Origin of the sequence: Pseudomonas sp. Tri1 (assembly GCF_017968885.1) — a bacterium.
Classification (GTDB): Bacteria; Pseudomonadota; Gammaproteobacteria; order Pseudomonadales; family Pseudomonadaceae; genus Aquipseudomonas.
The window spans coordinates 5,839,009-5,954,351 of the sequence record NZ_CP072913.1 but is presented as its reverse complement, the minus strand read 5'-3'; the positions used below and the strand labels follow the sequence as shown (position 1 = coordinate 5,954,351).

The following is a 115,343-nucleotide window of genomic DNA, read 5'->3' as shown; positions in this document are numbered from 1 at the left end:
TCCCTCAAGCGCGTGCAATTCTATGAAGCCAACAACCTGCGCACTCCGGCGCAGATCCGCGTGGTGCTCGGCTGGGACGATCCGAAGGCCGAACTCGATCTGCATATCGTCACACCCGACGGCCAACATGCGTTCTTCGGCCAGCCGGCGTTGACCAACGGCGGTGGCCTCGACCCCGATGGCGTCGATGGCCCTGGCCCGGAAATGTTCACCATGACTGCGCCAATGCACGGCACCTACCTGGTCTACGTGAACTATTGGGGCAACTACGGCAGTGGTGGCTACAACTTTGATGAGGCCAGTAACGAGAACGAGGTGATCACCTCGCAGATCAACCTGGTGCTCAACGAAAACACCGTCAATGAAAAACGCGAGACCTTTGTCGTGCCCCTGCGCGCCATTGGCGATCTGTTGCTGGTCAAGACTTTCAACTACTAAGTATCCGCTCCACGGATGAACAGGCCCTTGTGAATATGAGCGACAACACTGCTTCCCCGACCACGCCGACACCTGTCGCCAAACCTGTACGCCGTTGGCCGGCGCTGCTGATCGGGCTGTGCCTGGTGGTCGGTGTCGCCGCCGGGCTGGGCTGGTTCATGACCAAGCCCAAGGCGCCGCCCATGGAGCTGGCGTTGGAAAAACTTGGCCTGAGCCGCCCCGACGGCTTGCTCGAGACCCATTCCCTGAGCCAGTTGCCCAAGGATCTGTTGGCGGTGCCGTTCCTCAAGGCCACGCTCACCGAGGATTTCGTCTTCTATTACGAGGCCCACGCCGACCGCCTCGGGCTGATCGGTAGCCTGCGCCGGATCATCTACGAGCATGACCTCAAGCTGCAGGACAGCCTGATCGAGGAACTCTTCGACCAGCCCGCCGATGTGGCGCTGTGGCGCGGTGCCGACGGCCGCCTCAAGGATTTCCTGTTGGTGATGGATCGCGGCGGGCTGGCCAAGGTGCTGGAACCGTTGGCCAAGGTCGCCTTGGACGATACGCAGTTGAGCAAGCTCAGCGACCTGAAAGTCACTGGCGATGACGTCGCGCTTTACCAACTCAGCTACAACGCCAGCAAGTCCCTGCTCTTCGCCTCCCATGGCGACAAGCTGGTCGTGTTGTCCAACCCGAGCAAACTCTATGACCCGGCCAGCGGCGCAACGGTTGAGCCGGGCAGCGTTTCGACCACCGCCCTGGCCGCCTTGCTCAACGGCGACAAACTGTTCCCCGAGGCTTTCGGCCTGCCGGCCAAGGCGCCGCAGGTCAAGCAGCGCATCTCGGTCAACGCCAGCGTGCTCGCCATGGGCTACCAGCGCTTCATCCCGAACTTCGCTGGCTTGCGTTTCGACATGGACGACAAGGGCTGGCACAGTTTCCTGGCCATGGACGAACTGGAAAACCAGCCGGACTTCGACTTCAAGCCGATCTGGCAGGCCATGCCCATGGGCGCCAGCGCCTGCGTGGCCTTGCCCCTGGCCGCTGAACAACAGAAGCCACTGCTGGTAAAACTCGGCGCCGAGGAAAAGGCCGCCCAGGCCATGGTCGAGCATATGGCTGGCTCTGCGGGCCTGTGCTGGTACGCCGATTCGCGGCTGTACACGCCGCTGCTGGTGGCGAGCCTGAACGAAGACGACGGCAAGCTCGACGCCGACATGGGCAAGCTGTTCGGCTCGATGGTGGGTGCCTATGAAAACAACGTCGCCGAACATGCCTTCCCGGTGGTGGAGAAGCAAGAAGGCTCGACGCACCAGTGGCAGCGTCAGGTCAGCTCCAATTTCGGCCCCTACCTGGCCAAGGACGCAGAGCAGCCCGATGCGATTACCGGCAAGGCGTTCATGCGCGTCAGCCTGGCACGGCATGGTTCGACCCTGCTGTTTTCCCTCGACGACAAACTGGTGGACAAGGCCCTCGGCACCCTCGACAAACGCTTCCCGCCCATGGCCGATGTGGTGCCCAAGGATTTGCTGATGCCGATCTACTTCGGCCCGGACGCCATGGCGCAACTGATGCAGCGCGAGACCCTCGACAGCCTGCCCCAGGACATGGAACCGGTGTTCTATAACGCCGCGCAGACCTACCTGATTCCGAAACTGCGCACCCTCGGCGGCTACGGCAAGTACGCCCTGACGTTGCCAGCGGGCAGCGAGCCGGACGGTCACTGGCAGTGGCTGCCGCTGGAATGGAAAGCGCTGTGACAGGACTGATCCGCAGCCCCGGCTTGGCGTTGATCCTGGCGTTGCTGCTGGGCGGGCCTGCGTTTGCCGTCGACTCGCCGTCGTTGGATGTGCAGCAATCCCAGGTCTTTCGCGCCTGGTTCGTGCGCATCGCCCAGGAACAACTGAGCAGAGGCCCGAGTCCGCGCTGGTATCAGCAGGACTGTGCCGGGCTGGTGCGCTTTGCCGCCAATGAAGCGCTCAAGGTCCACGATGACAAATGGTTGCGCAGCAATGGCCTGTCCAATCGCTACCTGCCACCGGAATTGCCGCTCAGCGATGCGCAACGGCGCCTCGCCCAACAATGGCAGCAGGGCGGCGGCAAGGTCGGGCCCTACGTCAACGCCATCAAGCTGATTCAGTTCAACAGTCATCTGGTGGGCCGCGATGTGGCCCAGGCACGTCCCGGTGACCTGATGTTCTTCGATCAGGGCGACGACCAGCACCTGATGATCTGGATGGGCCGCTACATCGCCTATCACACCGGCACCACAACCCCTACTGACAACGGCATGCGCTCCGCAAGCCTGCAACAACTCATGAACTGGAAGGACACCCGATGGATACCCGACGCAGCCAACCCCAACTTCATCGGCGTCTATCGACTCAACTTTCTCTCCCAATGACCGGTGCCCGCATGCTGCGCTTGTGTTCAAAATTGCCCCTGCTGTTTGCCTTGTTGCTGGCACCCCTCGTGAACGCTGAAGACACCGTGGAGCCCAGCGGCTACACGCCGGTGTCCGGGGAAAGCTTCTTCCTGCTGGCCGACAGCAGCTTTGCCAGCGACGAGCAGGCCATGGTCCGCCTCGAAGCACCGGGTCGCGACTACCGTCGGTTCCGCATGGAGCCCTACGGCGGCGCCGATATCCGTGTCTATCGCATCGACAAGCCGCTGGACTTCCTCAAGCGCCAGAAGAACCTGCACCGCGTAGTCAGCGACGGCCAGTTCAAGGGCGAAGGCCTGTCGAACACCCTGGCGTACCTGTGGGACAACTGGTACCGCAAGTCCCGTCGGGTCATGCAGCGGGCATTCTCCTACGAGTCCCGCCAGCAAGTGACCGAAGAAGTGCCAGAGCTGAAGATCGGAGACGCCCTGGTCGCGCCGACCCCGTACGACGCACCGGCACAATTCGCCTTGATCCCGGGCTTGCCGGTGGTCAGCCAGTTCCGTTATCCGCTGTGGGAAGCCAAGCCGATCCAGCCGCCTGCGGGCGTCAACCTGGCCGGCTCGTCCAGTGAGTTCGTCAGCGTCGCGCCGGGCAACGTCTATGTGCCGCTGGGCCAGTTGAAACCGGGCCTGTACCTGGTGGAAGCGCTGATCGGCAAATACCGCGCAACCACCATGGTCTTCGTTTCCAACACCGTGGCGGTGAGCAAGATTGCCGGTGACGAGCTGCTGGTCTGGGCCGCACGCAAGCATGAAGGGCGTTCGGTGCCCAAGGTCAACGTGCTGTGGACCGATGGCCTGGGCGTGATGAGCAGCGGTGCCACCGATGAAGACGGTCTGCTGCGCCTCAAGCACGTCAGCCCGGAGCGTTCGTTCGTCATCGGCGAAGACGAGGAGGGCGGGGTATTCGTCTCGGAAAACTTCTACTACGACAGCGAAATCTACGACACCAAGCTCTATGCCTTCACCGACCGGCCGCTGTACCGGCCGGGGGATTGGGTCTCGCTGAAAATCGTCGGTCGCGAGTTCAAGAACGCCCGTGACTCGGTGCAACCGAGCGCCGCCGACGTCAATGTCAGCGTGCTGGATGCCACTGGCACCGCGCTGCAAACCCTGGCCCTGAAACTCGATTCCAAGGCCGGCACCCAAGGCCGTTTCCAACTGCCGGAAAACGCCGTGGCCGGCGGCTATGAGCTGCGCTTCAGCTACAAGGACCAGCTCTACAGCAGCGCCTTCCGCGTGGCCGAATACATCAAGCCGCACTTCGAAATCGCGCTCAACCTGGCCAAGCAGGATTACCGCACCGGCGAGCCGGTCAAGGGTAATCTCGTGCTGCTGTACCCGGACGGCAAGCCAGTGGCCAACGCCAAGGTCAGCCTGAGCCTGCGCGCCCAGCAATTGTCGATGGTGGATAACGAGCTGCAATACCTGGGGCAATTCCCGGTGGAGCTGACCAGCAGCGAAGTGACCACCGATGCCAAGGGCAACGCCACCCTCGACCTGCCGGCCGCCGACAAGCCGAGCCGCTACACGCTGACGGTGTTTGCCAGCGATGGCGCGGCGTATCGGGTCAAGACCACCAAGGAAATCCTCATCGACCGTGGTGCGGCGAATTTCCGCCTGAACGCCCCTCAGCGTTTCAGCGCCGTCGGCCAGAAGGTTTCGTTCAGCTACGCCAACGAAGGCGGCAACGACCAGGCCAAGGCCGTCACCCCTGGCAGTTATGGCTGGGTACGGCTGGAAGACCAGAGCACCGGCGAGGGCAAGCTTGCGGCCAAGGACAAGGGTTTCAGCCTGACCTTCGACCGCCCCGGCACCTACAACCTGACGCTCAAGGATGACCACGGCCGAGTCATCGGTGCCGCCGGCCATGCCGTGACCGGCGAAGGCATCAAGGCCGTACCGGGCACCGTCGAGATCGTCCTCGATAAAACCGAATACAAGACCGGTGACGAAGCCCTGGCGCTGATCACTTTCCCGGAACCGGTCAGCGATGCGCTGCTGTCGCTTGAGCGCGACAAGGTCGAGGCCACGGCGCTGCTGTCCAAGGGCGGTGATTGGCTGAAGATGGAAAAACTCAGCGACACCCAATACCGCGCGCGCATTGCCGTGAAGGATGCCTTCGCACCGAACATGACCTTCTCGGTGCTGTACACCAAGGGTGGCCAGTACAGCTTCCAGAACGCCGGCATCAAGGTGGTTGCGCCGCAGATCGACGTTGCCGTCGTTACCGATAAAGCCACCTACCGGCCGGGCGACACGGTGACCGTGGACCTGAGCACCCAGTTCGCGGGCAAGGCGATCCCCGCGCACCTGACCGTCAGCGTCGTCGACGAAATGGTCTACGCCCTGCAACCGGAAGTGGCGCCGACCATCGACCAGTTCTTCTACCACCCGCGCCGCAATAACGTGCGCACCAGCGCCAGCCTGTCGTTCATCAGCTACGACGTGGCACTGCCGGGCAGCCCCGGCGCGCCAGGCAAGGCCAATCGCAGCGAACGTGGGGTCAAGGTGCTGGAGCGGCCACGTCGCGAAGACGTCGATACCGCCGCGTGGCAACCGGAGCTGGTCACCGACGCCAGCGGCAAGGCGCGCTTCACCTTCAAGATGCCTGACTCCCTGACTCGCTGGCGCATCACCGCCCGGGCCATCTCCGACGACGGCCAGGTGGGGCAGAAGAAGCAATTCATCGGTTCGGAAAAACCGCTGTACCTGAAGTGGAGCGGCCCGACCCGCTTCCGTACCGGCGACAAACCGCAGATGGGCCTGTTCGCCTTCAGCCAGGCCGAAAAGCCGCTGACGACTGAGCTGTTGATTCGTTACGCCGGCACGGAACAACGGGTCGTGGCCGAGCTGAAAAACGGTATCAACTACGTGCCGCTGCCGACCATGGACCTGAGCAACGGTGACTTGAACGTCCAGTTGCAAGTGAACGGCGAAACCCAGGACACCCTGGCCGTGCACCTGAACGCCAGCGGTAACGGTTGGCAAGTGACCCAGAGCCAGCGCCTCGATGTGGCCAGCGGCGATACGCCGCTGAGCCTGCCGGCCGACGCCAGCGACATCCGCCTGCGCCTGGATGACAGCCCGCAAGCGCTGTTCCGTTCGGCCCTGGATGACCTGTTGAGCTACCCCTACGGCGGCGTCGAACAGACCGCCAGCCGTCTGCTGCCGTTGAGCATCGCCTACCCGACCCTGGCGTCGAACCCACAGATCCGCGACCGCTTGCGACTGATCATGCAAAACAGCCGCTTGCGCCTGGTGCAGATGGCCGGGCCGTCGGCGAGCTTCACCTGGTGGGGCCAGGACGGCGAGCCGGATGCGTTCCTCACTGCCTACGCTTATTACGCCGACTGGCACGCCAGCAAGGCCCTGGACCTGAGCCTGCCGCCGGAACACTGGCAGCGGGTGCTGGAGGTCTACGCCAAGCAGGCCGGGAATACACCGCTGCTGCAACGAGCGTTGATCCTGTCGTTCGCCAAGCAGATGCAACTGCCGGTGAACACCTTGCTCAGCGGCCTGATGGACGACCTGGCCAAGGCCAGCGAAGACACCGCCGAGAGCGTGCTGGACAGCGGCGAAGACAGCCTGGTGATGAACGCTCCGGACTCAGCCCTTGGCTTGGCCAGCGCTCGTGTGCTGACCGCGTCCCTCGCCAAACAGGCGAAGGTGCCGCTGCCGGCGGCCTTCAGTCGTCAAGCGGACGCCGCACAACAGCAACTCGAACTGAGCTCGCAGCCGTTCGTCGAGGCTCTGGTGTTGTCGTTGCAAAACTTCGACCAAGCTCGCGCCACGGCCTTGCTGGAGCGCGTGCTGCCGCAACAGTCCACCCTGGAACGGGCCCTGGCCTTGACCTGGCTGCAACGCAGCATCGAACAGGCGGCGCCGGCCGTGGCCCTGGCGCCAGGCGAAGGCTGGAAAGCCAAGCAAGGCGCCAGCGGTGAAACCTACTGGCAGTGGCAGGGCGCGCAGTTGCCGACCCAGCTGACCCTCACCGGTGCCCAGGAGCGTCCATTGCAAGCGGCGCTGAGCTTCCAGAGCCAGCAACCGCCTGTGGCGCCGATGGCGGTGTCCATCACCCGTCGCCTGTCGCGCCTGGTGCCGGGCGACGAGGCGTTCACCTTCAAGCTCGAAGCCGTGGGCAACAAGCCGTTGTCCAGCGACAGCCTCTACCTGGATGAAGTGATCATCAACAGCAAGGCGCCGACGCCGCTGCGCTACGGCATGCTCGAAGTGCCGCTGCCACCGGGCGCCGATGTGGAACGCACCACCTGGGGCATCCAGCTGCAGGGCAAAGCCGACAGCGAACCGACTTCCCTGGAAAAAGCCCGCTTCGAGCCAGGCCAGATGGCCTATGCGGTGCCGGTGGATGCCCTCAGTGGCGAGCTGCGCCTGCGGCATTTGGTGCGCTTCTCCCAGAAGGGCCAGTTCAGCTTGCCGCCGGTGCGCTTCACTCAGGTCTACGCGCCGCAACATCAGGCGCGGGAACAGAAACCGGCGCTCGGTCAGGTGACGGTCAACTGACATGCGCAGGCCGTGGGTTGGCTGGCTGTTGTGCTTGATCCCTGCGCTGGCAACAGCGCAGGACGAGCCGTTGCGCCTGGCTTTCGATGGTCAGTTATTGCGAGTGAGCCAGACCCAGGTGCTGGATCGCCAGCCACTGCCTGATGCCTTGCAGGCGCCGCTGGGCAGCCTGTGGAAACTGTTCGTATACGCCTGGCTGGTGGACACCGATGCCCACGAGCCGGTTTACGAGTGTCGCGGCGAATCGAAGGAAGAGGTCTATTGCTGCAACGCCGGGCAGAGCATCGCTCGTGATCAGGCGTTGGTGAAGTCCTGCGGTTTGTATTTCGAGCCGCAGCGGCTCGGGCTTTCGGCCTCGAACTGGCGCGATTACTGGCAGGCCCGTCAGGCGCCGGCGTGGCTGTTGGATTTGCCTTCGTTGCAACCGCAGACGCAGGTGCCGGTCGCGGAACTGCTCAAGGCCCTGGCCACGCTGCCAGCCCAGGATCAGGCCCGTCGGGTGTTGCTGGACGTGGTGCTCAACGCGGCGGATGGGCGTCTGGTGGGCGAGTTGGGCAGTCGTCTGCGGGTCAAGACCTGGAGTTGGCTGGGGGATCAAGGCCCCTCGTCACGCCAGGGCGGTTTTGCCGGTTGGCTGGCCGACGGTACGCCGGTATGGGCCGGTGGGCGCGGCACCAGCCAGCAGGTCTTGAAGGTCTACGGCGACGGCTTGGCTGCAGCCTTACCATCGCGCTGGCCGGCGGAAACCGGGCGTTGCGTGGAAGTGGGGCTGTTTGCCCGTTATCCCTGGCAGCGGGTGATGGCCGGCGATCGCCCGGCGACGCCGGGCCAGCTGCGCGGCGATTATCGCGTCGAGTTCAGCAACGGTAACCAGCTGGATATCCACAGCGACGGCGAGCTGTTCCTGATGCCCGGCAAGCTGGTGGCGCGGTTGGACCGGGAAGAGTACGTCGCCCGGGTTTTGCAGCGCGAAGCCAAGGCTGAGCCGGTCGAAGCCGCCAAGGCCTTGGCCGTGGCGGCCCGCACCTACCTGCTGCAAAACGCCCAACGCAACGGCGACTGCCTGAGCATCGACGACAGCAGCCATCGTCAGCGCGTCGCCCCGCGCCCGGCTGCGCCGCAAACCCGTGCCATTGCCGCCTGGACCAGCGACCTGGTCCTGGCCGGCACCGATGTCACCTACCACTCCGATCAGCCCGGCCCGGACAAACTGTCCTGGGCTCAAGCCGTGGAGCAGGCCAACGCCGGCCAACGCTACGACGCCATCCTGTTGCATGCCTACCCGCGCGCCAGCCTCAGCCGCTGGGACAATCCGGTGGCGTCCTGCGAAGCATTGCCGGCCGCCCAGGACTGGCTGCTGAAACAGCGGCGCGGCTGGCGTGAGCGGCTGGAAAACGAAGTGGGCTACAACGAAATCAGCGCTTTCGCCGTCTGCCGCGTCGCCTTCGGCCGGCCTTACGTCGACCGCGAACGCCAGCGCATCTATGTACGCGGCGTGCTGTCGCTGCAAGACCGCCTCGACCTGACTCATGAATATCTGCACCTGGCCTTCGAAGCTCATCCCAACGGCCAGGACGAAAACTATATCGAAGGGCTCGCCCGTCACCTCTTGCTGGAATAGACCATGACACTCCGTTATCCACAGGTCTTGCTGTTGCTCTGCGCCCTGACCGCGTTGCCACCGGCCATGGCCGCCGATCCCATCAAGCTCGACACCCCGGTCGGCGGCTGGCGCAGCGGTGCGCCGGGCGGCGAAGGCGAAAACTACAGCCAGACCGTCAACTACCCGGCCTCGTCGGTCAATACGCCGCCAGGCCAGGCCGACACCGCCCGCATCAGCGGCCAGATCAAAAGCGCGCCCAAGGACGGCAACGCGCCGGGCCAACTCATCGTCAACGGTGTGAGCCTGCCGCTGAAACTCGATGAAGAGGGCCGCTTCGACCGGCCGTTTTCGTTCCCCAACGGCAGCAACAGCGTCGAAGTGCGCAGCGCCGACGGCCAGCAGCGCCACCGCACGCAATTTCTCAACACCAGCGGCGGCGCCACCCCGGCCAAGCTACGGGTCCTGCTGACCTGGGACAGCGATGGCACCGACCTGGACTTGCACCTCGTCACCCCGGACGGCGCCCACATCTGGTACGGCGACCGCGTCGCCGCCAACGGCGCAGCGCTCGACGTCGACGTCACCACCGGCTACGGCCCGGAAATCTTCTCCATGCCCGCGCCGATCAAAGGCCAGTACCTGGTGTACGTGAACTACTACGGCGGCGGTTATCGCAGTGAAGAAGACAGCGAAGAAGAGGGCGAATCCGTATCGCAGGCGCAACAAGCCCTGACCACCGCACAAGTCACCGTGATCACCGAAGAAGGCACGCCGAGCGAGAAAATGGAAACCTTCGTGGTGCCGATGCGGGCGGTGGGGGAGCTGACGTTGGTCAAAAGCTTCAGCTATCCGTAATCCGCTGGATGTCTTTTACTGATGAGTGCTGCAGCCTATGGAGATCTCCTGTGGGAGCGAGCCTGCTCGCGATGGCGTCGGTAAATCCAGCATCTCTGCAAGCTGGTGTACCGCTATCGCGAGCAAGCTCGCTCCCACAGGTTTCGTCGGCGTTTGTGACAAAGAAAAATCTCACGCGTGAGCTATTGTGGGGTTTAGAAAGTACCTGTAGTGTTTCTCACGCGTGAGTTTTTCACAGTGGGGTCAGTACCATGCAAACCAGCTCTCCATCGGATCCGCCAGGCGGGCCTGATGACGATTCAATGAGCAGCAAGGGAGAGCGCTCCAAACCCGCCGCGAAAAAACCATCGAGCTTCTACATGAAGCAGATGCGCGCCGGCCTGAGTGCCGCCGGGTATGTGAAACATGAAACTTGGGTGCTTCCCGAAAACCGAAGCCTGCTCAAGCAGATGGAGAAACAGCTACGCCAACCGATTCTGGCTGGCTCATTCATGTCGGAGAATTACATGAGCGCAGGTAATAACTGGAACATCGATCGCCTCTACAGCGCCCTCCAGGCCCTGGATGAAGTGGTCGCGAACGACATCACCCTTTCCCTCGTCCAAGGCTCCGAGTCCAGCATCAAGCTGGAGATGAACGACTTCGGTGGCTTGCCGATTTACATCGCGGTCGTGGGCGACCAGATCATCGTCGACACCGTTCTGGTGGACGTCGAGTCGATCAGCGACGTCGCGGCGTTCAATGATGCCGTGCTGCGCAGCCGGGAAATGTTCCCGCTGTCGTCCATCGGCATCGAGACCATGCCCAACGGGCAGGTGGTCTACAACATGTTCGGCGCGTTGAGTTCCGACTCCAGCCTGACCAACGTCGTGACCGAGGTCAAAACCCTCGTCGACAACGTCCAGCGCGCCAGCGAAGCCTTCGAACGCTTCTTCATCTAATTCGCCGTATAGGAACCATCCAATGACTCAGTCCATCTGGAGCAAGTTGTTCACCGCACTGCGTGGCGGTGCCAACGAAGTCGGCGAATCGATCGTCGACCAGCAGGCCCTGCGCATCCTCGACCAGGAAATTCGCGACGCCGACAGCGCGCTGGCCAACGCCAAGCGTGAGCTGGTGACCATCATGGCCAAGCATAAACTGGCGACTGATCGCGTCGGCGAATACAACGCCAAGATCAAGGACCTGGAAGCCAAGGCCCTGGCCGCTATCCAAGCCAATCGCGAAGACCTGGCACTGGAAGTGGCCGAAGCCATTTCGACCCTGACCAACGAACTGGATGCCGAGCAAAAGCACGCGACGGAATTCGGCGGTTATGCGGACAACATGCGCAAAGACATCACCAAGGCCGAAAGCCGCATCAAGAGCCTGCGTCAGCAAGTGGACATGGCCAAGGCCCGCGAAAGCGTGCAGAAGGCCCAGGTCAGTGCTTCGATCGCCAGCGGCGGCGCCAATGGCAAGCTGGAAACCGCTGTCGGTACGCTCAACCGCCTGCAAGCCAAGCAGCAGCAACGCGCCGCTGAACTGCAAGCCCAGGACGAACTGGCCGAGGCTTCGACCGGCTCCGACCTGGAACGCAAGCTGCGCGACGCCGGCATCACGCCGAACGAAGGCAGCGCCAATGCGATCCTGGAACGCCTGAAGAAAAAATCGGCTGAGTGATCGGTACGCGCTGATCAATTAAGGCAAGCCAGGCACAGACCTTGTGGCAAGGGGATGAATCCCCTCGCCACAGGTTTTGTGTTTGGCTTCAAGTTTTGTGTCTTAGTCCTGTTTTCCCGAAAAATCCCGGATTTATTGTCACCCAAGCACTTCTATCCAAGCCCCGCAGCAGGTTTAATGCTGCCCGGTAACCGCACTCGATCATTCAGGCATCAGCGCGATTACCTCGCCAGGAACCAAGCCCCACGGAGTCAGGGACGAAATGTCGATTTTCCTTTTGTTGCGCTCGTACGCTTCGTCCTTCTTCCATCGGTTCGGCTGGGCGGGCCTGGCCATTGCGTTGGGCGTGCACCTGGCCACGGCCTGGATCGGCCTGGTACTGCTAGGCGAGCAACACCTCATCGCCGCCGCCACGTTTACCTATTTCTATCTCACCACCACGCTCACCGTCGGCTATGGCGATCTCGCGCCACAGACCGCAGCGGGCCGAATTTTTGTGGCTACCTGGGTCATGCTCGGGGGCATTGCGCTGCTGACGGCAGCCATCGGCAAAACCACCAGCAGCGTCATCGATGTATGGAGAAAAGGCATGAAGGGCAAAGGCGATTTCACCGGCAAGGTCGGCCACACGGTTCTCATCGGCTGGGAGGGTGCGTCCAGCGAGCGGGTCATCGAATTGCTGCTGCAGGACGAAACCTCCAATGACAACCTGATCGTCATCTGCGATTGCGATCTTGAAGAAAACCCCATGCCCGGCAAGACCACGTTCATCAAGGGTGAGAGCCTGTCCTCCGTCGCGCTGTTGCAGCGTGCCGGCGTGCCTGGCGCCGAACGCGTGCTGGTGCGAACCCATTCCGACGACCTGACCCTGGCCACCGTGCTGGCGGTCAATCAATTGGGCCCGGTCGGGCATGTGGTCGCCCACTTCAATGACAGCGAAATCGCCGCCCTCGCCAGCGCCTACGCCCCCAGCCTGGAATGCACCTCCAGCATGGCCATCGAAATGTTGGTGCGTGCCTCCCAGGACCCGGGTTCGTCAGTGGTCATCAATGAACTGCTCTGCGTGGGTCAAGGCGCCACTCAATACCTGATGAAGCTGCCCGAGACCTTTGAAGCCTCGTTCGGCGATCTCTACGCGCGGATGAAAGAACAGCACAACGCTACACTCATTGGCTATCGCGCCAAGGGCGCCCGACAACCGTCGATCAACCCGCCCGGCGCCACGCGTGTCCTGGGCGGAGAACTCTTCTACATCGCCTCCGCGCGTCTGAAGGAAATTTCCCATGGGGTGGTTTAAACAGTTGATGGGGCTCGAGGCCCCGAAAACGACAGCCAGCAATAGCGTGCCCACCACCGGGCCGTTGGGCCTGGCATCCGGCAAAGGGGTCATGTTCGACTCCACGCTCAAGCTGTTACTCGACGGCAACAGCGCCGTGGTCATCCCCGGTTCCCAACAGATCTGGAGCATGGGCGTCGTCGACCTCGGGCAGTCGAGCTGGTTGTCGCGCTATTACATGAACGACGAAGACTACTGGCTGCAAGTGCACACCAGCGGCGACGTCGCCGGGCAGGTCGAATCGGTGATCCTGTTCAACTACCTCAGCTACGTCACCCTCAACAGTGAAGCGGAGTTGCGCCGTTTGGCCGGCCCCGAAAGCCTGATCGGCCTGCCGACCTACACCCACGACGGCGTCGAGTACACCCGCGAATGGGGCACCGAGGCGGGCCAGACCGAACTGGTGGCGTTGAGCGAGCGCGTGAGCAATCCGCAAGAGTCCTACAGCGTCGAGCACCATTCGATGCTGTACGCCCGCGACACCGGCCTGACGGATCGCCGGGAGTTCCTGCTGTTCTCCGTCGAAGAAGACGCCGAAGGCACCGTCAGCTTGAGCACTTCGCTGGGTATTTCGCTGTACACCACTGACCTGAACACTCTTTAACTAAGGAAGAAATCCATGCTTGAAGCGCTCTCCATTTCCCTGAACAAAGCCGCCGTGTTCGGCTTCGTCCTGTACATCCTCGGCGCCGCTGTGCTGTTCGCGCTGTTCCAGTTCATCTACATCCATGTCACGCCGCACAAAGAGTTCGAACTGATCCGCTCGGGCAACGTGGCGGCGGCCATCGCCCTGAGCGGCGCCCTCATCGGTTTTGCCATCCCGGCCAGCAACGTGATTGCCTACTCGATCAACATGCTGGATTTCGTCGTCTGGGCGGTGATCGCCGCTGTCGTCCAGTTGTTGGCGTTTCTGGTGACCAGCCTGGTGCTCAAGGGCGCTTCGGCGCGTATCAAGAACGGTGAAATCGCCGCCGGTATCTATATCGCCGCCGTGGCCATCAGCGTCGGCATGTTGAACGCCGCGTGCATGACGCCAGCCCAGAACTGATTGCGCCACGGAGATCCCGATGAAACGAAGCAAGTACGTTCAGCTCTCGCTGGCCGCGTCGGTCGCCATGGCGATATCCGGCTGCGGGCCGACGGAAAAAACCTATAAGTTGCAGAAGAAGTACAACTTCCAGTCCGTGCAGCAATGTGTCGATGAGAAGTTGCCGGTGGACATTTGCGCCGACGCCTACATGACCGCCATGGCTGAGCATCGCCGCATTGCCCCTGTGTACGACAACCAGGCCGATTGCGACGCCGACTTTGTCGCCGATTGGTGCCAGCAGGACTCGGCCGGCAAGTTCATCCCCAAGCTCGGTGGTTTCGAGTTGAGCGCCGATGGTGAGGTCACGCAATCCCAGGTGGACGCCGCCAGGGCCCAATTGCCAGCCTCGGAAGCCAATACCGGTGGTGGTTCAGGCTTCAGCAACCTGCTGACCGGACTGCTGATCGGCAACATGCTGAGCGGCAACCGCAACAGCTATTACTCCGAGCCGGTTTACCGTTACCGCGATGATCGTGGCGACTACGGCTCCTCGACGCTCAGCCAGCGGGTTTCGAGCGGCTCGACTTTCACCAAGTCCAATCAGGCGCGGTACGGCAGCTACACCGATTCCATCAAGAGCAGCAAAGCGATGTCCGTCGCTTCCTCCACGTCTCGCGGTGGCTTCGGCAGCAAGTCCAGTGCCCGCAGCGGTTGGGGCGGTTCGAGCAGCTCCGGCGGTTGAGGAACCAGCGCCATGAAGAAGATCCATTGCGCCGAACGTCATGACTGGAAACAGACGGCCGAAAGTCTCGGCTTTCTGTTCCACACCATCGACAACGAACCCTATTGGGACGAGCGCGCGTACTACCAGTTCACGCTCAAGCAGATCGAAAACGATCTTGAAGACCCGACCACCGAGATCCATGACATGTGCATGGACCTCGTGGCTCGCGTGGTACAGAGCGAAGAGCTGCTGGAGCGCCTGAGCATTCCCGCGCCGTTCTTCGACCTGGTGCGCACTTCATGGCTCGAAGGCCATCCGCACCTGTATGGACGCATGGATTTCTCCTACAACGGCACGGGCCCGGCCAAGCTGCTGGAACTCAACTACGACACGCCGACCAGCCTCTATGAAGCCGCGGCGTTTCAGTGGGGTTGGCTGGAGCAATGCATCGAGCGCGGTTTGCTACCCAAGCATGCCGACCAGTTCAACAGCATCGATACCAAGCTGCACCAGGCCTTTGCCCAGTTGCAGCTCAAGGAACCGTTTTACTTCGCTTCGATGAAAGGCTCGGTGGAGGACAAAGGCACCACGGATTACTTGAGGCTGATCGCGGAGAAAGTCGGCATCGAATCGCGGCACATCGATATCGAGGACATTGGCCTCAACAGTGATGGGCGTTTCGTCGATCTGGAAGAACGCTGGATTCCGCATCTGTTCAAGCTGCATGCCTGGGAATTCATCTTCCACGAACCCTTCGGCGCCGCGATTGCCCAGTGTGATACGCAGTTTTTCGAGCCGGCCTGGAAGTCGATCATCTCCAACAAAGGCATCCTGCCGCTGCTGTGGGAATTCAACAAAGGCCACCCGAACCTGCTCGCGGCCCACTTGGATACCGACACGAGCAAAGCCGTGCCCAAGGGCTGGGTGCGCAAGCCGTTCTTTTCCCGGGAAGGCGCGAACATCGAGCTGCAAACCGCGGATGGCCTGATCGTCAAAGAAGACGGGCCCTACACCGACGCGCCGTTCATTCTCCAGGAATTCGCGCCGCTGCCGAAGTTCGACGACAGCTACACGCTGATCGGTTCCTGGGTCATCGGCGACCAGGCGGCGGGCATTGGCGTGCGTGAAGACAACAGCTTGATCACCAAGGATTCGAGCCGGTTCTTGCCGCATCTGATCCTTGACTGATTGCCTGCACACAGCTGTAGGTTAAGCACTGAACCCCTGTGGGAGCGAGCTTGCTCGCGATAGCGGTGGACCAGCCAACATCGATGTTGACTGGCCAGGCCCTATCGCGAGCAAGCTCGCTCCCACAGGTTTAGGTGTTTGCCACAGGCTTTCTCAGGTCCACCAGTACCGAACCAGGTGGAAGAAGATCGGCGCAGCGAAGCACACCGAGTCCAACCGGTCGAGCATGCCGCCGTGGCCTTCGATCATGTGCCCCCAGTCCTTCACACCGCGATCGCGCTTGATCGCCGACATGACGATGCCGCCGGCAAAACCGAGCAGGTTGATCAGCAAGGCGATGAGGAACGACTGCCACGGATTGAACGGCGTGATCCACCACAACGCGCCACCGATCAGCGAGGCCAGGAAAATGCCGCCGACAAAACCCTCCACGGTTTTTGAGGGTGACAGGTTCGGCGCGATCTTGTGTTTGCCGAACAACTTGCCGCAGACGTACTGCAGCACATCCGACAGCTGCACCACGATCACCAGGTAGGCGATCAGCAACAGGTTGCGCCCTTCAAAACCGGCAATGTCCAGCGTCAGCAAGGCCGGGACGAAGGAGATGCAGAACACCGCGATCATCAACCCCCACTGGACCTTGGAAGCGCGCTCCAAGAAGTGCGTGCTGTCGCCGCCCAGGGACGCCAGGATCGGCAGCAGCAGGAACACATACACCGGGATGAAGATCGAAAACAGGCCGTACCAGTCGTAGTAAATCAGCAGGTATTGCAGCGGCAGCGCCAGGTAGAACGCCGCCACCAACGCCGGATAGTCGCTGCGCCGGGTCGGTGTCAGGGTCAGGAACTCGCGCAGGGCGTAGAATGACACGGCGTAGAACAACAAGATCACTGCCGCGTTGCCGAGCCAGAACGCGATGCCGATCACCAGCACCATGATCCACCAGGCGTTGATCCGCGCATTGAGGTTGTCGATGACCGAGTTCGGCGCGCCTTTGGTGCGCAGCTTGAGAATGAAACCAATCAGCGAAGCCAGCAGCAGAATCGCGCCGATCCCGCCAAACAACATCAGGGTATATCGATCCATGTCAGACGTGCTCCGGGGCCAGTGCCAGCAGCGCGGCGCGGCTGCGTTCGAGAAATTGCTCTTTGCTTTCACCTTCTTCGACGCACAGCGGCGCGCCGAAACTGGTGGTGCACAACAGCGGCAGCGGCAATACCCGACCTTTGGGCATGACACGGTTGAGGTTGGCGATCCACACCGGGATCACTTCGACCTCGGGATGGGCCTTCATCAAGTGGTAGATCCCACTCTTGAACGGCAGCAAGCCTTCATCGGGGTTGCGCGTGCCTTCAGGGAAGATGATCAGCGAATCGCCGTTTTCCAGGGCTTCGAGCATCGGTTGCAGTGGGCTGTAGCCCGGATCCTTGCGCTCGCGGTCCACCAGCACGCCGTTGAACACCCGGTTGATGATGTAGCGCCGCACCGGGCTGGTTTGCCAGTAGTCGGCGCCCGCGACCGGCCGGGTCAGCTTGCGCAGCGCCGGCGGCAGCGAGGCCCAGAGCAACACGAAGTCGCCGTGGCTGCTGTGGTTGGCGAAGTAGATCCGTTGTACCTGCGTCGGCGCGCAGCCGAGCCACAGGCTACGAGCGCCGGTGACCATGCGGGCGGCGGAGGTGATGAGGTTGGCGACCACGGGTTCGAACATGAGGATTCCTTATCCTGAAAAGGCTAGCCAGGGACTGGCCAGGATGAAGCCCAGCGTCAAGACAACTTGTGCGGCCAGCAGCCGTGATTGCCGGCGCAGCAGCAACAACGCGCCATGCCGACGTTCGGTCCAGAGACGACCGGCACGGGCGGCCGGTTGCAGGCCCAGCGAGGTGAGGGCTTGATCCAATGTGTAGGTGCGTTCGGCCAGGGATTGGCTACTGTCGGCCATGCGCTGAAACAGATCGGCATCGAACGCCACGCGCAACGCCCAGTATTTTTCCAGCACGCCGAGGACGATCAGTACGGCGCTCAACAGCAGCAGCCAGGGATCGATAACGCCCACCAACCACTGCCCGAACCCGAGCAACACCGCCAGCAGCGTCAGCCCGGTGGACAGCTGATCCAGCGATTGACCGCGGCGCAACAGACTCGCCACGGTGTGCAGTTCCATATCAGTGATCATGGACATTCTCCCGGCTTGTGGATAACGGCTCCAACGCCCGACGGTGTGCCGCGTGCAGAACAATCTGCGGGCGAACTCGCTGGATTTGCACGATAGCCGCATCAACGCTCGCTGCCCGCCCGCTGTGTAACAACCAGGCGACCACGGCCGTGGCGCTGCGCGAATAACCCAAGGCGCAGCAGACCAGTACCGGCCCACGCTGGCGTAGGCTTTCGATAGCCTCCGCCGCTTTCAGGCATTGCTCGGTGGTCGGCGCCGTCAGGTCGAGCACTGGCAACGAGCGATAGGCAACCCCCGTGCTGTCGATGGACAGCTCGGCGCAAAGGTCGAGCACCCCGCGAAACTCGCTGTCCTTCAATTCCATCGGCGTGGGAATGCGTCCGAGCCAGACGCCATCCGCCACCTGATCCGGCTGCGGATGCTGACGCGTCCACCAACGGGAATTGATCCATGCCGCCGCCAGATAAGGCGCCAGCAACCAACGCGCCGCCGGGCTCAAGCGGCCATCGACACGCTTCTGGAAACCGTCGGCACCGAACGCCAGGTAATTCAGCGCCACCATGAGCACCGCCACCGCCGGCCAGATCAACCAGAGCCACACGCCGCCCAAGGCAAACGCCGGGATGAACAGCGCCGCCGCGGCCAAGCCATAACGCAGCGCCAATCGCCGGCGGGCAGGGTCTGTCGCCAGACGCGCGCTCAGCAGCGGACTCGGCCGATCCAACGGCCACAACCACACACACAACCACCCGGCCAACGCACCCGTGGGCAGGTCAATGAAGTGATGTTGATAAGTGGTCAGCACCGACACACCAATCAGCGCAAACCAACCGTGCATCAGCCAACGCCAGAACCCCTGCAGATGCCGCTGATAACAAACCCACAGCACCACCAGCAACGCAATGTGCAGCGACGGCGCCTGATTGAATGGCTTGTCGAACCCCGCCAGCACCTCGAACAACCAACCGAACACCCCGTCCATTTCTGGCCGGGGGAAGGTAAAGCGCAGCGGCCAGAGCAAAAAGCAACTGACCGCAATCGCCTGGGCCGTGAGCAGGCGCAAGGCGTGGCGCTTGAGTTCATCGCGGCTGGTGGGCAACAGCAGGGACAGACCGTACAGCAGATCGATCGACCAATACGGCACGATGGTCCAGGCCATGAACGGCATGTGGCTTTCCCAGGCGAACACCAGCGTGCCGACGTCGTCACGCTGGGAGGTCACCCAAGTGGCGAAGCCATAGGTGCTGAAAAACAGCGGCGCCAACAACAGCAGCCACAGCACTGCCGGTTTCAGCAGTGCGGGCTCGCGGGCCGGAGCGATGACGGCGCTCATTACTGCACTCGCTGGGCCAGCGAAACGCTGAAGATGCCCCATTCATCGACCCGCAGGGTGATCTTGCGAAAGCCCGCCGCCTCAACCAGTTGATCCATCTCCGCCTGGGTGCGCCGACGCATCACCCAGGCTTGCCCGGCGCGGTGGCTGGTGAGGGCGCGGGCGATCAGTTCCAGCTGCGGGTGCCACGGCTGGCCGGTGTAGACCAGGAAACCACCGGGCTCCACCGCTTCGGCCAAACCGGCGAGGGAGCCGCCGACCATCTGGTTATCGGCAAACAACTCGTACAAACCGGACACCACGGCGAGGGTCGGTTTTGGCTGCAGCGCCGCCAGGTCCTGGCGATCAAACGCGTCGCCTTTGACGAACCGGGCGATATCGCCCAAGCCTTTTTCCAGGATCAGCGCACTGCCGTCGCGCACGTTGATGTCGCTGTAGTCGCGCAGCAGGATCGACTCCGGCAACGGGCTGACGCCTTGCAGCGCTTCGAGAATGTAGCGGCCATGCCCGGCGGCGATGTCGACGATGCGCACCTCGCGGTCCTGCTCGCGCAACTTGCCCATGGCCAGGCGCAGCAGTTCTTCGACGTGCACTTTGCGCTGGCGAATACCGCGCCAGCCGATGGAGTTCAGGTAGTTCTGGTCAATCATCTTGCCCACGGCCGAAGTGCCGGTGGGGCGATTGCGGTAGACGTAATCCAGGGTGCTGCCGGAGTCGAACCCGGTGTCGAAGCCCAGCTTCACACCCGCGGACAATTTGCTGCCAAAGCGCATGCTGGCGCGGGTCATGCGCCAGTAAAGGTCGCGCAACGAGTTGTGCGGCAGCGGCGTCGCCAGGGTTTCGGCTTCGGCGCAGGTCACGCCCAGGCGATCGGCGTCCAGCAGGGACGGGCGCTCCAGTGGGCGGGCGAAGTTTTGCAGGATGAAGCGCCGGGCACTGGCAATGGCCGGCGCGCGGTTCTTCTCGCCGAGGGTGTCGTGGAAGAACCCCGGCAGGATGTGCTTCTCCTTGTGCAAACTGCCCAGGCGATCGAAGAACTGCTCCTGGGGTTTGCGATGCACGACAAAGTCCGAACCGGAGATCAACAACTGCGTTGGCACCTGGATCGCCTGGGCATCGGCCACCACGCGGTCGGCGGCTTCGTACAGGCCCAGCAGCACGTTCACCGAAATCGCCTTGGTGATCAGCGGATCGCTGTCGTAGGACGCCACCCGCTCCGGGTCATGGCTGAGGAACTTCGCCTTGACGTAACTGTTGACGAAAAAATTACCGCGAAACTTGCGCATCAGCGCCAGGCCCGGCCGCGCGAACGGCACGTAGAGCTTGACCTTGAACGCCGGCGACGCCAGCACCAGCGAACGGATGCGCGGCGCGTAATCGTGGACCCAGGTCGATGCGATCACCGCCCCGACGCTTTGCGCGACCACGGCGATGTTCGCCTCGTCGATCTGATGCGTCGCGCCGATGTGGTCGCAGAAGGTCTGCACATCCCGCGCACTGGTGGCAAAACTCGGGCTGTCGCCGCGCGCGCCCGGCGACTGGCCATGGCCCCGTGCGTCCCAGGCAAAAAAGTCGAACCCGGGCAGATTCAATTCATCCACCAGGTGCGCAATGCGCCCGGAATGTTCATGACCACGGTGAAACAACAACACGGCCTGGCGGGGTTCACCCGTAGACACATCGACAGCCGGCCAGTGCCGGTAGAACAACTCCACGCCATCGTGGGTGGTGAACGTCAGTTCCTGGGCTTCGCGCATTGCAAGTTCCTTTATGCTGAGGGAGCGTTTTCCTTCACTTGGCTCAGGCCATGACGGACCCGATTGACCAAGGTATAAACCAGCAGGGCGGCAACCACCGCCATCACACCATCAACCCACAGCGCCCCGAGCCAACCCAGGGCAATACCGGTCGCCAACACGCCCAACACAAAGGCGCGATCACTCTTGCCCATCGGCCCGTCATAGCGCCGCGAAGCCCCGACCATCGCCCCCAGCACGCCTGCGTATTCGCTGAACAACGCCAACAGCGTGACCAGCAACACGAGCAACAGACTGGCATCGGGAATCAGGGCAAAAGGCAGGATCAAGGCAGCGTCGGCGATGATATCGCATAGCTCATTGAGGTAGGCGCCCAGATGCGATTGCTGGCCAAACTCCCGCGCCAACATGCCATCCACCGCATTCAACGCCATGCGCAGGAACATCCAGATCGGCACCAGGACGAAGATCCACGGATGACTGGCGAACCACGCGATCACCGCGCCGACCAAGACTGAAACGATGCCTGCGAGCACCGTGACTTGGTTGGCGGTGACGCCGTTGTTGTAAAGGCGTTGAACCAGGGGGCGCAGCAGGTTCTGGAAGGCGGGTTTGAGTTGGTAGATGGAAGGCATCGGGGTGAGATCTCGGCCGGTTGCGGGGCTGGGCTTATACAGGTGCGAGATTACGATAGGTTGAGGGTTGGCTGGCGGGTATTTCTTGAGAATGAGTGCGGGTAGGCATCTAAAACGGGATTTACCGCTGGAAAACCATCCGCTTCTAATGTGGGAGCGAGCTTGCTCGCGATAGCTGTGTGTCAGTCTCCATTGGTATTGGCTGACATTCCGCTATCGCGAGCAAGCTCGCTCCCACAGGTTTTGTGTCTCAACTGATCGACATTGGCCGATGCCACGGAAGTGGTTGGTGGTGTGTCCATTCAGGATCAAACTACGAAAATCCTGCTCGCGATAGCGGCACACCAGAACAGGCCAGCAGCCTGCTGCCCCCCAACCCTCCCCAGGACAAATAAGGAGTGTTTCAAATGCCACAAATGGATTGGCTCGCTAACCACATGGATAAATGCGACCAGATGGCCGAGTGGCTCCATCGCGAATTCAGTTATGAATTTGCCCAGCAATCGCTCGCCAGCTGGCAGCAGGAGTTCGCCGCGGGGCAGCGTGATGGGCGCTGGAAGTGCCTGATCGCCATGGAGCAGGGCCAATTGCTCGGTGGTGCTTCACTGGCCAGTCACGACCTGCCGGACCGGCCAGAGCTGGGGCCGTGGCTGGCTTGCGTGCTCGTCGCCCCCAGTGCCCGACGCAGAGGGCTTGCGGCGCAGTTGATCGAAGGCATCTGCAGCCATGCGCGGGAGGTTGGAATCATCACCCTGTTCTTGCACACCCACAGCCAGCGTGATTATTACGCCAGGCTTGGTTGGGAAGTGCTGGAGCGGTTTGAGGCTTGGGGGAAAGAGCAGTGGCTTATGGCGCGGTGTTTATAGTTTGAGTGGTGTGTCAGTCAGCGTTAAGGGTGGCTGATATACCGCTATCGCGAGCAAGCTCGCTCCCACAGGTTCTCTGCCTGACGCAACCGTGTCGCTACTTCGTATTCAGCCATTAAAAAAAGCAGCCCTTTGGCACCGATAACATCGTTTCTCGGGCCGGCGGCTTTTCCCTATATTGGCCCCCAGATCCGGTGAATGGCTCAACGTTCACCCCTTGAGTGCGAGTAGTCCCAATGAACAATAAACCTGACAGCGCAGGGCTTGAAAATGCGGGTGCGGCAACCCGGGCGGTGTGGGGCGGGGAGCAAGTCAGGCATCCCTACAACGCCACGCAAACCCCGATCGTGGTCAGTGCCGCTTACGGTTACGACGACATCGACGTCTGGTACGACGTTGCGCTGGGCAAGGCGCCAGGCTTTATCTACAGCCGCATGAGCAACCCCACCGTCGAGACCCTCGAAGCCAAGATCTGCGAGTTGGAAATGGCCGAGTCCGCCGTGGCGTTCAGCAGCGGCATGGCGGCGATCAGCAGCGTGCTTTATACCTTCCTGGCCCATGGCGATCGTGTGGTGTCGACCAAGGACAGTTACGGCGGCACCAACAAGATTTTCGAAGAATTCCTGCCGCGCATGGGCGTGGACGTGACCTTGTGCGAGACGTTCGATCACGAAGAAATCGAGCGGGAAATCGCCAAGGGTTGCCAGTTGGTGTACCTGGAAACGCCGACCAACCCGACCCTGAAAATCCTCGACATCCCACGCTTGGTGGCAGCGGCCAAGCGCGTCGGCGCCGTGGTGGTGGCGGACAATACCTTCGCCACGCCGCTCAACCAGAACCCGCTGGCCTTGGGCGTGGACGTGGTGATCCACAGTGCGACCAAGTTCCTCAGCGGCCATGGCGATGTGCTCGGTGGCCTGGTCTGCGGCAGCGCCGCCTTGATGGCCAAGGTTCGGCACTATCGGGAAATCAACGGCGCGTCGCTCGACCCGTTCTCGGCCTACATGATCATCCGTGGCATGAAAACCCTGGTGCTGCGCATGCGTCAGCAGCAATCCAGTGCCCGGGCCCTGGCGGAGTTCCTCTGCACCGAGCCGTTGGTGGAGTCGGTGAATTATCCCGGCCTGCCCAGCCATCCGAACCACGCCGTGGCCTGCGCGCAGATGTCCGGCTTCGGCGCCATCGTCAGTTTTGTCCTGGTCGGTGGCATGGACACGGTCAAGGTGCTCCTGCCGCGCCTGCGATTCGCCCATTGCGCCGGCAATCTCGGCGCGGTGGAAACCATCTACGGCCCGGCCCGCACCACCAGCCATGTTGAAAACACCCTCGAGGAACGCCTGGCCCTGGGCATCTCCGAAGGGCTGGTGCGGGTCTCCGTGGGTATCGAAGACACCGACGATCTACTGGACGATCTGAAACAGGCATTCGCCTTCGTCAAAAAAACACTTAATCCGCAACGCAATGAAGTTTATATCGAGACAACTAACTGAAGTTTGAATGTTGCTACTCCACAACAAGGCTGTTAGTGGGGCGTTCATGAATAGGAATAATAATAAAACTTAGTGGTGACGCACTTTTACTCTGCCCAGTAACTTGTCGCGGACGTTAACGCGCACCCTAACAACTTTCATGAGAACAACCATGTCCATAAAAGAACAACACCTCGACACGCGTGCCGGTTTTAAACAGGAAATGCAGACGCGCCATATTGTCATGCTGGCATTAGGCGGCGTCATTGGTACCGGGCTGTTTCTCACGTCCGGGTACACGGTTAACCAGGCCGGGCCCATGGGCGCGGTGATCGCCTACATCATCGGCGCGCTCATGGTCTACATGGTGATGATGTGCTTGGGTGAACTGGCGGTGCAGATGCCGGAAACCGGTTCGTTCAGCACCTACGCCACGCGCTTTCTCGGCCCGGGCACCGGTTACACGGTGGCCTGGCTGTACTGGTTGACCTGGACCGTGGCAATCGGTTCTGAATTCACCGCCGCCGGTATCTTGATGACGCGTTGGTTTCCGGACACGCCCGTGTGGATCTGGAGTGCGTTGTTCGCCGGTTTGGTGTTCCTCACCAACGTGATCTCGGTGCGGTTGTTCGCCGAGACCGAGTTCTGGTTGTCGCTGGTCAAAGTGGTCACCGTGGTGGTGTTCCTGCTGATTGGCGGTGGCGCGATTCTCGGCCTGTTGAACATCGACCAGGCTCACAGCATCGGGTTGAGCAACTTCACTCGCGAAGGGCTGTTTCCCACCGGTTTCATGCCGATTGCGATGACGCTGCTGGCGGTCTCCTTTGCCTTCTCCGGCACGGAACTGATCGGCATCGCCGCCGGTGAAACCAAGGATCCGCAACGCAATGTGCCGCGCGCCATTCGCACCACCGTGCTGCGCCTGGCGATCTTCTTTGTCGGGACCATTTTTGTCCTGGCGACCTTGTTGCCCCGCGATCAGGCCGGTCTGGTTGAAAGCCCCTTCGTCACCGTCTTCACCTACATCGGCATTCCGTACTCAGCCGACATCATGAACTTCGTGATCATCAGCGCCTTGCTCTCGGCGGCCAACTCCGGTTTGTACGCCGCTTCGCGGATGCTCTGGACCCTCAGTGACCAAGGGCACCTGCCCAAGCAGTTCTCGGCCCTGACCCGCATGGGCACGCCGCTCAACGCGATCATCGTGAGCATGGCCGGCGGCGCCGCTTCGTTGCTCAGCAGCGTGTTTGCCGCCGATACCATTTACCTGGCGCTGGTGTCGATCTCCGGCCTGGCCGTGGTGGTGGTGTGGATGAGCATTGCCGCCAGCCAGATTGCCTTCCGCCGCCACTATGTCGCCAATGGCGGCGATGTGCGCCATCTCAAGTTCCGCGTCCGTGGTTATCCGTGGGTGCCGCTGGGGGCGCTGGTATGCTGCAGCCTGGCGTGTGTCGGGATCGCGTTCGACCCGGAACAGCGGGTGGCCCTGTACTTCGGCTTGCCCTTCATCGCCTGGTGCTATTTCGTGTATTTCATTACCCGCAAAAGCCGCGAGCAACGCTTGTCGGTTGCCCCCTTGGCACAGCCGTCCGATGCGTTCTAGCCAGCGCTGAGGCGTGGCCGGTGCGCTCGGTGGAAGGGGTGTCAGCGAGGTCCGATCATGAAGCAAAAGCCGTTACCCCCATTGAACTGGCTGCGGGCATTCGAGGTGTCTGCCCGTTGCCTGAACTTCACCCACGCGGCCGAAGAGTTGTGCTTGACCCAAGGCGCGGTCAGCCAGCAGATCCGCCAACTGGAAAGCCATCTGGGGGTGGCGCTGTTCAAGCGCTTGCCCCGTGGCCTGGGCTTGACCGAAGAAGGCCAGGCCTACCTGCCGGTGGTGCAGGATGCGATCACCCGGCTGGCAGTCGGCACCAACGAGATTTTCGGCCAGCACAAACGCCGACCGATCAAGGTGCGCGGCAGCCTGGCGTTTTTCGTGCACTGGCTGGCGCCCAAGTTGGTGAGTTTTCGCCAGGCCCATCCCCAGGTCGATATCCGCTACATCAGCAACATCTGGGTCAAGGAACTGGATGGTGAAGACGACATGGAAATCCGCTGGGGCCACGGTCAATGGCCAGGCCTGGTGTCGCAACGCCTGACCTGGGACACCTTGTTTCCGGTGTGCTCGCCAGCGCTGATGGCGCGTTCGCCACTGCAGGTGCCGGCGGACGTGGCCAAACATCCGCTGCTGCACGTGTTGGGTTACGAAGAAGGTTGGGGTTATTGGCTGAACATGGTCGGCGCGGACGGCGTTGATTCTTCGACGGGCATGCAGTTCGACACGCTGGTTTGCACCTTGCGCATGGCCGAACTGGGGCAGGGCATTGCCCTGGCTCGCTCGTCGATGGTGGCCGAGCTGCTTGAAGACGGGCGGCTGGTCGAGCCCTTCACCCAGCGCATCGAGGCCAGCGAATCGTTCTACCTGGTACGCAGTTCCGGGGCCGACCAGCACCCCGACGCGGTGATGTTTTCCACCTGGCTGGTCGAGCAGGCACATCGTTATAAATAATTGGCCGGAGCCAACCATGCGCTATGTGAGTACCCGGAATGCGGCGGTACAGGTCGATTTCGAAAAGGTCGTGTTGTCGGGCATCGCTGAAGACGGCGGGCTGTTCGTCCCGCTTGAGCTGCCGCAGTTCGAACCCCAGGACATCGCCAACTGGTCGACCCTGGCCTATGACGAACTGGCCTATCGAGTGATGCGTCCGTTCGTGGGTGAGGCGATTCCCGAGGCTGACTTCAAGCGCGTGCTCAAGGAGGCTGGCAGCCAGTTCAGCCATCGCTCCCTGGCACCTTTGCATCAGGTGGATCGCAACGAATGGGTCCTGGAGTTGTTCCATGGCCCGACCCGTTCCTCGAAAGATTTTGCCGCGCAGTTGCAGGCACGGCTGGTGCAATACTTCCTGCGCAAACGCCAGCGCCGCGCCGTGGTGATCGGCGCCACCAACGGCGACACCGGGTTGGCCGCCATCGAAGCCTTCAAGCACTGCGATGAAACCGACGTGGTGGTGATTTACCCGGAGGCTGGTGTGCCGCAAGAACAACGCCAGCACCTGCAAGCGGCGGCCCATCCGCGGGTTCATCAGTTCGCCGTCAATGGCAGCTTCGACGAGTGCCAGACCCTCGTCACCCGCTTGTTCCGGCAGTGGCCGTGCACCGGCCGCGAGGCGATCAGTTTCAACTCCAGCAACTGGGTCAGCGTCATGGCGCAGTTGGTGTTTTACTTCCACGCCGTGCTGCAACTGGGCGGCGGTCAGCGCCCGATTGGTTTCAGCGTGCCAGCGGCGAGTTTTGCCGAGGTCTACGCCGGCTACATCGCGCAGAAAATGGGCCTGCCGATCACGCAGATGATCGTCGCGACCAACCGGAATGACGCGCTGCATCAGCTGTTCCTGAAGAACCATTACTCCCGCTTGCGCGCGAACAAGACTTTGTCGCCGGCCATGGACCTGTCGATCTTTTCCAACCTGGAGCGGTTTCTCTGGGAGCTCTACGGCCACGACGACCAGGCGGTGAGCGCGCTGATGACAACCTTCGAAACCACTGGCGAGATGACCATCGCCAACGAGTTCTGGCTACAGGCGCGGATGATCATCGACTCCTATGCGGTTACGGATGAACAGACGCTGGAGGAAATCACCTCGCTGTATCGCGACACCGGCTACGTCATCGATCCGCACACCGCCACGGGCGTGCTCGCGGCGCGCTTGTACCGCCGCAGCCTGGTGGCGCCGATGGTGACCTTGGGCGAGATTTCACCGGCCAAATCGGCGGTGCTGCTCGGCGAGTTGGGGATCGACATTGCGCCGCAACCGCGTCCCATGTCCGAGCATGGCCCGGCGCGGATCCAGCGCATCCAGCCCGACGATCTCGGTGCCCTCCAACAACTGCTCGCTGCTCTCTAACAGGAGGCCCCCATGAAGCGAATTCTCGACCCGCTCGACGAACGCATCATCGCCGAACTCCGGCTCAACGCCCGGGCCGCCCATGCCGAGCTGGCGGCGAAGGTCAACCTCTCGCGCAACGCCGTGCGCCAACGTATCGAACGCCTCGAACGCGACGGCGCGATCCAGGGGTATACTGTGCGCACCGGCGAGGGCGGGCAGGCTTCCTCGAACATCAACGCCGTGATCTTCGTCTACCGCTACGACCGCATGCGCGGCGCGGAAGTGCTGCAAGCCCTGCGAGCCATGCCGGAAGTGCAGCAGTGCGATGTGATGAGTGGCGAGTTTGATTTGATGCTGCGGGTGGGTGCGGCGAATCCGGAGCGGGTGCACAAGGTGTGGAAAGAGATCTCCGCGCTGCCGGGGGTGGAGAACACCGTGACGTCGTTTGTGTTGTCGTCGGTGGTCTAGCCCCGCTGGCTGCCTAAACAGTGCCCCCCTGTGGGAGCGAGCTTGCTCGCGATAGCGGTAGCCCAGCCAGCACCAATGTTGCCTGACCAGGCCCCATCGCGAGCAAGCTCGCTCCCACAGGGTTCTGTGCCCGGCCAGGGGTAAGCATGCGTTCAAAAGAAGCCCCCAGCCAGCCACAGATACCCCCTGCACCACAGACATATCCCCTCACCAGAAATGGACCGCGCCAACCTGAACTAAAAAGCCAACCCTGTTGGCTTTTTTCATGCCTGCCGCTTCGCCCACCTCCTGGTCAAAACGCCCAGAAAATAGAGCAAATTGGCATATTTCACTGCCCACGCCACCTCCCTAACCTAGATCCCAACAACCTCATCACCCGGATCAAGGACATAACAAAAATGACTGAATACAAACTGGCACTGGTCGGCTTTGGCGGTGTAAACCGGGCATTGGCTCAGCTCATCGCCGAGCGTAACGAAAGCTGGAAAACCGAACTCGGCTTCACCCTGAAAATCGTCGGCGTGACCGATCTGTTCCTCGGTTCGGTGATGGACCGCCACGGCCTCGACGCCGCCTCACTGGCCAAACTACCAGCCGCCAAAGGCGCCATGTCACAACTGCCCGGCGGCACCGTCGACGCCCTCAACGAAGCGGTGATCAAAGACTGCGGCGCCGACATCATCGCCGAAGCCACTTTCACCAACCCGGTGGACGGCGAGCCCGCCACCTCGTTCTGCCGCTGGGCGCTGGAGCGCGGCAAACACGTGGTCACCACCAACAAAGGCCCCATCGCCCTGCACGGCGCCGAGCTCAAGGCCCTGGCCCGGCGCAACAACGTCGCCTTCGAATACGAAGGCTCAGTGATGAGCGGCACCCCGGTCATTCGCCTGGCCAAACAATCCCTGGCCGGCAGTTCGATCACAGGTTTCGAAGGCATCCTCAACGGCACCTCCAACTTCGTCCTCACTTGCATGGAAGGCGGCCTCGGGTTCGCCGAAGCCGTCAGCCAGGCCCAAGCCCTGGGCTACGCCGAAGCCGACCCAACGGCAGATGTCGAAGGCCACGACGTGCGCCTGAAAGTGGTGATCCTCGCCAACGAACTGCTCGACGCCAAACTCACGGTCAACGACGTCACCTGCAGCGGCATCTCCGCTCTCAGCCTCGACGACATCGAAAAAGCCCGGCAAAACGGCGCGCGCTGGAAGCTCATCGGCGCCGCCACCCGCAATGCCGACGGCTCCATCAGCGCCAGCGTCGAACCGCGCCTGCTGAACAACGACCACCCACTGGCCAGCATCAGCGGCGCCACCAACGCCGTGTCCTTCACCAGCGAACTGCTCGGCGCCGTCACCGTCTCCGGTCCGGGCGCAGGCCGCACCGAAACCGCCTTCGCCCTGCTGTCGGACATCATCCACATTCACCAATCGGCAACCCGCAAACAGGAGCACAACCTGTGAACGTATCGCGCCTGGCCCTGGCGGTCGTCGAACCGCATATCGAAGTCCTCAACCCATTTGATGGCAGCATCGTCGGCACCGTCGCCGACGTGTGCGCCTCAGAAGTCCCACAATTGCTGGAGACCGGACGCAGCGGCGTACAAGCCTGCGCCGCGCTGCCACGTCATCGCCGCGCCAGCATTCTCGAACACGCTGCATTGAACATCGAACGCGACGCCAAAGCCTTCGCCCGGCTGATCGTCGACGAAGCCGGCAAGACCCTCAAACAGGCGGAAAAAGAAGTCAAACGCTGCGTCAACACCCTCAAGCTCTCCGCCGAGGAAGCCAAGCGCAACGCCGGCGAAATCGTCCCGTTCGACGCCTACGAAGGCGCCGAATCGCGCCAAGGCTGGTTCACCCGCGAACCCCTTGGCCTGATCGTCGCCATCACCCCCTACAACGACCCGCTGAACCTGGTGGCGCACAAACTCGGCCCGGCCATCGCCGGCGGCAACGCGGTGATCCTCAAACCGTCCGAACTGGCGCCGTTGTCGGCCCTCAAACTGGTCTCGTACCTGGTCGCCGCCGGCCTGCCACAAACCGTGGTCACCGTCGCCACCGGCGGCGCCGAACTGGGCAAAGCCCTGGTCAGCGCCCGCGACGTGCGGATGATCTCCTTCACCGGCGGCTTCGTCACCGGCGAACAAATCGCCCGCAGCGCCGGCCTGAAAAAACTCGCCATGGACCTCGGCGGCAACGCCCCCGTCATCGTCATGGGCGACTGCAACCTCGACGCTGCCGTCGACAGCTGCGTCTCCGGCGCCTTCTGGGCCGCCGGGCAAAACTGCATCGGCACCCAACGCCTGCTCATCCACGCACCGATCTACGCCGCCTTTCGCGAACGCTTCGTCAACCAGGCCCAGGCTCTGGTGGTGGGCAACCCACTGCTTGCCAATACCGACATCGGGCCGATGATCACCCAACAGGCCGCGCAGAACGCTGAACAGGTGGTGAACGAAGCCCTGCAACAAGGCGCCACTTTGCTCTGTGGTCATCGTCGACAAGGCAACTGCTACGCCGCCACGGTGCTGGAGAACGTCGATCATTCCAGCCGACTCTGGCGCAATGAAGCCTTCGCGCCGGTGGTGGTGTTGCAGCCCTTCGAGACGTTTGATGAAGCCATCGCGTTGGCTAACGAACCGGAATACGCGCTTCACGCCGGGATTTTCACCAACGACCTCAGCACCGCGATGAGCGCTGCGCGGCGAATCGAGGCGGGGGGCGTGATGATCAATGACTCGTCGGATTTTCGCTTTGATGCGATGCCGTTTGGCGGCTCCAAGTACGGGAGTTTGGGCAGGGAAGGGGTGCGGTTTGCCTATGAGGAAATGACCCAACCGAAGGTGGTGTGCCTGAATACGTTGGGTTGATAGGTCAGGTCGTTGGCATCGGGCAGGTTGGTCACCTGCCCGATTTTTTTGCGGCATCCAAAAGAGCCTCGATTCTTGCGTTTCACAAATATTTTTCAGGGGCTGTCGGCCAAATCGTCCTGGCTCATCTAAGCTGAATTTTCCTGGAATATGCGCCAAGTGCCTCCTCACATGAATGCGGCCAATCCGGCTTGCGGCACCGCTCAGCAGCCAGGCGGGAGGAAAGGATGCCGAACGTACTGGTGGTGGTCTGGGACTTCGATACCCGCAGATTAAGAGTCCCCGTCGAGAACAGTCTTCTCTGCATACAGCTTAGAATCGGGGCTTTGCTGTACATGGCGAGAACGGCCTTCGCCAAACATGTCGATCAACATAAACTGAATTATTGCCTTGTCGTCGCCCCCGAGTATCTTTTCTCCAAGGAAATGCCTACCTCGTTTATTTCGGAGGAAGAAAAAGAAATCATCCGGGCAACATTGGCAGATATTTCAAACAGAAATCCATGGCTGATATTCGTCCCAGGCACGACGCTTTGGTTCAAGTCAATGCAGCGCCCAGACTCCAGGATGCGGAAAAGGGGAACCCAGCAGTTGAAATCGTGGGGACAGGCCAGAAATATCAACAAGGCAAAATATGGTGTGGAAATGGATGCGGTCGTGAATGAAATCCCGAGGTGGGACCGCATAAACAAAGGGGTTTATGGCGATTATGCAAAGGCTACGAAGGAGCGTATCGCAAAAATCGAAGAAGAAGGTTCAGAAGCCAGCGGCGGAATCGTTAGAAATACCGGCTTCATCATTTGGGGTGGAAACGTTTTCTACCAGCATAAACGTTACCCCAATATAGGAAACGATGGGCTGGAAGAGCTCAATGGCCCGCAGTTCTGGGACGACAAGATATTCATGCCGGGCAGTTATCGGGAAACCCCAGCTGTCTATGGGCTGCAACTGGCTTTGGAAATATGTTCAGAACATTTCATTGGCGCGACGGTTTTGCATAAGAACAACGTCCTGGATTTCCATATCCTGGTCTCGGCCAGTATTGCTCTCGATGAAACTCGTGTAGGCGTAAAGCCTGGGGGGTATGTGGTTCATGCTGATTCAGAGGGCAGTTCAGTTTACCGGCGCGAAGGCATGAACCTGGTTCAACTCCAAGCCATTGATGAAACCGAAATAGGCTTGTTAGGTGTTGAAGCCGGTCGCGCCAGGAGTTTTGTTTGCGCGATTGCCTAGACCGAGCCTGACCCCGTCCGCCGAAAGAGCAGCAGTGGATGTGAAATCCAGAGCCGCGCTGACCCCGGGTATTGAGTGACTGAGCGTTCGTGACCACCGCCATAACAGACACTTCGCCCCCCCACTGTGGGAGCGAGCTTGCTCGCGATAGCGCTATACCAGTCAACATCAAAACCGCTGACTCACCCCCTCGCAAGCAGCCCACCACGTCCCGCTTCCCTTCATGCCGCTGACGGCGACAAATCTAAACCCCCATGTGGCTCCCCACCTTGCATTGGCCTTTGCGCCGAACGCGCAGGCTCAGTTGACCGATCCCTCTATGCACTGCTTCCGCCCGTTGCCCCGATACGCGCGTTTTGCACCGAGTAACGTTCAGTGCACCGACCGTGCAGGCAACGTCGTCGATCTAACCAGGAATGAACTTCTGCAAACGTTCAAGGCTGAAACGTATCAGCTAAAAGAAAAAACCAGATTATGCACAAATGCATTTTTTTGCTTGACCCGCATGCATGAGCCTCTATAAGGTGGCTTCACTGTATGTACATACAGTATTTCTAAAGCATCATTTATTTGAATCCATTCATGGACGAGGCAATAACTCATGAAAACCAACCCTGAAAAATTCGGTGTAACCCCCCATCAACCCAGCCTCTGGACCCGCGCTGATGCGTTGAAAGTCCGGGCAGACGATCCCACCACCACTCAGCCGCTGGTGAGCGCGGATTTCCCGGTACTGAACAACGACGTGTTTATCTGGGACACCATGCCCCTGCGCGACCTGGACGGTAACGTGACGTCTGTCGATGGCTGGTCGGTGATCTTCACCCTGACGGCCGATCGTCATCCAAACGACCCGCAGTACCTCGACGAGGACGGTAACTACGACATCCTCCGCGATTGGAACGATCGTCACGGTCGGGCAAAGATGTACTACTGGTTCTCTCGTACCGGCAAGAACTGGGAATTCGGTGGCCGTGTGATGGCCGAAGGCGTTTCGCCGACCGCTCGCGAATGGGCCGGTACGCCAATCCTGTTGAACGACCGAGGTGAAGTGGACCTGTATTACACCGCCGTCACCCCGGGCGCGACCATCGTCAAGGTACGCGGTCGAGTGGTGACCACTGAACACGGTGTCAGCATGGTCGGCTTCGAGAAGGTCAAGCCGCTGTTCGAGGCCGACGGCAACATGTACCAGACCGAAGCACAAAACGCGTTCTGGGGTTTCCGCGACCCATGGCCATTCCGCGACCCGAAAGACGGCAAGCTCTACATGCTGTTCGAGGGCAACGTGGCCGGTGAGCGCGGCTCGCACAAAGTGGGAGAGGCAGAAATCGGCGACGTGCCGCCGGGTTATGAAGATGTCGGCAACTCGCGCTACCAGACCGCCTGTGTCGGCATCGCCGTGGCCCGCGACGCGGACGGTGACGACTGGGAAATGTTGCCGCCACTGCTGACGGCCGTGGGGGTAAACGACCAGACCGAGCGCCCGCACTTCGTGTTCCAGGATGGCAAGTACTACCTGTTCACGATCAGCCATACCTTCACCTACGCCGACGGCGTGACCGGGCCGGACGGCGTGTACGGTTTCGTCGCGGACTCGCTCTTCGGCCCTTACGTGCCGCTGAACGGATCCGGCCTGGTGCTGGGCAACCCGTCCTCCCAGCCATTCCAGACCTACTCGCACTATGTAATGCCAAACGGCCTGGTGACCTCTTTCATCGACAGCGTACCGACCGACGAAACCGGCACGCAGATTCGTGTTGGCGGCACTGAAGCACCCACGGTGGGCATGAAAATCAAAGGGCAGCAGACGTTCGTGGTGGCCGAGTACGACTACGGCTACATCCCGCCGATGCTCGACGTCACACTCAAGTAATAGCGACGCAGGGGTTTCAGGCAGCGGGTTTGCGGTCGATGACAAAACCGTCGTGGATATGATCGAGATATCCCGCCTGATTCATTGCGACGTTGCTCGCAAGCCCCATTGAACAACGAGTCGTAACCCTCTTCGCGACTGGCTGCAAGGATGCAGCCGGTTGCGAATGCATTTCCCCGCGACGTATGTACACAAGCTCCTCTGTGGGAGCGAGCCTGCTCGCGATAGCGGTGTATCCGCAGCATTCCGGCCAGCTGTTTATCGTGACTCCACGAGACCAGCCCCGACCGACATCGCCTTGCGCCATTGCCTACAACTACGCCAGAATCCGCCGGCTTGTGCGTCTTTGGCCGCGTCGGTAGCTTTGATCCTGTCACTGCCCATCAGTGATCGGGTTTAGCAGCCCGTCGAGTTGAGTCGCATCAAGCTTCATCAGTCAGGTATTCCCATCCTGCACTTGATGGTGGCTGTGCGTGGGGCGCCCTCGGGCGCGCCGATTTCTTAACTCGTCGGTCTGCTAACCCGCGTACAGCTGCCACCCACTCGTTTAGCAGCGAGAGGGTCGTGGCCTCACCAAAGAGAGTTAAGGCTATGGTCAAAATTACACCGAACCCTCCAGCTACAGATGAAACCGTGTCTCGTGTTCAGTCTGCTCGTAACAAGAAACTTGATGATGCTGCCAATCGGGCTTTGGATTTCTATCTGAACCCTACGCCTGAGAAGGAAACGTCTGACAAGACCAACACCATCTTCCGTATTGCGCCGGATGTTGATTCGGAATGTCTGCTGGCCAATCTCAGTGAAAACCTAGCTTCGGCCAATGCCATGATCAGTGATTTGGCGTTTGGTCTTGAGGGATCTCGACGGCATTTTGCGTTGGGGATTTTGCAGGTGATTGAGGTGAGTGAGCTGATGGCGAATCGGGCTTTGGATATTGTTGAGGTGAGGTAGCAAGGGGCCGCGCTTACCCCAGGTATGAAAAAAGGTCCTGCATAGCAGGACCTTTTTTATGATCAGAGCACCGAGTTATCCGGAATATAAGCTCAATAGAGATGAGCAGGTCCCATCGCGCGTTCGTGGCATTAATTCTCCGGATGAGCAAGGGGCGATTCTTCACTTCCCCTTGGGAGTATGATTTCGGATGTCGTAATGACATCATTAAGTTCGCAGAACAAATCGACCCATCTAGCAAGGAACGCTCGGCCATGGCCATAGATCTAAAAGACGACGACCAACTCAAGGCCGCCTGTGAAAGTGCCCTGCAGCAATACCGCCTTTCCCCGGGTCATGACGCGTGGCTCAATAAGCTCTCCAATTTCCTTCTCAGAGTTCGCAACACTGATCATCAGGGTTTCATTAGTGAAGCTTTCCAGAAAGAGCTGTGGGACAGCGAGGCAGTGTCGGCGACTGGCATGGGCCGAATCGATATCTCTGCTGTGGTCAAAGAGCCTCTGGTCGCCGAATGTCTGTGGCGGTTGAAATCGCAGTCTCCCGACCTCGATCCTGTCCAGCAGGAGCAGTTGATCAATGACACTTGGTCCCAAGTGGCTGAGCTGGTAGAGCCACTCGTCAAGCGTAATCCACGGTTGAAGCGCTATCGTCTATTCGCTGCCCTGTGTCCTGAGTACTTCACAACCATTACGCATCACCGGAAGCTGCGCGAGTTGGCGGTCTCAATGGGCATTAGTCGCGGTGCCGAAAATCGATTGGCACTACATCGTCTGGTCAAACAGCGCCTTGATGCGGTATTGGGCGAGCCAGGGCCTATTTTCTCGCAAGGCTGGGTGGAGCGCATGACGCTCCCATGGCTACTCTACGTGTTACATGTACAGAATCAGGAGCTGGAAGCTACCGAGACCGCAGATCTGACGACGGGCGAGGAAAAGCTCAATCCCCTTCCAGCTGATCGTCGACGCCGCGGCATGCTTGCGATAGGTGGGTACGTTTCAACCATTCGAGCAATGATCGAGTTTGCGAGAGAGGGCTGTACTCGAGAAGACTTTCGCGAGCATATGCGCTCACTGAATCAAGCATTGGCGCCTGCCACGATTTCTACTCAGATGAATGCTCTGATCGCTGAGTGGGGGGTCTTGCGAGCAGATGGCGACAACCTTGTTTTGACTCCACGGGGGGAAGGTTTTCTGGAGTCCGGCGACCCTGATGAAGTCTCCGACTGGCTTCTGACCCGAATACTGGGGCTCGACAATCTTTTATATGCACTGAAGACAGCGCCGATGCCAACCAAAGCGGCTGTTGCCGAGTTGCAGAAGGTCAACGCAAATTGGACAAGCACCTTTGTGCCCAACAGCTTGATCAACTGGACTCGGGCACTGCAATTGGTCGAGTTATCAACCGATAAAATGCTTCGTCTGTCCGACCGAGGAGAGAGCTGGGCTGCGCGTATTCACTGGGTCCCAGATGTGCTGGTGATCGCCGCTCCGTTGTCTACGATTGCAGATGGCTCTGCTGCGAGTCTGGTTCTCGGCGGTTCGGTGGAACGCCCGCCACTCAAGCAAATCATCGCCAGTTTTGACGAAAATATCCGCTTTAAGGACGAGCTTATTGGTCAACTCGACGCGGGGTTGTGGGGACATCCTCGTCGACACTTTGCCGTGCTGACAGGCCTGAGTGGTGCGGGCAAAACACTGTTGGCGCGGGGTTACGCCCTTGGTATGCGCAGCAATGAAGATGACCCAAAAAGTGGTTTGCTCATTGTTCCGGTGCAACCAGGTTGGCACGACCCATCGTGTCTATTGGGTTACGTTAATCCACTGGACAGCGATACCTATGTACGTACGGGGTTCCTCGACTTTCTGCTTCAGGCCAGCGCAGACCCCGATCGACCCTACACAGTGGTGTTGGACGAAATGAACCTGTCCCATCCTGAGCAATATTTCTCGCCATTGCTCTCGGCTATGGAAACCGGGGACAACATAGAACTGCACGCCCAGGGTGGTGAAGTAAACGGAGTGCCGCCGAACGTTCCCTATCCCAGCAACCTCGTCATTATCGGCACCGTCAATATGGACGAAACGACCCATGGCTTGAGCGACAAGGTGCTTGATCGTGCTGCCGTTATCGAGTTTTGGGACATCGATGTTGAGGCTTTCCCAGGTTGGAGAAACTGTGAACTGTCTGAGCAGCAAATCACCGTTGTACGGCAAACGCTCAAGGATCTCGTTCAGGCCCTGCGTCCCGTGCGTCTGCACTTTGGTTGGCGCACGATCCGTGACGTGATTGGTTACGTCCAAGAGGCTGAGCGGGGAGGGGTGATCGAATTTAACGGCGCATTGGACCAAGCGATTTACGCCAAAGTACTTCCTAAGCTCCGAGGAGAAGATAGTCCACGCATTAAGACTGCCTTTGGTTCGGTGAAGAAGGTATTGGAAAATGCCGACCTGAAAGCATCTACTCAAAAGGTTCATGAGCTGCTTGATGACCTGCAGTATCTCGGATCCGCCCGGTTCTGGCGTTAACCATGGCGATTATCCGTTGTATCGACATGCAGGGCGGTCATTTCGAAGTGACGCCTGATGATCTATCGCCGGGCTTTAGCGAACTCGGCGACTACTTTTTTGCAGCGATACCCGAGCACCAATTTTATATCGACGATGTAGCGCTCGATGAGACGCTCCATCAAGGCGTAGCTGTGTGGGCATGGAGCCCTGGATTTTACGCGGGCGAGGTTGTGGCCGAGCTGACTAGTCAGGATAAATTGATCGCCAGCTATCGCTTGGATGTTTCGCCTCACGCCACGAAGTTAGGGCGCGAGTCGTTCTCCCAAATGATTGACGAAATTCTCTCGTTCGACCCTAACCTTTTGTTTGGTACTGAGCACGCTCAAACGAAAATTGGCATCGACGGCAGCTCAAGCAACCTGCACCTTCAGTATTCGAGATTGCGACAGTATGGGGCGCAGCTCATCACTGCCTTTACCCGTGTGACGGAAAAGCCGCTGACCCGCTTACGTCGCGAACGAACCCAGGCTAATGCCAACCACGTTAAGCGGCTTGACCAGCAAGCGGTCCGCAAGGCATTAAGAGATCCAGCCGCTCTTTCGTTTTTGCATTCAAGCGCCGCGCCATCGTGCGCGCCTGATCAGGTCAAGTTCGACATTTCTACGGTTTTTAACGACCTTGATAATCCGGCAAATCAAACCTTGGCGTGTACCCTGATCGAAGTCATGCGTCGCTGCCGACAAGTCAGCCTCGAGTTTCAAGCGCAGCTAAACAAAAAGGATCGCGAGTCCAGCACCCGATCTGCTTTAGCTCCCCGACTGGTTCGCCGGATAGAATATTTAGAATCATTGCATGGGGCGTTGCGCCGTATCCAACGTATGGAGCCGTTCCGGAGCCTCAAAAATAGCAGGCTGTCCGCAGCGGGACTGAACGCTGTTTCAGCCCATCCGGTATATGCGAGAGCCTACCGATTTGCCTGGTACACATTACGATCAGGATTGATGGGTGACTCCAACGGCGAGAGTTTATGGATAAGCCCTACCTGGGAAATCTATGAGCGCTGGTGCTACGTGAAAATCGTTGAGCAGATGCGGCTGCGGTATCCGCAGTTGGAGTGGGTAGGGGAATATCCCTCGCAGCGTGACGATTGCATTCGGTGGACAGGAAAAGGCACTGGCTTTGAAGTAAACGTTTGGTTGCAGGTGCAGTGCTCCTCCTTTGGTGAAAAGCCTTACAAGGGTTTTTCCAGCATTTCTGGACAGCGGTTTCCCGACATCGCAATTACTCTGGAGTCACCCGAAGCGAGCCGGTTTTTTATAGCTGACGCAAAGTATAGGGTCAGTAGGCAAGGGGTTCTGGAGGGGATGGAGTCCGCGCATATATATCGCGACAGCTTGCGATGGAAGGGGCGTCGGCCGGACTGTGTGGTCTTGCTGGTGCCTAAGGGCGGTGGCGTCGCCGGAATGGAGTCTGATGATTATCGGCGTGCAAACGGAGTGGGGGTGATTGTTATGGGCTGTGGTGACGATGCTGTTGTTATGGCGAATATATGGGATGAGTTGGGCAGCCCTCTGATTGCGACCATGGAATGAATAGCCCCGATGAGCGCTCAGATTTTGCAACAACCTACTGCACAATTACCCGGTTGCTATCTCCGGCTTGAAACTACTGGACGTTAACCGCTTCAGCGCGATATCAAGCGCCTGATCATCGAACAGCTTGCTTTTACGAGCCGCAGCACCCGCTCCGCCATCCCAATGCTTCAACGCCTCGCGCACGGCCGGCACAGTCGGGGAAATCCCTTCCTGGCTCAGCAACCAATCAACCGTCGCTAACAACTCCATGCCGAAAGGCGACTCAAACCCATCGATCAACTCGGCGGTGCGCTCCAAGGCCTGGGCGTACGCCTTGGCCTCTGTTTGAAGATAGGTCTGCAAGAAAGCTTTGCGTCCTTCGTCAAACCAGATCACATCGCTGATACCAGCATCACTGATGCGCTTATCGCAATGCAGATAGCTGCCGTCCAGATTGTTGAGCAGATGCTCCAGCCGGTTGGCATACGGCCCGTACTTATGAGCAACGAACTGGAGATTCAGCGGGTTTTCGGTGTTTGGCCGCTTTTCGATGGCGCGCTCAAGGAACCAAGCCAGCTTCTGAATCTCAAGCAGGCTGCATTCCATCCCCAGAACCCAGTAGCGACGAACCAGTTCGGCAATCAGTGCACGAGCAGGCGTGAGCTTCTCCACACCGTTACGCTTAGCAACGTTCAGATACTGGTTGGAAGGCTCGAACACCAGCACATCGACATCAAGATCACTCAGGATCTCAACAATCTGTTCGCGAACCTCTGGCCATTTCAAACCACCGTTGCCAGCCCCTAGCGGTGGAACCGCCACGGACTTCACATCGTTTTCGATCAGAAAGCGACGTAGGTCGTGCAAACCTTCGGTTATCCATGCCATCTGCGAAGGTGAGCGCCAGTGACGTTTAGTCGGGAAGTTCACAATCCAGCGTGGCCCCTCCAGCTCGCTGACCGCGGTCACGTGAACGTTGCCCGTCTCCACTTCGCCAGCCTTGCAGGCAGCCAAGTACAGGCGGTAATTCTCCGTGAAGCGCTCCTTGAACATCAGTGCGATACCTTTACCCATCACGCCGACGGTATTCACAGCGTTGACTAGGGCTTCCGTTTCGGCTTCCAGGAGGTTGCCTTGGGTAAAAAGGATCATTGGAAATACCATCCCGACGTGCATAGACAGGCATCGTAGGTTGGGGCGGGCATGGAGGTCCTCCTTTGGCGGCTGAGAAATTTGGCGTTCAATACCTTAGGAACGTCAGACTCCAACTAATAGCTGATACTGCAGAGACGCATGGAAGATGATTTGCCTTTATCTCCGAACTCCTAAGGGGCATTTCCCGCCTTAGAAGTTCGGAGGCCAAGTGTTTCTTGCGGCTGTTACTCTCTACTTAGACAAGAGCAGAATGGTGAGGGCGTGGTGCGGGTTGTGGCAGGTTTAACTTGGCACTAATCAACATTTCTTGCACAGTGCCACGCAGCGTGCCGGTACCGTCCATCAACGACTGTACCAATGGTTCGAATGTTTTGCGCTCAGCATCTGACAAAATAGGAACCAGCACAGCAGACAAATCTGCTTCATGAATTTCTGCCAAACCATCCGAGCCCCTTGCAAGCGCCCGCATTTGGGTGGCATAAGTTTCTGAGCAAAGGAAAACACAGACATCCACTAAATACTTTCGCATGCCTTCTTTCAATCTCAAACGATGGCAACCATTGGTGACAACGAGGTTTGCGGCAGGTTTTTGCTCGATAAGACACCACTTGGTCACGCTACTCCAAATGGATCCTATAAAGACGTCTAGTGAGCCCGCCAGGTGCCGGCCTCTAGCTGGAAGTTGCCAGCCTCGGATAGGTGTGGCTCGATACTCTCCAGCTCCCATGCTATCAATGTCTATATACGCGTAAAGCTCCTCATCTTTCTTCTGAAAGGATGTGCCTTTAGCCCTCGTGCCTTGAGAAATAACTTCAAAAATTGATGTTAATGGTAAATGTTTTTTTGATTGGATCTGTGCAACCAGAGCCGCATATTTCCTTGAGTGTCTTTTAGGATCAAGTGTTCGCGTTGGATCAGTCAGAACGTTCTCAATCGAAACGGCCCATCCATGCGCTCCCGAACCATGTGGAGCTATACCGAGGCTTTTAACCATCCATGGAAATTGTGCGACGGCTGGGCTTGAGCGCATATCAGCCAAAGCGGATTCAAAGTCTGACTTTATGACTTTTTTGCCGTCGGAACCGACAATGTAACTACCATCTAATTCGTCGCGTAGATAAGTTGGAAGAGCCTTGTTATCACCAACGCTCCAGCCGACATTTTCAATTAGTTCGGCGTTGAACATGTAGTCCTGATCGTCGTCGGAGGATGAAAGTGGCTTGGCGCGCTTTTCTAAGTAGAGCACGCTAGCACTAACGTCAGCCCCGCTAGTTTTAAAGGTGAAGCGGGGAAAGCCGCAGACTGAGACAATGCGGCATTGACGTAGAAGCCACTCTCTAAATGCAACGTATCGGTCTGAGCGATTGCCTAGGTAGCCATTTGGGACGATTATGGCTATGCGTCCTCCTGCTCTAGCTTGATGCACACAAACTTCAGCAAACAACAGTCCTTTTTCTTGCTGTGCTAAAACCTCTTCGGATTGACGCCATTCGCCCGCAGCGTCCTTGCTCCATACGTGACCTAAGCTGAACTCTTTAAGTACCTCACGCCGTTTTTCGACGATTTTTACGCCGAACGGAGGGTTGCAAACAACATTGTGATATTGAACAGGCTTGAATTTTTTGTCCTTTCTGGCTTCTGCTCGGTCAGCAGCAACAGCAAGGAGAGAGTCTTGCTTCTGAATGTTTGTTTTGCCGTCGCCATTTAATAGCATGTTCAGTACGGAAATCTGCACTGCTTTTTTGTCATCATCAGCCCCGTGCAACATGTCGGCTGGATTTTTGATTTTTTTATCGCGGCTACGGTGAAAGGTTGCAACTAAAAAGTCAGCGCTACCGCAGGCAGGGTCTTTTACCAGTTCTCCTGAAACTGGGTTTAAAGCCTCAACAATAAAGTCTGTAACGGTCGGGGGGGTGAAATATTGTGCCAAGTCCCATCGATAAAGATCTTTAGCAAATTTCATGTAGAAGGTTTGGATGACTTCTTTGTTTGCAGCAGTTATTAAGTGGGGTGCCATTATTTGGCCGCAGTAGGCGAGCACCTCATTGTTTACCTGAAAGCGATCTTCTATCGCCTTGGGCAAATGAGCGCTGTAAAAGCTCACTGCAGACTCAAGCACGGAGTTAAGCGAGTTAGCTGCATCGATCGCATTTGTGCCAATAGATTCATAATCTTGGAAGACGCACTCGGATGTTGGATCTGATTCACGCTCATGTTCATCATAAATTTTGGCGAGGATAAGCTGTAGCATCAGCTCGTAGCGCTCCTCTAATGAGACGGATGCCCCATGGAGAACGTCCTCAATTCGAGAAAAAACTTCTAGTAACGAGTCAGGGGGAATGAGGTCAGCATGTACCAATGCCTTTGCCTTAATCGTTTTTCCAGGCTTTGGTAACAGTGCTAGGGGGCCGCTTTTTATTGCGAGAGACGTTCCAGTGTCCTCTTTCCAGAACACTCGAGGGTTGATTCCATCCCAATAGAGAGCAATGGAGTCCTTTCGGGGAGCAAAATTGAGTAGGGGTTCAACTTGCGTTTTACGGACGTAGTCCGCTTTATGATCATCTCGTTTGACTTCGACCAAAACTATTGCATGTTTTAGCATCTCTTCGAGCGAGTCTGGGGCCGTCATGTCAAGGCAGGATGCTTCTACATCAAGGATTGCAAAATCGCAACGAAAGCTGTTCTTGCCTCCATTGCCAAATTTGGCAATCACTGCTTCGATTTTGATTCGCTTTGGATCGTAGCCAAGCGAGAGGCAATATCGGATCGCGTCTATGCGATGCCGCTCCTCCAACGCGCTTAGGTCGGTCGAGGCTTTCTTTTTTGGCTTTAGCAATCCTCTGATAGGACAGGTAAGCATCAGGGGGGTGACGGTGGTGGCCATGTTTTCTACTGCTCACTTAAGTCGAACGTTCAGGTGCCGCACCCGCAACGTTACGCGACGGTCGCCAGGGGGCTTGAAATGATGACGGAGTCTAACCTTGTGACGCGAAATAACCAAAGAGGCTTGTAAGGGGGATCGTCCGAAAGCTGCCGAGCCCGGGAAGATGGCCAGACGCCTGTATGTGTTTGGCCGCGGCCCCTGCCGCGGTATGCCAGTTTGATGGGACGTTCGGTTGCATCATTTTTACCTCCCCTTGCGGTACTCTGCTCGTTGAAGGCGAAAATGCTTGCTCGCGTCTCTTTTAGCTCGAAAACGGGCGGATCGTATTTAATTCGTCCGTTTCATCTATCTGCGCCTCCAACGTTTTCCATTGCTACCCTGTTGCTTCGGTCGGTCTGCTGGCATTCAACAATGCATCCACCACGGCTCTAGCCATCTCCACAGAGTGAACCATTGACCAAATCAACCCTCGTTCAAGGCCGCTGCCATGTTCGGTGATTTCATCGCTAACCTGTAGCGCACAGTCAAGTAACAGAGATACGTGAACCAGCGCTTCTTCCGCGCTGACACCCGCTCGTACGCAGAATGGTGAGTCACGACCGACTGGAATAGGTGTGGTTTTCTTCAGCTGCTTGAGAACGCGGTTATCTACGTCGCGAGAATTGAAATGCTGAAGAATTTGTTGGTTGACGAGGTCATATTGACGATTTCTACGCTGCCCAGATTGGGACGACGGTGGGGCTGGGACGAGTTTTTTCATGATGCATCTCCTAATCAATTGAGGTGCCGTCATCGTCGCTGCTAAACGATTAGGGTGGCGGCCGTTTGCAGGTTAGCAGACCGGTGATTAGGAACCCGGCGCACCCGAGGGTGCCCTGCGCACGGCCACCATAAAGCTGGGGCCATAAAAAAGCGCCATGCAATGGCGGCGCTTTGCGCCTAATCAAACGGCGGGCTGCTAAACCCGATCACTGAATTGGCAGTGACAACCGAAGACTAGTCAGCGCATTTGTCAGGCGCAAGCGAGTTTGATTTTCTAGGAAACTTCCTTCAATAGAAAGTGAAGCAACTTACTTTTTTGCTCCGTCACCCCGTAGAAGCAAAAGTGCCAGCACCATTGACACAATTATTCAATTCTCAGTAGATGGAAACAGTTTTCCACCAGACATTAAAAAGCCGGCTTATGGCCGGCTTCTCGTTGACTAACTCAGTTCGTTTTTGACAAACCTCACCAGCCTTCAAAACGTACATCCGGCTCTTGCGGCCGGCTGTGGGACTTGGTCAGAAAGTGATCTGCCTTGTCGGTGCGAGGCGTGGGCTCGCAAATGTGGGGCGGAGGATACGCGGGTTTTGCTTGGAATCCCAGTGGTAAGTGGTGTGGAATCATTGGGTTAGGGGTGATTCAGGGGAAAAGCAGGGGGCTGCTGCGCAGCCCAGCGGGGATAAATCCACTCGCCACAAAAGCACCTGCCACAGCTCCTACTGCAGTTCCTGCCACGGTTTCTGGTCTTGGGTGGGTTAGTCGAACACCGGCGGTCTCCGTTTGTTGAGGGTTGACCACCAGAACACCCAGCCAATCACCCGTATGTTCTGCGCATCAATCTGTTCCGCACTGAAGACCTCGTCAGGATACGCAGCACAGTTATGGCTACGCAGCCGCAGCCGATTACCGGGAACGCGATGCAGGTATTTGATACGCAGCATGCCGTCGTGCTCAAGCGCATAGATATGGCCGTCGACGATTTGGGTCAGGCCGCGGTCGATGGCGAGGGTGGAGCCGTCTTCGATGCGTTCGGCCATGCTGTCGCCGACCATGGTGATGCAGATGGCGTCGCCGGGGTCGATTTCCAGGGATTCTAGGTGGCTGCGGGGCAGGCGGATGGATTGGTCGGGGATTTCGATGATGTGGGTTTTGGTTTCGCCGGGGGCGATGGGGGCTTCCTTGTAGAAAGGCAGTTCGATGTCCGTGGGTTCCAGCACGCTGTAGACGCCATCGTTTTCGGCGGCTTCATAGGTGGTGCCGGGGCCGAGGCCCAATGGGGTTTGGGGGCCTTCGCCGTGGGCGAGCCACTCCGGGCTGACCGTCAGCAGGCTGGCGATGGAGTGGATGCGCCCGGGCGGGATGCCACGGTTGAACCAGTTGTTTATGTGCTGGGATTTCACGCCGTATAACTTCGCGAAGTCGGCGGATCGGATATTCGCTTCTTTTAGAAGGGCTCTGAAGCGGTCGCCACTGGAAAGTATTTTCATAAACGGAAAGTTTAGAGACGAAGCTGTTTTCGGCAATAAACATGTCGTTCAAATATATAAGACGATCTTTCCGTTTGCAGGATTTGAAAGCGGCGGGCTAAACGCAGTTAAACAGTATTAATACAACTTCGTATTAAGCACTATTAAGGCATAAAAAAACCCCGGTGCAAACCGGGGTTCTTCTTCAATTCAGTTTCAGCCTTTGTAGGCGGCAACCGATTTGGTGATCGCTTCGCGGGCGGCGTCTGCACCGGCCCAGCCTTCGATCTTGACCCACTTGCCTTTTTCGAGGTCTTTGTAGTTCTCGAAGAAGTGTTCGATCTGCTGGATCAGCAGCGCTGGCAGGTCGGTGTATTCCTTCACGTCGACGTACAGTTGCGACAGTTTGTCGTGTGGTACGGCGATGACTTTGGCATCGCCGCCGCCGTCGTCGGTCATGTTCAGGATGCCGACCGGACGGGCGCGGATGACCGAGCCTGGGGCCACTGGGTATGGGGTCACGACCAGCACGTCGAGGGGGTCACCGTCGTCGGCCAGGGTGTTGGGGATGAAACCGTAGTTGGCCGGGTAGAACATGGGGGTGGCCATGAAACGGTCAACGAACAGGCAGTCGCTGTCTTTGTCGATTTCGTATTTGATCGGGGCGTGGTTGGCCGGGATTTCGATCGCGACGTAGATGTCGTTCGGCAGGTCTTTGCCAGCCGGAATCTTGCTGTAGCTCATTGGGCGGTGCCCCCGTTAGTTGACCAAATGACTGGTCGGATTGACCAAAAAGTGGCGGCGATTATAGGCATATTCAGCCGCTGTTGCCACGTTAGCAGGGTCTTAGAGACCTTAGTATGACCCCTGATAGACCGGATCTTCGGCCTGAAGTTGCCGCAGCCGGGCCAAAGGATCCTGGCGGTAGAACGCCTGGAGTTGTGCATAGACCTTGGGATAGGCCTGGTGCAGCAGGTCCGGGGCGCTGAAGAAGTATTCGCTGGTGACGGCGAAGAATTCCGCCGGGTTTTCCGCGGCGTAGGGGTCGATGACGGTTTCTGCGTCGGGGTTGTGGTCCAGTTGCCGGTTGAGGTCGTCGAAGGCCTGTTGCATGGCGTCGGCCCAGTCGCTGACGCGCATGTCGGCGTGCAGTGGCGGCAGGCCGTTGGCGTCGCCGTTGAGCATGTCGAGTTTGTGCGCCAGTTCGTGGATCACCAGGTTGTAGCCGTCCCAGCCGCCGCTGGCGAGCACGCCGTCCCAGGCCAGGATGATCGGGCCCTGGGGCCAGGCTTCGCCGCTGTGTTCGCCGTCCCATTCGTGCTCGATGCCGCTGGCGTCGCGGTAGCGCTGGGGGCTGAGGAAGTCGTCGGGGTAGAGGACGATTTCGTGGAAGCCCTGGTACCAGTTCAGCTCGCCGAGGTGCATCAGCGGCAGTTGCGCCTGGGCGGCGAGCAGCAGGCGTTGTTCCTGGTGCAGTTCGACGCCGGGCAGGGCGGTGAGGTGTTTTTCATGCAGGAACAGCACGCAGGCTTCTCGTAGCCAGTGGTCCTCGGCGGCGCTGATGCCGTCGAGGAAGCTCAATTGATGACGCACGCGCTGCCAGGTTTCCTCGGTGACGGGGTGTTTGGCGAGGGTGCGTTGGCGGCGCCAGTTGCTCAGGGACCACATGGGCGATCAGGCTTTCGAGGCGCGCTGGCTCATTTTGCTGCGCACCAGGCTGATGATCATCGGCAACAGCGACAGCAGGATGATGCCTACCACCAGCAGCGACAGGTTCTGCTTGATGAAAGGGACGTTGCCGAAGAAGTAGCCGAGGGTGACCAGGCCGCCGACCCAGAGGACGGTGCCCAGGACGCTGAAGCCGAGGAAGCGCAGGTAGTTCATTTTGCCCACGCCGGCGACGAAGGGGGCGAAGGTGCGGATGATCGGCAGGAAGCGCGCCAGGGTCACGGTTTTGCCGCCGTGTTTGTCGTAGAAGTCGTGGGTTTGCTGCAGGTAGTCGCGGCGGAAGATTTTCGAGTTGGGGTTGCTGAACAGTTTTTCGCCAGCGGTGCGGCCGATCAGGTAGTTGGTGCTGTCGCCGAGGATTGCCGCCAGCATCAGCAGGCCGGCCAGCAGCAGTGGGTCCATGGCGCCACCGGCGGCTACGGCGCCAGCGATGAACAGCAGGGAATCGCCTGGCAGGAAGGGCGTCACCACCAGGCCGGTTTCGCAGAAGATCACCAGGAACAGGATGGCGTAGACCCAGGTGCCGTAGTTGGTCACCAGCATATCGAGGTAGACGTCGAGATGAAGAATGAGGTCGAGGGGGTTGAAATCCATGCGAAACACCTGTGGTGGCGGCCCGACTCGGCAGGCTGATGGGGCTGGCTTTGAGTATGGCTACAGAGTGTGTAGCTTTTTCTTACAAGCCGGGAAGAGCGGCATTATACGGTGAGGATTGTGAAGCGCGTGTTGAGTTTGTAGCTAGGGATGTCGGGGGACGCGGAGCGTCCCGGGCTGCATTCCCACGCGGAGCGTGGGAACGATCGGTGCGCCACAAGGTTTTACCCGGCCGCAGGGAGGGGGTTATTGATCGTCCCCACGCTCCCGCGTGGGAACGCCGCCAGGGACGCTCCGCGTTCCGCTTTTGGCAGTCCGCGGTAATCCGGTCAGATCCCTTCGCTGATCGGCAACACGTAGTTCTTGAACTCGGTGTCTTCCTTGAAGCCAATCGACTCGTAGGTTTTCTGCGCGACTTCGTTGTTGCTGCTGGTGGAGACGCGCATGCGTACGGCGTTGGTTTCCTTGGCCATTTTTTTTGCGGTGCGGATCAGGTTGTCGGCCACCAGTTGGCGGCGGGCGTCTTCGGCGACGTAGATGTCGTTGAGGATCCACACGCGCTTGAGCGACAGCGACGAGAAGCTTGGGTAGAGCTGGCAGAAGCCCAGCAGTTTGTTGTCGTCGTCATCCGGCAAGGCCAGGTAGATCACCGATTCCTTGCGGCGCAGGCGTTTTTCGAGGAAGGCTCGGGACGAGTCCGGGTAGGGCAGTGAGCCGTAGAATTCCCGGTACTTGACGAACAATGGGGTCAGCAGGTCCAGGTGTTCCAGGGTCGCTTGGATAATCCGCATGGTAGGTCTCGTCTGCAAGGGTCGACAGATATTCAGACAACAACTTCGCGCTGCCGTGCTTTTGATGCTGCCTGAAAGCGGATCAAAAACGCAATCGGATAAACGGATCAGCTTTGGGGCGGCGTCAGTAGGAAGTTACCTTTCATATCGGCGGTATTTTCCGAGTCTAGAGTTTGTAGCTGGGCTTCGTCCTTCAGATTGACCCCCGAGAGCTGGCGGCGACAGGCCTCGCGCATCAAGTAGACCAGGCGGTGAGCGGCCATGCCGTAGCTCAGGCCTTCGAGGCGGACGTTGGAGATGCAGTTGCGATAGGCATCGGTCAGGCCGACCTTGGGGTTGTAGGTGAAATACAGCCCCAGGCTGTCGGGGGAGCTGAGGCCGGGGCGTTCGCCAATCAGGATCACCGACATTTTTGCACCGAGCCGCTGCGCCACTTCATCGGCCACCGCCACCCGGCCTTGTTCCACCAGGATCACGGGCGACACTGACCAGCCGTCAGCGGCGGTCTGTTCTTCCAGCCGCGCGAGAAACGGCAATGTATGTCGATGCACCGCCAGCGCTGACAGGCCATCAGCGACGACGATGGCCAGGTCCACGCCGCCGGGATGGGCCGTTGCGTAGTCGTCCAGGATTTGTGCGGAGCTCTCGTCGAGCCGTCGGCCCAGGTCCGGGCGCTGTAGATAGCTGTGACGGTCGCTGGCGGCGCTGTGGAGCAGCAGGCTTTCGCGGCCGCGTTCAGCCAGTTGCGCACGAATCCCTTGGTGATCGAACGCCAGGTGCACCGCATCGCGGGCCTGGGCGTGGGCGTATTGGAAGTCCAATTGCGCCTGGGTCGGCAGGCTGGTGCCGGTGCGGCCCAAGGCGATGCGCGCCGGGGTCAGGCGGCGCAGTTCCAGCCAAGGGTTTTGTGGATCGACAGGTTTGTTATCCATCGGCAGCTCACTTATCCCAAATGTGCTAAGGCGTGACGAAACGCCGGAGGCAGGTTGTCGCCAAACCGCACCCGACCATCGGCCTGGGTGAAGATGCCCATGTTCGCCAGCCAGGTTTCGAATTCCGGTGCCGGTTTCAGGCCCAGGGTCTGGCGGGCGTAGAGGGCGTCGTGGAACGAGGTGGTCTGGTAGTTGAGCATGATGTCGTCGGAGCCGGGGATGCCCATGATGAAGTTGATCCCGGCCACACCCAGCAGGGTCAGCAGGGTGTCCATGTCGTCCTGGTCGGCTTCGGCGTGGTTGGTGTAGCAGATGTCGCAGCCCATCGGCACGCCCAACAGCTTGCCGCAGAAGTGGTCTTCGAGGCCCGCGCGGATGATCTGTTTGCCGTTGTACAGGTATTCCGGGCCGATGAAGCCTACAACCGTATTCACCAAGAATGGCTTGAAATGCCGTGCCACGGCGTAGGCCCGGGTTTCGCAGGTCTGTTGATCGACGCCGTGGTGGGCGTTGGCCGACAGTGCACTGCCCTGGCCGGTTTCGAAATACATCAGGTTGTTGCCGAGGGTGCCGCGATTCAGGCTCAGCCCGGCGTCGTAGCCTTCCTTCAACACGTTGAGGTTGATGCCGAAACTGGCGTTGGCCGCTTCGGTGCCGGCGATGGACTGGAACACCAGGTCCAGGGGCACGCCACGGTTGGCCGCTTCAATGGAGGTGGTGACGTGGGTCAGCACACAGCCCTGGGTGGGGATGTCGTAGCGCTGGATGATGGCGTCGAGCATTTCCAACATGGCGCAGATCGACGCGGTGCTGTCGGTGGCCGGGTTGATGCCGATCATGGCGTCGCCGTTACCGTAGAGCAGGCCGTCGAGAATGCTCGCGGCGATGCCGGCCGGTTCGTCGGTGGGGTGGTTGGGTTGCAGGCGCGTGGACAGGCGCCCGCGCAGGCCGAGGGTGCCGCGGAATTTGGTGACTACGCGGATTTTCTGCGCCACCAGCACCAGATCCTGCACGCGCATGATCTTCGACACGGCGGCGACCATTTCCGGCGTCAGCCCCGGAGCCAGCGCCCGCAGGCTTTGTTCATCAGCTGCGTCGCTGAGCAGCCAATCGCGAAAGCCGCCGACGGTGAGGTGGCTGACGACGGCGAAGGCCTGTTTATCGTGAGTGTCGACGATCAGCCGGGTGACTTCGTCGACCTCGTAAGGAATCAGCATTTCTTGCAGGAAATGGCTGAGGGGCAGGTCAGCCAAGGCCATTTGCGCAGCTACCCGCTCACCATCGTTGAGCGCCGCGACTTCGGCCAGGAAATCCCCGGAACGCGCCGGGCTGGCCTTGGCCATCAGCTCTTTGAGACTGTCGAAGCGATAGGTCTGGGCGCCGACGGAATGGGCGAATGCGGCCATGGGGCGGTGTCCTCCTGGTTCTCTAAATAACTCAACTACAACCCGTAACCTTGTGGGAGCGAGCTTGCTCGCGATAGCGGTGTGTCATTCAACACATGTGCCGGACGTAAGACCGTTATCGCGAGCAAGCTCGCTCCCACAGGGGGGCGGTGTGCACTTTTAAATGGCAGGCACCGAGCCCTCAGCCCGGCGCCGGTGCAACTTTCAGATACCTGTGAGCATAGCGTCCGCCGGTGCATCGGAGCGTTGCTTGGCGGTCAGTTGGAAATACAGGTAGCCGACAATCATGAAACCGAGGAACACCAGGCCGATCACGGTGTTGAACCACGCCATCGCCACCAGGCACACCACCGCCAGGAACAAGGCGATGCCCGGTACGATCGGGTAGCCCGGGGCACGGAAGGTGCGCTCCAGGTTTGGTTCGGTCTTACGCAATCTGAACAGGCTGAGCATGCTGATGATGTACATCACGATGGCGCCGAACACCGACATGGTGATCATCGCAGCGGTCAGGGTCATGCCTTGCAGGTTGACCAGACCATCGCTGTAGATCGCCGCGATGCCGATTACGCCACCAGCCAGGATCGCCCGGTGCGGGGTCTGGAAGCGCGAGAGTTTCGCCAGGCCACGGGGCAGGTAACCGGCCCGGGCCAGGGCGAAGAACTGCCGCGAGTAGCCGAGGATGATCCCGTGGAAACTCGCCACCAGGCCGAACAGGCCGATCCACACCAGCATGTGCATCCACGTTGAGTTGTTGCCGACCACGGCCTTCATCGCCTGGGGCAGCGGGTCGTTGATGTTCGACAGGGTGCGCCAGTCACCGACGCCGCCGGCCATGACCATCACGCCAATGGCCAGGAACACCAGGGTCAGGATACCGCTGACATAAGCGCGGGGGATCGTGCGTTTCGGGTCCTTGGCTTCTTCGGCGGCCATGGCCGCGCCTTCGATGGCGAGGAAGAACCAGATCGCGAAGGGGATCGCCGCGAAAATACCCGGGATCGAGGCGAGGCTGAATTCATTGGAGCCGGCCCAGCCGTTGAGCACGAAGTTGCTGAAGCTGAAGCCCGGCGCGACCACGCCCATGAACACCAGCAATTCGGCGACCGCCAGCACGGTGACCACCAGCTCGAAGGCTGCGGCGATGCTGACGCCGAGGATGTTCAGGGTCATGAACACGATGTACGCGCCAACCGCCGCGAGCTTGGGGTCCAGTTCCGGGAATTGCACATTGAGGTAGGCGCCGATGGCCATGGCGATGGCCGGGGGCGCAAAGACGAATTCGATCAGCGTGGCGATCCCGGCGATCAGCCCGCCTTTCTCACCAAAGGCCCGTCGGCTGTAGGCAAACGGCCCGCCAGCGTGAGGAATCGCGGTGGTCAGTTCGGTGAAACTGAAGATGAAGCAGGTGTACATCAACGCCACCATGAGCGCGGTGACGAGAAACCCCAGGGTCCCTGCGGTGCCCCAGCCGTAACTCCAGCCGAAGTACTCGCCGGAAATCACCAGGCCGACGGCGATGCCCCATAAATGCAGGGTGCCGAGTGTGGGTTTGAGTTGGGTGGTAGAAGTCATAAGTCCTCTCTGTCTTTTTTATTGTTTGATCTGTTGGACTTTCGGGTTTGTTGTGGAGCGGGCACGCAAGGCTCATGCCAGAGCGGTGGGACAGTGTTTTGATGTTGTCAGTGAGGGCGCCATCGCGAGCAAGCTCGCTCCCACAGTGGATCTATGCCAACCCTGGAAAAGAGTTATCCACAGATCCCTGTGGGAGCGAGCTTGCTCGCGATAGCTATCTAAAGGGCCAGGCAAGATACCTGTGCCTGGCCCCAGGGTTTAGAAGAACCCCAACGGATTGATGTCGTAGCTCACCAGCAGGTTCTTGGTCTGCTGATAGTGGTCGAGCATCATCTTGTGCGTCTCACGACCCACGCCGGACTTCTTGTAGCCACCGAACGCGGCGTGCGCCGGGTACAGGTGGTAGCAGTTGGTCCACACGCGCCCGGCCTTGATCGCCCGGCCCATGCGGTAGGCGCGGTTGATATCGCGGGTCCACAGGCCGGCGCCGAGGCCGAACTCGGTGTCGTTGGCAATCGCCAGGGCTTCGGCTTCGTCCTTGAAGGTGGTGATGCTCACCACTGGGCCGAAGATTTCTTCCTGGAACACACGCATTTTATTGGTGCCCTTGAGCAGGGTCGGCTGGATGTAGTAACCGCTGGCCAGGTCGCCTGCGAGTTTTTCCACCTTGCCACCGGTCAGCAGCTCGGCGCCTTCGCCCTTGGCGATTTCCAGGTACGAAAGAATCTTGTCGAATTGCTGTTCGGACGCCTGGGCGCCGACCATGGTGTCGGTGTCCAGCGGGTCGCCGCGTTTGATCTGCAGGACTTTGTTCATCACCACTTTCATGAACTCGTCGTAGATCGATTCTTGCACCAGGGCGCGGGATGGGCAGGTGCAGACTTCGCCCTGGTTGAAGAACGCCAGCACCAGGCCTTCGGCTGCTTTTTCGATGAAGCTCGGCTCGGCCTGCATGATGTCTTCGAAGAAGATGTTCGGCGACTTGCCGCCCAGTTCCACGGTGGACGGGATGATGTTCTCGGCGGCGCATTTCATGATGTGCGAGCCGACTGGGGTAGAACCGGTAAAGGCGATCTTGGCGATGCGCTTGCTGGTCGCCAGGGCTTCACCGGCTTCTTTACCGAAGCCTTGCACCACGTTCAGCACGCCGGGCGGCAACAGGTCGCCGATCAACTCCATGAGCACGCAGATGCCCAGTGGGGTTTGCTCGGCTGGCTTGAGCACCACGCAGTTACCGGCGGCCAGGGCCGGGGCGAGTTTCCAGGCGGCCATCAGCAGCGGGAAGTTCCACGGGATGATTTGCCCGACCACGCCCAGCGGTTCATGGATGTGATAGGCCACAGTGTTGCCGTCGATCTCGGCGGCGCTGCCTTCCTGTGCCCGCAGGCAACCGGCGAAGTAGCGGAAGTGGTCGGCGGCCAGGGGGATGTCGGCGTTGAGGGTTTCGCGCACGGCCTTGCCGTTGTCCCAGGACTCGGTGATCGCCAGCACTTCGAGGTTGGCTTCGATGCGGTCGGCGATTTTCAGCAGGATCAGCGAGCGGGCCTGGGCCGACGTGGCGCCCCAGGCATCCGCGGCGGCGTGGGCGGCGTCCAGGGCTTTTTCGATGTCTTCGGCCGTGGAACGCGGGAATTCGGCAATGGGCTGGCCATTGACCGGGGAAGTATTGGTGAAGTACTGACCTTTGACAGGCGCGACGAACTCGCCGCCGATGTAGTTACCGTATTTGCTCTTGAACGAAACGATAGCGCCTTCAGTACCGGGGTGAGCGTAACGCATGATGAGTTCTCCTTGGCTTTTGTGCTTATAAGGGAGCCGCGCAAAATTGAGCGCCGGTAATTAAGCCTAGAGCAAAGGTTGGGCCATTGCCTTGCAGGGCCCGTAAATCAAGACTTTAGGAGGAGTTCGTCGGACAAACGGATGCGCTGCGTGACGATTGCGATACAGCCGGTGTGACAGTTTGTGCCATAGGCGAGACAGTCTGTGACTGTCAGGTCGCGCCAGCATTGCAAAGGCTGTTGGGCTGGAGGATGCTGAGGGCCGCTACCCTCGGGGAGAACAATAAGAAATGCACAGCAACCACTTGAGTCGCCATGCCCAACAAGTCCTGACGGTCACCCAGGGCAAGGCCCACCTGCAGGGCCCCGGCAGCGATCCGTCGATTGCCCGTTCCTGGCTGCGCTGCCTCGAGGACTATCACCTCGACCCGGCCCAGAACCTCGCGCCGACGGTGCTTGAGCATGGCCGGGTGCTGGAAAGCCGCGAACGCCTGCAACAGGTGCTGCACATCGCCGGCAGCGAAATGACCAGCCTCCATCAGCAACTCTCCGGTGCCGGCCACGCGGTGCTGCTGACCGACGCCCGGGGCGTGATCCTCAACTGCGTCACCGCCCCCAGCGAGCGCAAGATTTTCGAACGGGCCGGGCTCTGGCTCGGCGCCGACTGGAGCGAAGCCTGCGAAGGCACCAACGGCATCGGCACCTGCCTGGTGGAACGCCAGGCCCTGACCATCCACCAGGAAGAACATTTCCGTGGCCGCCACACCGGCCTGACCTGCTCGGCCAGCCCGGTCTTCGACCCCCAGGGCGAGCTGCTGGCGGTGCTCGACGTGTCTTCGGCCCGCCCGGACGTGTCGCGCCAGAGCCAGTTCCACACCATGGCCCTGGTCAATCTCTCGGCGAAGATGATCGAGAGCTGCTATTTCCTGCGTTGCTTCGACAACCAATGGCTGCTGCGTTTTCACCTGCAAGCCGAGTCCGTGGGGCTGTTCAGTGAAGGGTTGCTGGCGTTCGACGGCGAAGGGCGGATCAGTGCGCTCAACCAGAGCGCGCTCAACCTCTTGGGGCATATTCGCGGCAGCTTGCTGGGCCAACGGGTGGAAGACTTTTTCGATTGTTCGCTGGACGAGTTGCTTGGCCGCGCCAGCGTAAATGCCAGTGCGAGCTGGCCGTTGCGCACCCGTGACGGTCGGCATTTGTTCGCTGTACTGCGTGGCCAGCCACGTAGCGTGCCGGTGCCGGTCGCTCCGCTGCTCAAGGCCATCGAGCCTGCGCGGCTGCCGGGCATCTGCCTGGGGGATGCGGCGTTGCAGGAGCATTTTCGCAAGGCGCTGCGGGTGTTCGAGCGCGATGTGCCGCTGCTGATCCACGGCGAAACCGGCTCCGGCAAAGAAGCCTTCGCCAAGGCCGTGCACCACGCCAGCCAGCGTGCCGGCAAGCAATTCGTCGCGCTCAACTGCGCGGCCATCCCGGAAAGCCTGATCGAGAGCGAGCTGTTCGGCTATCGCGGCGGCAGCTTCACCGGCGCACGCAAGGAAGGCATGCGCGGCAAGCTGCAACAAGCCGACGGCGGCACGTTGTTCCTCGATGAAATCGGCGACATGCCCCTGGCCTTGCAGACCCGTTTGCTGCGGGTGCTGGAAGATCGCCAGGTGGTGCCCATCGGCGGCGAGCCCGAAGCGGTCAACGTGCGCATCATCAGCGCCACCCACCGGCAATTGTTGGAGCGGGTGCAGGACGGCAGTTTCCGCGAGGATCTGTACTACCGCCTCAATGGCCTGGAAATCCCGCTGCCGGCGTTGCGCGAGCGCAGTGACAAGTCGCAGTTATTGGATTTCTTGCTGGCCGAAGAGGCGGGCACCGAGACGGTGACCCTCGACGAATCGGCGCGCCAGGCGTTGCTGGGCTTCGATTGGCCGGGCAACGTGCGGCAGTTGCGTAATATACTGCGGACCCTTGCTGCGTTGTGCGACGGCGGGCGGATTGGCTTGGAGGACTTGCCGGCGATGATTCGCCAGCGTCCGGTTGCAGTGGTTGAGGCGGTGGCAGAACGGCCACTGGAAGATGCCGAGCGTGTGGCGCTGCTCGATGTGCTGGAGCGCCAGCGCTGGCACATGACCCACACCGCCGAACAACTGGGCATCAGCCGCAATACCCTTTACCGGAAGCTGCGCAAGCACGCCATTGCCCGCTGAACCGCGTCGCGGGCATTCGCGAGCAAGCCCGCTCCCACAGTTGACCGAGTTCTTGCAGAAGGAATGCGGTTGAATGTGGGAGCGAGCCTGCTCGCGATGACGGTGGCACATCCAACATCGCCGCAAACTGACCCACCGCTATCGCGAGCAAGCTCGCTCCCACAGAGGATTTGCGGTGTTCTGATGGTTGCAGTTCTAAACACAAGGTGCGATTTCCCCCTCCCTACGCTAACCTGCGGCCATGTTTTACGAGGTCGACTATGCACATTCATATTCTCGGTATCTGCGGCACTTTCATGGGTTCGATGGCCGTTTTGGCCAAGGAGTTGGGTCATCACGTGACCGGTTCCGACGCCAACGTCTACCCGCCGATGAGCACGCAGCTGGAGGCCCAGGGCATTGAGCTGACCCAAGGCTACGACCCGGCGCAGCTGGACCCGGCGCCGGACCTGGTGGTCATCGGCAACGCCATGTCCCGTGGCAACCCAGCGGTGGAGTACGTGCTCAACAAAGGCCTGCCGTACGTGTCGGGCCCGCAGTGGCTGGCCGATCACGTGTTGCAGGGCCGTTGGGTCCTGGCCGTGGCCGGCACCCACGGCAAGACCACCACCAGCAGCATGCTCGCCTGGGTGCTGGAGCACGCGGGCATGAGCCCGGGCTTTTTGATCGGCGGCGTGCCGCAGAATTTCTCGGTGTCGGCGCGCCTGGGCGGCACGCCGTTCTTCGTGATCGAGGCCGACGAATACGACAGCGCGTTTTTCGACAAACGCTCGAAATTCGTCCACTACCGTCCGCGCACGGCGATCCTCAACAACCTTGAGTTCGATCATGCGGACATCTTCCCCGATCTGCCGGCCATCGAGCGACAGTTCCACCATTTAGTGCGCACTATTCCGAGCGAAGGCCTGGTGATTCACCCGACCACCGAACCGGCCTTGCAGCGCGTCATTGAAATGGGCTGCTGGACCCCGGTGCAAACCACCGGCGCGGGCGGGCAGTGGCAGGTCAAGTTGCTCAAGGACGACGGCTCGCAGTTCGAAGTGATGTTTGAAGGCGTGTCCCAGGGCGTGGTCGAGTGGGACATGACCGGCCAGCACAACGTCGCCAATGCCCTGGCGACCCTGGCGGCGGCCCGCCATGTTGGCGTGGTGCCGTCCATGGGCATTGCCGCGTTGAGCGCGTTCAAGAGCGTGAAACGGCGCATGGAAAAAGTCGCCGAGGTGCGCGGCATCACCATCTACGACGACTTCGCTCACCACCCGACCGCCATCGCCACCACCCTCGACGGGCTGCGCAAGCGCATCGGTGACGCGCCGCTGATCGCGATCATCGAACCGCGCTCCAACTCCATGAAACTCGGTGCTCACCGCGACGGTCTGCCGGAAAGCGTGGTCGATGCCGATCAGGTGATCTGGTACGCGCCGGCCAACCTCGGCTGGGACTTGGGGGCTACGGCTGCGTTGTGCACAGTGCCATCGATTGTCAGCGATTCCCTGGAAGGCATCATCGAGCGCGTGAAAAGCCAGGCCCAGCCCGGCACCCACGTGGTGATCATGAGCAACGGCGGCTTCGGCGGCTTGCACGGCAAGCTGGCCGAGGCACTGAAATGAACGTTCACTTGCAGGGCAATGGCCCCGAACGCATCACGCTGGCGATGACCGGTGCTTCCGGCGCCCAGTACGGCTTGCGTCTGCTCGATTGCCTGGTGCGCGAAGACCGCGAGGTGCATTTCCTGATCTCCAAGGCCGCGCAACTGGTGATGGCCACCGAGACCGACGTGACCCTGCCGGCCAAGACCCAGATGATGCAGGCCTTCCTCACCGAATACACCGGTGCGGCGGCGGGGCAGATTCGTGTGTACGGCAAGGAAGACTGGATGTCGCCGGTGGCCTCGGGCTCCGGTGCCCCGGCGGCGATGGTGGTGGTGCCGTGTTCCACGGGGACGCTGTCGGCGATTGCCACCGGCGCTTGCAACAACCTGATCGAACGGGCTGCGGACGTCACGCTCAAGGAGCGCCGCCAGTTGATCCTGGTGCCGCGGGAAGCGCCGTATTCGAGCATTCACCTGGAACACATGCTCAAGTTGTCGAACATGGGCGTGACCATCCTGCCGGCCTCGCCGGGCTTTTATCATCAGCCACAGACCATCGACGACCTGATCGATTTTGTGGTGGCGCGGATTCTCAATCTGCTGAATATCCCCCAGGACATGCTGCCGCGTTGGGGCGAGCACCATTTGAGCAGCGATGAATAAGCTCCTGATGCTACTGCTGGCGCTGCAACTGACCGGCTGCGCCACCGCCCGCACCCTCGACGCCGCCAAGCCCGGCGCGCCGGTGGTGTACGCGGGAACGCGCCTGGACCTCTACGCCCTCAATGGCGGCTGCTGCGCCAAGGACCGCTTCGGTGCCGAGGCGCCGAGCTACCCAGGTATTGACCTGCCGGGTAGCGCGCTGCTGGATACCTTGTTGTTACCGTTGTCGTTGTTTACGGCGATAGGTGTGGGGTTTCAGGCGACGGGTGGGATGTAGCAACACCATAGAACCCTGTGGCGAGGGAGCAAGCTTCCTCGCCACAACAGCCGGTGTGGTGCCTTCAACATGGAAGCAAGCTGATCTACCGCCATCGCGAGCAAGCTCGCTCCCACAGGTGATCGAGTTTCTTCAGAAGAAATGCAATCCCTGTGGGAGCGAGCTTGCTCGCGATGGCGCCCGATCAGGCGCTACAGAATCATTTGCCGAGCTTGCGCAACTCATCCGACTCCACCACCCGCACCCCATCCTGCTCTTCCAGCGCCAAACGCCACATGGCGCGGGCCAGTTGGCAGGCTTCGATGCCGTGGTACTTGCCGGGGATCAGCTTCGACAGCGGCCCGGCCAGTTGCTCGGCCAGGCGCGGTTCGGCGCGTTCGCCCAGCAGCAGGGAAGGGCGGCAGATAGTCAGTTGTGGCCAGCCCTGGGCCTTGAGCGCGGTTTCCATTTCGCCTTTGACCCGGTTGTAGAAAATCGATGACTTCGCGTCAGCCCCCAAGGCGCTGATCACGATCAAATGCCGCGCGCCCAGTTCCCGGGCGCGTTTGGCAAATGCCACGACCAGGTCCAGGTCCACCGCGCGAAAGGCTTGTTCAGAGCCGGCTTTCTTGATGGTCGTGCCCAGGCAGCAAAAGGCGATGTCCACCTGGCCGCTGAGTTGTGGCAGCACCTGGGCCGGTTCCCCAACCGGGTTTTCCAGGTGTGGATGCTCGGCCAGTGGCCGGCGTGAAGGCGCCAATACGCGGGTGATGGTCGGCTCGTTGAGCAGCCGATCCAGCAGGTGTTCACCGGTCAACCCGGTGGCTCCGGCGAGCAAAACATGCTGAGGCGTCAAGTACATGGTGTTTCCCCCTTGATACGATTCAGCTTAGTTGCTCTTTATGGCCTCGTCGTTCAATGCAGCACTTTGCAATGCTTTTCGTGCCTGCTGCTTGCGCAGCAGTTGCCAGTGGGAAAGGACGGTCCTGGGTGCCCAGATCTGCGGTTCGGAGGCTTCGAAATTGTCCGCCTGCTCGCGTTCGGCGACGGTGGCCTTGGCCCGTTTGAAGGCCTGCTCCAAGTCGTCGGTCTGGTTCAGCGCCTGGGCGAACAGGGCATCGCCGAAATAGGTGAAGTTGGCCTCCTCGGAGCAGCCGAAGGACACCCGGTCGGCCCGGGACGCGGTCATGATCAGCGTGCGCTCATCCTTGAGGGCCGGGATGAAACCACCGGAGTAGCACGCCGAGATCACTACGATCTTGTCGCGGTTCTTCAGTGGCGCCAGCACCACCGCCAGTTCATCGGCGGGCAGGTCGGCCAGTTCCATGCGCGGCTGGTCGAGCACCAGTTCATGCTCGCTGGTGCCGTGGCTGGTCAGGTAGATGAAGATCAGGTCTTCCGGGCCGCTGCGCTCGGCCAGGGTGGCGGCGGCGCGGCGCAGGCTTTCGCGGCTGGCCATGGGCCGGTCGCTCAGATGATCGCGGTGATTGACCAGGCGGATCTGCCCGAGCGCGCCGAAACGGCTGTTGAGCATGTTGGCGACATAGTCGGATTCACGCAGGAACACGCTTTGTTTGCCGTCGCCGCCCAGGGTCAGGCTGTACAGCTCCACCGCCGGCGTCGAGGCCGGGATATTGGCCAAGGCATCCTCCAGCAGACGGCCCTGGGCCAGCAGGCCGAGTTCGAGCACATCCGGTAGCAGCCTGCCATCGGCGTCGCGCACCCGCTGGCCGTTGGCCCAGGTGCCGCTTTGGACCGTACCGTCGCTCAACGCCAAGGTGCCGCGCCCGTGGTAACTGTCGCCTTCGAACTGGCCGATGTAAAAACTGCCGTCGGGCAGGTTCAGGCGGCCTTGGCCGCTAAAGCGCCAGTCGCTGAATTGACCGAGGTAATGGCTGCCATCGGCACCGATCAGTTCGCCCTTGCCGGTCAGCGCGCCGTCCTTGAACTGGCCGATCCAGACATCGCCGTCGGCATTTTCGTAGCGCCCGCGCCCGTTGAGCTGGTTGTTCTTGAAGCCGCCGACATAGACATCGCCGTCGGCGCTGTTGAAGGTGCCTTTGCCCTGCAGCTGTCCATCGACGAATTTCCCGGTGAACTGGTTGCCGGTGGCATCGAAGCGCTGGCCCTCGCCGTTGGGCTTGCCGTTGGTGAACGGGCCTTGATACTGGCTGCCATCGTCGAGCTCCAGGCGCCCGAGGCCGGAATAGCGGTCGGCCTTGAATTCGCCGCGGTAGGTCATGCCGTTTTCTTTCAGGGTCCCTTCACCGTCCCGTCGGCCTAGCTTGAAGCTGCCGGTGTAGCTGCTGCTCGGCGTGGTCAGGCTGCCCTGGCCGTGGAACAGGCCATTCTGGAACTGGCCGCGATAGACCTCGCCATTGCTGCCATGCCATTCACCGGTGCCGTGCCACTGGCCTTTGTCGAACTGCCCGGCGTACCAGCTGCCGTTGGGGTAGTCGATGCGCCCCTGGCCTTGCAGCAGGCCGTCCACCAGGTCGCCGCGATAGCGTCCGCCGTCGGGCAGGCGCGCGTCGGGAGGCAACAGCGAATCGCCGTCGCCGCAGGCAGTGAGCAACAGGGTCAGAGTCAGGGGAACAAGTAAGCGCATAACGGGATCCAGGTCATCAGGCCACGAGTATGCCGCAGCTATGCGCATGAGATATAGATAAGCGATGCGAAACTGCACGAGCGGTTTCGCGACCGCATAGGTTTACACGAAGCAGAGCGACAGTGGCTCGGCGATGTAGGCCGGTTTGTCCGAACCTTCGATTTCCAGTGTGGCGGTGGCCTTGAGCAGCCATTGGCCGGGCTTTTTCTCGGTGGCGTCCAACAGGTCGACCTTGAGCCGGACCTTGGAATCAACCTTGACCGGCTGGATGAAACGCACGCTGTCCAGCCCGTAGTTGACGACCATCTTCACGCCCTCGGGCAGGATAAGGATGTCTTCCATCAGCTTGGGCATCAGCGACAACGACAGGAAACCATGGGCAATGGTGCTGCCGAACGGGGTCTGCGCGGCCTTGACCGGATCGACGTGGATGAACTGGAAGTCGCCAGTGGCTTCGGCGAACAGGTTGATGCGGTCCTGATCGATGGTCAGCCATTCGGAACGTCCAAGTTCCTTGCCGACATAATCTTTGAGCGCTGCAACGGGAACGTAGGGCATTGAGACTCTCCTTGGGTTCATCTGTTTTGTCTTTTGTCACGGGGATCTGTGTCCCCGGAGAACCACTGTAGATCAACATGAGGCGCGGGTAAGGTCACTGACCATGCTTTTTACGAATGCCGAACCATAGCGCGGGCGTGCTTATAATGCCGGCGCATTCTTTGAGTAAGTGTTGCAGGGGAGAGAGCGGATGTTGCTACGGGGCCTGACCTGGCTGGTGCTGTTCCAATTGCTGGGCACCGCCATCAATCATTTGTTCTTGCCGGTGTTGCCGGGGCCAATCATTGGCCTGCTGCTGTTACTGGGTTATCTGATCGTTCGCGGCGAAGTCGGCGAACCCCTGAACCTGGCCGCCAGCAGCCTGTTGCGTTACCTGCCGTTGCTGCTGGTGCCGCCAGCGGTGGGGGTGATGGTCTACGCCCGAGCCATTGCCGCCGATTTCTGGGCCATCGTCGGCGCGCTGGTGTTGTCGCTGGTGCTGTCCATGGCCTTTACCGGCGTGCTGATGCAGCGTCTGGCCCGGCGCCACGCACCGGCTGCGGAGGATGTTCAATGATGTTCGACTGGCAGGGCGCCTGGGGCTCGGTGATCCACCATCCATTGTTCGGCATCGGCATTACGCTGGGTGCCTATCAACTGGTGCTGGCGGCGTTCGAAAAGACCCGCTGGGTGTTCCTGCAACCGGTGTTGATGTCGATGGTGCTGCTGATCGCTGTACTGGTCGGTTGTGGCATCAGCTACGCCGAATACCGCAAGAGCACCGAGATCCTCAGCATTCTGCTGGGCCCGGCCACGGTCGCCCTGGCGGTGCCGTTGTATTTGAACCTGCGACGGATCCGGCAATTGTTCTGGCCAATTTTTACTACGCTGGTGATTGGTGGGGTGTTCGCCACCGGTTCTGCGGTGGTGTTGGGCTGGGCATTCGGCGCCGAGCACATGATCCTGATGACCATGGCGCCCAAGTCGGTGACGTCGCCAATCGCCATGTTGGTGGCCGAGCAGATCGGCGGTGTCGCGGCGATGGCCGCGGTGTTCGTCTTGATCACTGGCGTGCTCGGGGCGATTCTGGGCCCGAGCATCCTGACCCGGTTGGGTGTCCATAGCCCGGAGGCCCGGGGCATGGCCCTGGGGTTGACGGCCCATGCGGTGGGCACGTCCGTGGCGTTGCAGGAAAGCGAGGAGTCCGGCGCCTTTGCGGCGCTGGCGATGAGTCTGATGGGCGTGGCCACGGCGGTATTGCTGCCGTTGGTGGTGTCGATGACGGTCTAAGGAACTGGTTATGAGCTTGCCGCTTTTCCCGTTGAACACCGTACTGTTCCCCGGTTGTATCCTTGATTTGCAGATTTTCGAGGCGCGTTACCTCGACATGATCGGGCGCTGCATGAAAAAGGGCGAAGGCTTCGGCGTGGTGTGCATCCTCGATGGCGAGGAAGTCGGCATCGCCCCTGATGGCTATGCGCGGGTCGGGTGTGAGGCGCGCATCACTGATTTTTCCCAGCAGGACAACGGCCTGCTGGGCATTCGGGTGCAGGGCGGGCGGCGCTTTATCGTGCATGGCAGCAGCGTCCAGCCCGATCAGTTGACGGTCGCCGAGGTCGAGTGGCTGGAAGAAGAGCCGGAGCAACCGCTGCAAGAGGAAGACGCCGACCTGGTGGCGCTGCTCAAGGCCTTGGCCGAACACCCGATGGTCGAGGCCCTGAACATGGGCACCGAAGCCACCGGACAGCAGTCCCTGGCCAATCAACTGGCCTATCTGCTGCCGTTCAATGAACTGGACAAGATCGACCTGCTGCAGCTCGATGATCCCCAGCAACGGCTGGATGCGATCCAGGCTTTGTTGGATGAGTTGCAAGGTGAGCTCTTCGCCTGACACCACTCATCTCACCAAACAGCGCTGATCCCCTGTGGGAGCGAGCTTGCTCGCGATAGCGGTGGGTCAGTTGCAGTGATGTTGGATGTGTCGCCGTCATCGCGAGCAAGCTCGCTCCCACAGGGGTTCTCCAGTGCCCACAGACTCGGTGTTCGCCACGGATCTCTTGTGGAAGCGAGCCTGCTCGCGATTGCTGCCCCTGGTTTCAATAGGCATACCGCAACATCGCATGGGGCAGATGCCGCAGCGCGAAGAAGCTGAACACCGCCACCAGCGCCGGCAATATCAGCCACCAGATTTTCGGCGGCATGGCCGGCAGTGGCGTCTGGCGCTGGCTCAACCACAGGACCGCGGCGCAGACACAGGCGGCGAGCATGGCGCCGGCGACGACGTCGCTCGGCCAGTGAGCCCCCAGGTACACCCGCGACAGGGCAATGGCCAGCGCCGGCAGGCAGGCGAGTAGCAGCCAGGTCAGGCGCATGCGCGGTGGTTGTCCGCGCCCGGCCAGGATGGCGAGGCTCAGGAACAGCGCGAATGCGCCGGAGGCATGGCCGCTGGGCATGCTGTAGCTGGTCAGTGGGTCGGTGAGGATTTCCGGGCGTACGCGGGCGAAGAAATGTTTGCTGCCGGTATTGGCCAGGGACGTGAGCAGCATCGTGCCGCCGGCGAAGATTGCCTGCCGCCATTGGCGTGTCAGGAGCAGCAAACCGGTGAGCAGTGCGCTGAAAATCAGCATGTTGCGAAATTCACCGATCAGCGTGAAGGTCACGGCGATTTCGTCCAGCGTCACGCTGCGATGCTCCTGGACCAGCGCCACCAGGCCCTGGTCGAAGGCCGTCAGGTAGCGAAAGCCGATGAACAGGCCGATCAGGATCACCAGGCCCAGGCCGGCGATCAGCGCCGAGGCATGGCGATGGCGGCGCAAGCTGCTGTTGACGCTCAGCCCGATCATCACTGCGATGCTGCCGATGACCACGCCGGCCTGTGGCCAGAAACCTTCGGGCAGTGGCAGGCGGAACGCCGCCCCGGTGGCCCAGCCCGGCAACAGATACGCTACGGTCCAGCCGGTCGCGGCCAGCACGCTGACGGCGGCAAAACGCGGGAACGGCATGTCGCACATCCCGGCCACCATCGGCAACATCGGCCTGAGGGGGCCGATAAAACGGCCCACCAGCAGGCTGGCGATGCCGTAGCGCTGGAAATAGTTTTCCGCCGCAGCCATCCATTCCGGATGATGCCGCAACCCCGGCAGGCGCCGGATGTTCTGGTGGAAGTGCCGGCCCAGGAAGTACGACACCAGATCCCCCAGCAAGCCACCGAGCAGGCCCAGCAGCAACGTCTCGCCCAAGGACAACGCGCCGCTGCCGGCCAGTACCGCTATCGCAAACAACAGCACGGTCCCTGGCACGATCAACCCGGCGATGGCCAGGCACTCCACACAGGCGACGATGAACACCGCCACCGCCAGCCATTGCGGGTTGAGTGTCAGCCAGCCGGTGATGCTATCGAGCCATGGGCCCATAAATACAACTCCATTGAACAGTAAGCGGCATGCACCGAAACTCCTGTGGCAGCGAGCTTGCTCGCGATTGCGGTGTATCAGTCAACCCCCATTCTGCTGACCTGACGCCATCGCGAGCAGGCTCGCTCCCACTGGGGGGCTTGTTGTGAGCACAAAACCTGTGGCCACTGAAAATCAACTGTGGGAGCGAGCTTGCTCGCGATAACGGTGTGTCAGTCGATATCCATTCTGCTGAGCTGACGCCATCGCGAGCAGGCTCGCTCCCACAGTGAAATGTGTCGATCATGAAAGCAAAAAATAATCCCGCCCTTCGACCTGCCCGCGCCGCAACGGGTTCCTGGTGCACCACGGCGCGTAGGCGGCGTCGACGAAGCGGTAGGGCAGGTGTTCGTCCCGTCCCTGGGGAATGCCCAGGCGGGTGGTCTGGATCGCATTGACCGTCGGCACGCCGACGTCTTCCACCAACAAGCGCTCGGGGTCGAAGCGTTTGGCGTCCCAGTCCGGCACTTTCAGCCCCAATGCCTTGCACAGCAAGGTCTGGCCGGCGCAGAGTTTCTGCGGTGTGCGTGGCCGGCCCTGGGCGTCGGGGTTGTTCAGCAGCATCTGCGCCAGGCTCGCCGGGCCGCAAACGGCGTCGACCCACGGGTACGCCGATTTGATCAGCACCGCATTGCCGGGCCCCTGGGCGCTGAAATTCAGCGAATCGCCACCCCGGGCGTAATACATATAGATGTGGCCGCCATCCAGAAACAAAGCCTTACGTTTTTCCGTGTAGCCCAGCGACGCGTGGCTGCCCTTTTCGGCGAAGTAATAGGCTTCGGTCTCGATGATCCGCGCGCTGAGCCACAGCTCGCCGACCTTGTGACGGATGACTTTGCCCAGCAGGTCACGGGCCAGCACCTGGGCATCGCGATCAAAAAAAGCATGGGGCAAGGCGTTTGGCGATTGAGGCAAATCGGTCATGGCGATAAACGAAGTGAGGCCAAAGGAAGCGCGATGATAGCAATGGAAAGCTTAATCACCGCTGAACACCGGCAAATTGCGCAAGTTTTGCGCCTCCGCCGGTCACCACTGCGAGTCCATGCTGTTAGTCGCGGGTTACGACAGCTATAATCTGCCGCTTTCCTCTTTGCCAAGACCACACAGACCATGACTGAGTCCGTTCTTGACTACATGACCCGCCTGGGTCGCGCCGCTCGTGAAGCGTCGCGCATCATCGGCCGTGCCAGCACCGCGCAGAAAAACCGCGCCCTGCAGGCCGCCGCCAATGCGCTGGACGCTGCGCGCGCCGAGTTGTCCGCCGCCAACGAGCTGGACCTGGCCGCTGGTCGGGCCAATGGTCTCGAACCGGCCATGCTCGAGCGCCTGGCGCTGACCCCGGCCCGCATCGACGGCATGATCGTCGGCCTGCGCCAGGTCGCGGCGTTGCCGGACCCGGTTGGGGCGATTCGTGACATGAGCTATCGGCCGTCGGGCATTCAGGTCGGCAAGATGCGCGTGCCCCTGGGCGTGGTCGGGATCATCTACGAGTCGCGGCCGAACGTGACCATCGACGCCGCGAGCCTGTGCCTGAAGTCGGGTAACGCGACCATCCTGCGTGGCGGTTCCGAGGCGATCCATTCCAACCGCGCCATTGCCGCCTGCATCCAGCGCGGCCTGGCCGAAGCCGATCTGCCGGCCGCCGTGGTGCAAGTGGTGGAAACCACCGACCGCGCCGCGGTTGGTGCGCTGATCAGCATGCCCGAGTTCGTCGACGTCATCGTGCCGCGTGGTGGCAAGGGCCTGATCGAGCGGGTCAGCCGCGATGCCCGCGTACCGGTGATCAAGCACCTGGACGGCATCTGCCACGTCTACGTCAGCGCTCACGCCGAGTTGCCGAAAGCCCAGCGCATCGCCTTCAACGCCAAGACCTACCGTTATGGCATCTGTGGCGCGATGGAAACCCTGCTGGTGGACCAGGCCGTTGCCCAGGCCTTCCTGCCGTCGATGGCGGCCCAGTTCCGCGAAAAAGGCGTCGAGCTGCGCGGTTGCGAGCGCACCCGGGCGATCATCGAGGCGGTAGCCGCCACTGAAGAAGACTGGGACACCGAATACCTGGCGCCGATCCTGTCGATCCGCGTGGTCGACGGGCTCGACCAGGCCATCGACCATATCAATCGCCACGGCTCGCACCACACCGACTCCATCGTCAGTGAAAACCTCGGGGAAACCCGGCGCTTCGTGGCCGAAGTGGACTCGGCGTCGGTGATGATCAACACCCCGACCTGCTTCGCCGACGGCTTTGAATACGGATTGGGTGCCGAGATCGGCATTTCTACTGATAAGCTGCACGCCCGCGGCCCGGTCGGTCTGGAAGGCTTGACCTGCGAGAAGTACATCGTGGTCGGTGACGGCCAGTTGCGCGGACAGGAGCCGGCCTGACTTGGGCGATCTCGACCCGTCAGCCGCAGTGACGACAACCCCGCCCCGGCGCATCGGTATCCTGGGTGGAACGTTCGACCCGGTGCACATCGGCCATTTGCGCGGTGCGCTGGAAGTCGCCGATGCCCTGGCCCTCGATGAGCTACGCCTGACGCCCAGCGCCAGGCCGCCTCACCGGGATACGCCACAGGTGTCGGCGCAGGACCGTCTGGCGATGGTCGAGTGCGCGGTGGCCGGTGTGGCACCGTTGGTGGTGGACGCCCGCGAATTGCAGCGGGACAAGCCGTCCTACACCATTGATACCCTGGAGCTGATGCGCGCCGAACTGGCCGCCGATGCCCAGGTTTTTCTGCTTCTGGGCTGGGACGCATTTTGCGGCCTGCCCACTTGGCATCGCTGGGAAGAGTTGCTCCAGCATTGCCACATCCTGGTGCTGCAACGCCCGGATGCCGACAGCGAGCCGCCGGATGCCTTGCGCAACCTGCTGGCGGCCCGCTCGGTGAGCGACCCGCTGGCCCTGAAAGGGCCGAGCGGACAGATTGCATTCGTCTGGCAGACGCCGCTCGCGGTATCCGCCACCCAGATCCGTCAACTGCTGGCCAGCGGTAAGTCGGTACGTTTCCTGGTGCCCGACGCGGTCCTGGCCTACATCGATGCGCACGGGCTGTACCGTGCGTCGAACTGAAAAAGGCGCGCTTCAAGGCACGTGAATGCGTGTAGCGAAGCGCCCGAACATACGAGCAAAACGAGTTTTATATGACTGACAAAGACGTAAACAAAGTAAAGCGCAAAGGCACGTTCAAAAGCGCACCGCTGCCTGTAGAGGCCCATACCGGCGTGGCACTGGCCGGCGAAGAGCTGGTCAAGGTAGCCGTGGCGGCCCTGGAAGACGTCAAGGCCCAGGATATCCAGGTGATCGACGTTCGTGAAAAGCAGAGCATCACGGACTACATGATCATCGCCACCGGTACCTCCAACCGCCAGATCGGCGCGATGCTGGATAAGGTCCGCGAAGCGGTCAAGGCCCAGGGCGTCAAGCCGCTGGGTGAAGAAGGCAAGGGCGACAGCGACTGGGTGCTGCTGGATATGGACGACGTCATCGTGCACATGATGACCGCCTCGGCGCGCCAGTTCTATGACCTGGAGCGTCTGTGGGCTGGTGCCGAGCAGAGCCGTTCGGCCAGCGCCGCGCACCACAGCCCGGAAAACACCCATGAGCATTTCACCAAGCTCAACAAAGACCAGCAATAAGGGACCGCTGTGCGACTGCGCCTGATCGCTGTCGGTTCTCGCATGCCCAAGTGGGTGGAAGAAGGCTGGCATGAATATGCCAAGCGTCTTCCATCCGAGCTGGCCCTGGAACTGGTGGAAATTCCGCTCAATACCCGTGGCAAGAACGCCGATGTGGCGCGCTTTATTCGCCAGGAAGGCGAAGCCATGCTGGCCAAGGTCGGGCCGAACGAGCGCATCGTCACCCTCGAAGTCCACGGCAAGCCCTGGAGCACCGAGCAACTGGCGGTGGAACTCGATCGCTGGCGGCTGGATTCGCGCACGGTCAATTTCATGGTCGGCGGCCCGGAAGGGCTGGCGCCGGAAGTCTGTGCCCGGGCCGATCAGCGTTGGTCGTTGTCGCCGTTGACGTTGCCGCACCCGCTGGTGCGGATCCTGATCGGCGAACAGTTGTATCGTGCCTGGACAGTCCTGTCCGGGCACCCTTATCACAAGTAATCCTGCCCTCATGCCCCAGCCGATCCGCATCAAGGACCACGAAAAAGACGCCCGCCTGGTGCGAGGCCGCGTCGTGTTCGGCGCCATCACGGTGGTGACGCTGATCGGCGTGCTGATCGCGCGGCTGTATTTCCTCCAGGTGATCCAGTACGAGTACCACTCGACCCTGTCGGAAAACAACCGGGTGCATGTGCAACCGATTCCGCCGACCCGCGGGCTGATTTTCGACCGTAATGGCGTGGTGGTGGCGGATAACCGCCCCAGCTTCAGCCTGAGCATGACCCGCGAGCGCTCCGGGGATTGGCAGCATGTGCTCGACGTGATCGTCGAAGTGCTGCAGCTGACGCCCGAGGATCGGGCGATCTTCGAGAAGCGCATGCGCCAGGGCCGACGGCCGTTCGAGCCGGTGCCGATCCTGTTCGAGCTGACCGAAGAGCAGATCGCCCTGATCGCCGTGAACCAGTTCCGCCTGCCCGGCGTCGAGGTGGTGGCGCAGTTGGTGCGGCACTATCCCCAGGGGGCGCACTTTGCCCACTCGGTCGGCTACATGGGGCGGATCAACGAGAAAGAGCTCAAGACCCTCGATCCGGTCAATTACAGCGGTACGCACCATATCGGCAAGACTGGCATCGAGCGCTTCTACGAGCCCGAGCTGCATGGCCAGGTGGGGTACGAAGAAGTCGAGACCAACGCCCGTGGCCGCGTGTTGCGCGTGCTCAAGCGCACCGACCCGATCCCCGGCAAGGACATCGTCCTGAGCCTGGACATCAAGTTGCAGGAAGCCGCCGAAGCGGCGCTGGGCGGTCGTCGTGGTGCGGTGGTGGCGCTGGATCCGAACACCGGCGAGGTCCTGGCGATGGTCAGCCAGCCGAGTTTCGACCCGAACCTGTTCGTCACCGGGATCAGCTTCAAGGCTTACTCCGAGTTGCGCGATTCCATCGACCGGCCGTTGTTCAACCGTGTACTGCGCGGCCTGTATCCGCCGGGCTCGACCATCAAGCCGGCCGTGGCGATTGCCGGGCTGGACTCCGGCGTGGTCAACGCTTCGAGCCGGGTCTATGACCCGGGTTACTACATGCTGCCCAACTATGACCACAAGTACCGCAACTGGAACCGCACCGGCGACGGTTATGTGGACCTGGAAACGGCGATCATGCGGTCCAACGACACCTACTTCTATGACCTGGCCCATAAGCTGGGGATCGATCGGCTGTCGTCCTACTTGGGCAAGTTCGGCATCGGCCAGAAAGTCTCGTTGGACATGTTCGAAGAGTCCCCCGGCCTGATGCCGTCCCGGGAGTGGAAGCGTGCGACCCGTCGCCAGGCGTGGTTCCCCGGTGAAACCCTGATCCTGGGGATCGGCCAGGGCTACATGCAGGCCACACCGCTGCAACTGGCCCAGGCCACGGCCCTGGTGGCGAGCAAGGGCAAGTGGTATCGCCCGCACCTGGCCAAGACCATCGAAGGCCAGAAACCAGTAGACCCGAACCCGATGCCGGACATCATCCTGCACAATCCGTCGGACTGGCAGAAGGTCAACAACGGCATGCAGCAGGTGATGCACGGTGCCCGAGGCACCGCGCGCAAGGCGGCCATCGGTGCGCAATACCGCATTGCCGGCAAGAGCGGTACGGCCCAGGTCGTCGCCATCAAACAGGGCGAGAAGTACGACCGCTCCAAGGTCCAGGAACGCCACCGCGACCACGCCTTGTTCGTCGGTTTCGCGCCCGCCGACAACCCGAAAATCGTCGTGTCGGTGATGGTCGAGAACGGTGAGTCCGGCTCGGGCGTCGCCGCGCCGGTGGTGCGCCAGATCATGGATGCCTGGCTGCTGGATGAGCACGGCCAGCTCAAGCCTGAATACGCAAGCCCCACCACTGCGGAGGCTACGGCCCGTGAAGAATAATTTCGACCGGATCCTCTCCAGCGAAGACGTGATGCGCCGGCGTGCCACGCTGTTGCAGCGCATGCACATCGACGGCCCGCTGCTGATCCTGCTGCTGACTCTGGCCGCCGGTAGCCTGTTCGTGCTGTATTCGGCCAGCGGCAAGAGCTGGGACTTGCTGGCCAAGCAAGCCACTTCGTTCGGCATCGGCCTGGTGTCGATGATCGTCATCGCCCAGCTCGAGCCGCGCTTCATGGCGCGCTGGGTGCCGCTGGCCTATGTGGTGGGCGTGAGCTTGCTGGTGGTGGTGGACGTGATGGGCCACAACGCCATGGGCGCCACGCGCTGGATCAACATCCCCGGGGTGATCCGCTTCCAGCCTTCGGAATTCCTCAAGATCATCATGCCGGCGACCATCGCCTGGTACCTGTCCAAACGCACCTTGCCGCCCCAGCTCAAGCATGTGTGCATCAGCCTGTTGCTGATCGGTATCCCGTTCATCCTGATCGTGCGCCAGCCGGACCTCGGCACTTCGCTGCTGATCCTGGCCGGTGGCGCTTTCGTGCTGTTCATGGGCGGGTTGCGCTGGCGCTGGATCCTCAGCGTCATCGCCATCGCCGTACCGGTGTCGGTGGCCATGTGGTACTTCGTGATGCACGACTACCAGAAGCAACGAATCCTGACCTTCCTCGACCCGGAGAGCGACCCGCTGGGCACCGGCTGGAACATCATCCAGTCCAAGGCCGCCATCGGCTCCGGCGGGGTGTTCGGCAAGGGCTGGCTGATGGGCACTCAATCGCACCTGGACTTTTTGCCGGAAAGCCACACCGACTTCATCATCGCCGTGATGGGCGAGGAGTTCGGCCTGGTGGGTATCTGCGTCTTGCTGTTGATCTATCTGCTGCTGATCGGTCGCGGGTTGGTGATCACCGCCCAGGCCCAGACATTGTTCGGCAAGTTGCTCGCGGGCAGCCTGACCATGACGTTTTTTGTTTATGTTTTCGTCAACATCGGTATGGTCAGTGGCCTGTTGCCGGTTGTGGGGGTGCCGTTGCCATTCATTAGCTACGGAGGAACTTCGCTGGTGACACTACTGTCAGCGTTTGGGGTTTTGATGTCGATCCATACCCATCGCAAGTGGATCGCGCAGGTTTGAATAAGGTGAAGAGTTTAATGCAAGCAATGCGTGGTTGGTCGACGCGGCATGTGCCGTGGATTGGCCTGGTCGGCTTCCTGGGCGGTGCACCGCACGCCTTGGCCGGCGACTACGAAGGCTCGCCCCAAGTGGCCGAATTCGTCGGCGAAATGACCCGCGACTACGGGTTTGCCGGTGAACAGCTGATGGGGGTGTTCCGCGAGGCCGAACGCAAGCAGTCGATCCTCGACGCGATCTCCCGGCCTGCCGAGCGGGTCAAGCAGTGGAGCGAGTACCGGCCGATGTTCATCACCGAGGCGCGCATCGCCCGGGGCGTGGACTTCTGGCGCCAGCACGAGGCCGCGCTGGCCCGTGCCGAGCAGGAGTACGGCGTACCGGCCCAGGTCATCGTGTCCATCATTGGCGTGGAGACCTTCTTTGGCCGCAACACCGGGAATTTCCGGGTGATCGACGCGCTGTCGACCCTGGGCTTCGATTTCCCGCCGCGCGCCGAGTTCTTCCGCAAGGAGCTGCGTGAGTTCCTCCTGTTGGCCCGGGAAGAGCAGGTCGACCCGTTGACGCTCAAGGGCTCCTACGCTGGAGCCATGGGCTTGCCGCAGTTCATGCCCAGCAGTTTTCGCGCCTATGCGGTGGATTTTGACGGCGACGGCCACATTAATATCTGGACCAACCCGACCGACGCCATCGGCAGTGTTGCCAGCTATTTCAAACGCCACGGCTGGGCTGCCGGTGAGCCGGTGGTCAGCCGCGCCGACGTACGTGGCGACCGGGTGGACGAGGGCTTGACCGAGGGCCTGGAGCCGACGAAAACCGTCGGGGAGTTGCGGGCGCTGGGCTGGTCGAGTCATGATGCGCTGCGTGATGACATGCTGGTCACCGCGATCCGCCTCGAAGGCGAGCAGGGCCCCGAATATTGGATGGGCCTGAAGAATTTCTACGCGATTACGCGTTATAACCGCAGCGTGATGTACGCCATGGCTGTATATCAACTGTCTGAAGAGCTGGTCAAAGCACGGGGCGTCAAATAATGCAGGCATTGCCTACCTATCAACCCCTGAAAGCCAAGCCCCTCAAGCTCGTGGCGTTGGCTGCGTTGTCGCTGCTGGTCGTCAGTTGTTCGACCAGCCGCGCGCCGACCCAGAAAGGCTCCACCGCCGTACGCGCCACGCCAGGCCTGGACATCAACCGGGCCCACAAGGATGGCGCGCCGTGGTGGGACGTGGACGTCTCGCGCATTCCCGACGCGACGCCGACCCTGCACACCGGTCCCTACAAGGCCAACCCGTACACGGTGCTGGGCAAGACCTATTTCCCGCTGAGCGACTCCAAGCGCTATGTCGCGTCGGGCACGGCGTCCTGGTACGGCACCAAGTTCCACGGCCAGAACACCGCCAATGGCGAGGTCTATGACCTGTATGGCATGAGCGCGGCCCACAAGACCTTGCCGCTGCCCAGCTACGTGCGGGTGACCAACCTGGACAACAACAAGAGCGTGATCCTGCGGGTCAATGACCGTGGGCCGTTCTACTCCGACCGCATCATCGACCTGTCGTATGCGGCGGCGAAAAAACTCGGTTACGCTGAAATCGGCACCGCGCGGGTCAAGGTCGAAGGCATCGACCCGCAGGAGTGGTGGGCCCAGCGCGGCCGTCCGGCGCCTTTGATGCTCAACGAGCCGAAAGTGGCGCAAAATGCCGCGCCGACCGTGACGGCCTCCACCGGTACGGTCGAGCAGTGGACGCCACCGCCGCAGCAGCACGCGGCGGCCGTAGTGCCCGTTCAGCTCGACGCAAAAAAAAACGCTTCTGCAACAGCGTCTGGCCAGTATCTGCAGGTGGGCGCATTCGCCAACCCGGACGCTGCAGAACTGTTGAGGTCCAAGCTCAGCTCGATGGTGAGCGCCCCGGTGTTCATCAGCTCGATCGTGCGCAACCAGCAGACACTGCATCGGGTGCGCCTGGGGCCGATCGGATCTCCGGGTGAGGTCCAGCAGGTGCAGAACAGTGTGCGCCTGGCCAATCTCGGTTCGCCGAGCCTGGTCACCGCCGAGTAGTTGATTGAGGCCCGCTTGCGGTAGGAGCGGGTCAGGTTGTTGGCTCCATGAATAACAAAAGCCCGGCAAGGGTTGTGAGTGAGCAACTTAAATACGCGGCAGCTCGTTAGAAAGCTGCCTGTTTAGTTTTGCCTTCGGGCAGTCCCATTAGCGATTTCGAGAGACGGATGAACATCACCACCTTTGCCAAACGCCTTTGCCTGCTAGTCCCGCTGCTGCTCTCACCGGCCGCGTTCGCGGTCGAGATGATGCCGGCTCCCCCTCAATTGGCCGCTAAAGCCTTTGTGCTCATGGATGCCAGCAGCGGCGAGGTGCTGGTGGAGAACAACGGTGACCAGCGCTTGCCACCGGCCAGCCTGACCAAGCTGATGACCGCCTACATCGCGACCCTGGAAATCCGTCGCGGCCAGATCGGTGAAAACGATCCGGTGACCGTCAGCGAAAACGCCTGGCGCACCGGCGGTTCGCGGATGTTCATCAAGGTCGGCTCGCAAGTGACCGTCAGCGACTTGCTGCACGGCATCATCATCCAGTCTGGCAACGACGCCAGCGTCGCCCTGTCGGAGCACATCGCCGGCAGCGAAGATGCGTTCGCCGACATGATGAACAAGACTGTCGCCGACCTGGGCATGACCAATACCCACTTCATGAACCCCACCGGCCTGCCGAACCCCGAGCACTACTCCTCGGCGCACGACATGGCGATCCTGGCGCGGGCAATCATTCATGAAGACCCGGCGCACTACGCCATCTATTCCCAGAAAGAATTCTTCTGGAATGGCATCAAGCAGCCTAACCGCAACCTGCTGCTGTGGCGCGACAAGACCGTCGATGGCCTCAAGACCGGTCACACCGACGAAGCCGGCTACTGCATGGTGTCTTCGGCTGTCCGTGACGGCATGCGCCTGATCGCCGTCGTCTTCGGCACCAGCAGCGAAGTGGCCCGTGCCGCCGAGACCCAGAAGCTGTTGACCTACGGCTTCCGTTTCTTCGAAACCCAGACCTTCTACCAGAAGGGCACCGAACTGGCCCAGGCCCAAGTCTGGAAAGGCACCACCAATCAGGTGAAGGCCGGCTTGGCCCAGGACCTGACCATGACCCTGCCTAAAGGCCAGCTCAAGAAGCTCGCTGCCAGCATGACCATGAACCCGCAACTGACCGCCCCCATCGCCAAGGGTGATGTGATCGGTAAAGTCGAAGTCAAACTGGACGACAAAGTGGTGCACAGCGCTGACCTGATCGCTCTGGACGCGGTCGAGGAAGGTGGTATCTTCCGCCGCATGTGGGATAGCATCCGTCTATTCTTCTACGGCTTGTTCAACTGATTCTAGTGTTGACCTCCATGGCCCCGTTCCGATCCGGCGCGGGGCCATGTTCGTTACCACGGCTTACGAGGCCGTTACCCCATGACAGACTCTGAAGTAAATGCGCCAAAAATCGAATTCCCTTGCGCGGACTATCCGATCAAGGTGATTGGCGACACCGGTGTGGGTTTCAAGGACCGGATCATCGCGATCCTCGAAAAACATGCCACCGTTGATCACAAGACCCTGGCCGAGCGCCAGAGTACCAACGGCAAGTACACGACCATCCAGTTGCACATCATTGCCACTGGCCAGGAACAGCTGTACGACATCAACAGCGAGTTGCGCGCGACCGGTTTCGTGCACATGGTGTTGTGATGCCGGGCACGCTGGGCTTTCGCGAGCTGGGCACGATGGCTTACGAGCCGGTCTGGCATGCCATGCAACGCTTCACCAACGAACGCGGTAATACCGCCGACGATGAAGTCTGGCTGGTGGAACACCCGCCGGTGTTCACCCAGGGCCAGGCCGGCAAGGCCGAGCACCTGTTGCTGCCGGGGGATATTCCGGTGGTGAAGGTCGACCGCGGCGGGCAGGTGACCTACCATGGCCCTGGCCAACTGGTCGCCTATCTGTTGCTGGACGTGCGTAAGCTGGGGTTTGGCGTACGCGAGCTGGTCACGCGCATGGAGACATGCCTGATCGAGCTGCTGGCCAGCTACGGCGTGACTGCGGCGGCCAAGCCCGATGCGCCGGGTGTCTACGTCGACGGGGCGAAAATCGCCTCGCTGGGCCTGCGGATCCGCCACGGCTGTTCGTTTCACGGCCTGGCGTTGAACGTGGACATGGATCTGGCGCCGTTTCGACGGATTAATCCCTGTGGCTACGCGGGGCTGGCGATGACCCAGCTGCGCGATCACACAGGATCGATTGAATTTGCCGAGGTAAGTGCCCGGCTGCGCGCGCAGCTCGTCAAACACCTCGACTATGCTGAGCAGACGACCCTTACGGGCGGAATCGACTGATATGACTACTGATGCAGTGCAAACCATGATCCCGACGCTGGATGTTACCGAGCGTCCGGCCCCGCGTGCCAAGGTAGAGGCCGGCGTCAAGCTGCGCGGCGCCGAAAAGGTTGCACGCATCCCGGTCAAGATCATCCCGACCACCGAGTTGCCGAAGAAGCCCGACTGGATTCGCGTGCGCATCCCGGTGTCCCCGGAAGTCGACCGGATCAAGGCCCTGCTGCGCAAACACAAGCTGCACAGCGTCTGCGAAGAAGCCTCCTGCCCGAACCTGGGCGAGTGCTTCTCCGGCGGCACCGCCACGTTCATGATCATGGGCGACATCTGCACCCGTCGCTGCCCGTTCTGCGACGTCGGCCACGGTCGTCCGAAACCCTTGGACGTGAATGAGCCAGAAAGCCTGGCCATCGCCATCGCTGACCTGAAGCTCAAATACGTGGTCATCACCTCGGTGGACCGTGACGACCTGCGTGACGGCGGTGCCCAGCACTTTGCCGATTGCATCCGCGAAATCCGCAAGCTGTCGCCGAACGTCCAGCTGGAAACCCTGGTGCCCGATTACCGTGGCCGTATGGACATCGCCCTGCAAATCACCGCCGCCGAGCCGCCTGATGTGTTCAACCACAACCTGGAAACCGTGCCGCGCCTGTACAAGGCTGCGCGTCCGGGGTCGGATTATCAGTGGTCGCTGACTTTGCTGCAGCGCTTCAAGCAGATGATGCCGCACATTCCGACCAAGTCCGGGTTGATGCTGGGCCTGGGTGAGACTGACGAGGAAGTCATCGAAGTCATGAAGCGCATGCGTGAGCATGACATCGATATGCTGACCCTGGGGCAGTACCTGCAGCCTTCGCGTAGTCACCTGCCGGTGCAGCGTTTTGTGCATCCGGATACCTTTGCCTGGTTTGCTGAGGAAGGGTACAAGATGGGGTTCAAGAACGTTGCTTCGGGGCCGTTGGTGCGGTCTTCGTATCATGCGGATGAGCAGGCTAAGTTGGTCAAGGCTGAGTTGCTCGGGTCCTGATTTTTTTTAGCGTTTGTTTTTGGGGTGGTGTGTATATCCGTTTCTTCGGTAACGGCTACTGATGGTTCCGCTCTTACAGCGGGTCACTTTTGAGAAGCCCGGAAGCCGGCCCAGTCAAAAGTAACCAAAACGCTTCTGCCCCACCACTCGGTGCCTCGCCTAGGCTCGGCATGCCTGAACGAAGGCATTGCTCCGTGGGCCGCCGCGAAGGGCCATCCATGGCCCAGCGCGGCTAACCCGGCATCCATGCCGGGTTGCCCACGAACCAATGCCTGCGTTCAGCCATCGTGGTTAACGGGGCGCCCGAGATCAACGTCCACCGCGAGGCGGCCTGATAGCCGGCCTGCTTCTTGTGACCGTACTTTGATCCAATTGTGGGAGCGAGCTTGCTCGCGATGGCTGTGGGTCAGTCACATTGATATTGGGCTTGCTGGCCTCATCGCGAGCAAGCTCGCTCCCACAGGGGGGGGCAGGTGCATATGCATTCTGTATTCGCTGAAGATCCAATGTGGGAGCGAGCTTGCTCGCGATAGCGGTGTCTCAGCCACATAGATGCTGGACATGCCCCCGCTCTTGCTTTGCTTTGCTTTGCTTTGCTTTGCTTTGGATCTTGATCTTGATCTTGATCTTGATCTTGATCTTGATCTTGATCTGGACGCCCCGTTAAACCACGCTGGCCGAACGCAGGCATTGCGCAGTGGGCATCCCGGCATGGATGCCGGGATAGCCGCGCTGGGCCATGGATGGCCCTTCGCGGCGGGCCCACGGAGCAATGCCGGAGTGAGGGCACACCGAGCCTAGGCGAGGTGCCGAGTGGTGGGGCAAAGCGTTTTTGGTTACTTTTGACTGGGCCGGCTTCCGGGCTCTTCCAAAAGTGACCCGCTGTAAGAGCGGAACCATAAGTGGCCGTTACCGCAGCAACGGATATACACACATATGCAAGCCTAAAAAAACCGGGAGCCCCCCTGGATGACCGCTCAACCGCTAACCCCCCATCACCCCGTCCCAGCCCTCCCTCAAGAAGGCTTGATCGGAGTGATCGCCCCCGCCGGTCCCGCCCCCTGGACACGGAAAAAGCCATCCAATGGATGCGCGCAAGGGGTCATGAGCTGCGAATATTCCCGGGCGTCTACGAAAAGGACAACTACCTGGCCGGCAGCGACGAAGTCCGTCTCAACGACCTGCACACCGCCTTCGCCGACCCTGAAGTAGCAGCGATCATCTGCCTACGCGGCGGCTACGGCACGCCCCGCCTGCTGGACTGCATCGACTTCGAACTCCTAAGACGCAACCCCAAGCCATTCATCGGCTACAGCGACATCACCGCCCTACACCTGGCCATCAGCCGTTACGCCGGGTTCGTCACCTTCCACGGCCCGCTGCTCAACGCCGACCTACTGGGCGACAAGGAACCCCCAACCGTCACCTCATTTTTCAGCCTGCTGCGTGGGCAATTGAAGGCCGGCAGCACGCTGAACCATCCCGCCGCTTACCCCTTGACCACCGTCGAGCCGGGCATCGCCCACGGGCGTCTGCTGGGGGGCAACCTGTCGATGATTGCCGCGACCATGGGCACGCCTTATCAGATTGATGCCGAAGGGGTGATCCTGTTCATTGAAGACGTCAACGAACCGCTGTATCGCATTGATCGGCTGCTGACCCAGTTGCGACTGGCCGGCACGTTGCACAAGTTGCGTGGCGTGTTGGTGGGGGATATAGCGGGGGTCGATATCGAGGCGCTGAACCGCTTGCTCAAGCAGACCTTCGAACCGTTGCGCATTCCGGTGCTGTCCGGCTGGCGCAGTGGGCATTGCGATCCGAACCTGACGTTGCCCATGGGGGCGTTGGTGAAGCTGGATGCGGGGGAGAAAATGTTGGTGTTGGAGCAGGACGTGGTGGTCAGGGGTTAGATTTTTGTTGCCTGATGGTCAGTCATCGCGAGCAAGCTCGCTCCCACATTGGCCCCGCGTTTCTCTGAAAGAACGCGGTCAACTGTGGGAGCGAGCTTGCTCGCGATGGCGGTAGCTGCCATAAGCCGATTCAGCGGTTACGCAACCCTTCCAGCAACTGATGCGTCGGGTACCCGTCCGCCGGCCAGCCAAACGACTGCTGGGCGCTGCGGATGGCCTTGCGAGTGTTGGCGCCGATGATGCCGTCGGGGGTACCGGCGTCATAGTTATGCTTGCCAAGCAAAGTCTGCAATTCGATGCGTTCGCTGCGGCTCAGGGGCAGGTCATCCTTTGGCCATTGGCCGTCGATCAGCCCCGCACCGGCGAAGCGCTCGGACAGCAGGCTTACCGCCAATGCGTAGGACGAAGAGTTGTTGTACTTGAGAATCGCGCGGAAGTTGTCGAGGACCAGGAACGCCGGGCCGCGATAGCCAGCCGGTAGCAGCAGGGCCGCCGACAGGTGTTCGGCGCCGGCCGGAACCTGGCCGCCGTTGGGCAGGCTGACGCCCAATTGCAGCCATTCGGAGACGGGCTTGCGGATCGCACCATCGGCGAGGGGGTAGTTGAAGCCCTCTTTGAGTCGCACTTCAAATCCCCATGGCTGGCCGCGTTGCCAGCCCGAGCTCTGCAGGTAATGCGCGGTCGAAGCCAGGGCGTCGGTGGCACTGCCCCAGATGTCGCGGCGTCCGTCACCGTCGAAGTCCACCGCGTGGGTGTTGTAGGTGGTGGGGATGAATTGGGTCTGGCCCATGGCGCCAGCCCAGGAACCGAGCATTTTTTCCGGGGCGATATCACCCTGCTGCAAGATCTGCAGGGCGGCGATCAGTTGCGCATGGGCGAAGCCCGGGCGCCGTCCTTCATAAGCCAGGGTCGCCAGGGAGTTGATCACCGACTTGGTGCCCTGGAACTGACCGAAGTTGCTTTCCATGCCCCACACCGCCACCAAGGCCTGGCGATCGACGCCGTAGCGCTGTTCGATGCGTTGCAGGGTCTCGGCATGCTGGTCGATCAGGCTCTGGCCTTTGCGCACCCGCAGTGGCGACAGCGCGCCATCGAGGTATTCCCACACGGGGCGGGCGAATTCCGGCTGGCTGCGGTCGGCCTTGATCACGCTCATGTCCGGGCTGACGCCAATGAAGGCTCGATCGAACAGGTCGGCACGGATTCCGGCGGCCAATGCTTCCTTGCGAAACCCGGCCTGCCATTCGGCGAAGGTCTGGGTGGGCGCAATGCTCAGGTCTTCACCGGTCGGCACCACAGGCGGCACGATGGCTGGAGCTGTCACGGCAGGAGCGGTCTGGAGTGGTTGGGCATCGGCGGCGGTAGGTTTTTCGGCGCAGGCTACAAGCAGGGCGACGCTTGCGGCAACGATCATTTGGCGCAGTGGCCAACGACGGGAAAGACAAAAGGGCATGCACGGGTCCAAAAATACAAATCAGGTGCTGACCTTATCATGCGAAAGGGCTGTAGGGCTTGTCCGGGTGTTTCAAGCTGCCACAAAGCAAGAAGCCTCCCAGTTGTCAGACTGGAAGGCTTCGCGGCGGTAGCTGCCTTTGCCCTTGGTGGGTCGTTCCTGACGACTGCGGAACAGGGGCTGGGCGATGATGGACTTGGCCTTGTTGGGGCCATGCTTGGATGGCTTTTTGCTCATGATGGAATCTCTCGTGGGTGGGTTTTGCGGGGCAAATCATGGGGCAGATTTGAGGGGGTGTCCATAGGGTGGCGAGGGGGATTTATCCCGCTGGGCTGCGAAGCGGCCCCAGGAGAGCTGGATGCGATTCGCCTGGTACACCAAGGCGATTGATTTAGGGCTCAGCCCCGTGGGGATAAATCCCCTCGCCACAAGGACCTTGCTGTGCTTTTACGAGTGCTTATTCAGCAGGCAAGGTCAGCCGCTGCCCGGCCATCAACAGCGACAACCGGCTCAGGCTCATCCACGGTGAGCCTGCGGCCTGGCCCTTGATCTGCGCATCGATGCGTTGGGCTTCGAGCAGCAATTGCGCCCAGCGCGGTGCCGAATAGCGTTGCAGGGCCTTGCTCATCAGCGGTTTGCGCTTGTCCCACACCGGCGGGCGGGCCTGGCTGAAGGCTTTGTCCAGCGGTACGCCCTGGCTGTATTGCAATGACAGGTTGGCCAGCAGGCGCAATTCCCGGGCCAGGGCCCAGAGGATCACCGGTGGCTCGACGCCTTCGCCGCGCAGGCCTTCGAGCATGCGCAGGGCATGAGCGGCTTCGCCGTTGAGGATCGCATCGGTCAGTCCGAAGACATCGAAGCGTGCGCTGTCGGCCACGGCGGCCTGTACCGTTTCCACGGTGATCTGCCCGCCCTCGGCCATCAGCTTGAGCTTTTCGATCTCCTGGGCGGCGGCCAGCAGGTTGCCTTCGACCCGGGCGGCGATCAGCTCCACTGCATCCTGGCTGGCCGACAGGCCGGCCTGGGACAGGCGCTGGCGGATCCAGCTCGGCAACTGACTGACGTCCACCGGCCAGATCTGCACGAACTGGGTTTGCTGGCCTTCGACCAGGGCTTTGCCCCATTTGGTTTTCTGCGCGCTGCCGTCAAGTTTCGGCAGGCTGATCAGCAGCACCGTGTCTTCGGCGGGCCGCGAGCAATACTCGATCAGCGCGGCGGCGCCCTTGTCGCCAGGTTTGCCAGACGGCAGGCGCAGCTCCAGCAGGCGTTTTTCGGCGAACAGCGACATGCTCGCCCCGGCCTGCAACAGGGTGCCCCAGTCGAAACTGGCATCGGCGGCGAATACCTGGCGTTCGTCGAAGCCTTGTTGGCGGGCGGCTGCACGAATGGCGTCGGCGGCTTCCTGGCACAGCAATGGGTCATCGCCGCTGATGATGTAGACCGGCGCAAGGGCGCCTTGCAGGTGTTTGCCGAGTTGGGCGGGGGGCAGCTTCATAAAGCACAGTTCATAAGAGAAGGCGAGCGGGGCGCCGGAGCGCCCCGCAAGGCTTATTCAGCAGGGATTTGCATCGGCGACTGTTGCGGGGTTTCCGCTTCAGCCTTGCGTGCCGCTTCCAGTGCATCGGCTTCAGCCTTGGCGCGGGCGTTGGCGGTCTGCTGCAGTTGTTCCAACTGGGTCGGGCTCAGTTGTTGCAGGCGCAGCATCATGCGCTGGACGAGGTCACGCTGCATTTCGCTGCGCACTTCGCTCGACTCCTGGTCGGAACCGGTGATGTTGTTGCCGTCGTGCAGGTAGACCTTCTGCACTTGCAGCTTGTCATCCAGCAGCGACAGATTGTTCTGGCCACGGATCTCGTAGTTCAGCACGTTGGTCAGCTCGTACTCGGCAGAACGACCGGCACCGGCATAGCTCAGGCTGCGCTGGCTTTGCTGTTCACGGATCAATACCAGCTTGTACGGCGCGCCGCTGTAAACCTTGACCCCGCTGTTCTCCAGGGTTTCGCGCAGCATTTTAACGGTGTCGCCATAAGCGTCGCGCGCGCTGAGGTCCAGCTCCGTGATGGCCAGCTCGGTGGTGCCGGTGCCGCGCAGTTGGAAGCCGCAGGCGCTCAACAGGACCGCCAGGCCCATTACCAGCAGATTACGTTTGATCATCTTGTTGCTCCCCTTGAACCCTATGGGCCGACAGTGCGGCCTCGCAGGTTATATTCGGCGCCAGGCCCGTGGCCGGACGCCCGATCCAATTAGCTTGCGACGATATTGACCAGTTTGCCGGGCACGACGATCACTTTGCGAATCGTCAGGCCGTCGACGAAGCGCAGCACGTTTTCATTGGCCCGAGCGGCGGCTTCGACTTCTTCGCGGCTGGCGCTGGCAGGCATTTCTATCTGGCCGCGCAGCTTGCCGTTGACCTGGATGACCAGGGTCAGGCTGTCCTGCACCAGCGCGGTTTCGTCCACCACCGGCCAGCCGGCGTCAATCACCGGGTCAGCGTGACCCAGTTGATTCCACAGCTCATGGCTGATGTGCGGGGTGATCGGAGCCAGCAGCAGTGTCACGGCCTCCAGGCCTTCGTGAACCAGTGCGCGATCCTGTTCGGTGCCTTGCGCGGCTTTTTCCAGGACATTCATCAGCGTCATCACCTGGGCGATGGCGGTGTTGAATTTGTGGTTCTGGCCGACGTCATGGCTGGCCTGCTTGATGGCCAGGTGGATCGAGCGGCGAACGGCTTTCTGCTCGTCGTTCAGGCCGCTGATGTCCAGTTTGCCCGGCAGGCCTTGAGTGACGTGGGCTTGAGCCAGGCGCCAGACGCGCTTGAGGAAACGATGCGAGCCCTCGACGCCCGAGTCCGACCATTCCGCGCTCATGTCAGGTGGCGAGGCGAACATCATGAACAGGCGGCAGGTGTCGGCGCCGAACTGGTCGATCATCGATTGCGGGTCAACGCCGTTGTTCTTCGACTTGGCCATTTTCTCGGTGCCGCCGATTTCCACCGGCAGGCCGTCTGCGATCAGCTTGGCGCTGATCACCTTGGCTTTGCTGTCGCGTTCGAGTTCGACTTCGGTCGGGTTGAACCAGGTGTAGGCACCGTTGGCTTCGCGACGATAGTAAGTCTCGGCGATCACCATGCCTTGGGTCAGCAGGTTCTTGAACGGTTCGTTGGAGCTCACCAGGCCTTCGTCACGCATCAGCTTGTGGAAAAAGCGCGCGTAGAGCAGGTGGAGAATGGCGTGTTCGATGCCGCCAATGTACTGATCCACCGGCAACCAGTGGTCAGCGGCGGATTTTTCCACCAGGCCACCTTCATAGTGCGGCGAGGCGTAGCGGGCGTAGTACCACGAGGACTCGACGAAGGTGTCCATGGTGTCGGTTTCACGCTTGGCCGGTGCGCCGCATTTCGGGCAACTGCACTCATAGAACTCAGGCATGCGTGCCAGGGGCGAGCCGGCGCCATCGGGTACGACGTCTTCGGGCAGGACCACGGGCAGTTGATCTTCCGGCACCGGTACGTCGCCACAGCTGTCGCAGTGCACGATCGGGATCGGGCAGCCCCAGTAGCGCTGGCGGCTGATGCCCCAGTCCCGCAGGCGGAACTGGGTGCGCGAGGCTCCGAGGTTCTTCTTGATCAGGGCCACTTCGATGGCATCGAACGCGCCGGGGAAATCCAGGCCGTCGAACTCACCGGAGTTGATCAGCTCGCCGTGCTCACCATAGGCGTCCTGCCAAGGCGCCGGGGTCTGGTCGCCGGCGCTGGTGCGCACCACGGCCTTGATCGGCAGGTTGTACTTGTGGGCGAATTCGAAGTCGCGTTCGTCGTGGGCCGGTACGGCCATGACCGCGCCGTCGCCGTAATGCATCAGTACGTAGTTGGCGACCCACACCGGCAGTTTCTCACCGGTGAGCGGGTGCTCGACGAACAGCGAGGTCGGCAGGCCTTTCTTCTCTTGGGTGGCGACATCGGCTTCGGCGACGCTGCCACCCTTGCATTCGGCAATGAACGCCTGCAACTCGGGGTTGTTGCGGGCGGCCAGGGTCGCCAGCGGGTGCTCGGCGGCCACGGCAACATAGGTGGCACCCATCAGCGTGTCCGGACGGGTGGTGAAGACCTTCAGGGTGCCGGCTTCGCCAATGGAGGCGACGTCGTAGGGGAATTGGACTTCCATGCCCCGGGACTTGCCGATCCAGTTGCGCTGCATGGTCTTGACCTGTTCAGGCCAGCCAGTCAGTTCGTCGAGGCTCTCCAGCAGTTCATCGGCGTAGGCGGTGATCTTGAAGTAGTACATCGGGATTTCGCGCTTTTCGATCAGCGCGCCGGAACGCCAGCCGCGACCGTCGATCACTTGCTCGTTGGCCAGTACGGTCTGGTCCACCGGGTCCCAGTTAACGGTGCCGTTCTTGCGGTAGATCACGCCTTTTTCGAACAGGCGGGTGAACAGCCATTGTTCCCAGCGGTAGTACTCGGGCTTGCAGGTGGTGACCTCGCGGGACCAGTCCACGGCCAGGCCCAGGCTGCGCAGCTGGGTCTTCATGTAGGCGATGTTTTCGTAGGTCCACTTGGCGGGGGCCACGTTGTTCTTCATCGCGGCGTTTTCCGCCGGCATGCCGAAGGCGTCCCAACCCATGGGTTGCAGGACGTTCTTGCCTTGCATGCGCTGATAGCGGGAGATCACGTCGCCGATGGTGTAGTTGCGCACGTGCCCCATGTGTAGCTTGCCGCTGGGGTAAGGGAACATCGACAGGCAGTAGTAAGTCTCCTTGCCTGGCTGTTCACTGACTTCAAAGGACTTTTGCTCGTCCCAGAACGACTGGGCGGCGGCTTCGATTTCACGGGGCTGGTAGTGTTCGTGCATGGCTACTTTTGTACTGAATGGGGTGGCCCAATCCTCTTCGTTGCCATGCTGGACGCAGAACGACGCCGAATGCGGCGTTTTCGATGCCCAGCCAGGCTGGAAGTGGAGTTACAGGAAGCGCCGTAGCATACATGACCGCGCTCTGCCGAGGGAAACCCTGATTACTGCCGAGTCATTGCCGAGTCCTTCCCGATCATTGGTCCCGGCCTGCATTCAGGGCCGTTGGTCGCGGCGCCCTGCCGGTTTGCCCAGCGAAGCTAAGCTTCTCAATGGGGAGTGAGTCTTATCTTCAATGAGGTGAGGGATGGTTGAATCACAACGAAAAGTAACGACGCCTGAGTTGTACGAAAAACTGATCGATCGTCTCGGGGTGGCCCTTGACGCTGCAAGAACCGCCGGTCATTTGCGTGATGAACGCCCGGTAGAGCTGGAACTGCGTGGCTTGAGCCCCGCAGAGTTCGAACTGGTCAATGCTTACCTCGAACAGGTCGGACACCAAGCCCCCACCAGTGGGGCGCAGGTACTCAAGCGTCTCGATGTGCCCCGTTCGGCCAAGGTGGTATGGCTCAAGGACCGGACGCCTGACAAAGATGCTTTAAAGATCCGGTCACTGCAGTTCAAGTAAAGCCGGATTAACGCGTGTCGCTTTTTTGATTCAGGGTTTTTTCGAATCTGTTGTCGCTTTGCGTCAACCCACTTAGGCTTCGGGCATCTTTGGAGATGCCCGATGCCGTTTCGTTATTTCATCAAAACACTTTTATTGCCGCCCGGCCTTCTTTTGCTGCTGTTGGCGCTCGCCTGGTGGTGGCGCAACTCCCGGCCGCGCCTGGCCCGCCTGTGCTTTTTCGTTGGGTTGGGGGGCTTCTGGCTGATGAGCCTGCCCGTGGTCGTGCAATGGAGCGCCAGGGCGCTGGAACGCGAACCGCCGCTGCTGCGCAGTGACTGGGCGACCCTGGCCCAGCGTGCCGACGCCATTGTGGTGCTCGGTTCTGGCCGCGAGCGCGGTGACCTGGCCTGGGGCGCCGACCAACCCACCGGCATCGGCCTGGAGCGCCAGCGTTATGCGGCGCGCCTGGCCAAGGCGTCGGGGTTGCCGGTGCTGACGACCGGCGGCTTGCACTACGGCACCCCACCCAGCGAAGCCAAGCTGATGGCCGATTCGATGCTGGATGATTTCGGCGTCAGCGTTCGCTGGCAGGAAGATCGCAGCCGCACAACCTGGGAAAACGCCCAGATGAGCGCCGAGATCCTCCTGCCAGCCGGCATCAAGCGGGTCGTGGTGGTGACCCAGGCGTGGCACATGCCACGGGCGGTCTGGAGTTTCCAGCGGTCGGGGCTTGAAGTGGTGCCGGCACCGGTAGGGTTCCTGGGACAGGACAATGCCCGGCCGTTGGGCGGCTGGATGCCGGAGTTCAAGTCGATCTGGCAGTCGGGGCAGTTGATGAATGAGGCGGTGGGGCTGGTGGGGTATTGGATGTTCTACCGCTGAGGTGTTATCGGATCGCTCCCACGCTCCTGCGTGGGAACGCCTCAAGGGACGCTCTGTGTTCCAAGCCGGGCTGCGTTCCCACGCGGAGCGCGGGAACGATCAACCTTAAACCGTCTTGGCCATCCGGCTCGCGATCAACGCCCAGCCCAGCAGCAACACGCACAGGATGAGCAGCGGCCACGACCGCCATTGCAGGTACGGCGTCAGGTCGTGCATCGGTACTACTTCGCCATAGAGAATGCCACGCTCGAATTGCGGGATACTCGTGGTGATCTGGCCAAAGGGGTTGATCAGGCCGGTCACGCCGTTGTTGGTGGCGCGGATCATCCAGCGTCCGGCTTCCAGGGCGCGCATCTGCGCCATTTGCAGGTGCTGCAACGGGCCGATGGAAGTGCCGAACCAGGTGTCGTTGCTGATGGTCAGCAGCAGGTCGCTACGGGCCGAGAGGCTGGCGGCAAATTCCGGGTAGACCACTTCATAGCAGATGAATGGCGCGATCTGGTAACCCTTGGCTTGCAGCAATGGCTGGTCGGCCGGGCCCCGGGCAAAGTCGGACATAGGCAGGTCGAAGAACGCAATCAGGCCACGCAGGATGTCCTGCAAGGGGACGTATTCGCCGAACGGCACGAGTTTCTGCTTCAGGTAGGTGCCGTCGCCTTCGCCGGTCACGGTGATGCCATTGAAGTAACGCTTCTCGTGGCGCACCAGTTGGCGAATCGGTACGCCGGTGATCAACGCCGAATGCCGCTCGGCGGCGAAGCTGCCCATCATGTCCAGGTAGCCCTGGGCCGATTCCTTGAGCACCGGCACCGCGGTTTCAGGCCAGATCAGCAGGTCGACGCGCTTGGAGGCAAAGCTCATGTCGCGGTACAACGCCAACTGCGCGTTGAGCTGCTCCGGATCCCACTTCATGCTTTGTTCGATGTTGCCCTGGATCGCCGCGACGCTCAGCGGGTCGCCCGAAGGGCTGGTCCAGGCATGGCCCTTGAGTGCCACGCCGGCCACCCATGGGCCGATCAACAGCAGCACACCTGCGGCGATAAAACCTTTGCGCCCGGCGCGGATCAGGCGCAGCGCGTTGTACAGCAGCGCGGCGGTCAGGGCCAGGGTGAAGGAAATCAGCCACATCCCGCCCAGCGGCGCGAGGCCGGCCAGCGGCCCGTCGAGCTGGCTGTAGCCGGAATACAGCCACGGGAACCCAGTGAGGAACCAGCCGCGAAAGGCTTCCTGGCCCAGCCACAGCGCGGCGAAGGCCAAGGCGTCGGCCAGCGGCGCCTCGTTACGGCGCAACCAGCGCGCCCAGAGCCAGGCGGGCAGGGCAAAGAACCAGGCGATGGCGGCGACGAACAACAGCATCAACAACCCAGCGAGCAGCACCGAGGCGCCACCGAAGTTATGGATGCTGACGTAGATCCAGCTGGTGCCGGCGCCAAACAGGCCAAAACCGAAGCACCAGCCACGGCCCAGGGCCTGGCGCGGCGACAGCTCGCGCAGCCCGGCATAGAACAATCCGACCGCCAGCAGTGCCAGCGGCCAGATATCGAACGGCGCCAAAGCCAGGGTGGTGATCGCACCGGCCACCACGGCCAGCAGGTTACCGGGCCAGCCGGGGCGGGTTATCCAGCGCATTTTTGTCCTTAGCGGGTCTCGCAGGGGTTATCGGCCAATGGGGGACAGGCGCAGCAGATGAATCCGACGGCTGTCGGCATTCAGGATGCGGAAGCGCCAAGAGCCGATTTCCGTGGTTTCGTTGCGCTTGGGCAGGTGCCCGAAAGCGCTCATCACCAGGCCACCGACGGTGTCGAACTCATCGTCGGAGAATTGGCTGTCGAAGAATTCGTTGAAGTTCTCGATCGGCGTCAGGGCCTTGATCAGGAAATCGCCGCTGGGCAACGGCTTGATGTAGCTGTCTTCCTCGACATCGTGTTCGTCTTCGATGTCGCCGACGATTTGTTCGAGTACGTCTTCGATGGTGACCAGGCCGGCCACGCCGCCGTATTCGTCGATGACGATGGCCATGTGGTTGTGGTTGGCACGGAATTCACGCAGCAGCACGTTCAGGCGCTTGGACTCGGGCACGAAGGTGGCCGGACGCAGCAAATCCTTGATGTTGAAGCTGTCGCCGTTTTCCTGAAGGATCAGCGGCAGCAGGTCCTTGGCCAGCAGCACGCCCATGACGTCGTCATGGCTCTCGCCAACCACCGGGTAGCGCGAGTGAGCGGAGTCGACCACGGCGGGCAAAAATTCGCGGGGGGTCTGGGTCGCCTTGATGCTGACCATCTGCGAGCGCGGGACCATGATGTCGCGTACTTGCAGGTCAGCGACCTGGATGGCGCCTTCGACGATGGCCAGCGCTTCGCTGTCCAGCAATTTGTTCTGGTGTGCATCGCGCAGCAGCTCCAGCAGCTCCTGGCGGTTTTTCGGCTCATGGGCAAAAGCCTGGGTGAGCTTGCCCAGCCATGACTTCTGCCCGTTGCTCGATCGATCTTCGCTCATAGCGATTACTCTGAATCCTTTGTCGTTACAGGTTGATGTATCAGTGTTCGTCGCCGGCGTAAGGGTCGGGATGACCCAGCTCTGCAAGCAACGTTCGTTCCAGTGCTTCCATTTCTTCGGCTTCGTCATCTTCTATATGGTCGTAACCCAGCAGATGCAAGCAGCCGTGAATCACCAGGTGGGCCCAGTGGGCCTCAGGGAGCTTGCCTTGCTCGGCCGCTTCGCGCTCCACCACTGGTACGCAGATCACCAGGTCGCCCAGCAGCGGGATGTCGAGCAGTTCGTCGGGCACGTCGGCGGGGAATGACAGCACATTGGTGGCGTAGTCTTTCTGCCGCCAGGTGTGGTTCAGTTCGCGGCCTTCGGGCTCGTCCACCAGGCGGATAGTCAGCTCCGAGTCGGCGCTGCGCTGGCGCAGGGCCAGCTCGCACCATTGGCGGAATTGGGCTTCACTGGGGGCGGCGTGTTCGCAGGCCAGTTGCAGGTCGAGTTCAAGCATTGTGGCGATTGCCTTTGCCTTCGGGGGCCTCGTCAGCCTCGCGATGCTCGAAGCGCTCGTAGGCTTCGACAATGCGCTGCACCAATGGATGGCGCACAACGTCCTTGGGCATGAAATGCGTGAAGCTGATGCCCGGGACGTCCTTGAGCACCTGGATCACATGGTTCAACCCGGACTTGGTGCCTCGGGGCAGGTCGACCTGGGTGATGTCGCCGGTGATGACGGCGGTGGAGCCAAAGCCGATCCGGGTCAGGAACATTTTCATCTGCTCGACCGTGGTGTTCTGGCTTTCGTCGAGAATGATGAAGCTGTTGTTCAGCGTACGGCCACGCATGTAGGCCAGCGGCGCGACCTCGATGACCTGGCGCTCGATCAACTTGGCGACATATTCGAAGCCGAGCATTTCATACAGCGCGTCATAGAGCGGGCGCAGGTACGGGTCGATCTTCTGGGCCAGGTCGCCGGGCAGGAAGCCGAGCTTTTCACCCGCTTCGACCGCCGGACGCACCAGCAGGATGCGCCGTACCTGTTCGCGTTCCAGCGCATCGACCGCACAGGCCACGGCCAGGTAGGTCTTGCCGGTACCGGCCGGGCCGATGCCGAAGTTGATGTCGTTGCCGAGGATTTCCTTGACGTAGCGCTGCTGATTCAAGCCGCGAGGGCGAATCATGCCTTTTTTCGTACGCAGGGCCACGGCAGGTTCCGACGGGGCATGGTTGTCGAGTTCTTCGACAGCCGACTCCTGCAGGAACAGGTGGACCGTGTCCGGCGACAGCTCGCTCCCCTTGGTTTCCCGGTAGAGGCGGCGCAGCAGGTTTTCCGCGGAGGTGGTGTGCTTGGGTTCGCCGATCAGTTCGAACTGGTTTCCGCGGTTGCGGATCTCGATGGCCAGGCGCTGTTCGATCAAGCGCAGATGCTCGTCGAATTGCCCGCACAGATTGGCGAAGCGGCGAGCCTCAAAGGGCTCGAGAATAAAACGATGTGGTTCGATGGGTGCGTTCAAGGTCGTTTTTAGCCGCCCAGGGGCAATTAAGATGAAACCAAGGATAGCGCCAGTAGGCTGGGTGCGAAAGCTCTTAAGCAGGCGAATCTGATCACAGGGCATGGCACGACCACTGTGGGAGCGAGCTTGCTCGCGATGGGGGCTTCACATTCAACATAAGTATTGACTGTCATGCCGCTATCGCGAGCAAGCTCGCTCCCACAGGAAGTGCGGGGTCACTGGATCAACGAACCGCGCAGCGAGTGCGGTTGCGCGGCGTCGATGTGCACGTCGGCGAACTGGCCGATCAGCGCCGGGGTATCGCAGCGGAAGTTGACGATGCGGTTGTTTTCCGTACGCCCTTGCAGTTCGCCCGGGTCTTTTTTCGAGTAATCGGTCACCAGGATCCGCTGGACGGAGCCGACCATTTGTCGGCTGATCTCGAAACCTTGCTGGTTCAAGCGGTGTTGCAAGGCGTTGAGTCGTTCTTTTTTCACTTCTTCAGGGGTTTCGTCTGCCAGGTCGGCCGCCGGGGTGCCGGGGCGTTGGCTATAGACGAAGGAATAGGAGAAGTCGAAGCCTACGTCCTCGATCAGTTTCATGGTCTGTTGGAAATCTTTCTCGGTTTCACCGGGGAAGCCGACGATAAAGTCCGAGCTGATGCAGATCCCTGGCACCGCTGCCCGCAGCTTGCGCAGTTTGGATTTGTATTCCAGGGCCGTGTGGTTGCGCTTCATGGCCGCCAGGATGCGGTCGGAGCCCGATTGCACCGGCAAGTGCAGGTGCTTGACCAGCTGGGGGACCTCGGCATGGGCCTGGATCAGGCTGTCGGAGAACTCCAGCGGGTGCGAGGTGGTGTAGCGGATGCGGTCGATGCCATCTACCGCCGCTACCACGCGGATCAGCTCGGCGAGGTCGGCCAGGCGCCCATCGTGGGTCAGGCCGCGATAGCCGTTGACGTTCTGCCCCAGCAGGGTTACCTCACGCACGCCGTTTTCCGCCAGGTGGATGATTTCGGCAATCACGTCGTCGAACGGCCGGCTGACTTCTTCGCCCCGGGTGTAGGGCACCACGCAGAACGTGCAGTACTTGCTGCAACCTTCCATCACCGACACGTAGGCGCTTGGGCCGTCGATGCGCGGTTCGGGCAGGTGGTCGAATTTTTCGATTTCCGGGAACGAGACGTCTACCTGCGGCAGCTTGGTGCTGCGCGCTGCGTCGATCATCTCGGGCAGACGGTGCAGGGTCTGCGGGCCGAAGACCACGTCCACGTACGGTGCGCGATCACGGATGGCGGCGCCTTCCTGGCTGGCCACGCAACCGCCCACGGCGATGACCATTTCCGGGTTGGCCAGCTTCAATTCGCGCCAGCGGCCCAGTTGCGAGTACACCCGGTCCTGGGCGCGCTCGCGGATCGAACAGGTATTGAGCAGGATCACGTCCGCGTCTTCGGCGCGGGCGGTGACTTCCAGGGCCTGGTGTTCACCCAGCAGATCGACCATGCGCGAGCTGTCGTACTCGTTCATCTGGCAACCGTGGGTTTCGATGTAAAGCTTCTTGGCCATGGAGGGGGTCATCACGTGATTCAAAGAACCGCGCATTATAGGGAACAAGTCCTTGGGTTCCTACCGCTGCGCGAGCAGTGGCTATGCTATAGTTCGCGCCCTCATTTTTACCCGCCGATGTGTTTCGCCAGCCATGACCAAACGTGAAGCTCCAATCTACAAGGTGATTTTCCTCAACCAGGGCCAGGTGTTCGAAATGTACGCCAAGCAGATCTATCAAAGTGATCTGTGGGGCTTCCTGGAAGTGGAAGAGTTCGTCTTTGGCGAGCGCACGCAAGTGGTCGTCGATCCGAGTGAAGAAAAGCTCAAGGCGCAGTTCGAAGGCGTGGTGCGTAGCTTCGTGCCGATGCACTCGATCGTGCGCATCGACGAAGTCGAACGCCTGGGCACCCCGAAAATCAGCGAAGCTCGTGGCGCGGTCGGCAATGTGATGCCGTTTCCGATGCCGATGCCTGAGAAGTAAGACTCAAGACCGAGTTGCCCCAATCGCGAGCAAGCTCGCTCCCACAATGAGTTCTCTGTGAACACAAGATTTGTGTACACCAGCGATCCAGTGTGGGAGCGAGCTTGCTCGCGAAGGGGCCGGTAAGGCCATCGCATTAATCAGGGCAACGGCGAGAAAGGCGTGCGCCCGTCGGCGTTCTGCAATTCCATCAGGTATTTGCGAAAGATCTGCCCCAGCACCTGGGTCGCTACTTCCAGTTCGTCGCGGGGCATTTGCTCGGCGACTTCGTCGGCGGTGTCCAGGGCGTCTTCGGCGCCGTTGACCGCCGCCATCTTCAAGACGATGTAGGCCTGGACATTATTGGCGGGTACGCCTTCGCCATGAAAGAACATGCCGCCGAGCTTGAATTGCGCCTGGGCATGGCCTTGCAGCGAGGCTTTTTCGAAGTAGTTGAGGGCTAGCTTGAGGTCGCGCGGCGCAGCCTTGCCTTCGTAGTAGAACTCGCCCAACTCGTATTGTGCTTGTGCATCGCCTGCGTCCGCCGCTTTTTGACAGGCGTCGAGTGCCGATGCGAGATCTTGTGGCTGGGTATTGAGCGTGCAACGGCCCAGCGCCGGGATCAACAACGAGTTGCCGCCTGCCTGTGCATTCGCGAGCAGGGGCTGAAGGAGCAACAGGCAGCCCAAGGCAAGGGTGCGGCCGGTGCGGTTCATGGGAATCGACTTACCTCTGAGGGGCGCGCGGACCCTCCGGGGGATCCAATAAGCGCGCATTATGAAATAAGCGGGGCCATCCTTACAAAGTCTTTACTCGTTTTTCTGCTGCGAGGGAACGCCAGCGGCCGCTTCGAGGGAAAATACGTAGGAAAAGAGCGCGGGGTTGTCGGCGATCACTGACGCTGGTGTCAGCCAGCGTCAGTTATCCACAGGCTTACTTCAGTGCAGCGAAAGCCCGCTCGGCTGCGTCGAGGGTGATTTTCAGCTCGGTCTCGCCATGGGCGATGGAGGTGAAACCGGCTTCGAACGCACTCGGCGCCAGGTACACGCCGCCGTCGAGCATCAGGTGGAAGAAGCGCTTGAAGCGGTCGGCGTCGCTGGCCATCACGTCGTCAAAGGTGACGATGTCATCGGCACCACTGAAATACAGGCCGAACATGCCGCCGGCTTGAGTGGTCACGAACGGGATGCCGGCCGCGTCGGCGCGCACCTGCAAGCCGTCGAGCAGGCGGGTGGTGTAGTCGGTCAGTTCAGCGTGGAAGCCCGGGCGGCTGATCAAGCGCAGGGTGGTCAGGCCGGCGGCCATGGCCAATGGGTTGCCCGACAACGTGCCGGCCTGGTAGACCGGGCCAAGCGGTGCGATGCATTCCATGATGGCGCGCTTGCCGCCGAAGCAGCCCACCGGCATGCCGCCGCCGATGATCTTGCCGAAGGTGCTCAGGTCCGGCGTCACGCCGTAATGGGCCTGGGCGCCGCCGAGGGCGACGCGGAAGCCGGTCATCACTTCGTCGAAAATCAACACCACGCCATGCTGGTCGCACAGGCTGCGCAGGCCTTCGAGGAAACCCGGCGCCGGCGGGACGCAGTTCATGTTGCCGGCCACCGGCTCGACGATGATGCAGGCCACTTCCTGGCCGACTTCGCCCAGCATCTGCTCGACGGCTTCGAGGTCGTTGAACGGCAGGGTCAGCGTGTGCTTGGCGAACGCCGCCGGTACGCCGGCCGAGCTCGGCACGCCTTGGGTCAGCGCGCCGGAACCGGCCTTGACCAGCAGGCTGTCGGAGTGGCCGTGGTAGCAGCCTTCGAACTTGATGATGCTGTCGCGCCCGGTGAAACCTCGCGCCAGGCGGATCGCGCTCATGGTCGCCTCGGTACCGGAGCTGACCATGCGCACCATTTCCATGGACGGCACGATCGAGCAGACCAGGTCGGCCATCTCGGTTTCCATCGCGGTCGGGGCGCCGTAGGACAGACCATGTTGTAGCTGATTGCGCACCGCATCCAGCACGTCCGGATGGCTGTGGCCGAGGATCATCGGGCCCCACGAGCCAACGTAATCGACATAACGCTTATCGTCTTCGTCGGTCACGTACGCGCCTTCGGCGTGCTTGAAAAACAGCGGGGTGCCGCCGACGCTCTTGAACGCACGAACGGGCGAGTTCACGCCGCCGGGAATGTGTTTCTGGGCGTTGGCAAACAGGGTTTCGGAACGGGACATGGTTGGGCTCTCGAAATCGAAAAGGGTCTATTTGATCTGCAACAGATCGTTGAAAGCACGGGCGCGGCGTGTCACTTCCCCTGTGCTGTCGGCACCGAACAGGCCGTGGACCACCGCCAGCAGGTCCACGCCGTGGGCCACCAGCGGGGCAGCGTTGTCCAGGGTGATACCGCCGATGGCGCAGATCGGAACATGCAGTTTGAGACGGGCCCGCTCCAGCAGTTCAAGGTTTGCACTGGGCGCGCCGGGCTTGGTGTTGGAGGTGAAGAAGCGCCCGAACGCGACGTAGCTGGCCCCTTCGGCGGCGGCCTGTTCGGCCAGCTCCAGGCTGGCGTGGCAGGTGGAACCGATGATCGCCTGGCGCCCAAGCAGTGCCCGCACGGGGGCCAACGGGCCATCGGTCTGGCCCAGGTGCACGCCGACGCCCAGGCGCGCGGCCAGTTCAGCGTCGTCGTTGATGATCAGTTGGGTCTTGTAGCGTTCGCACAGGTTGCGCAGCGCTTCGGCTTCGCGCAGGCGCCGGGCCTCGTCGCTGCTTTTGTCGCGGTATTGCAGCAGGGTGACGCCACCTTCCAGCGCCGCTTCGACATAAGCGAGGAATTTGCCGGCCAGCAGCTGGCTGTCGGTGATGGCATAAAGGCCACGTAATTTCATTCCACAGGCCTCCGGTGCTACGAGCAGAAATCCAGCGGCAGGCGACGCGGTACGAACTGGCCTTTGCCCAGTCGTTCGGCATCGCGCAGGGTGCGCCAGGTGTAATCCAGTGCGGTCTTGACTGCGCTGGCAAGCTGTTCGCCCTGGGCCAGCCGACCGGCCAGGGCGCTGGCCAGGGTGCAGCCGGAACCGTGGTAGCTGCCGGGCAAGCGCTGGCAGGTAAAAGTCTCGCGGCGACCGTCGCGGCTGTACAGGCGATTGTGGACTTCATGTTCGTCGCCGTGACCACCTGTGATCAACAGGTGTTTGACGAAGGGCAGCAGCTTTTCGGCGCATTCGTCGGCGCTGCCTTCGGGTAGTTCGGCGAGGATGCGCGCTTCCGGCAGGTTGGGGGTGGCGATGATGGCCAAGGGCAGCAGGCGTTCGCGCATGGCATAGCCGACTTCATCCTTGCCAAGGCGTCCGCCACCGCCGGCGCGCAGCACCGGGTCGCAGACCATGGGCAGATGCGGATGCGCCTGGAGCAGTTCGACCACGGTGTCGACCATTTCCAGTGAGCCGAGCATGCCCAGCTTGACCGCCGCCACCGGTGAATCGTTGAGCACGGCGTTGGCTTGCGCCAGCACCCACTCGCGATCGAGCACGCGGAAATCGCTGACGTTGACCGTGTCTTGCACGGTCAGCGCGGTAACGGCCGGGGCCGCATGACAACCCTGGGCGAGCAGGGCTTCGATATCTGCCTGCAAGCCGGCGCCACCACTGGGGTCGTGGCCGGAGAGGCAGAGGACAACGGGGCGAGAACTGTAGATATTCATGGTGCGCGAGCTTACCACCAAACCCCTTCGATCGGCGCGCACCTGCACCAGAGGAAAACTTATATGTGGTAGAGGAATTTCTCTGGGGCGAGGGGATTTATCCCCGCTGGGGTGCGAAGCGCCCCTCATTAAAATTGTCTGACTCACCGCAGTGTCTGGTTTTAGGGCTGCTTCGCACCCAGCGGGGATAAATCCCCTCGCCACAGTCGGGCCCGGCGCCAGGGTTGTTTCGCAATCTGACCAAAGCAACAGCTCTATCTCAACGCTTGGCGCTGGAACGCCCGTTCTAGAGCCTTCTGTAGGAAAGATTTCAATGGTGCAAATTGGCCATCAACGGCTATGCTAGAGATGGATCCAACTCATAACAGGTAATGCCGGTTTTACGTCTACTCAGGGAATGGGGGGCTTCCTGACTCAACCGGACAGGCCACGCTGGGGCTTAAATGCGCTATTTGCTGATATTGCTGCTGTGCTTGTCCCCCATGGCAAGCGCCCTTGAATTCGATGAGTTCACCCAAAGCCTGCCCTTGGGCCATGCCTTGCAAGTGTTCGAAGACGCGAGCGGTACGGCCACCCTCGACGATGTCCTCGCCCAGGCCGCGGTGGGCGGCTTCAAACCCCATGGCAAAGCAGTGTTGAACGCCGGCTATTCGCGCTCGGCGTTCTGGCTGAAAGTCGATTTGCATTACCGTCCCGGTAATCCGGATGCCCAGCGTACGTGGTTGCTGGAACTGGCGTATCCGCCGCTGGACCATCTCGACTTGTATTTGCCAGACGCCGCCGGGGCCTATCGCCTGGTGCGCCAGACCGGTGATGCGTTGCCCTTCGCCAGTCGTGAAATTCACCAGAACAACTACCTGTTCAGTCTGGATTTCAAACCCGATCAACAGCAGACCCTGTACCTGCGGCTGCAAAGCCAGGGTTCGATCCAGGCGCCGTTGACGCTGTGGTCGAGCACGGCTTATCTCGAACAGCAGCCGTTGCGCTTGTATGTGCTGGGGATCATCTACGGCGTGCTGCTGGGCATGCTGGTCTACAACCTGTTCATTTACCTGAGCGTGCGGGACACCAGTTACCTTTATTACATCGTTTATATCGCCTCGTTCGGCCTGTATCAGTTGTCGGTCAACGGCGCGGCCGTGGAATACTTCTGGCCGGACAACCCCTGGTGGGCCAACGCCGCGACACCATTCTTCATCGGCTGTGCGGGCCTGTTTGGCAGCCAGTTCGCCCGCAGCTTCCTGCAAACGGCACAACACAGTCGCTGGCTTGACCGTCTGCTGCTGGCGCTGATCGTCTACAGCGCGGTGGTCGTGGGGCTGTCGCTGATGACCAGCTACGCCCTGGCGCTGCGCCTGGCGACGGCGTTGGCGCTGGTGTTCACGGTGGTGATTTTTGCCGCCGGGCTGTTTGCCTGGTGGCGCGGGCTGCGGGTGGCGCGTTATTTCATCATCGCCTGGTCGGCTTTTCTGTTGGGAGGCATCGTCAATACGATGATGGTGCTTGGCTACCTGCCAAACGTGTTCCTGACCATGTATGCCAGCCAGATTGGCTCGGCCATCGAAGTGGCGCTGCTGTCCCTGGCCCTGGCCGACCGCATCAATGCCCTGCGTGAGCAACAGGCCCAGACCCTGTTCGATGCTGGACAAAAGCTCGAGGTGCTCAACCAGCAACTGGCCCACGGCAACAAGCTCAAGGACGAGTTCCTCGCCACGTTGACCCACGAACTGCGTACGCCGATGAATGGCGTGATCGGTTCCCTGGAGTTGATGGAAACCGTCGAAATGGACGAGGAGCTGACTCAGTACCAACAAACCGCTGCCGGTTCGGCGCGGGACATGATGCGCATGGTCAACGGCATTCTCACGCTTACCGAATTGCAGGCCGGCAAGCTCAAGGTTTATCCCGTGCCGTTCAGCCTGCGCAGCGTGATCGAGGCCTTGCAGGTGCAGTTCGCGGCCAATGCCGCAGCCAAAGGCCTGGATTTCAAGGTCGAAATGAGCCCTGGCCTGGCGGACCGATTGCTCGGCGACAGCGGCAAACTGGCCCAATGCCTGGAATGCCTGCTGGACAACGCGATCAAGTTCACCCGGGTTGGCGGTCTGGCGCTGCGGGTCAGCGGCAGGCCGACCGAGTCTGATCGATTGCTGCTGTCGTTCGCCGTGATCGACACGGGTATCGGCTTTACCGACCTTGGAGAAGCGACCCTGTACCAGCGCTTCTTCCAGCTCGACGGTTCCATGACCCGCGAGTACGGCGGCCTCGGCGTGGGCCTGGCGATATGCCGGCAATTGGTGGAGCTGCTGGGCGGACGCCTGACCCACACCTCCGAGCCGGGGCGCGGCAGTCGATTTCAATTGGACGTCGAATTTGAAATGGCCTTGCCCACGGCCCTCCCTTCGGCATTTTCCTTCGGTGGGTACCAAGGCTCGCGCCTGCCCCAGGACTGTACGGTGCTCCTGGCGGATGACAACAGCATCGATCAACTGGTAATGCGTGGCATGTTGCTCAAGCTCGGTTACCGGGTGCGCACCGCCGACAGCGGTCGTGCGGCCTTGGACTTGCTGCAGGGCGACAGCTTTGACGCGGTGCTGCTCGATTGCCAGTCGCCGCCGCTCGATGGTGTATCGGTGTGCTGCCAGATTCGCACGCTGTCGGGCTGCGAGGATTTGCCCGTGCTGGTGATCAGTCCGAACCTCGATCCGGCGTGCTGTCCATCGGGCGCCTTGATTGATTACCTGAGCAAACCGGTGAAATTCGAGGCCTTGCAGGCGATTTTGCAGCGCCGGGTGCTTTGTCCGAAACAGGGTGAAAGCGCCGACATTTAGGCGGGTATGACACTTTGTTCGGCTGGGGGGCGGTGCTTAACTGAACCCAGTTGGCCGACCGAGGAGCCCCGCCATGAACCTGCATCAGTTCGCCGAAACCCACGACGTCACCAATCAGCCGCCGTCCCTGGATGGCGCCAATCTGTATCGCATCGACCTGCCGCTGCAGCAGTGGTCGCAGCATTTCGGCGCGGGCTGGGCGCAGGCGCGGATCGATGAATATGGGGCGCTGGCCGGCGGGCCGCTCATGGAGGCGGGGTTCCTGGCCAATCAGAACAAGCCGGTATTTTCCAGCCACGACCGTTATGGCAATCGCATTGACCTGGTGGAATTCCATCCGGCCTATCACCAGTTGATGCGCACTGCCGTCGAGCATGGCCTGCCCAGTTTGCCTTGGGCTCATCCGCAGCCCGGTGCCCATGTCGCCCGGGCCTCGATGACGTATCTGCACAGCCAGGCCGAAGCCGGCACCGGCTGTCCGCTGACCATGACCTTCGCCAGTGTCCCCGCGTTGCGCCTGCAACCGGACCTGGCCGAGCATTGGCTGCCGAAAGTGCTCGCCACCGAATACGACCCGCGCAACGTTGGCATGGCCCACAAGGCTGGGGTCACCCTCGGCATGGCAATGACCGAGAAACAAGGCGGCACCGATGTCCGGGCCAACACCACCAAGGCCTATCCGGTGGGCGCCAGCGGCCCGGGCCAGGCCTATGAATTGGTGGGGCACAAGTGGTTCTGTTCGGCGCCGATGTGCGACGCCTTCCTCACACTGGCCCAGACCGACAAGGGCCTGACCTGCTTCCTGCTGCCGCGCCACCGCCCGGACGACACACGCAATCAGTTCTACATCCAGCGGCTGAAGAACAAACTGGGTAATTGTTCCAACGCCTCCAGCGAAGTCGAGTTCCGCGGGGCCTTGGCCTGGATGGTCGGTGAAGAAGGGCGCGGTGTGCCGACGATCATCGAGATGGTCGCCATGACCCGCTTCGATTGCATGGTCGGCTCCAGCGCCCTGATGCGCCAGGCGCTGACCCAGGCCAGCCACCACTGCGCGCACCGCAAGGTCGGCGGCAAACTGCTGAGCGAGCAGCCGTTGATGCAGAACGTACTCGCTGACCTGGCACTGGAAAGCGAGTCAGCCCTGGCCTTGAGCCTGCGTATGGGGCGGGCGCTGGATCACTTGAATGACGAGCACGAGGCCAAGTTCGCCCGGCTGGTGACGGCGGTGGGCAAGTACTGGATCTGCAAGCGCGCCCCCGCAATGATCAACGAAGCCGCCGAATGCATGGGCGGCGCCGGTTACGTCGAAGACAGCATCCTGCCGCGCCTGTACCGGGAAGCGCCGGTCAATTCGACGTGGGAGGGCTCGGGCAACGTGCAGTGCCTGGATGTGTTGCGGGCCCTGTCCAAGGAGCCGGGTGTACTCGATGTGTTGTTCGCCGAACTGGGTGACGGTCACGGCGACAAACGCCTGGCCGCCCACATCGATCAACTGCGCGCAGCCTTCAAGGACACCGACGATATCCAGTATCGCGCCCGGCAATTGACCGAAGACATCGCCGTGGGCCTGCAAGCCAAACTGTTGCTTGAGGCGGGCAACAGTGAGGTCAGCGATGCTTTTATCGCCAGTCGCCTTGGCTCGGCTGGTCGGGTATACGGTGCCCTGCCTCGGGGCTTGAATGTCGAGACCATCGTCGCCCGTTCCACCCCACTCGGCTTTTAGAAACACCACATATCCCTGTGGGAGCGAGCTTGCTCGCGAAGGCGTCAGCACATCCAACACTTCTGGTGACTGATACACCGCTATCGCGAGCAAGCTCGCTCCCACAGGGGAACTGCGGTGAGTGAGGATTCTGTGGCCTCCGGCGACCAAGGTGGGAGCGAGCTTGCTCGCGAAGGCGTCGGCGCATTCAACACTTCTGGTGACTGATACACCGCTATCGCGAGCAAGCTCGCTGCCACAGGGAATCGATCGAGTCCAATACGCCACTGTTCCCGTCAGACGACGATGCAGGCAAGATGAAGGCCTGCAAGTCAGAACACAGGAAGCTGATCGTGACCGAAGCGTTTATTGTCGTTCAAACCGCCGAGCAAGCCGTGGATCGGCTGGCCGCCCTGCACGAGCGTGCGACCACCGCACTGAATCAGGCGCTCATGCGTTACCTCAAGGATCGCGTCGAGCCGGATGCCGAGCAACGTGCGTTGTTTCGCTATCCGGCCTTGCGCCTGACTTACCAGTGCCACGGCGAGGTCCCGCAGACCACGCGCGCCTATGCCAAGGTCCAGTTGCCGGGCACCTACAGCGTCACCGTCACCCATCCTGCCGCATTCCGTAAGTACCTGCTGGAACAGCTGGTCCCACTGATGCACGACTTCACCGTCACCGTGGAAGTGGGTGTCAGCGAGCAGAACATTCCGTACCCGTATGTGGTGGAGCAGGGCGATGAACTGGCCGGTTCCGGCGTAACCGCCGCGGTGCTGGCGCGAGTGTTCCCTAGCACCGACCTGTCGGCCGCCACCGATGGCATCGCCGACGGCCTCTATGACTGGGAAAACACCGACCCGCTGCCCCTGGCGCTGTTCGACGCCGCGCGGGTGGATTTCTCCCTGCGCCGGCTGGTGCATTACACCGGCAGCGACTGGCGTCATGTGCAGCCATGGATCCTGCTGACCAACTATCACCGCTACGTCGACCAGTTCATCGTCCATGGCCTGGAGCAGTTGCGCAGCGATCCGCGTTTTGTACGCATGGTGCTGCCGGGCAACGTGATCATCGACAAGGACATGGATCACGGCGAGGCGTCGGCCATCGCCGCCGGAGTGGTCTGGCACCGCTACCAGATGCCGGCCTATCACCTGCAGACCAATGATGGTCATGGCGTGACCCTGGTGAACATCGGCGTTGGCCCGTCCAATGCCAAGAACATCACCGACCACCTGGCCGTGTTGCGCCCGCATTGCTGGTTGATGATCGGCCACTGCGGCGGGTTGCGGCAGTCCCAGACCATCGGTGACTACGTGCTGGCCCACGCCTACATGCGTCGCGATGGCATTCTCGACCGGGTGGTGCCGCCGAACATTCCGATTCCTGCGTTGGCCGAAGTGCAGATGGCCTTGCAGCAAGCGGCGGCCAATGTCACGGGCGAAAAGGGTGACGAGCTGAAGAAGCGCCTGCGCACCGGCACCGTGCTGACCTACGATGACCGCAACTGGGAGTTGCGCTGGGCCCAGGAGCGTCCGTTGATCAACCTGTCCCGCGCGGTGGCGGTGGACATGGAAAGCGGCACTATTGCTGCGCAGGGGTATCGTCTGCGGGTGCCGTACGGCACGTTGCTGTGTGTCTCGGACAAACCGCTGCACAGCGAAATCAAACTGCCGGGTTCGGCCAACGCTTTCTATGAGCGGGCGGTCAACCAGCACCTGAAGATCGGTATCGCGGCGTTGGATCTGCTGCGCACCGAGCTTAACTCGTTGCATTCGCGCAAACTGCGCAGCTTCGACGAGCCGCCGTTCCGCTGATACGGCGGTGGTTATTTAGCGGTCGGGCCACTAGCATTAGCGGCCCTGACCGCTAGATGTTATGCCGCCATGTCCCGTCCTCCACGCCCTGCTTCCCGCCGCCCTGGCGCGAAGTCCCCAGCCGCCGCCCCGCGCCGTGTGGCCAAGGCCCCGCCGGCCGAGCCGAAGCTGATCCTGTTCAACAAACCCTTCGATGTGCTGACGCAATTCAGCGACGGCGAAGGGCGGGTGACGCTCAAGGATTTTATCGATGTGCCGGGCATCTACCCGGCCGGACGGCTGGATCGCGACAGCGAAGGGTTACTGTTGCTGACCAATGATGGGCAATTGCAGGCGCGCATCGCCGACCCCAGGCACAAACTCGCCAAGACCTATTGGGTACAGGTGGAGGGCGAGCCGAGTGCTGAACAGCTACAACGTTTGCGTGATGGCGTGGAATTGAACGACGGCATGACCTTGCCGGCCGAGGCGCGCCAATTGGATGAACCGCAATTATGGCCGCGCAACCCGCCGGTGCGTTTTCGTAAAAGCGTGCCCACGAGCTGGCTGGAACTGGTGATACGCGAGGGGCGCAACCGCCAGGTGCGACGCATGACGGCTGCGGTGGGCTTGCCGACGTTACGCCTGGTGCGGGTCAGGATCGGCGACTGGACAATCGAAGGGCTCGATCAAGGCCAGTGGAAAGAAGTACCGGCGCGCTTATAACGCCCCGGACTCGATCAGGCCGATCACCACGCTCTTGATAACGAACGCCGCCACGCCGAGCCCCAGCACGAAAAACAGGATGAACGAGCCGAAACGCCCGGCCTTGGACTTCTTCGCCAGATCCCAGACGATGAAACCCATGAAAATGATCAGGATGCTGACCAGGCCGGTCATCATCCACTCTTCGAAAACAGCAGGATCCATCAGGACACTCCGGCGTGGGCGGGGTTGAAAAGGCGCGGCGAGTATACGGCATGGGGCAAGGGCGAGGGATTGGCCTGCGGCGGTGTGTCGCAGCTATTCATCGGTTGGGCTGAGGCTATAGACCCATGTGGGAGCGAGCCTGCTCGCGAAGGCGGCAGTACATCCAACATCAATGCAAGCTGAACCACCGCTATCGCGAGCAAGCTCGCTCCCACAGGGATTCGCGGTGGACGCGATTTCTGTGAGCACTCCGGAACCCATGTGAGAGCGAGCCTGCTCGCGAAGGCGGCAGTACATCCAACATCAATGTAAGCTGAACCACCGCTATCGCGAGCAAGCTCGCTCCCACAGGGGATTCGCGGTGGACGCGATTTCTGTGAGCACTCCGGAACCCATGTGAGAGCGAGCCTGCTCGCGAAGGCGGCAGTACATCCAACATCAATGCAAGCTGAACCACCGCTATCGCGAGCAAGCTCGCTCCCACAGGGGATTCGCGGTGGACGCGATTTCTGTGAGCACTCCGGAACCCATGTGGGAGCGAGCCTGCTCGCGAAGGCGGCAGTACATCCAACATCAATGCAAGCTGAACCACCGCTATCGCGAGCAGGCTCGCTCCCACAGGGGATTCGCGGTGGACGCGATTTCTGTGAGCACTCCGGAACCCATGTGGGAGCGAGCTTGCTCGCGATGGCGCCTTCAGCTACGCAGATGAGTCAACGGTAGCTCAGTGCTGTTGAGCACCTGGTTCAGTACAAAACTCGAACGCACGCTGGTGACGCCATCGATACGAGTCAGGTGCCCCAGCAGCAGTTTCTGATAATGATCCATGTCCGGTACCACCACCTTGAGCTGGTAGTCCGCGTCCATGCCGGTCACCAGGCTGCATTCCAGCACTTGCGGCAGGTTACGGATGGCGGCTTCGAAGTTCTCGAAACGCTCGGGAGTGTGGCGGTCCATGCCGATCAGCACATAGGCGGTCAGGCTCAGGCCGAGCATCTTGCGGTCGAGCAGGGCGACCTGGCGGGTGATGTAGCCGTCATCCTCCAGCTGCTTGACCCGTCGCGAGCAAGGGGAGGGCGACAGGCCGATGCGTTCGGCCAGTTCCTGGTTGGAGATGCGCGCGTCGCGCTGCAATTCCGCCAGAATGCTCAGGTCGTAACGGTCGAGTTTGCTCATCGGTCGGGCCTTTATCTTGATAATTGCGTCAGATTATCTATCCAGGGTTAAAAATTGCGCAAGCGGTGTTTATTCGAGCAATCTTCGCAATCATCTGTCGGCACCACGCCCTTATGCTTATCACCAAGATCACTGCTCGGACAAACAGTCCAGTGCAGCCCGCCCGATCAGGCCGGCTGCGGTCGCAGCACCCACCGGTGTCTGGCAGACCCCCGAGCTGCACACTGTCCAGAAGACGGCGTGAGGTGAGCCGACGTCATAAGCGTCGAGCACGGACGAAATTCTCAAGGGGAGGCCGACGGGTCTCCCTTTTTTAATGCCTGCGAAATAAACCCCGTGACTGATAACCTATCGTAGAACCGGCCTGGGCTTTTCCAGTCTTACGATCAGGCCCTGAACCGTTGTGAGGAATTTCATGAAGTCGCGCATCTGGCGTTTGGCAGGTGTTGGTCTGTTGTGGGCAAGTGTCAGTGCGCAGGGAATGGCTGATGATCAGCAAAACCGTGGCGGTCCGGACGGTGGTCGCAGCCAGGACGGGCGAGGTGGCGATGGTCAGGGTTATTCGGGCCAGCCGCGGCCGCAGAGCAACGAAATCATACGGGGTGACAATAGTCGTCAGTTCGAGGTCAGGCCGCAGCCGCAGTATCAGGGCGGCCAGCACTATGATCGTGGGCCTCAAGACCCCAATGTCCATGGCCGCCCGCAACCGCAGCCGGGCAACAACCTGCCGATCCAGGGCCGGCCCGACAGCGTGACCCAGACCCGCGAACCGCAACCGGGGTATTACCGCGACATTCCACGTCGCAATGACGGTTATCCAAATGGCGGCCCCCGTCCAGGTCATGACAACCGTCCCGAGCAGCATTGGCCCGGTCGGCCGGACGGCCATGGCAACGGCTGGGGACCTGGGCCGCAGTATCGCCCGGGGTATGTAATCGACCGTTTCCCGGACCGCAACTATCGTGTGCCTTATCGCGGCCAGGATTATTTCTATTCGGGTGGCTACTGGTATCGTCCCCAGGGGCCGCGCTTCGTGGTGGTTGAACCGCCGCGAGGCATCCGCACCCGTTACCTGCCCGATTACGCTCGGGAAGTCTGGATCGGCAGCTCGCTGTTCTTTCTCGCCGCCGGCGCCTATTACATCTATGAAGCCAGCACCCGGGACTACGTCGTGGTCGAGCCGCCGGTGGCCAATCCGCAGCCCCAGCCCCAAGGCAACAGCTTTGATGTGGTGGCTTACCCTGCCAACGGCCAGTCCCCCGAGCAGGTCAATCAGGATGGCTACGATTGCTATCGCTGGGCGGTGCAGCAGAGCGGTTTCGACCCGCGTAACTACACCTACCCACCGGCGCCGGAAGTGGTGCAGACCTATCGGCAGGCCCAGGGTAGTTGCTTGAGTAGTCGTGGGTATCAGGTGACTTACTGAGTATTCAGCAGGACACAGTTCCCTGTGGCGAGGGAGCAGGCTCCCACGCCACAGGTTCTGCGTTAGGCCTTGAGTATCAAGCGCTAGCGCCTCTCACCACTTCCGAGGGATCGGCATGCACCAGCACTTCAGCCTTTGGATAGGCTTTGTGGATGGCGTCAGCCGCCTGGTCGCTGATGCCATGGGCCACTGACAGGGTCAACTCCCCCGGCAATTCCAGATGCAGTTGCACGAACCAGTGGTTGCCGGAAATTCGTGTACGCAAGTCATGGGCACCGACCACTCCTGGCACGGCGCAGGCCAGTTCCAGCATGTGCTGGCTGACGTCGGGCGGCAGTTCCTGGTCCATCAGCACCGCGAAGCTTTCCCTGGCGATCTGGACGGCGCTCCACAGAATGTAAATGGCGATGCCCAGGCCGAACCAGGCGTCCAGTTGATACCAGCCGAACCCCGCCAGCACCAGGGCGACCAGGATGCTGCCGTTGAGCAACAGGTCGGAGCGATAGTGCAGCGAGTCGGCGCGCACGGCGTTGGAGCCAGTGGCGCGAATGACCCGATACTGCAATGCCAACAAGGCCAGGGTCAGCCCGAGGGAAAACACGATCACGCCGACGCTGAGCCAGGGGGCGTCCACCGGGATCGGGTTTTTCAGGCGTTCGAACGCCTGCAAGGCGATCAACACGGCACTGCCGCCAATAAATAGCGCCTGGGCCATGCCGGCCAGGGATTCGGCCTTGCCATGCCCGTAGCGATGATCGTCGTCGGCGGGGCGCAATGCGTAATGCACCGCCAGCAGATTGAGCAGCGAAGTGACGCCGTCCAAAGCCGAGTCGGTCAGGCCGGCGAGCATGCTCACCGAACCGCTCAGCCACCAGGCTGCAGCCTTGGCAACAACCAGGATAAGTGCAACGGCCACCGATGCACGGGTGGCCAGGCGTAGCAGGCGAGCATGTTCGGTGCTGGTGGTCATCGTGCGGTCATTCCTTGCGTGGCGCCCGTCATGCGGCTGGTTTGAGACCGAGGGCGGCCAGTTGTTGCGCGCTGCCCTTGTGTTGGATCAGCCGTGGATCGTCCAGCGGGAAGCTGCGCCCCAGTTCGCGTTCCAGGATTGCCTGCAATTTATGGTTATTGACGGTGCCGTCGGGGTTGATGGCCGGCTTGAGTTTTTCTGGCTCGATCTGGACGCTTTTGCCCGGCTCGAAATAAATGGCCCCGGTGGCGAAGTCCACGGCGAACGCGATCAGGCCGGGGATGATGTAGAACAGCAGGCCCACGGCGTCGAGCGCGGCGATCGCCGGGTCGATCTTGCCGTCGATCTGGCCGCGACGGTCCGGGTAGAAGATCGATCCGCAGGCGCTGACCTGGGTCAGCAGGGTGGCGACCAGGACGCCGCCGATGACGCGAAAGGGAATACGCATAGCAATCTCCTGAGCAGATAAGGGCGTTGCTGGTTGGAGTCCAGACCACGCTAAACAGTTCGCCGTTATACTCGGCCCTCTGTTTTGGAGCCAGCATGATTTCTTTGCCGATTGATGAAGTTTTACCCGCCCTGCGCCAAGCCTTGGCGTCGCGCCACGAAGCGGTGCTCGAAGCGCCGCCCGGTGCCGGTAAAACCACCCGCGTTCCCTTGGCCCTGTTGCACGAGCCCTGGCTGGCCGGGCAGACCATCCTGATGCTCGAACCCCGGCGCCTGGCGGCCCGGGCGGCGGCCGAGCGCCTGGCCAGTGAACTGGGGGAAAAGGTCGGTGAAACCGTTGGCTACCGGATTCGTCTCGACAGCAAGGTCGGCCCCAAGACCCGCATTGAGGTGGTCACCGAAGGCATCCTCACCCGCCGTTTGCAGGACGACCCGGCGCTGGAAGGCGTGGGGCTGCTGATTTTCGATGAATTCCACGAGCGCAGTCTCGATGCCGACCTGGCTTTGGCCTTGAGCCTCAACGGCCGTGAGCTGTTTCGCGAAGAGCAACCGCTGAAGATCCTGTTGATGTCCGCCACCCTGGAGGGCGAGCGCCTGGCCGGGTTGCTGGACGATGCGCCGATCCTGCGCAGCGAAGGGCGCATGTTCCCGGTGGCGGTGCGCTGGGGCCGTCCGTTCCAGCCCGGTGAATTCATCGAGCCGCGCCTGGTGCAGACCGTGTTGGATGCATTGCATGATGAGGCAGGCAGCGTGCTGGTGTTCTTGCCCGGGCAGGCGGAGATTCGCCGGGTCCATCAGCAACTGGCCGAGGCCTTGGGCGAGGGCGCTAATGTGTTGCTCTGTCCGCTGCATGGCGAACTGGACCTTGCCGCCCAACGCGCCGCCATCGACCCGGCGCCCCCGGGCCAGCGCAAGGTGGTGCTGGCCACCAACATCGCCGAGACCAGCCTGACCATCAACGGCGTGCGGGTGGTGATTGACGCCGGATTGGCCCGAGTGCCGCGTTTCGACCCGGGCAGCGGCATGACCCGTCTCGATACCCAGCGCATTTCCCGCGCCAGCGCCACCCAGCGCGCTGGGCGGGCCGGGCGTCTGGAACCCGGGGTGTGTTACCGGTTGTGGTCCGAAGACCAGCACGAACAACTGGCCGCTTATGGCAGCGCCGAGATTCTTTCGGCGGACCTGGCCGGGTTGGCCCTGCAGTTGGGACGCTGGGGCGTGACGCCGCAGCAACTGGTCTGGCTCGACATTCCACCCGCCGCCGCTTATGCACAGGCGCAGGATCTGCTGCAACGGCTGGGCGCGCTGGAGGGCGAGCAACTGACCCGTCATGGCCAAGCCATGGCCGAACTGCCGGCTCACCCGCGTATCGCCCATTTGCTGCTGCGCGGTCAGGCGCTGGGGCTGGCGGACATGGCGTGCAACGTCGCGGCCTTGTTGGGTGAGCGCGACATTCTGCGCGGCGCTGGTGCGGATCTGCACAATCGCTTGGCGCTGCTGTCCGGCGAAGAACGGGCGGTGCGCGGCGCTCAGGGCGGGGTGCAGCGAGCGCGACAACTGGCCCGGCAATATCGCGGCTATCTGCGGGGCAAGGCCGAAGCCGCCGTCACCGACCCCGAGCATCCGCGCTGGCTCGGCGCGTTGCTGGCGTTGGCCTATCCCGATCGCGTCGCCCAGCAGCGTCGGCCCGGCGGCGCGGAGTATCGTCTGGCCAACGGCCGTGCGGCGTTGTTTGCCGAGGCGGACAGCTTGATGAAACAAGCGTGGCTGGTGATTGCCGACCTGGGCAGCCGACAAGGCCAGCGGGAAGAGCGGATCTACCTGGCAACGGACTTTGACCCGGCGCTGTTCGATTCGGTACTGGCCGAGCAGGTGCGCACGGTGGATCAACTGGATTGGGACGAGCGCGAAGGCGTGTTGCGCGCCGAGCGCCAGCGCAAGGTTGGCGAACTGGTCCTCAGCCGCGAGCCATTGACCGGCCTGGATGAGTCGGCCCGCAGCCAGGCGTTGGTGAACCTGGTGCGGCGCAAGGGCCTGGAGTTGCTGCCCTGGACCCCGGAGCTGCGACAGTGGCAGGCGCGGGTGGCGCTGCTGCGCCGGCTCGACCTGGAGGCCAAGGGTGAGAGCGAATGGCCAGACGTCAGCGACGCAGCGTTACTGGACAGTCTCGAGCATTGGTTGATGCCGTATCTAGGGCGTGTCTCGCGCCTCAGTCATTTCGCCAACCTGGACTTGTCCAGCATCGTTCACAACCTGTTGCCCTGGCCTTTGCCGCAACGCCTGGATGAACTGGCCCCCCATCATTTGAGCGTGCCCTCGGGCTCGTCGATCCGGCTGGACTACAGCGAGCATCCGCCGATCCTGGCGGTGCGCTTGCAGGAACTGTTCGGCCTGGCCGATACCCCGCGCATTGCCGGTGGCCGCCAAGTCGTCAAGCTGCACCTGCTGTCACCGGCGCGTCGGCCGGTACAGGTGACTCAGGACCTGGCGAACTTCTGGCGCAGTACCTACGCCGAGGTGAAGAAGGACCTCAAGGGGCGGTATCCCAAGCATTACTGGCCGGACGACCCGCTGGTGGCGGAGGCGACGGCGCGGGTCAAGCCACGTAAGTGAGCTGATTCCAGATTCGACTCGGATCCACTGTGGGAGCGAGCTTGCTCGCGATTGCGTAGTGTCAGTCGACATTCGTGTTGCTGATCCTCCGCTATCGCGAGCAAGCTCGCTCCCACATGTTTTGCGTTGAGCCCGGTTACGGCGTAGCTGGCAATAGGAACCGCGCAATCACTGGCAAATGATCGGAAATGCGCAAGGTATCGTCCTGTCGCACCTGGGCTTCGACCCGTTTGATCCGCGGGCTGTAGAACAGGTAATCGACGGTGCGGTCGGGGCCGTTGAGGCCGGGGTCGTTCGGGTAGTGGGTCAGCCAATGCTCGCGATCGATGCCGCTGGCCTCGTTGTTGGTGGGAATCATCGGGTACTTGTCCCACAGCAGGTGCAGCGGACTGTCAGCGGAGTAGGGCGTGCGTTGTGCGGAGGGCAGGCGCCGGTACTGGCCCAGGGGCAGCAGGTTGAAGTCCCCGCCGATCAACCAGGGTGTACCGTGGGATTCGAGCTTGTCCAGGGCCTTGGTCACGGCGGCGACCTGGTTTGGCAAGGTGTCATCCGGCTCAGTGGCCCGTTCGAGGTGGGTGTTGAGCACCGCCAGTTGGCCGCCATCGCTCAGTGCCAGATAGCTCACCAACAAGGCATCCTTGGGCTGGAACTGACGGCTGATGAAATTGGTGTCGGCCACCGGCAGTTGCACCCGTTCGGCGTGGTCGATGCGGTAGCGACTGAGGGTCGCCAGTTGCCGGCCGACGCTGCCGAAGATGTGCGGCTCGGGGATGAAGTCGGCTTTCCAGTCGAAGGCGCTGGTGCTGCACGGATAAAGGTCGGCCAGGCGTTCCTGCAACAGTTTGAGCTGGTCCTGGTAGTCACTGGCCTTGGCGCCGTTGTCCAGTTCCTGGAGCAACACGATGTCCGGTTGTTCGTCGCGAATGACCCGCGCCACTTCATCGAGGCTGAAGGCCATGTCTTCCAGGGTGGGGTTTTCGTCGTCGCCCTGGGCCAGGTCGTGCCAGAACACGTAGCGTTTGCCGGCCAGGAACTGCACGTTCCAGGTCATCACTTTCAAGGCCTGGCCCGGCCTCAGCGGCGCGGCATTGGCGGCACAACTGACCGGCATTGCTTCCTTGGGGTGGGGGCGCCAGGTCAGGCCGTAGATCGACAGGGCGGCCAGGCTGAGGATCAGCAGCAGGCCCAGCAAGGTGTAACGCAGTAGACGGGTCATGGCTCGGCTTATGGGCGAAACGCAAAAGTGATCCCGAGCATAACCGAGAGCGGTTCTCAAGCCCAAGCCCAGGGCCGTCGCAGTGGGCGGTCAGCGGTTAACCGGCTGTGCTTCGATCAGCATGAACATCCGGAACAGCACCACGCTGGTGAACAATTGCAAGAAGCTGTGAACGCTCTCGATCAGCAAACTGAGCAGGGGGTTCTGGGGGGCTGGGTACATCGAGACACTGACGCCCTTGAGCAGCCACAGCGGGCCCATCACACACAAAATGCACAACAGGATCCGCCAGAAATTGCCGCGGGTCATGCTCAGGCTTTCCTTCATCGCGGCCAGCGGCGTCAGCCCTCTCAATACCAACAGGTATTCACTGAAGGCCAAGGCTACCATCAGCCACAGGCCCGGCAGGAAGTACAACGAAATACCCACCAGGATCAGCAGCGTGTTCAGGGCCGTCAGCAGGGCAAAACGGGGCCACAGCGTCAGGGCAGTTGCGAGCAGATCGCGAGCGGGCGGCGCTTCGCCGCGACTGCGGGCGTCGAGAAACAGGATCAGCGCGGCGGTGTACAGCGGATACAGCAGCAACCCGACGATCACGCTGTAGCCGGGAAAGCCTTCGGGGCCGACAGCGCTGTCGACACCTTGTTGCAGCAGAGCCTCGAGTATCACCAGCGGCAGGCACAACTGGGCGATCCGGCCCAGATGGCGCTTGAAGAAATACAAAGAGTCACGCAGCACGTCAAACGGATTCATGGGTCGGTATCGCAGTTCAAAAGCGGTCCGACACTTTAACCGATCAGGCGCCCGCACAAGCAAACGTAAACATCTGGTAAAGACCATTGAAACCTCTTCGGCCAGCCCCATAACTGTTCGCACCGGTCTTTGGGGCCGGAATGGTTTTTTTACCCGGCAATCTGATGAGGTCGCCATGAACAGCGAAGAGCAAACCCTGATCGATGGACTGTTTTCACGGCTGCAACAGGCCGAAAAGGATTCAGCCCCGCGCGACGCGCAAGCTGAGGCGCGGATCAAGGAGCACATGGTCAACCAGCCTGCGGCGGGCTATTTCATGGCCCAGGCGATCCTGGTGCAAGAGGCGGCGATCAAACGCCTCGATGAACAGAACAAACAGCTTGCCCAACAAGTCGAGCAACTGCAGGCGGACCTGCAGCAGGCTCGGAGCCAGGCTTCGGCGCCAAGCGGCGGCGGTGGTTTTCTCTCGAGTATTTTCGGTGGCAGCTCCCGTGATTCCCGTCCGGCACCGGCCCCTAGCGCACCGGCATCGGCGGGTGGTGGCTGGCGCGAGCCGGCGCGGCCGGCCTTCAATGCGCCGCCTCAGCAGGGCTTTGGTGCCGCGCCCGGCAACTATGGCGCACCGCCTGGCAACTACGGCGCGCCGCCACAACAGGCACCGGCAGCGAGCAGCTTCCTGGGCGGCGCCCTGAAAACCGCGGCGGGCGTGGCTGGTGGGGTGATGTTGGCCCAGGGCATCAGCAGCCTGTTCCACAGTAATCAGCAACCCCAGGAGATCGTCGAGGTGATCAAGGAAGAACCCGCCCAACCGGTCAATGACGCCGGTAACAGCAGCGATAACGGCTGGGGCGATGACTCGCGCGTGGCGGACAATGACACCTATGGCAGCGACCAGGGTGGTTTCAGCGACGCGGACTACAGCGACGATTCGTCGTTCTTCGGCGACGACGATTCCTTCGTCTGACCTGCCATTCGTCCGGGGCGCGCTGGCGCCTCGGGCTGATTATTCGCGGAACATTCCTCTGGGCTGGCATACTGGGCAACTTTTCGGGCCCGAAGGCCTGCGCTTGTGCATCCAAGAGGAAACGCGGTGAAAAAAATCGCAGTGTTCGCCGATGTCCAGAACCTCTATTACACCGTGCGCCAGGCCTACGGTTGCCATTTCAACTACGCAGCGTTGTGGGCCGATGTCAGCAAGCAGGGGCAGATCGTCGAGGCCTATGCCTATGCGATCGATCGCGGCGACAGCAAGCAGCAGCAATTCCAGCAGATCTTGCGTAACCTGGGTTTCGTCGTGAAGCTCAAGCCCTACATCCAGCGCAGCGACGGCTCGGCCAAGGGCGACTGGGACGTGGGCATCACCCTCGACATCATGGACGCCGCCGATCACGTCGATGAGGTGGTGCTGGCTTCCGGTGACGGCGATTTCGACATGCTGCTCGAGCGCATCATCAGCAAGCATGGTGTGCAGGCCGTGGCCTATGGCGTACCGGGGCTGACTGCCAATTCGCTGATCCGCGCCGCCAGCCGCTACGTGCCCATCGAAGGCGCGTTGCTGCTCAAGAATTGATTTTACGGAGCTCAGACAGGTTTGGAACGCATCGCAGTCATCGACTTTGAAACCACCGGCATCACACCGAGCAGCAGCTGCCGGGCCACCGAAATCGCCGTGGTGATCCTGGAGCAAGGCCGGATCGTCGACCGTTACCAGAGCCTGATGAATGCAGGTGTGCGCGTGCCGGCCTTCATCGAGCAAC

At 61.1% G+C, this 115,343-nt stretch carries 100 protein-coding genes and 2 pseudogenes (2 of these 102 only partly in view); 59 read left to right on the top strand and 43 right to left on the bottom strand.

The window, feature by feature from the left end:
* From J9870_RS25915 to J9870_RS25855, 13 genes are all read left to right on the top strand, one after another.
* On the top strand, window positions 1–438 hold the 3' portion of the coding sequence (locus tag J9870_RS25915; RefSeq protein ID WP_210645431.1) for a DUF2135 domain-containing protein. 321 nt of this gene lie to the left of the window's left edge; 438 of the gene's 759 nt are visible here — the last part of the coding sequence; its start codon lies beyond the left edge, outside the window; its stop codon occupies window positions 436–438.
* A gap of 35 nt (window positions 439–473) precedes the next feature.
* Window positions 474–2,183: a DUF2138 domain-containing protein gene (locus J9870_RS25910; RefSeq protein ID WP_210641299.1), complete on the top strand. Its 1,710-nt coding sequence runs from the start codon at window positions 474–476 to the stop codon at window positions 2,181–2,183.
* Window positions 2,180–2,827, top strand: a complete 648-nt coding sequence (locus tag J9870_RS25905; RefSeq protein WP_210641297.1) for a DUF1175 family protein — start codon at window positions 2,180–2,182, stop codon at window positions 2,825–2,827. Before J9870_RS25910 ends, J9870_RS25905 begins: the two co-directional genes overlap by 4 nt.
* Window positions 2,824–7,392: an alpha-2-macroglobulin gene (locus J9870_RS25900; RefSeq protein ID WP_210645429.1), complete on the top strand. Its 4,569-nt coding sequence runs from the start codon at window positions 2,824–2,826 to the stop codon at window positions 7,390–7,392. The genes J9870_RS25905 and J9870_RS25900 overlap by 4 nt, the downstream gene beginning before the upstream one ends.
* 1 nt (window position 7,393) lies before the next feature.
* Entirely contained in the window at window positions 7,394–9,013 is a 1,620-nt protein-coding gene (locus J9870_RS25895; RefSeq protein ID WP_210641295.1) for a DUF2300 domain-containing protein, read from the top strand.
* Window positions 9,014–9,016: 3 nt separating this feature from the next.
* Window positions 9,017–9,850, top strand: coding sequence for a DUF2135 domain-containing protein (locus tag J9870_RS25890; protein ID WP_210641294.1), 834 nt, complete (start codon window positions 9,017–9,019; stop codon window positions 9,848–9,850).
* Window positions 9,851–10,209: 359 nt separating this feature from the next.
* Complete coding sequence (locus J9870_RS25885) at window positions 10,210–10,791, top strand: YjfI family protein (RefSeq protein WP_092258175.1); 582 nt, start codon at window positions 10,210–10,212, stop codon at window positions 10,789–10,791.
* 22 nt (window positions 10,792–10,813) lie between these two features.
* Window positions 10,814–11,512, top strand: a complete 699-nt coding sequence (locus J9870_RS25880) for a PspA/IM30 family protein (RefSeq protein WP_003185899.1) — start codon at window positions 10,814–10,816, stop codon at window positions 11,510–11,512.
* Window positions 11,513–11,774: 262 nt separating this feature from the next.
* A complete protein-coding gene (locus tag J9870_RS25875) occupies window positions 11,775–12,809 on the top strand; it encodes an ion channel (RefSeq protein WP_210641292.1) in 1,035 nt (344 codons plus the stop codon).
* Complete coding sequence (locus J9870_RS25870) at window positions 12,796–13,452, top strand: DUF2491 family protein (protein WP_210641290.1); 657 nt, start codon at window positions 12,796–12,798, stop codon at window positions 13,450–13,452. Before J9870_RS25875 ends, J9870_RS25870 begins: the two co-directional genes overlap by 14 nt.
* Before the next feature lie 15 nt (window positions 13,453–13,467).
* Window positions 13,468–13,896, top strand: a complete 429-nt coding sequence (locus J9870_RS25865; RefSeq protein ID WP_210641288.1) for a DUF350 domain-containing protein — start codon at window positions 13,468–13,470, stop codon at window positions 13,894–13,896.
* A 19-nt stretch (window positions 13,897–13,915) separates the two neighbouring features.
* Window positions 13,916–14,620, top strand: coding sequence for a DUF1190 domain-containing protein (locus J9870_RS25860; RefSeq protein ID WP_210641286.1), 705 nt, complete (start codon window positions 13,916–13,918; stop codon window positions 14,618–14,620).
* 12 nt (window positions 14,621–14,632) lie between these two features.
* Window positions 14,633–15,790 carry a glutathionylspermidine synthase family protein gene (locus J9870_RS25855; protein WP_210641284.1) on the top strand — a complete coding sequence of 386 codons (1,158 nt, stop codon included), beginning with the start codon at window positions 14,633–14,635 and terminating at the stop codon, window positions 15,788–15,790.
* Window positions 15,791–15,943: 153 nt separating this feature from the next.
* Here J9870_RS25855 and J9870_RS25850 read toward each other — a convergent pair whose 3' ends face one another.
* The 6 genes from J9870_RS25850 to J9870_RS25825 are packed head-to-tail and all read right to left on the bottom strand — an operon-like array spanning window position 15,944 to window position 21,688.
* Complete coding sequence (locus J9870_RS25850; RefSeq protein ID WP_210641282.1) at window positions 15,944–16,876, bottom strand: phosphatidate cytidylyltransferase; 933 nt, start codon at window positions 16,874–16,876, stop codon at window positions 15,944–15,946.
* 1 nt (window position 16,877) lies between these two features.
* Window positions 16,878–17,498 (bottom strand): lysophospholipid acyltransferase family protein, encoded by a 621-nt coding sequence (locus J9870_RS25845; protein ID WP_210641280.1) that lies wholly within the window; start codon window positions 17,496–17,498, stop codon window positions 16,878–16,880.
* Window positions 17,499–17,507: 9 nt separating this feature from the next.
* Window positions 17,508–17,963 (bottom strand): hypothetical protein, encoded by a 456-nt coding sequence (locus tag J9870_RS25840; protein WP_210641278.1) that lies wholly within the window; start codon window positions 17,961–17,963, stop codon window positions 17,508–17,510.
* On the bottom strand, window positions 17,953–19,296 hold the full coding sequence (locus J9870_RS25835; RefSeq protein ID WP_210641276.1) for a phosphatase PAP2/dual specificity phosphatase family protein: 1,344 nt from the start codon (window positions 19,294–19,296) through the stop codon (window positions 17,953–17,955). Before J9870_RS25835 ends, J9870_RS25840 begins: the two co-directional genes overlap by 11 nt.
* A complete protein-coding gene (locus J9870_RS25830; RefSeq protein WP_210641274.1) occupies window positions 19,296–21,053 on the bottom strand; it encodes a bifunctional alpha/beta hydrolase/class I SAM-dependent methyltransferase in 1,758 nt (585 codons plus the stop codon). The genes J9870_RS25835 and J9870_RS25830 overlap by 1 nt, the downstream gene beginning before the upstream one ends.
* An 11-nt stretch (window positions 21,054–21,064) precedes the next feature.
* Window positions 21,065–21,688 carry a CDP-alcohol phosphatidyltransferase family protein gene (locus tag J9870_RS25825; protein ID WP_210641272.1) on the bottom strand — a complete coding sequence of 208 codons (624 nt, stop codon included), beginning with the start codon at window positions 21,686–21,688 and terminating at the stop codon, window positions 21,065–21,067.
* 407 nt (window positions 21,689–22,095) lie between these two features.
* On the opposite strand from J9870_RS25825, the gene J9870_RS25820 reads away from it, so the two are divergent.
* The 13 genes from J9870_RS25820 (at window position 22,096) to J9870_RS25760 (ending at window position 39,444) form a co-directional block, all read left to right on the top strand.
* Window positions 22,096–22,554 carry a GNAT family N-acetyltransferase gene (locus tag J9870_RS25820; protein ID WP_210641270.1) on the top strand — a complete coding sequence of 153 codons (459 nt, stop codon included), beginning with the start codon at window positions 22,096–22,098 and terminating at the stop codon, window positions 22,552–22,554.
* 236 nt (window positions 22,555–22,790) lie between these two features.
* Window positions 22,791–24,044, top strand: a complete 1,254-nt coding sequence (locus J9870_RS25815) for a cystathionine gamma-synthase family protein (RefSeq protein WP_210641268.1) — start codon at window positions 22,791–22,793, stop codon at window positions 24,042–24,044.
* 151 nt (window positions 24,045–24,195) lie between these two features.
* Window positions 24,196–25,626 (top strand): amino acid permease, encoded by a 1,431-nt coding sequence (locus J9870_RS25810; protein WP_210641266.1) that lies wholly within the window; start codon window positions 24,196–24,198, stop codon window positions 25,624–25,626.
* Between the two features lie 57 nt (window positions 25,627–25,683).
* Entirely contained in the window at window positions 25,684–26,574 is an 891-nt protein-coding gene (locus J9870_RS25805; RefSeq protein ID WP_210641264.1) for a LysR substrate-binding domain-containing protein, read from the top strand.
* 16 nt (window positions 26,575–26,590) lie between these two features.
* Window positions 26,591–27,970 carry a threonine synthase gene (gene thrC / locus J9870_RS25800; RefSeq protein ID WP_210641262.1) on the top strand — a complete coding sequence of 460 codons (1,380 nt, stop codon included), beginning with the start codon at window positions 26,591–26,593 and terminating at the stop codon, window positions 27,968–27,970.
* 12 nt (window positions 27,971–27,982) lie between these two features.
* The gene (locus J9870_RS25795) at window positions 27,983–28,420 is read left to right on the top strand and encodes an Lrp/AsnC family transcriptional regulator (protein WP_109756321.1); all 438 of its coding nucleotides are present in this window, start codon (window positions 27,983–27,985) and stop codon (window positions 28,418–28,420) included.
* Between the two features lie 398 nt (window positions 28,421–28,818).
* Window positions 28,819–29,877, top strand: coding sequence for a homoserine dehydrogenase (locus J9870_RS25790; RefSeq protein WP_210641261.1), 1,059 nt, complete (start codon window positions 28,819–28,821; stop codon window positions 29,875–29,877).
* The gene (locus tag J9870_RS25785; protein WP_210641259.1) at window positions 29,874–31,286 is read left to right on the top strand and encodes an aldehyde dehydrogenase family protein; all 1,413 of its coding nucleotides are present in this window, start codon (window positions 29,874–29,876) and stop codon (window positions 31,284–31,286) included. The genes J9870_RS25790 and J9870_RS25785 overlap by 4 nt, the downstream gene beginning before the upstream one ends.
* A 227-nt stretch (window positions 31,287–31,513) precedes the next feature.
* Window positions 31,514–32,518: a hypothetical protein gene (locus J9870_RS25780; RefSeq protein WP_210641257.1), complete on the top strand. Its 1,005-nt coding sequence runs from the start codon at window positions 31,514–31,516 to the stop codon at window positions 32,516–32,518.
* Window positions 32,519–33,119: 601 nt separating this feature from the next.
* Window positions 33,120–34,394 carry a glycoside hydrolase family 68 protein gene (locus tag J9870_RS25775; RefSeq protein ID WP_109756316.1) on the top strand — a complete coding sequence of 425 codons (1,275 nt, stop codon included), beginning with the start codon at window positions 33,120–33,122 and terminating at the stop codon, window positions 34,392–34,394.
* A 591-nt stretch (window positions 34,395–34,985) separates the two neighbouring features.
* Complete coding sequence (locus J9870_RS25770) at window positions 34,986–35,345, top strand: DUF6124 family protein (protein WP_210641256.1); 360 nt, start codon at window positions 34,986–34,988, stop codon at window positions 35,343–35,345.
* Window positions 35,346–35,599: 254 nt separating this feature from the next.
* Window positions 35,600–37,870, top strand: coding sequence for a hypothetical protein (locus J9870_RS25765; protein ID WP_210641254.1), 2,271 nt, complete (start codon window positions 35,600–35,602; stop codon window positions 37,868–37,870).
* 2 nt (window positions 37,871–37,872) lie between these two features.
* Window positions 37,873–39,444 (top strand): DUF2357 domain-containing protein, encoded by a 1,572-nt coding sequence (locus J9870_RS25760; protein ID WP_210641252.1) that lies wholly within the window; start codon window positions 37,873–37,875, stop codon window positions 39,442–39,444.
* A 45-nt stretch (window positions 39,445–39,489) separates the two neighbouring features.
* On the opposite strand, the gene J9870_RS25755 is transcribed toward J9870_RS25760, so the two are convergent.
* The 12 genes from J9870_RS25755 to J9870_RS25700 form a co-directional block, all read right to left on the bottom strand.
* A complete protein-coding gene (locus J9870_RS25755) occupies window positions 39,490–40,578 on the bottom strand; it encodes a macro domain-containing protein (RefSeq protein WP_210641250.1) in 1,089 nt (362 codons plus the stop codon).
* A gap of 238 nt (window positions 40,579–40,816) precedes the next feature.
* Window positions 40,817–43,465: an N-6 DNA methylase gene (locus tag J9870_RS25750; protein WP_210641248.1), complete on the bottom strand. Its 2,649-nt coding sequence runs from the start codon at window positions 43,463–43,465 to the stop codon at window positions 40,817–40,819.
* A gap of 373 nt (window positions 43,466–43,838) precedes the next feature.
* Window positions 43,839–44,225 carry a hypothetical protein gene (locus J9870_RS25745; protein ID WP_210641246.1) on the bottom strand — a complete coding sequence of 129 codons (387 nt, stop codon included), beginning with the start codon at window positions 44,223–44,225 and terminating at the stop codon, window positions 43,839–43,841.
* Window positions 44,226–44,983: 758 nt separating this feature from the next.
* Window positions 44,984–45,715: a helix-turn-helix transcriptional regulator gene (locus J9870_RS25740; protein WP_210641244.1), complete on the bottom strand. Its 732-nt coding sequence runs from the start codon at window positions 45,713–45,715 to the stop codon at window positions 44,984–44,986.
* Between the two features lie 195 nt (window positions 45,716–45,910).
* Window positions 45,911–46,438: an inorganic diphosphatase gene (ppa, locus tag J9870_RS25735; protein WP_047229468.1), complete on the bottom strand. Its 528-nt coding sequence runs from the start codon at window positions 46,436–46,438 to the stop codon at window positions 45,911–45,913.
* A gap of 111 nt (window positions 46,439–46,549) precedes the next feature.
* The gene (locus J9870_RS25730) at window positions 46,550–47,362 is read right to left on the bottom strand and encodes a M90 family metallopeptidase (protein WP_210641241.1); all 813 of its coding nucleotides are present in this window, start codon (window positions 47,360–47,362) and stop codon (window positions 46,550–46,552) included.
* 6 nt (window positions 47,363–47,368) lie between these two features.
* Window positions 47,369–48,016: a DedA family protein gene (locus tag J9870_RS25725; RefSeq protein ID WP_210641240.1), complete on the bottom strand. Its 648-nt coding sequence runs from the start codon at window positions 48,014–48,016 to the stop codon at window positions 47,369–47,371.
* A 329-nt stretch (window positions 48,017–48,345) separates the two neighbouring features.
* Window positions 48,346–48,807 (bottom strand): GNAT family N-acetyltransferase, encoded by a 462-nt coding sequence (locus J9870_RS25720; RefSeq protein WP_025569618.1) that lies wholly within the window; start codon window positions 48,805–48,807, stop codon window positions 48,346–48,348.
* A 107-nt stretch (window positions 48,808–48,914) separates the two neighbouring features.
* Complete coding sequence (gene eutC, locus J9870_RS25715) at window positions 48,915–49,739, bottom strand: ethanolamine ammonia-lyase subunit EutC (protein WP_210641238.1); 825 nt, start codon at window positions 49,737–49,739, stop codon at window positions 48,915–48,917.
* Window positions 49,740–49,750: 11 nt separating this feature from the next.
* On the bottom strand, window positions 49,751–51,145 hold the full coding sequence (locus J9870_RS25710) for an ethanolamine ammonia-lyase subunit EutB (protein WP_210641236.1): 1,395 nt from the start codon (window positions 51,143–51,145) through the stop codon (window positions 49,751–49,753).
* A 204-nt stretch (window positions 51,146–51,349) separates the two neighbouring features.
* Entirely contained in the window at window positions 51,350–52,720 is a 1,371-nt protein-coding gene (eat, locus tag J9870_RS25705) for an ethanolamine permease (protein ID WP_210641235.1), read from the bottom strand.
* 258 nt (window positions 52,721–52,978) lie between these two features.
* A complete protein-coding gene (locus J9870_RS25700; protein WP_210641233.1) occupies window positions 52,979–54,499 on the bottom strand; it encodes an aldehyde dehydrogenase family protein in 1,521 nt (506 codons plus the stop codon).
* 289 nt (window positions 54,500–54,788) lie between these two features.
* Between J9870_RS25700 and J9870_RS25695 the strand changes: the two genes are divergently transcribed.
* The 4 genes from J9870_RS25695 to J9870_RS25680 all read left to right on the top strand — a co-directional run bounded on the left by J9870_RS25695 (window position 54,789) and on the right by J9870_RS25680 (window position 59,224).
* Window positions 54,789–56,693, top strand: coding sequence for a sigma-54-dependent Fis family transcriptional regulator (locus J9870_RS25695; RefSeq protein ID WP_210641231.1), 1,905 nt, complete (start codon window positions 54,789–54,791; stop codon window positions 56,691–56,693).
* A gap of 260 nt (window positions 56,694–56,953) precedes the next feature.
* Window positions 56,954–58,303, top strand: coding sequence for a UDP-N-acetylmuramate:L-alanyl-gamma-D-glutamyl-meso-diaminopimelate ligase (gene mpl, locus J9870_RS25690; protein WP_003205915.1), 1,350 nt, complete (start codon window positions 56,954–56,956; stop codon window positions 58,301–58,303).
* Window positions 58,300–58,947: a flavin prenyltransferase UbiX gene (ubiX, locus tag J9870_RS25685; protein ID WP_210641230.1), complete on the top strand. Its 648-nt coding sequence runs from the start codon at window positions 58,300–58,302 to the stop codon at window positions 58,945–58,947. Before mpl ends, ubiX begins: the two co-directional genes overlap by 4 nt.
* Window positions 58,940–59,224 (top strand): YceK/YidQ family lipoprotein, encoded by a 285-nt coding sequence (locus tag J9870_RS25680; protein WP_210641228.1) that lies wholly within the window; start codon window positions 58,940–58,942, stop codon window positions 59,222–59,224. The genes ubiX and J9870_RS25680 overlap by 8 nt, the downstream gene beginning before the upstream one ends.
* A gap of 199 nt (window positions 59,225–59,423) precedes the next feature.
* Here J9870_RS25680 and J9870_RS25675 read toward each other — a convergent pair whose 3' ends face one another.
* The 3 genes from J9870_RS25675 to J9870_RS25665 all read right to left on the bottom strand — a co-directional run bounded on the left by J9870_RS25675 (window position 59,424) and on the right by J9870_RS25665 (window position 62,369).
* Entirely contained in the window at window positions 59,424–60,065 is a 642-nt protein-coding gene (locus J9870_RS25675; protein WP_210641226.1) for an oxidoreductase, read from the bottom strand.
* A gap of 27 nt (window positions 60,066–60,092) precedes the next feature.
* Window positions 60,093–61,811: a C13 family peptidase gene (locus J9870_RS25670; protein WP_210641224.1), complete on the bottom strand. Its 1,719-nt coding sequence runs from the start codon at window positions 61,809–61,811 to the stop codon at window positions 60,093–60,095.
* 102 nt (window positions 61,812–61,913) lie between these two features.
* Window positions 61,914–62,369 carry a MaoC family dehydratase gene (locus J9870_RS25665; RefSeq protein WP_210641223.1) on the bottom strand — a complete coding sequence of 152 codons (456 nt, stop codon included), beginning with the start codon at window positions 62,367–62,369 and terminating at the stop codon, window positions 61,914–61,916.
* A 190-nt stretch (window positions 62,370–62,559) separates the two neighbouring features.
* On the opposite strand from J9870_RS25665, the gene J9870_RS25660 reads away from it, so the two are divergent.
* From J9870_RS25660 to J9870_RS25650, 3 genes are read left to right on the top strand one after another with little or no spacing between them, the layout of a single operon-like run.
* Window positions 62,560–62,925, top strand: a complete 366-nt coding sequence (locus tag J9870_RS25660) for a CidA/LrgA family protein (RefSeq protein ID WP_210641221.1) — start codon at window positions 62,560–62,562, stop codon at window positions 62,923–62,925.
* Window positions 62,922–63,638 (top strand): LrgB family protein, encoded by a 717-nt coding sequence (locus J9870_RS25655; protein WP_210641219.1) that lies wholly within the window; start codon window positions 62,922–62,924, stop codon window positions 63,636–63,638. Before J9870_RS25660 ends, J9870_RS25655 begins: the two co-directional genes overlap by 4 nt.
* Window positions 63,639–63,648: 10 nt before the next feature.
* The gene (locus tag J9870_RS25650) at window positions 63,649–64,239 is read left to right on the top strand and encodes an LON peptidase substrate-binding domain-containing protein (RefSeq protein WP_210641217.1); all 591 of its coding nucleotides are present in this window, start codon (window positions 63,649–63,651) and stop codon (window positions 64,237–64,239) included.
* A 205-nt stretch (window positions 64,240–64,444) separates the two neighbouring features.
* On the opposite strand, the gene J9870_RS25645 is transcribed toward J9870_RS25650, so the two are convergent.
* A complete protein-coding gene (locus tag J9870_RS25645; RefSeq protein WP_210641215.1) occupies window positions 64,445–65,761 on the bottom strand; it encodes a bifunctional DedA family/phosphatase PAP2 family protein in 1,317 nt (438 codons plus the stop codon).
* A gap of 282 nt (window positions 65,762–66,043) precedes the next feature.
* The gene (locus J9870_RS25640) at window positions 66,044–66,724 is read right to left on the bottom strand and encodes a DNA-3-methyladenine glycosylase (RefSeq protein WP_210641213.1); all 681 of its coding nucleotides are present in this window, start codon (window positions 66,722–66,724) and stop codon (window positions 66,044–66,046) included.
* 186 nt (window positions 66,725–66,910) lie between these two features.
* On the opposite strand from J9870_RS25640, the gene J9870_RS25635 reads away from it, so the two are divergent.
* The 13 genes and pseudogenes from J9870_RS25635 to J9870_RS25575 all read left to right on the top strand — a co-directional run bounded on the left by J9870_RS25635 (window position 66,911) and on the right by J9870_RS25575 (window position 80,267).
* Window positions 66,911–68,182 carry a glutamate-5-semialdehyde dehydrogenase gene (locus J9870_RS25635; protein ID WP_210641211.1) on the top strand — a complete coding sequence of 424 codons (1,272 nt, stop codon included), beginning with the start codon at window positions 66,911–66,913 and terminating at the stop codon, window positions 68,180–68,182.
* A 1-nt stretch (window position 68,183) separates the two neighbouring features.
* Complete coding sequence (nadD, locus tag J9870_RS25630; protein ID WP_025215651.1) at window positions 68,184–68,867, top strand: nicotinate-nucleotide adenylyltransferase; 684 nt, start codon at window positions 68,184–68,186, stop codon at window positions 68,865–68,867.
* Window positions 68,868–68,938: 71 nt separating this feature from the next.
* A complete protein-coding gene (rsfS, locus tag J9870_RS25625; protein ID WP_210641209.1) occupies window positions 68,939–69,433 on the top strand; it encodes a ribosome silencing factor in 495 nt (164 codons plus the stop codon).
* Between the two features lie 9 nt (window positions 69,434–69,442).
* The gene (gene rlmH, locus J9870_RS25620) at window positions 69,443–69,910 is read left to right on the top strand and encodes a 23S rRNA (pseudouridine(1915)-N(3))-methyltransferase RlmH (RefSeq protein WP_003185785.1); all 468 of its coding nucleotides are present in this window, start codon (window positions 69,443–69,445) and stop codon (window positions 69,908–69,910) included.
* A 10-nt stretch (window positions 69,911–69,920) separates the two neighbouring features.
* Complete coding sequence (mrdA, locus tag J9870_RS25615) at window positions 69,921–71,816, top strand: penicillin-binding protein 2 (protein WP_210641202.1); 1,896 nt, start codon at window positions 69,921–69,923, stop codon at window positions 71,814–71,816.
* A gap of 31 nt (window positions 71,817–71,847) precedes the next feature.
* On the top strand, window positions 71,848–72,951 hold the full coding sequence (gene rodA, locus J9870_RS25610; protein WP_167659400.1) for a rod shape-determining protein RodA: 1,104 nt from the start codon (window positions 71,848–71,850) through the stop codon (window positions 72,949–72,951).
* A gap of 17 nt (window positions 72,952–72,968) precedes the next feature.
* Complete coding sequence (gene mltB, locus J9870_RS25605; protein WP_210641200.1) at window positions 72,969–73,979, top strand: lytic murein transglycosylase B; 1,011 nt, start codon at window positions 72,969–72,971, stop codon at window positions 73,977–73,979.
* Window positions 73,979–75,004 carry a septal ring lytic transglycosylase RlpA family protein gene (locus J9870_RS25600; protein ID WP_210641198.1) on the top strand — a complete coding sequence of 342 codons (1,026 nt, stop codon included), beginning with the start codon at window positions 73,979–73,981 and terminating at the stop codon, window positions 75,002–75,004. Before mltB ends, J9870_RS25600 begins: the two co-directional genes overlap by 1 nt.
* A gap of 167 nt (window positions 75,005–75,171) precedes the next feature.
* Window positions 75,172–76,329 carry a D-alanyl-D-alanine carboxypeptidase family protein gene (locus J9870_RS25595; RefSeq protein ID WP_210641196.1) on the top strand — a complete coding sequence of 386 codons (1,158 nt, stop codon included), beginning with the start codon at window positions 75,172–75,174 and terminating at the stop codon, window positions 76,327–76,329.
* Between the two features lie 81 nt (window positions 76,330–76,410).
* A complete protein-coding gene (locus J9870_RS25590) occupies window positions 76,411–76,686 on the top strand; it encodes a DUF493 domain-containing protein (RefSeq protein ID WP_025215644.1) in 276 nt (91 codons plus the stop codon).
* Window positions 76,686–77,333, top strand: a complete 648-nt coding sequence (gene lipB, locus J9870_RS25585) for a lipoyl(octanoyl) transferase LipB (RefSeq protein WP_210641194.1) — start codon at window positions 76,686–76,688, stop codon at window positions 77,331–77,333. The genes J9870_RS25590 and lipB overlap by 1 nt, the downstream gene beginning before the upstream one ends.
* A 25-nt stretch (window positions 77,334–77,358) precedes the next feature.
* A complete protein-coding gene (lipA, locus tag J9870_RS25580) occupies window positions 77,359–78,357 on the top strand; it encodes a lipoyl synthase (RefSeq protein ID WP_160893675.1) in 999 nt (332 codons plus the stop codon).
* 969 nt (window positions 78,358–79,326) lie between these two features.
* Window positions 79,327–80,267, top strand: a pseudogene (locus J9870_RS25575) (LD-carboxypeptidase).
* Window positions 80,268–80,397: 130 nt separating this feature from the next.
* Here J9870_RS25575 and J9870_RS25570 read toward each other — a convergent pair.
* From J9870_RS25570 to leuS, 5 genes are all read right to left on the bottom strand, one after another.
* Window positions 80,398–81,720, bottom strand: coding sequence for a lytic murein transglycosylase (locus J9870_RS25570; protein WP_210641192.1), 1,323 nt, complete (start codon window positions 81,718–81,720; stop codon window positions 80,398–80,400).
* Between the two features lie 72 nt (window positions 81,721–81,792).
* Window positions 81,793–81,957 carry an alternative ribosome rescue factor ArfA gene (arfA, locus tag J9870_RS25565; RefSeq protein WP_123343928.1) on the bottom strand — a complete coding sequence of 55 codons (165 nt, stop codon included), beginning with the start codon at window positions 81,955–81,957 and terminating at the stop codon, window positions 81,793–81,795.
* 220 nt (window positions 81,958–82,177) lie between these two features.
* A complete protein-coding gene (gene holA / locus J9870_RS25560) occupies window positions 82,178–83,215 on the bottom strand; it encodes a DNA polymerase III subunit delta (protein ID WP_210641191.1) in 1,038 nt (345 codons plus the stop codon).
* Between the two features lie 53 nt (window positions 83,216–83,268).
* Entirely contained in the window at window positions 83,269–83,874 is a 606-nt protein-coding gene (lptE, locus tag J9870_RS25555) for an LPS assembly lipoprotein LptE (RefSeq protein ID WP_210641189.1), read from the bottom strand.
* An 89-nt stretch (window positions 83,875–83,963) separates the two neighbouring features.
* Entirely contained in the window at window positions 83,964–86,570 is a 2,607-nt protein-coding gene (leuS, locus tag J9870_RS25550; RefSeq protein WP_210641187.1) for a leucine--tRNA ligase, read from the bottom strand.
* 304 nt (window positions 86,571–86,874) lie between these two features.
* Between leuS and J9870_RS25545 the strand changes: the two genes are divergently transcribed.
* Both J9870_RS25545 and J9870_RS25540 read left to right on the top strand, forming a co-directional pair.
* Window positions 86,875–87,195, top strand: a complete 321-nt coding sequence (locus J9870_RS25545) for a hypothetical protein (RefSeq protein WP_210641185.1) — start codon at window positions 86,875–86,877, stop codon at window positions 87,193–87,195.
* A gap of 102 nt (window positions 87,196–87,297) precedes the next feature.
* On the top strand, window positions 87,298–88,059 hold the full coding sequence (locus tag J9870_RS25540; protein ID WP_210641183.1) for a YdcF family protein: 762 nt from the start codon (window positions 87,298–87,300) through the stop codon (window positions 88,057–88,059).
* A gap of 105 nt (window positions 88,060–88,164) precedes the next feature.
* Here the strand turns inward: J9870_RS25540 and lnt are convergent, their stop codons facing one another.
* The 5 genes from lnt to miaB all read right to left on the bottom strand — a co-directional run bounded on the left by lnt (window position 88,165) and on the right by miaB (window position 93,601).
* Window positions 88,165–89,688: an apolipoprotein N-acyltransferase gene (lnt, locus tag J9870_RS25535; protein WP_210641181.1), complete on the bottom strand. Its 1,524-nt coding sequence runs from the start codon at window positions 89,686–89,688 to the stop codon at window positions 88,165–88,167.
* 27 nt (window positions 89,689–89,715) lie between these two features.
* The gene (locus J9870_RS25530; protein WP_003205870.1) at window positions 89,716–90,555 is read right to left on the bottom strand and encodes an HlyC/CorC family transporter; all 840 of its coding nucleotides are present in this window, start codon (window positions 90,553–90,555) and stop codon (window positions 89,716–89,718) included.
* A 40-nt stretch (window positions 90,556–90,595) separates the two neighbouring features.
* Window positions 90,596–91,054, bottom strand: coding sequence for an rRNA maturation RNase YbeY (gene ybeY / locus J9870_RS25525; RefSeq protein WP_210641179.1), 459 nt, complete (start codon window positions 91,052–91,054; stop codon window positions 90,596–90,598).
* Window positions 91,047–92,057 carry a PhoH family protein gene (locus J9870_RS25520; RefSeq protein WP_092332904.1) on the bottom strand — a complete coding sequence of 337 codons (1,011 nt, stop codon included), beginning with the start codon at window positions 92,055–92,057 and terminating at the stop codon, window positions 91,047–91,049. The genes ybeY and J9870_RS25520 overlap by 8 nt, the downstream gene beginning before the upstream one ends.
* A 215-nt stretch (window positions 92,058–92,272) precedes the next feature.
* Complete coding sequence (gene miaB, locus J9870_RS25515; RefSeq protein ID WP_210641178.1) at window positions 92,273–93,601, bottom strand: tRNA (N6-isopentenyl adenosine(37)-C2)-methylthiotransferase MiaB; 1,329 nt, start codon at window positions 93,599–93,601, stop codon at window positions 92,273–92,275.
* A 133-nt stretch (window positions 93,602–93,734) separates the two neighbouring features.
* On the opposite strand from miaB, the gene J9870_RS25510 reads away from it, so the two are divergent.
* Window positions 93,735–94,064 (top strand): DUF1820 family protein, encoded by a 330-nt coding sequence (locus J9870_RS25510; protein WP_003185742.1) that lies wholly within the window; start codon window positions 93,735–93,737, stop codon window positions 94,062–94,064.
* A gap of 140 nt (window positions 94,065–94,204) precedes the next feature.
* Here the strand turns inward: J9870_RS25510 and J9870_RS25505 are convergent, their stop codons facing one another.
* The 4 genes from J9870_RS25505 to J9870_RS25490 form a co-directional block, all read right to left on the bottom strand.
* Window positions 94,205–94,759 (bottom strand): tetratricopeptide repeat protein, encoded by a 555-nt coding sequence (locus tag J9870_RS25505; protein ID WP_025215630.1) that lies wholly within the window; start codon window positions 94,757–94,759, stop codon window positions 94,205–94,207.
* 217 nt (window positions 94,760–94,976) lie between these two features.
* Window positions 94,977–96,260 (bottom strand): glutamate-1-semialdehyde 2,1-aminomutase, encoded by a 1,284-nt coding sequence (gene hemL / locus J9870_RS25500; RefSeq protein ID WP_210641176.1) that lies wholly within the window; start codon window positions 96,258–96,260, stop codon window positions 94,977–94,979.
* 27 nt (window positions 96,261–96,287) lie between these two features.
* Window positions 96,288–96,914, bottom strand: coding sequence for a thiamine phosphate synthase (gene thiE / locus J9870_RS25495; RefSeq protein ID WP_210641174.1), 627 nt, complete (start codon window positions 96,912–96,914; stop codon window positions 96,288–96,290).
* A gap of 17 nt (window positions 96,915–96,931) precedes the next feature.
* The gene (locus J9870_RS25490; protein WP_210641172.1) at window positions 96,932–97,729 is read right to left on the bottom strand and encodes a hydroxymethylpyrimidine/phosphomethylpyrimidine kinase; all 798 of its coding nucleotides are present in this window, start codon (window positions 97,727–97,729) and stop codon (window positions 96,932–96,934) included.
* Window positions 97,730–98,172: 443 nt separating this feature from the next.
* Here J9870_RS25490 and J9870_RS25485 point away from each other — a divergent pair, with 443 nt between their 5' ends.
* The 5 genes and pseudogenes from J9870_RS25485 to J9870_RS25470 all read left to right on the top strand — a co-directional run bounded on the left by J9870_RS25485 (window position 98,173) and on the right by J9870_RS25470 (window position 104,781).
* Entirely contained in the window at window positions 98,173–100,557 is a 2,385-nt protein-coding gene (locus J9870_RS25485) for a hybrid sensor histidine kinase/response regulator (protein ID WP_210641170.1), read from the top strand.
* Window positions 100,558–100,630: 73 nt separating this feature from the next.
* Window positions 100,631–102,280 (top strand): acyl-CoA dehydrogenase family protein, encoded by a 1,650-nt coding sequence (locus tag J9870_RS25480; protein ID WP_210641168.1) that lies wholly within the window; start codon window positions 100,631–100,633, stop codon window positions 102,278–102,280.
* 121 nt (window positions 102,281–102,401) lie between these two features.
* Window positions 102,402–102,521, top strand: a pseudogene (locus tag J9870_RS29620) (metal ABC transporter ATP-binding protein); the annotation flags it as partial.
* A gap of 55 nt (window positions 102,522–102,576) precedes the next feature.
* Window positions 102,577–104,076, top strand: a complete 1,500-nt coding sequence (gene amn, locus J9870_RS25475; protein WP_210641166.1) for an AMP nucleosidase — start codon at window positions 102,577–102,579, stop codon at window positions 104,074–104,076.
* A 138-nt stretch (window positions 104,077–104,214) separates the two neighbouring features.
* Window positions 104,215–104,781, top strand: a complete 567-nt coding sequence (locus J9870_RS25470; RefSeq protein WP_210645427.1) for a pseudouridine synthase — start codon at window positions 104,215–104,217, stop codon at window positions 104,779–104,781.
* On the opposite strand, the gene J9870_RS25465 is transcribed toward J9870_RS25470, so the two are convergent.
* Together J9870_RS25465 and J9870_RS25460 are read right to left on the bottom strand one after the other, a co-directional pair.
* Window positions 104,776–104,985, bottom strand: a complete 210-nt coding sequence (locus J9870_RS25465; RefSeq protein ID WP_003185724.1) for a DUF2788 domain-containing protein — start codon at window positions 104,983–104,985, stop codon at window positions 104,776–104,778. The genes J9870_RS25470 and J9870_RS25465 overlap by 6 nt on opposite strands.
* A gap of 696 nt (window positions 104,986–105,681) precedes the next feature.
* Entirely contained in the window at window positions 105,682–106,161 is a 480-nt protein-coding gene (locus J9870_RS25460; RefSeq protein WP_025215622.1) for an Lrp/AsnC family transcriptional regulator, read from the bottom strand.
* A 415-nt stretch (window positions 106,162–106,576) separates the two neighbouring features.
* On the opposite strand from J9870_RS25460, the gene J9870_RS25455 reads away from it, so the two are divergent.
* A complete protein-coding gene (locus J9870_RS25455) occupies window positions 106,577–107,587 on the top strand; it encodes a DUF6515 family protein (RefSeq protein WP_210641164.1) in 1,011 nt (336 codons plus the stop codon).
* Between the two features lie 76 nt (window positions 107,588–107,663).
* On the opposite strand, the gene J9870_RS25450 is transcribed toward J9870_RS25455, so the two are convergent.
* On the bottom strand, window positions 107,664–108,557 hold the full coding sequence (locus tag J9870_RS25450; RefSeq protein WP_210641162.1) for a cation diffusion facilitator family transporter: 894 nt from the start codon (window positions 108,555–108,557) through the stop codon (window positions 107,664–107,666).
* A gap of 28 nt (window positions 108,558–108,585) precedes the next feature.
* Window positions 108,586–109,005, bottom strand: coding sequence for a polyribonucleotide nucleotidyltransferase (locus tag J9870_RS25445; protein ID WP_210641161.1), 420 nt, complete (start codon window positions 109,003–109,005; stop codon window positions 108,586–108,588).
* 95 nt (window positions 109,006–109,100) lie between these two features.
* Here J9870_RS25445 and hrpB point away from each other — a divergent pair, with 95 nt between their 5' ends.
* The gene (gene hrpB, locus J9870_RS25440; RefSeq protein WP_210641159.1) at window positions 109,101–111,617 is read left to right on the top strand and encodes an ATP-dependent helicase HrpB; all 2,517 of its coding nucleotides are present in this window, start codon (window positions 109,101–109,103) and stop codon (window positions 111,615–111,617) included.
* 136 nt (window positions 111,618–111,753) lie between these two features.
* Here hrpB and J9870_RS25435 read toward each other — a convergent pair whose 3' ends face one another.
* Both J9870_RS25435 and J9870_RS25430 read right to left on the bottom strand, forming a co-directional pair.
* Window positions 111,754–112,833 (bottom strand): endonuclease/exonuclease/phosphatase family protein, encoded by a 1,080-nt coding sequence (locus J9870_RS25435; protein ID WP_210641157.1) that lies wholly within the window; start codon window positions 112,831–112,833, stop codon window positions 111,754–111,756.
* Window positions 112,834–112,923: 90 nt separating this feature from the next.
* Window positions 112,924–113,586, bottom strand: a complete 663-nt coding sequence (locus J9870_RS25430) for a YciC family protein (RefSeq protein WP_210641155.1) — start codon at window positions 113,584–113,586, stop codon at window positions 112,924–112,926.
* A 175-nt stretch (window positions 113,587–113,761) separates the two neighbouring features.
* Between J9870_RS25430 and J9870_RS25425 the strand changes: the two genes are divergently transcribed.
* The 3 genes from J9870_RS25425 to J9870_RS25415 all read left to right on the top strand — a co-directional run.
* Window positions 113,762–114,550 (top strand): DUF2076 domain-containing protein, encoded by a 789-nt coding sequence (locus J9870_RS25425; RefSeq protein ID WP_210641153.1) that lies wholly within the window; start codon window positions 113,762–113,764, stop codon window positions 114,548–114,550.
* A 126-nt stretch (window positions 114,551–114,676) separates the two neighbouring features.
* Complete coding sequence (locus J9870_RS25420; protein WP_003185707.1) at window positions 114,677–115,156, top strand: NYN domain-containing protein; 480 nt, start codon at window positions 114,677–114,679, stop codon at window positions 115,154–115,156.
* Between the two features lie 21 nt (window positions 115,157–115,177).
* Window positions 115,178–115,343, top strand: partial view of a 3'-5' exonuclease gene (locus J9870_RS25415; protein ID WP_210641151.1) — the 5' end (the start) only. It continues 446 nt past the right edge of the window; the window shows 166 of its 612 coding nt (coding positions 1–166); the start codon lies at window positions 115,178–115,180; its stop codon lies off the right edge, out of view.

Bases quoted from the DNA above. Each gene is read 5' to 3' on its own strand.
- mrdA (WP_210641202.1), top strand. From the start codon at position 69,921: ATGCCCCAGCCGATCCGCATCAAGGACCACGAAAAAGACGCCCGCCTG.
- J9870_RS25775 (WP_109756316.1), top strand. From the start codon at position 33,120: ATGAAAACCAACCCTGAAAAATTCGGTGTAACCCCCCATCAACCCAGC.
- J9870_RS25750 (WP_210641248.1), bottom strand. From the start codon at position 43,465: ATGGCCACCACCGTCACCCCCCTGATGCTTACCTGTCCTATCAGAGGA.
- J9870_RS25430 (WP_210641155.1), bottom strand. From the start codon at position 113,586: ATGAATCCGTTTGACGTGCTGCGTGACTCTTTGTATTTCTTCAAGCGC.
- J9870_RS25820 (WP_210641270.1), top strand. From the start codon at position 22,096: ATGCCACAAATGGATTGGCTCGCTAACCACATGGATAAATGCGACCAG.
- thiE (WP_210641174.1), bottom strand. From the start codon at position 96,914: ATGAAATTACGTGGCCTTTATGCCATCACCGACAGCCAGCTGCTGGCC.
- J9870_RS25725 (WP_210641240.1), bottom strand. From the start codon at position 48,016: ATGGATTTCAACCCCCTCGACCTCATTCTTCATCTCGACGTCTACCTC.
- J9870_RS25720 (WP_025569618.1), bottom strand. From the start codon at position 48,807: ATGCGGATTATCCAAGCGACCCTGGAACACCTGGACCTGCTGACCCCA.
- rsfS (WP_210641209.1), top strand. From the start codon at position 68,939: ATGACTGACAAAGACGTAAACAAAGTAAAGCGCAAAGGCACGTTCAAA.
- J9870_RS25810 (WP_210641266.1), top strand. From the start codon at position 24,196: ATGTCCATAAAAGAACAACACCTCGACACGCGTGCCGGTTTTAAACAG.
- mpl (WP_003205915.1), top strand. From the start codon at position 56,954: ATGCACATTCATATTCTCGGTATCTGCGGCACTTTCATGGGTTCGATG.
- J9870_RS25745 (WP_210641246.1), bottom strand. From the start codon at position 44,225: ATGAAAAAACTCGTCCCAGCCCCACCGTCGTCCCAATCTGGGCAGCGT.
- J9870_RS25805 (WP_210641264.1), top strand. From the start codon at position 25,684: ATGAAGCAAAAGCCGTTACCCCCATTGAACTGGCTGCGGGCATTCGAG.
- J9870_RS25510 (WP_003185742.1), top strand. From the start codon at position 93,735: ATGACCAAACGTGAAGCTCCAATCTACAAGGTGATTTTCCTCAACCAG.
- J9870_RS25680 (WP_210641228.1), top strand. From the start codon at position 58,940: ATGAATAAGCTCCTGATGCTACTGCTGGCGCTGCAACTGACCGGCTGC.
- J9870_RS25655 (WP_210641219.1), top strand. From the start codon at position 62,922: ATGATGTTCGACTGGCAGGGCGCCTGGGGCTCGGTGATCCACCATCCA.
- lipA (WP_160893675.1), top strand. From the start codon at position 77,359: ATGATCCCGACGCTGGATGTTACCGAGCGTCCGGCCCCGCGTGCCAAG.
- J9870_RS25490 (WP_210641172.1), bottom strand. From the start codon at position 97,729: ATGAATATCTACAGTTCTCGCCCCGTTGTCCTCTGCCTCTCCGGCCAC.
- J9870_RS25780 (WP_210641257.1), top strand. From the start codon at position 31,514: ATGCCGAACGTACTGGTGGTGGTCTGGGACTTCGATACCCGCAGATTA.
- J9870_RS25700 (WP_210641233.1), bottom strand. From the start codon at position 54,499: ATGCGTTACGCTCACCCCGGTACTGAAGGCGCTATCGTTTCGTTCAAG.
- J9870_RS25460 (WP_025215622.1), bottom strand. From the start codon at position 106,161: ATGAGCAAACTCGACCGTTACGACCTGAGCATTCTGGCGGAATTGCAG.
- J9870_RS25770 (WP_210641256.1), top strand. From the start codon at position 34,986: ATGGTCAAAATTACACCGAACCCTCCAGCTACAGATGAAACCGTGTCT.
- arfA (WP_123343928.1), bottom strand. From the start codon at position 81,957: ATGAGCAAAAAGCCATCCAAGCATGGCCCCAACAAGGCCAAGTCCATC.
- J9870_RS25875 (WP_210641292.1), top strand. From the start codon at position 11,775: ATGTCGATTTTCCTTTTGTTGCGCTCGTACGCTTCGTCCTTCTTCCAT.
- J9870_RS25645 (WP_210641215.1), bottom strand. From the start codon at position 65,761: ATGGGCCCATGGCTCGATAGCATCACCGGCTGGCTGACACTCAACCCG.
- J9870_RS25830 (WP_210641274.1), bottom strand. From the start codon at position 21,053: ATGCGCGAAGCCCAGGAACTGACGTTCACCACCCACGATGGCGTGGAG.
- J9870_RS25895 (WP_210641295.1), top strand. From the start codon at position 7,394: ATGCGCAGGCCGTGGGTTGGCTGGCTGTTGTGCTTGATCCCTGCGCTG.
- J9870_RS25845 (WP_210641280.1), bottom strand. From the start codon at position 17,498: ATGTTCGAACCCGTGGTCGCCAACCTCATCACCTCCGCCGCCCGCATG.
- J9870_RS25890 (WP_210641294.1), top strand. From the start codon at position 9,017: ATGACACTCCGTTATCCACAGGTCTTGCTGTTGCTCTGCGCCCTGACC.
- J9870_RS25595 (WP_210641196.1), top strand. From the start codon at position 75,172: ATGAACATCACCACCTTTGCCAAACGCCTTTGCCTGCTAGTCCCGCTG.
- leuS (WP_210641187.1), bottom strand. From the start codon at position 86,570: ATGCACGAACACTACCAGCCCCGTGAAATCGAAGCCGCCGCCCAGTCG.
- J9870_RS25710 (WP_210641236.1), bottom strand. From the start codon at position 51,145: ATGGCCGCATTCGCCCATTCCGTCGGCGCCCAGACCTATCGCTTCGAC.
- J9870_RS25695 (WP_210641231.1), top strand. From the start codon at position 54,789: ATGCACAGCAACCACTTGAGTCGCCATGCCCAACAAGTCCTGACGGTC.
- J9870_RS25835 (WP_210641276.1), bottom strand. From the start codon at position 19,296: ATGAGCGCCGTCATCGCTCCGGCCCGCGAGCCCGCACTGCTGAAACCG.
- hemL (WP_210641176.1), bottom strand. From the start codon at position 96,260: ATGTCCCGTTCCGAAACCCTGTTTGCCAACGCCCAGAAACACATTCCC.
- J9870_RS25880 (WP_003185899.1), top strand. From the start codon at position 10,814: ATGACTCAGTCCATCTGGAGCAAGTTGTTCACCGCACTGCGTGGCGGT.
- J9870_RS25665 (WP_210641223.1), bottom strand. From the start codon at position 62,369: ATGCCCTACGTTCCCGTTGCAGCGCTCAAAGATTATGTCGGCAAGGAA.
- J9870_RS25435 (WP_210641157.1), bottom strand. From the start codon at position 112,833: ATGACCCGTCTACTGCGTTACACCTTGCTGGGCCTGCTGCTGATCCTC.
- J9870_RS25675 (WP_210641226.1), bottom strand. From the start codon at position 60,065: ATGTACTTGACGCCTCAGCATGTTTTGCTCGCCGGAGCCACCGGGTTG.
- J9870_RS25540 (WP_210641183.1), top strand. From the start codon at position 87,298: ATGCCGTTTCGTTATTTCATCAAAACACTTTTATTGCCGCCCGGCCTT.
- lipB (WP_210641194.1), top strand. From the start codon at position 76,686: ATGCCGGGCACGCTGGGCTTTCGCGAGCTGGGCACGATGGCTTACGAG.
- J9870_RS25885 (WP_092258175.1), top strand. From the start codon at position 10,210: ATGAAGCAGATGCGCGCCGGCCTGAGTGCCGCCGGGTATGTGAAACAT.
- J9870_RS25840 (WP_210641278.1), bottom strand. From the start codon at position 17,963: ATGATCACTGATATGGAACTGCACACCGTGGCGAGTCTGTTGCGCCGC.
- J9870_RS25795 (WP_109756321.1), top strand. From the start codon at position 27,983: ATGAAGCGAATTCTCGACCCGCTCGACGAACGCATCATCGCCGAACTC.
- J9870_RS25765 (WP_210641254.1), top strand. From the start codon at position 35,600: ATGGCCATAGATCTAAAAGACGACGACCAACTCAAGGCCGCCTGTGAA.
- J9870_RS25855 (WP_210641284.1), top strand. From the start codon at position 14,633: ATGAAGAAGATCCATTGCGCCGAACGTCATGACTGGAAACAGACGGCC.
- J9870_RS25425 (WP_210641153.1), top strand. From the start codon at position 113,762: ATGAACAGCGAAGAGCAAACCCTGATCGATGGACTGTTTTCACGGCTG.
- ppa (WP_047229468.1), bottom strand. From the start codon at position 46,438: ATGAGCTACAGCAAGATTCCGGCTGGCAAAGACCTGCCGAACGACATC.
- lnt (WP_210641181.1), bottom strand. From the start codon at position 89,688: ATGCGCTGGATAACCCGCCCCGGCTGGCCCGGTAACCTGCTGGCCGTG.
- J9870_RS25760 (WP_210641252.1), top strand. From the start codon at position 37,873: ATGGCGATTATCCGTTGTATCGACATGCAGGGCGGTCATTTCGAAGTG.
- J9870_RS25670 (WP_210641224.1), bottom strand. From the start codon at position 61,811: ATGCGCTTACTTGTTCCCCTGACTCTGACCCTGTTGCTCACTGCCTGC.
- rodA (WP_167659400.1), top strand. From the start codon at position 71,848: ATGCGCCGGCGTGCCACGCTGTTGCAGCGCATGCACATCGACGGCCCG.
- J9870_RS25825 (WP_210641272.1), bottom strand. From the start codon at position 21,688: ATGCCTTCCATCTACCAACTCAAACCCGCCTTCCAGAACCTGCTGCGC.
- J9870_RS25755 (WP_210641250.1), bottom strand. From the start codon at position 40,578: ATGATCCTTTTTACCCAAGGCAACCTCCTGGAAGCCGAAACGGAAGCC.
- J9870_RS25570 (WP_210641192.1), bottom strand. From the start codon at position 81,720: ATGCCCTTTTGTCTTTCCCGTCGTTGGCCACTGCGCCAAATGATCGTT.
- J9870_RS25870 (WP_210641290.1), top strand. From the start codon at position 12,796: ATGGGGTGGTTTAAACAGTTGATGGGGCTCGAGGCCCCGAAAACGACA.
- J9870_RS25480 (WP_210641168.1), top strand. From the start codon at position 100,631: ATGAACCTGCATCAGTTCGCCGAAACCCACGACGTCACCAATCAGCCG.
- miaB (WP_210641178.1), bottom strand. From the start codon at position 93,601: ATGGCCAAGAAGCTTTACATCGAAACCCACGGTTGCCAGATGAACGAG.
- J9870_RS25850 (WP_210641282.1), bottom strand. From the start codon at position 16,876: ATGGATCGATATACCCTGATGTTGTTTGGCGGGATCGGCGCGATTCTG.
- ubiX (WP_210641230.1), top strand. From the start codon at position 58,300: ATGAACGTTCACTTGCAGGGCAATGGCCCCGAACGCATCACGCTGGCG.
- eutC (WP_210641238.1), bottom strand. From the start codon at position 49,739: ATGGATAACAAACCTGTCGATCCACAAAACCCTTGGCTGGAACTGCGC.
- J9870_RS25450 (WP_210641162.1), bottom strand. From the start codon at position 108,557: ATGACCACCAGCACCGAACATGCTCGCCTGCTACGCCTGGCCACCCGT.
- J9870_RS25530 (WP_003205870.1), bottom strand. From the start codon at position 90,555: ATGAGCGAAGATCGATCGAGCAACGGGCAGAAGTCATGGCTGGGCAAG.
- J9870_RS25445 (WP_210641161.1), bottom strand. From the start codon at position 109,005: ATGCGTATTCCCTTTCGCGTCATCGGCGGCGTCCTGGTCGCCACCCTG.
- J9870_RS25740 (WP_210641244.1), bottom strand. From the start codon at position 45,715: ATGAAAATACTTTCCAGTGGCGACCGCTTCAGAGCCCTTCTAAAAGAA.
- J9870_RS25545 (WP_210641185.1), top strand. From the start codon at position 86,875: ATGGTTGAATCACAACGAAAAGTAACGACGCCTGAGTTGTACGAAAAA.
- J9870_RS25900 (WP_210645429.1), top strand. From the start codon at position 2,824: ATGACCGGTGCCCGCATGCTGCGCTTGTGTTCAAAATTGCCCCTGCTG.
- J9870_RS25660 (WP_210641221.1), top strand. From the start codon at position 62,560: ATGTTGCTACGGGGCCTGACCTGGCTGGTGCTGTTCCAATTGCTGGGC.
- J9870_RS25600 (WP_210641198.1), top strand. From the start codon at position 73,979: ATGCAGGCATTGCCTACCTATCAACCCCTGAAAGCCAAGCCCCTCAAG.
- J9870_RS25790 (WP_210641261.1), top strand. From the start codon at position 28,819: ATGACTGAATACAAACTGGCACTGGTCGGCTTTGGCGGTGTAAACCGG.
- hrpB (WP_210641159.1), top strand. From the start codon at position 109,101: ATGATTTCTTTGCCGATTGATGAAGTTTTACCCGCCCTGCGCCAAGCC.
- J9870_RS25815 (WP_210641268.1), top strand. From the start codon at position 22,791: ATGAACAATAAACCTGACAGCGCAGGGCTTGAAAATGCGGGTGCGGCA.
- eat (WP_210641235.1), bottom strand. From the start codon at position 52,720: ATGACTTCTACCACCCAACTCAAACCCACACTCGGCACCCTGCATTTA.
- J9870_RS25860 (WP_210641286.1), top strand. From the start codon at position 13,916: ATGAAACGAAGCAAGTACGTTCAGCTCTCGCTGGCCGCGTCGGTCGCC.
- amn (WP_210641166.1), top strand. From the start codon at position 102,577: ATGAAGGCCTGCAAGTCAGAACACAGGAAGCTGATCGTGACCGAAGCG.
- lptE (WP_210641189.1), bottom strand. From the start codon at position 83,874: ATGATCAAACGTAATCTGCTGGTAATGGGCCTGGCGGTCCTGTTGAGC.
- J9870_RS25650 (WP_210641217.1), top strand. From the start codon at position 63,649: ATGAGCTTGCCGCTTTTCCCGTTGAACACCGTACTGTTCCCCGGTTGT.
- J9870_RS25505 (WP_025215630.1), bottom strand. From the start codon at position 94,759: ATGAACCGCACCGGCCGCACCCTTGCCTTGGGCTGCCTGTTGCTCCTT.
- J9870_RS25640 (WP_210641213.1), bottom strand. From the start codon at position 66,724: ATGACCGATTTGCCTCAATCGCCAAACGCCTTGCCCCATGCTTTTTTT.
- ybeY (WP_210641179.1), bottom strand. From the start codon at position 91,054: ATGCTTGAACTCGACCTGCAACTGGCCTGCGAACACGCCGCCCCCAGT.
- mltB (WP_210641200.1), top strand. From the start codon at position 72,969: ATGCAAGCAATGCGTGGTTGGTCGACGCGGCATGTGCCGTGGATTGGC.
- J9870_RS25730 (WP_210641241.1), bottom strand. From the start codon at position 47,362: ATGTGGTCCCTGAGCAACTGGCGCCGCCAACGCACCCTCGCCAAACAC.
- J9870_RS25455 (WP_210641164.1), top strand. From the start codon at position 106,577: ATGAAGTCGCGCATCTGGCGTTTGGCAGGTGTTGGTCTGTTGTGGGCA.
- holA (WP_210641191.1), bottom strand. From the start codon at position 83,215: ATGAAGCTGCCCCCCGCCCAACTCGGCAAACACCTGCAAGGCGCCCTT.
- J9870_RS25635 (WP_210641211.1), top strand. From the start codon at position 66,911: ATGACTGAGTCCGTTCTTGACTACATGACCCGCCTGGGTCGCGCCGCT.
- J9870_RS25485 (WP_210641170.1), top strand. From the start codon at position 98,173: ATGCGCTATTTGCTGATATTGCTGCTGTGCTTGTCCCCCATGGCAAGC.
- J9870_RS25865 (WP_210641288.1), top strand. From the start codon at position 13,468: ATGCTTGAAGCGCTCTCCATTTCCCTGAACAAAGCCGCCGTGTTCGGC.
- J9870_RS25465 (WP_003185724.1), bottom strand. From the start codon at position 104,985: ATGGATCCTGCTGTTTTCGAAGAGTGGATGATGACCGGCCTGGTCAGC.
- thrC (WP_210641262.1), top strand. From the start codon at position 26,591: ATGCGCTATGTGAGTACCCGGAATGCGGCGGTACAGGTCGATTTCGAA.
- J9870_RS25590 (WP_025215644.1), top strand. From the start codon at position 76,411: ATGACAGACTCTGAAGTAAATGCGCCAAAAATCGAATTCCCTTGCGCG.
- J9870_RS25910 (WP_210641299.1), top strand. From the start codon at position 474: ATGAGCGACAACACTGCTTCCCCGACCACGCCGACACCTGTCGCCAAA.